This window comes from Streptomyces sp. NPDC001604 (assembly GCF_042893475.1).
GTDB lineage: Bacteria > Actinomycetota > Actinomycetes > Streptomycetales > Streptomycetaceae > Streptomyces.
Genome location: NZ_JBIAUY010000003.1, coordinates 1 through 112,984, shown reverse-complemented (window position 1 = coordinate 112,984; position 112,984 = coordinate 1). Strand labels below are relative to the sequence as shown.

98 protein-coding genes and 6 pseudogenes (1 of these 104 cut by a window edge) are annotated in these 112,984 nt (G+C 71.1%); 66 read left to right on the top strand and 38 right to left on the bottom strand.

What is annotated here, in order from left to right:
* Positions 1–630, top strand: the 3' portion of a protein-coding gene (locus ACFY1E_RS10080; RefSeq protein ID WP_389073584.1) for a PIG-L deacetylase family protein. The gene continues 132 nt to the left of window position 1, outside the view; 630 of the gene's 762 nt are visible here — the last part of the coding sequence; its start codon lies beyond the left edge, outside the window; its stop codon occupies positions 628–630.
* Between the two features lie 49 nt (positions 631–679).
* On the opposite strand, the gene ACFY1E_RS10075 is transcribed toward ACFY1E_RS10080, so the two are convergent.
* Complete coding sequence (locus ACFY1E_RS10075) at positions 680–1,402, bottom strand: TetR/AcrR family transcriptional regulator (protein WP_389073581.1); 723 nt, start codon at positions 1,400–1,402, stop codon at positions 680–682.
* A gap of 56 nt (positions 1,403–1,458) precedes the next feature.
* Here ACFY1E_RS10075 and ACFY1E_RS10070 point away from each other — a divergent pair, with 56 nt between their 5' ends.
* The 7 genes from ACFY1E_RS10070 to ACFY1E_RS10040 all read left to right on the top strand — a co-directional run bounded on the left by ACFY1E_RS10070 (position 1,459) and on the right by ACFY1E_RS10040 (position 9,252).
* Positions 1,459–3,063, top strand: a complete 1,605-nt coding sequence (locus ACFY1E_RS10070) for an FAD-dependent oxidoreductase (RefSeq protein WP_389074874.1) — start codon at positions 1,459–1,461, stop codon at positions 3,061–3,063.
* A 125-nt stretch (positions 3,064–3,188) separates the two neighbouring features.
* The gene (locus tag ACFY1E_RS10065) at positions 3,189–3,911 is read left to right on the top strand and encodes a Type 1 glutamine amidotransferase-like domain-containing protein (RefSeq protein ID WP_389073579.1); all 723 of its coding nucleotides are present in this window, start codon (positions 3,189–3,191) and stop codon (positions 3,909–3,911) included.
* Between the two features lie 108 nt (positions 3,912–4,019).
* Positions 4,020–5,261, top strand: coding sequence for an acyl-CoA dehydrogenase family protein (locus ACFY1E_RS10060; protein ID WP_389073577.1), 1,242 nt, complete (start codon positions 4,020–4,022; stop codon positions 5,259–5,261).
* A 132-nt stretch (positions 5,262–5,393) separates the two neighbouring features.
* Positions 5,394–5,795 (top strand): SseB family protein, encoded by a 402-nt coding sequence (locus tag ACFY1E_RS10055; protein ID WP_030926690.1) that lies wholly within the window; start codon positions 5,394–5,396, stop codon positions 5,793–5,795.
* A 367-nt stretch (positions 5,796–6,162) separates the two neighbouring features.
* Entirely contained in the window at positions 6,163–6,597 is a 435-nt protein-coding gene (locus ACFY1E_RS10050; protein WP_389073574.1) for a VOC family protein, read from the top strand.
* 414 nt (positions 6,598–7,011) lie between these two features.
* Positions 7,012–8,136 (top strand): hypothetical protein, encoded by a 1,125-nt coding sequence (locus ACFY1E_RS10045; RefSeq protein WP_389073572.1) that lies wholly within the window; start codon positions 7,012–7,014, stop codon positions 8,134–8,136.
* Positions 8,137–8,172: 36 nt separating this feature from the next.
* Complete coding sequence (locus ACFY1E_RS10040; protein WP_389073570.1) at positions 8,173–9,252, top strand: hypothetical protein; 1,080 nt, start codon at positions 8,173–8,175, stop codon at positions 9,250–9,252.
* Here ACFY1E_RS10040 and ACFY1E_RS10035 read toward each other — a convergent pair.
* Complete coding sequence (locus tag ACFY1E_RS10035) at positions 9,249–10,163, bottom strand: oxidoreductase (protein ID WP_389073568.1); 915 nt, start codon at positions 10,161–10,163, stop codon at positions 9,249–9,251. The genes ACFY1E_RS10040 and ACFY1E_RS10035 overlap by 4 nt on opposite strands.
* Before the next feature lie 100 nt (positions 10,164–10,263).
* Between ACFY1E_RS10035 and ACFY1E_RS10030 the strand changes: the two genes are divergently transcribed.
* Positions 10,264–10,863, top strand: coding sequence for a TetR/AcrR family transcriptional regulator (locus ACFY1E_RS10030; RefSeq protein WP_389073566.1), 600 nt, complete (start codon positions 10,264–10,266; stop codon positions 10,861–10,863).
* A gap of 156 nt (positions 10,864–11,019) precedes the next feature.
* On the top strand, positions 11,020–12,000 hold the full coding sequence (locus tag ACFY1E_RS10025) for an Ig-like domain-containing protein (protein ID WP_389073564.1): 981 nt from the start codon (positions 11,020–11,022) through the stop codon (positions 11,998–12,000).
* Positions 12,001–12,022: 22 nt separating this feature from the next.
* Here the strand turns inward: ACFY1E_RS10025 and ACFY1E_RS10020 are convergent, their stop codons facing one another.
* The 3 genes and pseudogenes from ACFY1E_RS10020 to ACFY1E_RS10010 all read right to left on the bottom strand — a co-directional run.
* Positions 12,023–12,436 (bottom strand): MarR family winged helix-turn-helix transcriptional regulator, encoded by a 414-nt coding sequence (locus tag ACFY1E_RS10020; protein ID WP_389073561.1) that lies wholly within the window; start codon positions 12,434–12,436, stop codon positions 12,023–12,025.
* A 73-nt stretch (positions 12,437–12,509) separates the two neighbouring features.
* Positions 12,510–12,860, bottom strand: coding sequence for a VOC family protein (locus ACFY1E_RS10015; protein WP_030926708.1), 351 nt, complete (start codon positions 12,858–12,860; stop codon positions 12,510–12,512).
* Positions 12,861–13,024: 164 nt separating this feature from the next.
* Positions 13,025–13,270 (bottom strand): annotated as a pseudogene (locus tag ACFY1E_RS10010) (substrate-binding domain-containing protein); the annotation flags it as partial.
* Here ACFY1E_RS10010 and ACFY1E_RS10005 point away from each other — a divergent pair.
* Positions 13,262–13,535 (top strand): annotated as a pseudogene (locus ACFY1E_RS10005) (glycosyl hydrolase 53 family protein); the annotation flags it as partial. The pseudogenes ACFY1E_RS10010 and ACFY1E_RS10005 overlap by 9 nt on opposite strands.
* A gap of 59 nt (positions 13,536–13,594) precedes the next feature.
* Here ACFY1E_RS10005 and ACFY1E_RS10000 read toward each other — a convergent pair.
* On the bottom strand, positions 13,595–14,437 hold the full coding sequence (locus ACFY1E_RS10000; RefSeq protein WP_389073559.1) for a ribonuclease BN: 843 nt from the start codon (positions 14,435–14,437) through the stop codon (positions 13,595–13,597).
* 154 nt (positions 14,438–14,591) lie between these two features.
* On the opposite strand from ACFY1E_RS10000, the gene ACFY1E_RS09995 reads away from it, so the two are divergent.
* From ACFY1E_RS09995 to ACFY1E_RS09970, 6 genes are all read left to right on the top strand, one after another.
* Positions 14,592–15,554 (top strand): SMP-30/gluconolactonase/LRE family protein, encoded by a 963-nt coding sequence (locus ACFY1E_RS09995; RefSeq protein ID WP_389074871.1) that lies wholly within the window; start codon positions 14,592–14,594, stop codon positions 15,552–15,554.
* 169 nt (positions 15,555–15,723) lie between these two features.
* On the top strand, positions 15,724–16,185 hold the full coding sequence (gene crcB / locus ACFY1E_RS09990) for a fluoride efflux transporter CrcB (protein ID WP_389073557.1): 462 nt from the start codon (positions 15,724–15,726) through the stop codon (positions 16,183–16,185).
* Positions 16,182–16,562, top strand: coding sequence for a DUF190 domain-containing protein (locus ACFY1E_RS09985; protein WP_389073554.1), 381 nt, complete (start codon positions 16,182–16,184; stop codon positions 16,560–16,562). Before crcB (ACFY1E_RS09990) ends, ACFY1E_RS09985 begins: the two co-directional genes overlap by 4 nt.
* Positions 16,559–16,933 carry a fluoride efflux transporter CrcB gene (gene crcB, locus ACFY1E_RS09980; RefSeq protein ID WP_389073552.1) on the top strand — a complete coding sequence of 125 codons (375 nt, stop codon included), beginning with the start codon at positions 16,559–16,561 and terminating at the stop codon, positions 16,931–16,933. Before ACFY1E_RS09985 ends, crcB (ACFY1E_RS09980) begins: the two co-directional genes overlap by 4 nt.
* 73 nt (positions 16,934–17,006) lie before the next feature.
* Positions 17,007–17,843: an undecaprenyl-diphosphate phosphatase gene (locus tag ACFY1E_RS09975; protein WP_389073549.1), complete on the top strand. Its 837-nt coding sequence runs from the start codon at positions 17,007–17,009 to the stop codon at positions 17,841–17,843.
* 177 nt (positions 17,844–18,020) lie between these two features.
* The gene (locus ACFY1E_RS09970) at positions 18,021–18,677 is read left to right on the top strand and encodes a TOPRIM nucleotidyl transferase/hydrolase domain-containing protein (protein WP_389073547.1); all 657 of its coding nucleotides are present in this window, start codon (positions 18,021–18,023) and stop codon (positions 18,675–18,677) included.
* Positions 18,678–18,812: 135 nt separating this feature from the next.
* On the opposite strand, the gene ACFY1E_RS09965 is transcribed toward ACFY1E_RS09970, so the two are convergent.
* Positions 18,813–19,502 carry a GAF and ANTAR domain-containing protein gene (locus ACFY1E_RS09965; RefSeq protein WP_389073545.1) on the bottom strand — a complete coding sequence of 230 codons (690 nt, stop codon included), beginning with the start codon at positions 19,500–19,502 and terminating at the stop codon, positions 18,813–18,815.
* Between the two features lie 157 nt (positions 19,503–19,659).
* Between ACFY1E_RS09965 and ACFY1E_RS09960 the strand changes: the two genes are divergently transcribed.
* The 7 genes from ACFY1E_RS09960 (at position 19,660) to ACFY1E_RS09930 (ending at position 28,700) form a co-directional block, all read left to right on the top strand.
* Positions 19,660–20,337 (top strand): FadR/GntR family transcriptional regulator, encoded by a 678-nt coding sequence (locus ACFY1E_RS09960; protein WP_389074869.1) that lies wholly within the window; start codon positions 19,660–19,662, stop codon positions 20,335–20,337.
* The gene (locus ACFY1E_RS09955; RefSeq protein WP_389073543.1) at positions 20,334–21,770 is read left to right on the top strand and encodes an amino acid permease; all 1,437 of its coding nucleotides are present in this window, start codon (positions 20,334–20,336) and stop codon (positions 21,768–21,770) included. The genes ACFY1E_RS09960 and ACFY1E_RS09955 overlap by 4 nt, the downstream gene beginning before the upstream one ends.
* Before the next feature lie 42 nt (positions 21,771–21,812).
* On the top strand, positions 21,813–22,829 hold the full coding sequence (locus tag ACFY1E_RS09950) for an asparaginase (protein WP_389073541.1): 1,017 nt from the start codon (positions 21,813–21,815) through the stop codon (positions 22,827–22,829).
* A 380-nt stretch (positions 22,830–23,209) separates the two neighbouring features.
* Positions 23,210–24,622 (top strand): aspartate ammonia-lyase, encoded by a 1,413-nt coding sequence (gene aspA, locus ACFY1E_RS09945; protein WP_389073539.1) that lies wholly within the window; start codon positions 23,210–23,212, stop codon positions 24,620–24,622.
* A 45-nt stretch (positions 24,623–24,667) separates the two neighbouring features.
* Positions 24,668–25,597, top strand: a complete 930-nt coding sequence (locus tag ACFY1E_RS09940) for a glutaminase (RefSeq protein WP_389073538.1) — start codon at positions 24,668–24,670, stop codon at positions 25,595–25,597.
* A 365-nt stretch (positions 25,598–25,962) separates the two neighbouring features.
* On the top strand, positions 25,963–27,357 hold the full coding sequence (mptB, locus tag ACFY1E_RS09935; protein WP_389073536.1) for a polyprenol phosphomannose-dependent alpha 1,6 mannosyltransferase MptB: 1,395 nt from the start codon (positions 25,963–25,965) through the stop codon (positions 27,355–27,357).
* Positions 27,354–28,700, top strand: coding sequence for a glycosyltransferase family 87 protein (locus ACFY1E_RS09930; protein ID WP_389073534.1), 1,347 nt, complete (start codon positions 27,354–27,356; stop codon positions 28,698–28,700). Before mptB ends, ACFY1E_RS09930 begins: the two co-directional genes overlap by 4 nt.
* Before the next feature lie 83 nt (positions 28,701–28,783).
* Here the strand turns inward: ACFY1E_RS09930 and ACFY1E_RS09925 are convergent.
* A pseudogene (locus tag ACFY1E_RS09925) lies at positions 28,784–29,362 on the bottom strand (D-alanyl-D-alanine carboxypeptidase family protein); the annotation flags it as partial.
* Between the two features lie 539 nt (positions 29,363–29,901).
* Here ACFY1E_RS09925 and ACFY1E_RS09920 point away from each other — a divergent pair.
* The 4 genes from ACFY1E_RS09920 to ACFY1E_RS09905 are packed head-to-tail and all read left to right on the top strand — an operon-like array spanning position 29,902 to position 33,642.
* Positions 29,902–30,840 carry an ATP-binding cassette domain-containing protein gene (locus ACFY1E_RS09920; RefSeq protein ID WP_389073532.1) on the top strand — a complete coding sequence of 313 codons (939 nt, stop codon included), beginning with the start codon at positions 29,902–29,904 and terminating at the stop codon, positions 30,838–30,840.
* A complete protein-coding gene (locus ACFY1E_RS09915) occupies positions 30,837–31,676 on the top strand; it encodes an ABC transporter permease (protein WP_389073530.1) in 840 nt (279 codons plus the stop codon). Before ACFY1E_RS09920 ends, ACFY1E_RS09915 begins: the two co-directional genes overlap by 4 nt.
* Positions 31,677–31,699: 23 nt before the next feature.
* Complete coding sequence (locus ACFY1E_RS09910) at positions 31,700–32,977, top strand: sensor histidine kinase (RefSeq protein WP_389073529.1); 1,278 nt, start codon at positions 31,700–31,702, stop codon at positions 32,975–32,977.
* On the top strand, positions 32,974–33,642 hold the full coding sequence (locus ACFY1E_RS09905; RefSeq protein WP_389073526.1) for a response regulator: 669 nt from the start codon (positions 32,974–32,976) through the stop codon (positions 33,640–33,642). Before ACFY1E_RS09910 ends, ACFY1E_RS09905 begins: the two co-directional genes overlap by 4 nt.
* A 58-nt stretch (positions 33,643–33,700) precedes the next feature.
* Here the strand turns inward: ACFY1E_RS09905 and ACFY1E_RS09900 are convergent, their stop codons facing one another.
* From ACFY1E_RS09900 to ACFY1E_RS09890, 3 genes are read right to left on the bottom strand one after another with little or no spacing between them, the layout of a single operon-like run.
* Entirely contained in the window at positions 33,701–34,792 is a 1,092-nt protein-coding gene (locus tag ACFY1E_RS09900) for an ABC transporter substrate-binding protein (protein ID WP_389073525.1), read from the bottom strand.
* Between the two features lie 58 nt (positions 34,793–34,850).
* Positions 34,851–35,732 carry an ABC transporter permease gene (locus ACFY1E_RS09895; protein WP_389073522.1) on the bottom strand — a complete coding sequence of 294 codons (882 nt, stop codon included), beginning with the start codon at positions 35,730–35,732 and terminating at the stop codon, positions 34,851–34,853.
* Positions 35,729–36,589 carry an ABC transporter ATP-binding protein gene (locus ACFY1E_RS09890; protein ID WP_389073520.1) on the bottom strand — a complete coding sequence of 287 codons (861 nt, stop codon included), beginning with the start codon at positions 36,587–36,589 and terminating at the stop codon, positions 35,729–35,731. Before ACFY1E_RS09890 ends, ACFY1E_RS09895 begins: the two co-directional genes overlap by 4 nt.
* 232 nt (positions 36,590–36,821) lie before the next feature.
* Between ACFY1E_RS09890 and ACFY1E_RS09885 the strand changes: the two genes are divergently transcribed.
* Positions 36,822–38,489, top strand: a complete 1,668-nt coding sequence (locus tag ACFY1E_RS09885; RefSeq protein WP_389073518.1) for an ATP-binding protein — start codon at positions 36,822–36,824, stop codon at positions 38,487–38,489.
* Positions 38,486–39,175, top strand: coding sequence for a response regulator (locus ACFY1E_RS09880; protein WP_389073515.1), 690 nt, complete (start codon positions 38,486–38,488; stop codon positions 39,173–39,175). Before ACFY1E_RS09885 ends, ACFY1E_RS09880 begins: the two co-directional genes overlap by 4 nt.
* Here ACFY1E_RS09880 and ACFY1E_RS09875 read toward each other — a convergent pair.
* Positions 39,157–39,731 (bottom strand): annotated as a pseudogene (locus ACFY1E_RS09875) (acyl-CoA thioesterase domain-containing protein); the annotation flags it as partial. The gene ACFY1E_RS09880 and the pseudogene ACFY1E_RS09875 overlap by 19 nt on opposite strands.
* A gap of 3 nt (positions 39,732–39,734) precedes the next feature.
* The gene (locus ACFY1E_RS09870) at positions 39,735–40,208 is read right to left on the bottom strand and encodes a nuclear transport factor 2 family protein (RefSeq protein WP_389073513.1); all 474 of its coding nucleotides are present in this window, start codon (positions 40,206–40,208) and stop codon (positions 39,735–39,737) included.
* A 116-nt stretch (positions 40,209–40,324) separates the two neighbouring features.
* Between ACFY1E_RS09870 and ACFY1E_RS09865 the strand changes: the two genes are divergently transcribed.
* From ACFY1E_RS09865 to ACFY1E_RS09855, 3 genes are all read left to right on the top strand, one after another.
* Positions 40,325–41,140: an SDR family NAD(P)-dependent oxidoreductase gene (locus tag ACFY1E_RS09865; RefSeq protein WP_389073511.1), complete on the top strand. Its 816-nt coding sequence runs from the start codon at positions 40,325–40,327 to the stop codon at positions 41,138–41,140.
* Between the two features lie 58 nt (positions 41,141–41,198).
* A complete protein-coding gene (locus ACFY1E_RS09860) occupies positions 41,199–42,443 on the top strand; it encodes a CaiB/BaiF CoA transferase family protein (protein ID WP_389073509.1) in 1,245 nt (414 codons plus the stop codon).
* 165 nt (positions 42,444–42,608) lie between these two features.
* Positions 42,609–43,661, top strand: coding sequence for an aldo/keto reductase (locus ACFY1E_RS09855; protein WP_389073506.1), 1,053 nt, complete (start codon positions 42,609–42,611; stop codon positions 43,659–43,661).
* Between the two features lie 267 nt (positions 43,662–43,928).
* Here the strand turns inward: ACFY1E_RS09855 and ACFY1E_RS09850 are convergent, their stop codons facing one another.
* From ACFY1E_RS09850 to ACFY1E_RS09815, 8 genes are all read right to left on the bottom strand, one after another.
* The gene (locus ACFY1E_RS09850; protein WP_389073504.1) at positions 43,929–45,035 is read right to left on the bottom strand and encodes a sensor histidine kinase; all 1,107 of its coding nucleotides are present in this window, start codon (positions 45,033–45,035) and stop codon (positions 43,929–43,931) included.
* Positions 45,028–45,714, bottom strand: a complete 687-nt coding sequence (locus tag ACFY1E_RS09845; protein ID WP_115912004.1) for a response regulator transcription factor — start codon at positions 45,712–45,714, stop codon at positions 45,028–45,030. Before ACFY1E_RS09845 ends, ACFY1E_RS09850 begins: the two co-directional genes overlap by 8 nt.
* A 405-nt stretch (positions 45,715–46,119) precedes the next feature.
* Positions 46,120–48,078 (bottom strand): ArnT family glycosyltransferase, encoded by a 1,959-nt coding sequence (locus ACFY1E_RS09840; protein ID WP_389073501.1) that lies wholly within the window; start codon positions 48,076–48,078, stop codon positions 46,120–46,122.
* Between the two features lie 70 nt (positions 48,079–48,148).
* Entirely contained in the window at positions 48,149–49,234 is a 1,086-nt protein-coding gene (locus tag ACFY1E_RS09835) for an NlpC/P60 family protein (protein WP_389073499.1), read from the bottom strand.
* Positions 49,235–49,278: 44 nt separating this feature from the next.
* Positions 49,279–49,761, bottom strand: a complete 483-nt coding sequence (locus ACFY1E_RS09830; protein WP_344398547.1) for a poly-gamma-glutamate biosynthesis protein PgsC/CapC — start codon at positions 49,759–49,761, stop codon at positions 49,279–49,281.
* On the bottom strand, positions 49,758–51,242 hold the full coding sequence (gene pgsB, locus ACFY1E_RS09825; protein WP_389073496.1) for a poly-gamma-glutamate synthase PgsB: 1,485 nt from the start codon (positions 51,240–51,242) through the stop codon (positions 49,758–49,760). Before pgsB ends, ACFY1E_RS09830 begins: the two co-directional genes overlap by 4 nt.
* A gap of 15 nt (positions 51,243–51,257) precedes the next feature.
* A complete protein-coding gene (locus ACFY1E_RS09820) occupies positions 51,258–53,501 on the bottom strand; it encodes a HAMP domain-containing protein (protein ID WP_389073494.1) in 2,244 nt (747 codons plus the stop codon).
* Between the two features lie 309 nt (positions 53,502–53,810).
* A complete protein-coding gene (locus ACFY1E_RS09815; protein WP_389073491.1) occupies positions 53,811–55,160 on the bottom strand; it encodes an alpha/beta hydrolase family protein in 1,350 nt (449 codons plus the stop codon).
* Positions 55,161–55,899: 739 nt separating this feature from the next.
* Here ACFY1E_RS09815 and ACFY1E_RS09810 point away from each other — a divergent pair.
* From ACFY1E_RS09810 to ACFY1E_RS09765, 10 genes are all read left to right on the top strand, one after another.
* Complete coding sequence (locus ACFY1E_RS09810) at positions 55,900–57,312, top strand: alpha/beta hydrolase (RefSeq protein WP_389073489.1); 1,413 nt, start codon at positions 55,900–55,902, stop codon at positions 57,310–57,312.
* A 246-nt stretch (positions 57,313–57,558) separates the two neighbouring features.
* A complete protein-coding gene (locus ACFY1E_RS09805) occupies positions 57,559–58,383 on the top strand; it encodes an IclR family transcriptional regulator (protein WP_389073486.1) in 825 nt (274 codons plus the stop codon).
* 279 nt (positions 58,384–58,662) lie between these two features.
* Positions 58,663–60,207, top strand: a complete 1,545-nt coding sequence (locus ACFY1E_RS09800; protein ID WP_389073485.1) for an acyl-CoA carboxylase subunit beta — start codon at positions 58,663–58,665, stop codon at positions 60,205–60,207.
* A gap of 65 nt (positions 60,208–60,272) precedes the next feature.
* Positions 60,273–61,529 (top strand): wax ester/triacylglycerol synthase domain-containing protein, encoded by a 1,257-nt coding sequence (locus tag ACFY1E_RS09795; protein ID WP_389073483.1) that lies wholly within the window; start codon positions 60,273–60,275, stop codon positions 61,527–61,529.
* A 50-nt stretch (positions 61,530–61,579) separates the two neighbouring features.
* Positions 61,580–63,070 carry an MFS transporter gene (locus ACFY1E_RS09790; protein WP_389073482.1) on the top strand — a complete coding sequence of 497 codons (1,491 nt, stop codon included), beginning with the start codon at positions 61,580–61,582 and terminating at the stop codon, positions 63,068–63,070.
* A gap of 51 nt (positions 63,071–63,121) precedes the next feature.
* Positions 63,122–64,501, top strand: a complete 1,380-nt coding sequence (locus ACFY1E_RS09785) for an NAD(P)/FAD-dependent oxidoreductase (protein ID WP_389073481.1) — start codon at positions 63,122–63,124, stop codon at positions 64,499–64,501.
* 66 nt (positions 64,502–64,567) lie between these two features.
* Complete coding sequence (locus tag ACFY1E_RS09780; protein WP_389073478.1) at positions 64,568–66,085, top strand: acyltransferase domain-containing protein; 1,518 nt, start codon at positions 64,568–64,570, stop codon at positions 66,083–66,085.
* Between the two features lie 58 nt (positions 66,086–66,143).
* A complete protein-coding gene (locus ACFY1E_RS09775) occupies positions 66,144–72,047 on the top strand; it encodes an SDR family oxidoreductase (RefSeq protein WP_389073476.1) in 5,904 nt (1,967 codons plus the stop codon).
* Positions 72,048–72,075: 28 nt separating this feature from the next.
* On the top strand, positions 72,076–74,511 hold the full coding sequence (locus ACFY1E_RS09770; RefSeq protein WP_389073475.1) for a KR domain-containing protein: 2,436 nt from the start codon (positions 72,076–72,078) through the stop codon (positions 74,509–74,511).
* Positions 74,512–74,566: 55 nt separating this feature from the next.
* A complete protein-coding gene (locus ACFY1E_RS09765) occupies positions 74,567–74,986 on the top strand; it encodes an ester cyclase (RefSeq protein WP_389073473.1) in 420 nt (139 codons plus the stop codon).
* A gap of 49 nt (positions 74,987–75,035) precedes the next feature.
* Here ACFY1E_RS09765 and ACFY1E_RS09760 read toward each other — a convergent pair whose 3' ends face one another.
* Positions 75,036–75,494 (bottom strand): nuclear transport factor 2 family protein, encoded by a 459-nt coding sequence (locus ACFY1E_RS09760; protein ID WP_389073471.1) that lies wholly within the window; start codon positions 75,492–75,494, stop codon positions 75,036–75,038.
* A 50-nt stretch (positions 75,495–75,544) separates the two neighbouring features.
* Here ACFY1E_RS09760 and ACFY1E_RS09755 point away from each other — a divergent pair, with 50 nt between their 5' ends.
* Both ACFY1E_RS09755 and ACFY1E_RS09750 read left to right on the top strand, forming a co-directional pair.
* On the top strand, positions 75,545–76,432 hold the full coding sequence (locus ACFY1E_RS09755; protein WP_389073469.1) for an SDR family NAD(P)-dependent oxidoreductase: 888 nt from the start codon (positions 75,545–75,547) through the stop codon (positions 76,430–76,432).
* Positions 76,433–76,441: 9 nt separating this feature from the next.
* On the top strand, positions 76,442–77,908 hold the full coding sequence (locus tag ACFY1E_RS09750) for a cytochrome P450 (protein ID WP_389073466.1): 1,467 nt from the start codon (positions 76,442–76,444) through the stop codon (positions 77,906–77,908).
* Between the two features lie 25 nt (positions 77,909–77,933).
* Here the strand turns inward: ACFY1E_RS09750 and ACFY1E_RS09745 are convergent, their stop codons facing one another.
* Positions 77,934–79,082, bottom strand: coding sequence for an RNA polymerase sigma factor (locus tag ACFY1E_RS09745; protein WP_389074867.1), 1,149 nt, complete (start codon positions 79,080–79,082; stop codon positions 77,934–77,936).
* A 5-nt stretch (positions 79,083–79,087) separates the two neighbouring features.
* Positions 79,088–79,507, bottom strand: a complete 420-nt coding sequence (locus ACFY1E_RS09740; protein ID WP_115912020.1) for a YciI family protein — start codon at positions 79,505–79,507, stop codon at positions 79,088–79,090.
* Positions 79,508–79,656: 149 nt separating this feature from the next.
* On the opposite strand from ACFY1E_RS09740, the gene ACFY1E_RS09735 reads away from it, so the two are divergent.
* Positions 79,657–80,400 carry a VOC family protein gene (locus tag ACFY1E_RS09735; RefSeq protein ID WP_389073464.1) on the top strand — a complete coding sequence of 248 codons (744 nt, stop codon included), beginning with the start codon at positions 79,657–79,659 and terminating at the stop codon, positions 80,398–80,400.
* A gap of 93 nt (positions 80,401–80,493) precedes the next feature.
* Here the strand turns inward: ACFY1E_RS09735 and ACFY1E_RS09730 are convergent, their stop codons facing one another.
* Both ACFY1E_RS09730 and ACFY1E_RS09725 read right to left on the bottom strand, forming a co-directional pair.
* Positions 80,494–80,910 (bottom strand): hypothetical protein, encoded by a 417-nt coding sequence (locus tag ACFY1E_RS09730; RefSeq protein WP_389073461.1) that lies wholly within the window; start codon positions 80,908–80,910, stop codon positions 80,494–80,496.
* 59 nt (positions 80,911–80,969) lie between these two features.
* The gene (locus ACFY1E_RS09725; protein WP_389073459.1) at positions 80,970–81,512 is read right to left on the bottom strand and encodes a GNAT family N-acetyltransferase; all 543 of its coding nucleotides are present in this window, start codon (positions 81,510–81,512) and stop codon (positions 80,970–80,972) included.
* Positions 81,513–81,649: 137 nt separating this feature from the next.
* Here ACFY1E_RS09725 and ACFY1E_RS09720 point away from each other — a divergent pair.
* Both ACFY1E_RS09720 and ACFY1E_RS09715 read left to right on the top strand, forming a co-directional pair.
* Positions 81,650–81,862 (top strand): annotated as a pseudogene (locus ACFY1E_RS09720) (IS630 family transposase); the annotation flags it as partial.
* A gap of 243 nt (positions 81,863–82,105) precedes the next feature.
* Positions 82,106–82,414: an immunity 53 family protein gene (locus ACFY1E_RS09715; protein WP_389074864.1), complete on the top strand. Its 309-nt coding sequence runs from the start codon at positions 82,106–82,108 to the stop codon at positions 82,412–82,414.
* Between the two features lie 48 nt (positions 82,415–82,462).
* Here the strand turns inward: ACFY1E_RS09715 and ACFY1E_RS09710 are convergent, their stop codons facing one another.
* Positions 82,463–83,314: a helix-turn-helix transcriptional regulator gene (locus tag ACFY1E_RS09710; RefSeq protein ID WP_389073456.1), complete on the bottom strand. Its 852-nt coding sequence runs from the start codon at positions 83,312–83,314 to the stop codon at positions 82,463–82,465.
* A gap of 85 nt (positions 83,315–83,399) precedes the next feature.
* Between ACFY1E_RS09710 and ACFY1E_RS09705 the strand changes: the two genes are divergently transcribed.
* Positions 83,400–84,191, top strand: coding sequence for an SDR family NAD(P)-dependent oxidoreductase (locus ACFY1E_RS09705; protein WP_389073453.1), 792 nt, complete (start codon positions 83,400–83,402; stop codon positions 84,189–84,191).
* 21 nt (positions 84,192–84,212) lie between these two features.
* Here ACFY1E_RS09705 and ACFY1E_RS09700 read toward each other — a convergent pair whose 3' ends face one another.
* Positions 84,213–84,593 (bottom strand): winged helix-turn-helix transcriptional regulator, encoded by a 381-nt coding sequence (locus ACFY1E_RS09700; protein WP_389073451.1) that lies wholly within the window; start codon positions 84,591–84,593, stop codon positions 84,213–84,215.
* Between the two features lie 134 nt (positions 84,594–84,727).
* On the opposite strand from ACFY1E_RS09700, the gene ACFY1E_RS09695 reads away from it, so the two are divergent.
* Positions 84,728–85,135 carry a RidA family protein gene (locus ACFY1E_RS09695; RefSeq protein ID WP_389073448.1) on the top strand — a complete coding sequence of 136 codons (408 nt, stop codon included), beginning with the start codon at positions 84,728–84,730 and terminating at the stop codon, positions 85,133–85,135.
* A gap of 216 nt (positions 85,136–85,351) precedes the next feature.
* Here ACFY1E_RS09695 and rho read toward each other — a convergent pair whose 3' ends face one another.
* Positions 85,352–86,494: a transcription termination factor Rho gene (gene rho, locus ACFY1E_RS09690; RefSeq protein WP_389073446.1), complete on the bottom strand. Its 1,143-nt coding sequence runs from the start codon at positions 86,492–86,494 to the stop codon at positions 85,352–85,354.
* A gap of 437 nt (positions 86,495–86,931) precedes the next feature.
* On the opposite strand from rho, the gene ACFY1E_RS09685 reads away from it, so the two are divergent.
* On the top strand, positions 86,932–87,852 hold the full coding sequence (locus ACFY1E_RS09685) for a zinc-binding dehydrogenase (protein WP_389073444.1): 921 nt from the start codon (positions 86,932–86,934) through the stop codon (positions 87,850–87,852).
* A 265-nt stretch (positions 87,853–88,117) separates the two neighbouring features.
* On the opposite strand, the gene ACFY1E_RS09680 is transcribed toward ACFY1E_RS09685, so the two are convergent.
* The gene (locus ACFY1E_RS09680) at positions 88,118–88,885 is read right to left on the bottom strand and encodes an NPP1 family protein (RefSeq protein WP_389073442.1); all 768 of its coding nucleotides are present in this window, start codon (positions 88,883–88,885) and stop codon (positions 88,118–88,120) included.
* Between the two features lie 147 nt (positions 88,886–89,032).
* Between ACFY1E_RS09680 and ACFY1E_RS09675 the strand changes: the two genes are divergently transcribed.
* The 8 genes from ACFY1E_RS09675 (at position 89,033) to ACFY1E_RS09640 (ending at position 95,926) form a co-directional block, all read left to right on the top strand.
* On the top strand, positions 89,033–89,533 hold the full coding sequence (locus tag ACFY1E_RS09675) for a winged helix-turn-helix transcriptional regulator (protein ID WP_389073440.1): 501 nt from the start codon (positions 89,033–89,035) through the stop codon (positions 89,531–89,533).
* A gap of 104 nt (positions 89,534–89,637) precedes the next feature.
* Positions 89,638–90,147 carry an SRPBCC family protein gene (locus ACFY1E_RS09670; RefSeq protein WP_389073438.1) on the top strand — a complete coding sequence of 170 codons (510 nt, stop codon included), beginning with the start codon at positions 89,638–89,640 and terminating at the stop codon, positions 90,145–90,147.
* A complete protein-coding gene (locus ACFY1E_RS09665) occupies positions 90,147–91,205 on the top strand; it encodes an LLM class flavin-dependent oxidoreductase (protein WP_389073435.1) in 1,059 nt (352 codons plus the stop codon). Before ACFY1E_RS09670 ends, ACFY1E_RS09665 begins: the two co-directional genes overlap by 1 nt.
* 92 nt (positions 91,206–91,297) lie before the next feature.
* Positions 91,298–92,041 (top strand): SgcJ/EcaC family oxidoreductase, encoded by a 744-nt coding sequence (locus tag ACFY1E_RS09660; RefSeq protein WP_389073433.1) that lies wholly within the window; start codon positions 91,298–91,300, stop codon positions 92,039–92,041.
* Entirely contained in the window at positions 92,038–92,316 is a 279-nt protein-coding gene (locus ACFY1E_RS09655; RefSeq protein WP_389073431.1) for a YciI family protein, read from the top strand. Before ACFY1E_RS09660 ends, ACFY1E_RS09655 begins: the two co-directional genes overlap by 4 nt.
* Complete coding sequence (locus ACFY1E_RS09650; protein ID WP_389073429.1) at positions 92,313–93,569, top strand: RNA polymerase sigma factor; 1,257 nt, start codon at positions 92,313–92,315, stop codon at positions 93,567–93,569. The genes ACFY1E_RS09655 and ACFY1E_RS09650 overlap by 4 nt, the downstream gene beginning before the upstream one ends.
* Before the next feature lie 171 nt (positions 93,570–93,740).
* Entirely contained in the window at positions 93,741–95,180 is a 1,440-nt protein-coding gene (locus ACFY1E_RS09645) for an MFS transporter (RefSeq protein WP_389073426.1), read from the top strand.
* Positions 95,181–95,320: 140 nt separating this feature from the next.
* Entirely contained in the window at positions 95,321–95,926 is a 606-nt protein-coding gene (locus ACFY1E_RS09640; protein WP_389073424.1) for a DUF1353 domain-containing protein, read from the top strand.
* 3 nt (positions 95,927–95,929) lie between these two features.
* On the opposite strand, the gene ACFY1E_RS09635 is transcribed toward ACFY1E_RS09640, so the two are convergent.
* Positions 95,930–96,325 carry a nuclear transport factor 2 family protein gene (locus ACFY1E_RS09635; protein WP_389073421.1) on the bottom strand — a complete coding sequence of 132 codons (396 nt, stop codon included), beginning with the start codon at positions 96,323–96,325 and terminating at the stop codon, positions 95,930–95,932.
* Between the two features lie 95 nt (positions 96,326–96,420).
* On the opposite strand from ACFY1E_RS09635, the gene ACFY1E_RS09630 reads away from it, so the two are divergent.
* Complete coding sequence (locus ACFY1E_RS09630; protein ID WP_389073418.1) at positions 96,421–97,146, top strand: class I SAM-dependent methyltransferase; 726 nt, start codon at positions 96,421–96,423, stop codon at positions 97,144–97,146.
* Positions 97,147–97,164: 18 nt separating this feature from the next.
* Here ACFY1E_RS09630 and ACFY1E_RS09625 read toward each other — a convergent pair whose 3' ends face one another.
* Positions 97,165–99,240 carry an ATP-binding protein gene (locus tag ACFY1E_RS09625; RefSeq protein WP_389073416.1) on the bottom strand — a complete coding sequence of 692 codons (2,076 nt, stop codon included), beginning with the start codon at positions 99,238–99,240 and terminating at the stop codon, positions 97,165–97,167.
* A gap of 104 nt (positions 99,241–99,344) precedes the next feature.
* Between ACFY1E_RS09625 and ACFY1E_RS09620 the strand changes: the two genes are divergently transcribed.
* Positions 99,345–100,247, top strand: coding sequence for an MEDS domain-containing protein (locus tag ACFY1E_RS09620; RefSeq protein ID WP_389073415.1), 903 nt, complete (start codon positions 99,345–99,347; stop codon positions 100,245–100,247).
* 269 nt (positions 100,248–100,516) lie between these two features.
* Here ACFY1E_RS09620 and ACFY1E_RS09615 read toward each other — a convergent pair whose 3' ends face one another.
* The 4 genes from ACFY1E_RS09615 to ACFY1E_RS09600 form a co-directional block, all read right to left on the bottom strand.
* The gene (locus tag ACFY1E_RS09615; RefSeq protein WP_389073412.1) at positions 100,517–101,272 is read right to left on the bottom strand and encodes a GntR family transcriptional regulator; all 756 of its coding nucleotides are present in this window, start codon (positions 101,270–101,272) and stop codon (positions 100,517–100,519) included.
* 130 nt (positions 101,273–101,402) lie between these two features.
* Entirely contained in the window at positions 101,403–102,569 is a 1,167-nt protein-coding gene (locus ACFY1E_RS09610) for a serine hydrolase domain-containing protein (protein WP_389073410.1), read from the bottom strand.
* Between the two features lie 89 nt (positions 102,570–102,658).
* Complete coding sequence (locus ACFY1E_RS09605) at positions 102,659–103,063, bottom strand: nuclear transport factor 2 family protein (protein WP_389073409.1); 405 nt, start codon at positions 103,061–103,063, stop codon at positions 102,659–102,661.
* 12 nt (positions 103,064–103,075) lie between these two features.
* Positions 103,076–104,044, bottom strand: coding sequence for an acetylxylan esterase (locus ACFY1E_RS09600; protein ID WP_389073407.1), 969 nt, complete (start codon positions 104,042–104,044; stop codon positions 103,076–103,078).
* Between the two features lie 118 nt (positions 104,045–104,162).
* Here ACFY1E_RS09600 and ACFY1E_RS09595 point away from each other — a divergent pair, with 118 nt between their 5' ends.
* Positions 104,163–105,521 (top strand): 8-oxoguanine deaminase, encoded by a 1,359-nt coding sequence (locus ACFY1E_RS09595; RefSeq protein WP_389073404.1) that lies wholly within the window; start codon positions 104,163–104,165, stop codon positions 105,519–105,521.
* Positions 105,522–105,573: 52 nt separating this feature from the next.
* Here ACFY1E_RS09595 and ACFY1E_RS09590 read toward each other — a convergent pair whose 3' ends face one another.
* Positions 105,574–106,260, bottom strand: a complete 687-nt coding sequence (locus ACFY1E_RS09590) for a haloacid dehalogenase type II (RefSeq protein ID WP_389073402.1) — start codon at positions 106,258–106,260, stop codon at positions 105,574–105,576.
* Between the two features lie 49 nt (positions 106,261–106,309).
* Positions 106,310–107,776, bottom strand: coding sequence for an NB-ARC domain-containing protein (locus tag ACFY1E_RS09585; protein WP_389073399.1), 1,467 nt, complete (start codon positions 107,774–107,776; stop codon positions 106,310–106,312).
* A 269-nt stretch (positions 107,777–108,045) separates the two neighbouring features.
* On the opposite strand from ACFY1E_RS09585, the gene ACFY1E_RS09580 reads away from it, so the two are divergent.
* From ACFY1E_RS09580 to ACFY1E_RS09565, 4 genes and pseudogenes are all read left to right on the top strand, one after another.
* Entirely contained in the window at positions 108,046–108,456 is a 411-nt protein-coding gene (locus ACFY1E_RS09580; RefSeq protein ID WP_389073397.1) for an OsmC family protein, read from the top strand.
* A gap of 34 nt (positions 108,457–108,490) precedes the next feature.
* Positions 108,491–110,533: an FAD/NAD(P)-binding protein gene (locus tag ACFY1E_RS09575; RefSeq protein WP_389074862.1), complete on the top strand. Its 2,043-nt coding sequence runs from the start codon at positions 108,491–108,493 to the stop codon at positions 110,531–110,533.
* Positions 110,533–112,197: a histidine phosphatase family protein gene (locus ACFY1E_RS09570; RefSeq protein WP_389073394.1), complete on the top strand. Its 1,665-nt coding sequence runs from the start codon at positions 110,533–110,535 to the stop codon at positions 112,195–112,197. The genes ACFY1E_RS09575 and ACFY1E_RS09570 overlap by 1 nt, the downstream gene beginning before the upstream one ends.
* A 131-nt stretch (positions 112,198–112,328) precedes the next feature.
* Positions 112,329–112,984, top strand: a pseudogene (locus tag ACFY1E_RS09565) (sodium:solute symporter); the annotation flags it as partial.

Here is a 112,984-nt window from a genome sequence, read left to right as displayed (position 1 = left end):
ACCTGGCGGGCCGGGGAGTTGGAGGAGGCGTTGCGGGTGCTCGGGGCCGGGAAGCCGCGGATGCTCGGGTACGCCGACGCGCGGGTGCCGGAGTCGGCGCCCGGGGCCGCGCGGCTGTGCGACGCACCGCTGGACCAGGCGGTGGGGCGGCTGGTGGCGCACATCAGGGAGTTCCGGCCGGAGGTCGTTGTCACGCACGACGGTTACGGCGGGTTGAGCGGGCATCCGGATCATGTTCAGACCCACCGGCTGACGGTGCCGGCAGTGGAGGCCGCCGGGTGGGGGCAGCTGTATCCCGAGGCCGGTGCGCCCTGGCGGCCGAGTGCGCTCTATCTCGCCACGCATCCCGAGTCCGCCGCCCGCGCCTTGGGCGGCGCGCTGCTGCGGCCGGGAAGGGAAATGTTCAGTGTGCCGGACGCGTGGGTCGCTGCCGTCGTCGATGTCGGGCCGTGGACCGAGCGGAAGATGACGGCCGTGCTGGCCCATCGCAGTGAGGTGGAGCGGGGCGCCCTGCCCGGCCGGCTGGCCGCGCTGCCGCCGTCCGAGCGCGCCCGGCTGCTGTCCACCGAGTGGTACATCCGCCACGGCACCCGGCCCGCCACGCCACCGCTGCCGCGACTGGTCCCCTGAGGCGCGTCGCCAAGGCCGTCGACCTGCCGACGGCCTTGGACAGCACGCTTCAGTGGCGGACGAGACCGTCGATCATCACAGCGAGGGTGAAGTCGAACCGGTCGTGTCCCTCGCCTGCGGTGAGCTCGCCGGCGTGGCGGGTGATGTGCGGGAAGGTGCCAGCAGGCAGGGCGCTGAACCGGCGTAGCAGTTCGTCGCGGTCGACCACCCAGACGGCGTCGTCGTCTGCCGAGCGCCGACGCACGATCGATGCCTCGAGGCAGTAGGCGGCCACGTACAGCAGGAGGGCGTCGATGGCCCAGGCGGCGCTCTGCGGGGCGACGCCCCCGGCGAGCAGGATCGCCAGCATTCCTTCCGTGACACGCAGGGTCTCGAGGTTGGTGGGAGCCATGGCGAGTGCGGCGCGGGAGATCCCGGGGTACTTCAGGTACTGGTCGCGTATCTGGGTGCACACACCGCGGATCTGCTCCCGCCAGGCCGCGGGGTCGGGCTCGGGCAGGACGAGTTCGGCGCACAACCGCCCGATGAGCAGTTCGTCGAGGTCGGCCTTGTTGACCACGTGGGCGTAGAGCGAGGCGGGGCCGGTGTCGAGCGCACCCGCCAGCCGCCGCATGGTCAGGGCCTCGTAGCCCTCGGTGGTGATGAGGGCCAGCGCGGTGTCGACGACCTGTTCCACGGTGATCGGGGCCTTGCGGCGCCGTGGCCTGGGGCTGCCTTCGGCCTCGGGATTCGGCGGCTGGTGGCGTGCCGCACGTCGCTCTCTCGGGTTCACTCGCCCATCATAACTTGACACGAACGCTGTTCGTACATAGAACAGCGTTCGTGATGATGAATGTGAAGCAGGACATGGACGTGACCGTGGTGGGAGCCGGGCCGGTGGGCCTCGTGCTCGCCGCGGAGCTGGCGCTCTCCGGAGCGAGGGTGCAGGTGCTCGAGCGACTGGCCGAGCCGGACGAGGGGATGAAGGCGGGGGCGATCAACGTGCCGACGGCCGAGGCACTCGATCGCCGGGGGCTGTTGCACGCCGCCGAACAGGTGCAGCGGGAGATCCTCGAGCGGCTGGGATCGTTCACCCGGGCGGACGGCGCCCAGCACCCCGGTGGCGGCCGGCGAGCGCGCGAGGCGCGGTTCACCGGGCATTTCGCGGGGATGGTCCTCGACGCCGACCTCGTGGACTGGTCCGATCCCGACCTCGCCGCACACACCGCGGTCGACGGAGCGAGGATGGTGCCGCAGCGTGAGCTGGAGGCCCTGCTGGCCGACCATGTCGCCCGGCTCGGCGTGCCGGTGCGACGCGGGGTGGAGGTCACTGCGCTCGAGGACACCGGCGAGAGCGTGCTCGTCGGCACCACCGCCGGCACCGTGCGCACCGGATGGCTGGTCGGGTGCGACGGCGGGCGCAGCACAGTGCGCCGCCTCGCCGGCATCGACTTCCCCGGCACCGACCCCGAACTCACCGGACACCTGGCGGTCGTCGACATCGCCGATCCGGAGCAGCTCGCGGACGGATGGGTGTGGTCCGCCCAGGGGGCCTACCGCTACGGACCGCAGCCCGGGCGGGTGGTCACCGTGGAGTTCGACAGCGCTGCGGCCGACCGCCCCCACGCCCGGCCTCTCCCGCGCGGGGCGCGGACCCCCGCGCAGCCGGTCACCCTTGAAGGGCTGCAGACCAGTCTGCGCCGTGTCTCGGGCACCGACGTCACGCTGACCGCGCTGCGCGGCACCGCGACCCGCTGGAGCGACAACGCCCGCCAGGCCGCGGCCTACCGGGCGGGGCGGGTGCTGCTGGCCGGCGACGCCGCGCACGTGCACGCGCCGTTCGGCGGGCAGGGACTCAACCTCGGGTTCGGCGACGCGATGAACCTCGGCTGGAAGCTGGGCGCCGTGGTCGCCGGATGGGCACCCGACGGGCTGCTCGACACCTACGACGCCGAGCGCCGCCCGCTCGGCGCCTGGGTGCTGGACTGGGCGCGGGCCCAGATCGGCGTGCTGCGCGGAGACCCCAAGTCGGCCGCGCTGCGCACGGTCGTCGCCGACCTGCTGAACACTCCCGCCGGGACGACCCATGCCGTCAAGAAGATCTCCGGCGTCACCCAGCGCATCGACCTGCCCGGCGGCCATCCGCTGGTCGGACGGTACGTGCCCGATCTGTGGCTCGCGGACGGTTCCCGGCTGGTCGACCACGGTCACGGCGGGGGGTTCCTGCTGCTCGACCGCACTGCGGACGGCGCGTTCGCCCGCCTCGCCGCGGACTGGGCCGGGCGAGTGCGCAGCGTGAGCGACGAACACGCCACGCCGACCGGGGTGTTGGTACGCCCGGACGGTGTGGTCGCCTGGGCCTGCGACAACGCCGACCCCACCGGCCTGGAAGCCGCCCTGCACCGGTGGGCCGGAGAGCCCTCGCCCTCATCCGAGCACCGGCCACCGAGCTGACCTGCTGCCCGGCGCCGCTCATCGGCCGGTCCCGGTCCCGGTCGCTCGGTGGCGATATGCGATTGCGCACCCGACGCAGGACACGACAAGGTGTCCGGACACCCCACCCGTCAGGAGGCGCTCTCGTGGCCGTCCCTCCCGTGCGACAGCATCGACTGGCCCTCCTCGGCGGCGGCTTCAGCCTCGACGACGACGGCCTGCTCGACGACTGGCTGCTGCGCCACGCCCGCACGGCCCGGCCCCGGGTGTGCTTCGTACCCACCGCCAGCGGGGACGCCCCCGCGTACATCGAACGCTTCTACGACGTCTTCCGGTCACGCCACACCGGTGAGCCGACCGTACTGCCCTTGTTCCGGCGGGAGTTGGACGACGAAGCCCTGCGGGCGTTCGTGCTGGCGCAGGACGTCGTGTACGTGGGTGGCGGCAACACCGCGAACATGCTGGCGGTGTGGCGCACGCACGGCGTGGACCGGCTGCTGCGCGAGGCCTACGACCGGGGCACCCTGCTGTGCGGCATCAGCGCCGGCGCCAACTGCTGGGCCGAGGGCTCGCACACCGACTCCTTCGGCCCCCTCACCTTCCTGCCGGAGGGCCTTGGCCTGCTGCCCGGCTCGGTCTGCCCGCACTACGACAGCGAGCCGGGCCGCCGCCCCTCGTACCGTGCGGCGGTCGCCGACGGCTCGCTGCCCGCCGGATGGGCGCTGGACGACGGGGTGGGCGCGCTGTTCGTGGACGGGCAGCTGACGGAGACGGTGACGCGGGCGGCGGGCGCCCAGGTGTACCGGGTGGAGCCGGACGGGCGGGGCGGCGCCGAGGAGCGGGCGCTGCCGTGCCGTCTGCTCGGCTGAGTCCCGGGCGACGTTGGCCTTATCCGGTCGGTACCCACAGGGCACTTGCCGTGTTCAATCACCTCTGTCGCGTGACGTGACCGACGGCCCCACCCGTCAGGAGGCACCGTGCTCGCCGCTCCCGAACCCGACCTCACCGAAGACGACATCATCGAGCGCGCCGTCGCGCTCAGGCCCGTCCTGCTCGAACGTCAGCCGGAGACCGAGCGGTTGACCCACTACCCCAAGGACACCCACGACGACTTCCTCCAGGCCGGCTTCTACCGGATGCTCCAGCCGCGGCGCTACGGCGGCTACGAGTTCGGCCTGCCGGTCTTCTACCGTGTGGTCACCGAGATCGCCCGCGGCTGCCCCTCCACCGGATGGGCACTCTCGCTGACCGCCGCCCATGTGCTCCAGGTCGCCTCCCTCTTCGACGAGCGGGCGCAGGACGAGATCTTCGGTGCCGACGGAGACTTCCGGGCCGCCTCCACCGCCGTACCCGTCGGGGTCGCACAGCCCGACGGCGACGGCCACGTGGTCCTGGACGGCACCTGGCCGTACTCCTCCGGCGCTCCCTACTCCACGCACTACGTCGGCCAGACCCTGCGCGCCCCGGCCGCACCGGGCGAGGCACCGGGACCGCCCGTGCTGTTCGTCGCGCCGCGCTCGGTGTGGACGATGCTCGACGACTGGCACGGCGTGCTCGGCCTGCGCGGCAGCGGCTCCAACAGCATCCACATGGAGCAGGCCCGCATCCCGGCGTACCTCACCCGCGAGGCCTTCCTGCTCGACCTGCCGGTCGAGGGCGGCAGCGTCGGCTCGGAACTGCACGGCAACCCGATGTACGCCGGGCGGGCACCGAGCTTCTTCCACGGCGAGCTGGCCGCCATCATGATCGGCACCGCGTACGCCGCCGCGGACGAGTACGCCCGGATCGTCGCCGCCCGCCCCCTCACCCTGGAACCCGAGCGCACCCGTGCCGACCTGCACGACTACCAGCGCCACCTCGGCGAGGCGCTCGGCATCATCGACATGGCCGAGGCGGCGCTGCGGCAGACCGCGCAGGACTGGATGGAGACCTGCCGACGCAACGTCACCGGCGAGGCACCCTTCACCGTCGTCGAGGACAACCGGCTCGCGCTGATGTTCCTGAACGCCGGGCGCGCGGCCTGGGACGTGCTGCAGGGCATCCTCTTCCGCACGGCCGGCTCCCGGCACGCCCGCGACGGCGAGCGGATGCAGCGCTACTTCCGGGACGCGGCCACGTACTGGACGCACGTGGGAGCGAGCATGGCCGAGCCCCTGACCCGCCGGGTCGGCTGCGACCGCCTCGGGCTGCCCTCGCAGGACATTCCGCTGATTCCCTGAGGCAACCACCCTGGTGAATTCCCGGGGAACGGATGAATGGGCTGGTCGGGATCGGGTACGCGAGCAGGACCGTGCCGGGGGCCGATCTTGTCCCGGGCGGGCCGTACGACCGCCGCTACCAGGGGATCTGCCATGGAGATACCTGCCAACGACCACACCACCACACCTGCCCGGCAGGCGCTGGACGCGCTGGCCGTGAACACCGAGGACACGGCGGCGCTGGACACGCTCGCCGGCAGTGAGGTGCTCGTTCCCGTGCCCGACGACGCAAGCCAGGAGGATGCAGTCGATCCGAGCGCGGTGGCGCTGCCGGTCCTGGAGCAGCCGGGCGGCGACCCGGTGGTGCCCGTGTTCACCTCGGAGGGGGAGATGGCCGGGCTGCTGCCGTTCGTCTCCCGCTACCGTCTGGTGCCGCTCGGTGCTCTGGCCTCGCAGTGGCCCGCCGACGATCTGTCGCTCACCATCGACGCCGGGTCCGAGCACCCGCTGACCCTCACCTCCGAGGGCGTACGCACGCTGCTGGTCCGGCCCTGAGGGTCGGCGAGTGAGACGGGGGAAGGCGCCGGGCCCGGGAGATGAACGGCGCCGTCCCCGCTCATGCCCGGGCGCCCGCACCGTGCCAGACGATACGACCGCTGCGGCCGCCGCGCCGCTCCCGGACGCGCGGCGACTGCCCGCAGAACACGGCGGATCGTGGCATTTCATCGAGCCTGTCTCCTTGAGCGGCAAGCGTTCCTGGAGCACCACAGGCTCTTGCCCGGGTTGAGCATCCCCCCGCGGGTCGACACATCCTTGACCTTGAGCAGGTGGGCCCGTTCCCGACGGCCGAGGCCGCCTTCGCCGCCGTACGGGATCTGCTGCGTCAGGAGTGAGACGTGGGCGGCCGAAGTAACGTGATCGTATGGAACAGCGCATCACACTGATCACGCTGGGAGTGTCCGATCTCGCCCGCGCCAAGCGCTTCTACGAGGCGCTGGGCTGGCGGGGCCAGGAGGTCGAGGAGACCGTCTTCTTCCAGGCGGGCGGTCTGGGGCTGGTCCTGTGGAGCCGCGAGAAACTCGCCCGGGACTGCGGCCTGGAGCCCCGAGCCGCCGGGGGTTTCGGCGGGATCGCCCTCGCGCACAACGTCCGTTCGGAGGCGGAGGCCGACGCACTGCTCGCCGCCGTCGAGCGGGCCGGCGGAACCATCACCAAGCCTGCGGCCACCAACGCCATCGGCTTCTACTCCGGCGCCTTCGTCGACCCGGACGGCCACGCCTGGGAGATCGCCCACAACCCCGGTTTCCCGCTGGCCGAGGACGGGACGCTCACGCTTCCCGACTTCGGCGCCGAATAGGGCCCGGGGAACCGTCCCTTCACGTGTCCCGGCTCTCGGCGCGCGGCGGCCGCCCGCAGAGGGTGCGCGTCGCCGTCCTGGAGGGCGAGCACCGGCCCGTCTCGTACCGCGGCCTGAGCGACTGACCGTCGAGCGTCGGCCCCTGGTGGCGGCCCACCGCGAGAAGTACGGCTGCGTGCCCATGGTCTCCGCGGTGCTGCCTGCCCCTGTCCGGCCCCCGCCGACCCTCCGGTCCGCAGCCTCGGGACCTCATCACGCAGGAGGTGCCCGCGGCGGAGTGTCCGCCCCCTGGTGGCGGCCTGCCGCGAGAAGTACGGCTGCGTGCCCATGGTCTCCGCGGTGCTGACCCACCCGGTCCTCCGCCTCCGCGGCCGTAACTGATCACCACAGGCGGGAGCGGTCCACAATGGCCGCATGACGTGGATCTCCGGCGTGGTCGGCGGGCTGCTGCTGGCGGTCATGGCCGGGAGCGTGGTGCGAACCCTGGTGGTGCCGCGAGGGCTCTACTCGATGCTGGTGTACCGGCTGTGGTGGGTACTGCGCCGCCTGCTGCGGCTGGCCGCGCTACGCGGCGGCTACGGCGCCGTCGACCGCGCACAGACCTGGCTGGCCCCGCTGATCCTGATCGGCATGCTCGCGACCTGGCTCGGCGGAGCGCTGGCCGGCTTCGGGCTGCTGCTGCACGCCGTGTCCGGGCTGTCCTGGGGCAGTTCCTTCCGGGAGGCGGGTTCCAGCCTGCTCACCCTCGGCTTCGCCAGCGGCGCCCGGCTGCGGCTGTCCGCGCTCGACTTCGTCGCCGCTGCCACAGGACCGGTCCTGATCGCCCTGCAGATCGCCTACCTGCCCACGCTCTACGCCGCCTACAACCGACGCGAGCTGGAGGTGACCCTGCTGCAGTCCCGGGCCGGCGAGCCCGCCTGGGGCCCGGAGATCCTTGCCAGGCAGTGGCTGGTCGACACCGAGACCGCGCTGCCGGAGCTGTACCGGTCCTGGGAGCGGCTGGCCTCCGACATAGGCGAGAGCCACTCCACGTACCCCGTCCTGATGGCGTTCCGCTCGCCCCGGCCCTACCGACACTGGCTGGTGGGCCTGGTCGCCGTGATGGACGCAGCGGCCATACAACTGGCGCTCACCCCGCGCACCGCCCCGCCGGAGGCCCGCCTGGTGCTGCGGGCCGGCTTCACCGCGCTGCGCGACATCGCCCGCGTCCAGCGCTTCCCCTTCGACCCCGATCCCGCTCCGGACGCCGCCCTGCATCTCACCTACGTCGAGTTCGAGGCCGCCGTCGCGATGCTGGAGACGGCAGGCTTCCACGCCGAACGCAGCGTCGCCGACGCCTGGCCGCACTTCCAGGGCTGGCGCGTCAACTACGAGGCGATCGCCTACGAGATGTGCCGCCGCTGCGACGCGGTACCCGCCCTGTGGACGGGGCCGCGCGCCTTCGCGTCGACGCCGATCCCGCCCCGCAGACCGGCGGATCGCAGGCCCCGCCAGGACCGGCCGGGGGAGCCGGACCCGGCCGCGGGAAGCGGTCCCTGATCACGGCCCGCCCGGGGTGCTTGCTGGCGTGCGGCCGTGCCCACAGAGATCACCCGGCTCGTCGACGACCTCGTCGCCCAGATGAGGTCCCGCTCCGGCCCCGGATACCGCGAGGCCATGCGCCGGCTCGGCGAGGCCGCCCGCGCCGGCGGTCCCGAGAGCGCGACCGCGGTGATCGAGGCCCTTGCCCCGTGGCTGCGCGGCCTGCAGGGCGACTACGCCATGACGGCCGTGCTGGCGGGGGCGTGCGTGGAGTGGGGCGGCTCGCCCATGGCCCTGGTCGACGTACTGCCGCAACGGGCCTCGGAAGCCATGATGCTCAACGCGGCGGTGCCGGAGTTCTGGGCCAGGGCGACCCGGTGGAGGCCGCTGCCGGAGCCGGTGAGCGCGAGCTGCGACCGGATGGTGAAGACCCTCGGCAAGCCGGCCCGGCGGGACGTCGACGAAGGGTTCCTGACCCGGATGGCCATGTCGTGGTTCGATATGGAGGACTGGCTCAAGGCGCTGACCACACTCCTCGCCCGCGGCCCTTTCCGCACGGCCGTCGCCGCCCCGGTCAAGACCGAACTGCGCGAGCGCGCCGCCGTGGTCGCCGACCGTTCACAACGCGCCGCCTGGGTCGGGCAGTTGGCCGCGGTCCTCGACGACGAGCCGCTGCTCGTCCTGGACCCGCGTACCCGCAGGGGATACGCCCTGACGATGGGCGGCATCGGGGACAACTTGCAGCTGCACACCCTCCTCGCCGACCGGTTGATCGGCGATCCCGGGCAGGGGTTGGTCGCGGGCGAGCGCCCCGCACCCTCATGGGTCGAGGCGGCCACCGACGGCGATCCGAACCTGGGAAGGAGCGATCCCGCGATACGCCGCTTCCGCCTCTTCGACGGGCACGGCGGCTATGTGTACCCCGAGGGCGTTCCGGCCGACATCGAACCGCTCGACGGCACCCGCGTGCTCGTCCTGCATCCGCCCAACGGCACCTTCGGCATGGGACTCGGCCGGGTCTTCGAGCACATGACGCCCACGCTGGAACTGGACCGCGTACTCGAACCGGCGCAGACGCAGGTCTGGTTCGACCGGGTGGCACCCGCCGTCGAGAACGACCTGATGGCGGGCTAGGCCGGGATCGAGGCCGGCTGCGGGAAGGTCACCCCGGTGAGCTCCTCGGAGACCGTCCACAGTCGGCGGGCGGTCGCCGGGTCGCTGGCCGCCGGTGAGCGGCCGACCAGGGTCGGGGCGCCGCGCATCTCACCGAGGCCGTCGGGGCCGACGTAACTCGCACCGGGCAGGTCCTGTACGGCGGCGTACAGCGTGGGCAGCGCGCCGGCCCTGCTGTCCTGGGCCATGAAGCGGTTGCCGACCCGCATGAGGGCGCGTCGCAGGGCGCTGCCGTCATGGCTCTGGAGGTTCGTTGCGGCATAGCCGGGGTGGGCGGCCAGGGCGCGTACGGGCGAGCCCGACTCGGCGAGGCGGCGCTGCAGTTCGAGGGTGAAGAGCAGGTTGGCCAGCTTGGACTGGCTGTACGCCTTCATGGGTGCGTACTCGCCGGTGAGGTTGAGGTTGTCGAAGTGGATCCGCGGGCTGCCCGGCATCTTGTGCGCACCGGACGACACCGTCACCACCCGGTCGGTGATGTGCGGCAGCAGCAGGTTCGTCAGGGCGAAGTGCCCCAGGTGGTTGGTGCCGAACTGCATCTCGAAGCCGTCCTGGGTGGCCGCCTCCGGGATGTTCATGACACCGGCGTTGTTGATGAGCAGATCGAGGCCGCCCTGCCAGCCGGCGGCGAACTCGCGCACCGAGGTGAGATCGGCGAGATCGAGCCGGCGCACCTCCACGCTCCCTCGCACACCCGCGGCGGCGGCCTCGCCGCGCTTGACGTCCCGTACCGCGAGCACCACATGTGCACCGGCACCGGCCAGCGCCTCGACGGTGGCGATGCCGAGCCCGCTGTTGGCGCCGGTCACGACGGCGGTGCGGCCGGTCTGGTCGGGGATGTCGGTCACGTTCCACTTGCTGGGTGAAGTAGTCATGACCGCCAATGTAGGCGGCGCCAACAATGCTGTCAATGACAACAATGGTGACGGCGACAACAATGTAGGCGGCACAAACATGACCGATACACTGACGCCCATGCACACCCGCAACCGCCGCTATCACCACGGAGACCTCCGCGCCGCCCTGCTGACCCGTGCCGAGGACACGCTCCGCGAGAAGGGGCCGACCGCGCTGTCCCTGCGCGAACTCGCCCGCGACCTCGGCGTCAGCCATGCCGCGCCGAGCCGCCACTTCAAGGACAAGCAGGCGCTGCTGGACGCGCTCGCGCTGACCGGGTTCGAGCGCCTGACCGCCGTCCTCGCGGCCTCGCAGGACGGCGTCGGAGAGGCATTCGCGAAGCGGCTCGACGCGATGGTGCGGGCGTATGTGGGTTTCGCCCGGGACAACGCCGAGCTGCTCGACCTCATGTACTCGATCAAGCACGATCCGGAGGCTTCCGAGGGGCTGCGCGCGGCCGAGCAGCGCTGGTCGGACCTGGTCGTGCGGCTGATCGGCGAGGGGCAGGCCCAGGGCGAGGTGCGGGAGGGCCCGATGGAGCGCGTCGGCCTTCCGGTGTTCGCGGCCCTGCACGGCTACGCCGACCTCGCGGTGACCGGCATGCTGCCCCCCGAGGTGGACGAGCACGGGCTGGACGACGTGATCGCGTTCATGCTGCGAGGGTCCGCGCCTGAGTGACTGCGAGGCTCGCGCCTGAGTGACTGCGAGGTTCCGCGCCGGCGTGACATGGATCACTAAAGATCTGCCCGTCTGATGCAACTGCCACCCGTGTCGTAACTGTCTGACAGGGAAGCAGGCCCCTCGGGGCCGAGGAGCGAGAGAGCGGGGCAGTTCGTGGGACGGCGCAAGGGCATAGGGATCGCACTCGTCACGGTCGCGGTGCTGGCGGGTACGAGTGCCTGCGGTGGAGCCGGCAGCAGCAAGGCGAGCGCGGACGACGGAAAGGCGGGCAAGGCGAGCGCGAGTGCCTCGCCGTCACCGACGAAGCCCGCGGGGCCGCCGATGCTGCTGGACACGATCACACCGCAGACGGGAACCACGGTCGGTGTGGCCATGCCGATCTCGGTGATCTTCACCAACCCGGTGGCGGCCAAGGCGCGGGCCACCGTCGAGAAGCACATGAAGGTGAGTGCCTCGCAGCCGGTGGCCGGTGCCTGGCACTGGATGGGCGACCGGCGCGCCGACTGGCGGCCGAAGACGTACTGGCCCTCCGGCACCAAGGTGAAGATCGACGCCGACCTGAAGGGCGTCAGCAACGGCAACGGGCGCTACGGCGTGCACGGTTACACGCACACCTTCACCATCGGCGACGACGTGCGCGCGGATGTCTCGGTGACCGGCCACACCATGAAGGTGACCCGCAACGGCAAGCTGGTGCGCACCCTGTCGATCAATGCGGGCAGCGCCCAGTACCCGACGTGGGACGGCACGATGGCCGTCATCGACAAGCAGGAGAAGGTCCACATGACCTCCTGCAGCGTCGGCATCAGCTGTGACAAGAGCAGCCCGAACTTCTACGACCTGACGCTGCCCTGGGACGTCCACCTGACCCAGTCCGGCACCTACGTGCACTACTCGACCGGCGACCCCAACCCGGGCAGCGGCAGCGCCCGGGGCTCGCACGGCTGCGTCCATCTGTCCATGTCGGACGCCAAGTGGTTCTACGGCCAGGTCAAGCAGGGCGACCCGGTCACCGTCACGGGCTCGCCCCGTGGCAAGGCCTCGGCCGACAACGGCTACGCAGCGTTCAACCTGAGCTGGTCCGAGTGGCTCGCAGGCAGCGCGGCCGGGGAGCAGACGACCGCACAGCTGTGACGGCTAGGGCTCGACACGAGCCCTAGGAAGAACCGTGGGTCGCGGCCCGGCCGCCCAGCAGCCGGGCCAGCACCTCACGTTGCAGTGGGAGCACCTCGGTGTGCAGGTCGCGGCCCTTGTCCGTGAGGGCGACATACACCCCGCGCCGGTCCTCCGTGCATACGGAACGCTCCACCAGGCCGTCCTTCTCCAGTCGGCCGATGAGCCGGGACAGCGCGCTCTGGCTGAGATGGACCCGTCCTGCGAGGTTCTGCACCCGGCACTGGTCGCCCTCGCCGGGCGCCTCGGACGCGAGGATGTCGAGCACCTCGAAATCGCTCGCGCCCAGGCCGTGCGGGTGCAGGGCCCGGTCGATCTCGCACATCGTGCGGGCATGCACGCAGAGGATGTCGCGCCATCGCTCCTCGAGCCGGGACTCGGCCGTATTCACTGCCATACCTGCACGGTAACACCGAATCAGCCGTTAGTTGACTGTGCAATGAATGCGGGTGCATGGAGCTTGGCGCTGGTCAGGCAGGCGGGTCCTGGAGCAGTCCGACCAGATTGCCGTCGGCGTCCTTCAGTGAGGCGATCAGCCGGCCGTTGCCGACGTCCTGAACGTCCTGCACCACCTCCGCACCCGCGTCCACCAAGGCGGCGAGCCGGCCCCGGATGTCGTCGACGTGCCAGTACGGCACCGGGCCGGTGAGGCCCTTCGCGTGTCCGTTGGGGTCGAGGCCGACGTCCTGTCCGGCGTCCTTGAAGCCGACGTAGTACGGCGCATCCGCGTACGGCTCGACCTGCAGCAGGGCGCTGAACAGGGCCTTCGCCCGGGCGATGTCCTTGACGGGGTAGATGATCGTCTTGAGGCCGGCGGTCATGGCGTGCTCCTCCGCAGTGGTGGGCCGACGGATTTCGTCGGTGAACTCACGCTAGGGCGGGGGAGGGGGAAACGGCTTCTTCGATCCTGACCGGTTGCCGGGCCGGCCGGGGCCGAGGACGCGCCGGCGGCCGTGCCGCCGGCCGGCGTGCCCCCACGGAGTCCTTACGTCGAGTCCCGCTTCACCAGCTCCGTCGGCAGAATGACCGCCGCCGGGTCCTCGCCGCCGATCTGTGCCAGCAGCACCCGTGCCATCTCGGAGGAGATGCGGTCGTAGGGCTGGCGGATCGTGGTGAGGGCGGGGGTGGCCTCCGTCGCCGCGACGGAGTCGTCGAAGCCGCCCACGGAGACGTCTGGCACCCGGCGGCCCGCCCGGCGCAGCGCCGTCAGGGCGCCCTGTGCAACCAGATCGACACCACCGGAGAGCTGGTTACCGGCTACCCGGCCACCGAGGCAGGCCAGCTGGCCTGGATGAACGCCGTCGCGAACATCGTGGAGGCCGTCCCGGGCAGCAAGGGCCTCGGCGTCTTCTACTGGGAGGCGACCTGGACCGCGGTCACCGGCAAAGGCTGGGACCCGACCGACTCCACCTCCGGCAACGGCTGGGAGAACCAGGCCCTCTTCGACTACGACAAACAAGGCCACCTCGGCCGCCAGCTGGTTCAGCCACCGCTGAACCTGTGTGGAGGGGCCCGGTCGCAGGGGAGCGGCCGGGCCCTCGCCCATGTTCCCGGGCTAGGAGCGCAGAGCCGAGGGCCCCTGCCCGCGGTCCGTCGGCGCCCTCGCCGTCCGGCCCGGCGGGTCCGGCGGCTTGTCGAGGTGTCCGAGCCACTCGCAGATGAGCCGTCCCAGGAGCGCTCCGCCGTAGACGACGAACCCCACACCGACCAGCCAGGACTCCACCACCAGGACCGTGCCGACCGGGCCGTAGCTGATCGCGTTGGTGACCAGGAGCGGGGTGAAGACCAGATAGGAGAAGCCGCGCAGGCCCACCAGGCCCGCCATCGTGGCGAGCGCACCGGGCAGCAGATAGCGCCAGGGCACCTGGCGGTTGAGCAGGAAGTGCGGTCCCCACCAGAAGAACAGGAGGCCGACCCCCATGCTGAGCAGGATGCGGGGCGGGCCCTCCAGCACGGTCCGGGTCTGTACCTGCGCGTAGAGGTACGCCATCAGCATGATCAGCCAGATCGCGTGCCGCCAGAGGTGGTGCCAAGGAGCGGCGGCCGTTTTCCAGATCCGTTCGTAGCCGTTCTGCACGCTGGAGGCGAAGGACATGCCGAAAAACGCGAGCAGCGCGAGGCTCAGCGCACTGGTGGTGCTGATCACCTTGCGGCTCGGGCCGAAGACATGCGCGAGCGCGTCGGCGGACCGGCCGTTCAGAGCCATGCCGTCCACCAGCCACCCCGCGAAGCCGCCGTGTCCCAGCGGGTCCGCCGCGGCCACCACGATCAGCAGCGGCGCCAGGGTGACCAGGGCCAGCGTCGCGAACCCCATGGCCCGGTGCATCAACTCAAGCTCGTTGCCGCGCCTGTGCAGCTCGGCAAGCCCCAGCCGGTGCCAGGCTGCCAGCCGTGACATGGGGACCACCCCTTCCTCCGGCCGGGGCTACCGGTGGTGGTGTCCTGAGTGGCCAGGAACGCATCCCGGTAAACCTGATCGGGTGACGCGGCACCCGATGGGCATCCCTACACATGCCAGCATGAACTGTCCCGACCTCGACACGGAGGTTTTCATGGACCGTCCCAGTGAACTCGTCCCGCTGCGGTACGTCGCCATCGGCGGCCGCGGCCCCGAGGACGTCGTCGCCGACGCCCACGGCCGGGTGCTGACCGGAGTGGAGGACGGCCGCATCCTGCGCATCGACGGACTGGCGCGGCCGTCGGCCGCCCGCGTCGAGGTGCTCGCCGAAACCGGCGGCCGGCCGCTCGGCCTCGAACTTCTCCCGGACGACGCCCTGTTGGTGTGTGACGCCGAACTCGGACTGCTGCGCGTCGACCTCCGTGAGGGCATCGTACGGATCCTCGCCGACTCGGTGGCGGGGGAGAGGCTGCGGTTCTGCAGCAATGCGGTCGCCCTGTCCGACGGCAGTGTCTGCTTCACCGTCTCCAGCCGCCGCTACCCGCTGGACCAGTGGATCGGCGACATCGTCGAACACACCGGAACCGGCCGTCTGCTGCGCCTCGCTCCGGGCAGCGAGAGCCCAGAAGTGCTGCTGGAAGGGCTCCAGTTCGCCAACGGGCTGGCGCTGAGCGCTGATGAATCGTTCCTGGTCGTCGCCGAGACCGGGGCGCGCAGGCTGACCCGCTACTGGCTCACCGGTGCCAAGAGCGGACAGAGTGAACCGTTCGTGGACAACCTCCCCGGCATGCCCGACAACCTCTGGCGGGCCGGCCCGGACGGCCCGGTCTGGGTCTCCCTGGCCGGACCCCGCGTCCCCCCGCTCGACCTCCTGCACCGCAGCGCCCCCGCCGTCCGCGGTGCCGCCGCCCGCATCGCCGTCCGCGCCCCCTACCGCCCCACCGGCACCATCGGCACCCTCGCGGTCGACGACCAGGGGACGATCGTCCACCACCTCGCCCGCCGGCACTCCGGCTACCGCATGGTCACCAGCGTGTGCGAGGCCGCCGGGCAGCTGGTCCTGGGCAGCCTGTGGGAGCGGGGCATCGCCGTGTGTGAGCGACCGGCCCCGAAGTGACCCGGGCCTCGGCCGGGCGCTACCCTGTTGCCCGGCCGCGAGCACCCTCGCGGCGCGGCGGTGGGGCCCGCCGTACCCGAACCGCGGCAGAGCTGCCGCCAACGGTCCCTACTTGCGAAGGAGCGGCGCCCGCATGCCCCGGGCCCCGGCGAGTAGGAGACGTACGACCATGACAGCCCCGGAAGCCGAGAGCGTCCGCGCCCGCCCCCACCCCCCGCGACCGCCCGCCTGGCGCGCCCAGGCCCCCGTCGTCGCGGTGGTCGCGCTCGGCGGAGCCATAGGGGCCACCGGCCGCTACGCCCTGTCCCTGTGGTGGCCGGCCCAGCCCGGCGGATTCCCCTGGGCGACCTTCTGGACCAACGTCGTCGGCTGCGCCGTGATCGGCGTGTTCATGGTCGTCATCACCGACGTATGGGCCGCCCACCGCCTGGTACGCCCCTTCTTCGGCACCGGCGTGCTCGGCGGGTTCACCACCTTCTCCACCTACGCCGTCGACATCCAGAAGCTGGTCGACGCCGGCCACCCGCGCACCGGGCTGGCCTACCTCGCCGCGACCCTGCTCGCGGCGCTCACGGCGGTGTGGCTCGCGGTCACCGCGGCCCGCCGCGTCCTGAAGTGGAGGCAGCCATGACGAGGCTGACCGGCAGCGCGCTGCGCGTGACCGTCTTCATCGGCGAGAACGACACCTGGCACCACAAGCCGCTCTACTCGGAGATCGTCCACCGGGCCCACGCGGCCGGGCTCGCCGGCGCCAGCGTCTTCCGCGGCATCGAGGGCTTCGGCGCCTCCTCCCTGATCCACACCTCGCGGCTGCTGTCGCTCAGCGAGGACCTGCCCGTCGCGGTCGTCATCGTCGACACCGAGGAGCGCGTCCGCGCCTTCCTGCCTCAGCTCGACGAGCTCGTCGACGAGGGCCTGGTCATCCTCGACGACTGCGAGGTCATCCGGTACGCCGGCCGCGAGGAGATCCCCGGCAAAACGGACATGAAGGGTAAGAGGTCGTTGTGAACTGGCTGTTGGTCGTCGTGGGCGCCACGGTCGGCGCCCCGCTGCGCTACCTCACCGACCGCGCGGTGCAGTCCCGCCACGACTCGGTCTTCCCCTGGGGTACCTTCGCGGTGAACGTCGCCGGCTGCCTGATCCTCGGTCTCCTCACCGGCGCGGTGGCCGAGGGGGCCGCCGGTCCCCATCTGCAGCTGCTCCTCGGCACCGGCCTGTGCGGGGCCCTGACGACGTACTCGACCTTCTCCTACGAGACCCTGCGGCTGACCGAGACCGGGGCGGGGCTCTACGCTGCCGCCAACGTCGTCGGGAGTGTGGCGGCGGGCCTCGGTGCGGCATTCGCCGGGGTGTCGATCGCCCAGGCCCTGTGGGGGTAGGCCACCGGCCCGACTCCCGCACGTAGTAAGACTGTCTACAGCACTGTCGACCAACTCCTCAGAACTGGATCCCATGAGCGTCATCAACGTCGGTCAGGCCGCCGTCCTCGGAGTCGTGGAAGGGCTGACCGAGTTCCTTCCCGTCTCCTCCACCGGACATCTGAAGATCACCGAAGGGCTCATGAGCATCCCGGTCGACGACAAGGCCGTCGTCGGCTTCTCGGCCGTCATCCAGGTCGGCGCGATCGCCGCCGTGCTCCTCTACTTCTTCAAGGACATCGTGCGGATCGTCTCCGCCTGGGGCCGTGGCCTGCGCAACAAGGAGGAGCGCTACCACCACGACTACAAGTTCGCCTGGTGGGTGATCTACGCGACCATCCCGATCGTGGTCGTGGGCCTGGCCGCCAAGCCGCTCATCGACGGCCCGCTCGCCTCGCTGTGGGTGGTCGCCGCCTCGCTGATCGTCGGCAGTGGCGTGATGTGGGCCGCGGACCAGATGGGCCGGCACAAGCGCGGTGAGGACGACACCACCTTCAAGGACGCGATGCTGGTCGGCTGCTCCCAGATCCTCGCCCTGCTCTTCCCTGGCTTTTCCCGCTCCGGCGCCACCATGTCCACGGCCCTGATCCTCGACCTGGACCGCGTCGCCGCCACCCGCCTCTCCTTCTTCCTCGGCATCCCGGCCCTGACCGGCGCCGGCCTGTACGAGCTCAAGGACGCCCTGGGCACGGGCGTGGGCGCCGCGCCGCTGGCCGTCGGCACCATCGTCTCCTTCGTGGTCGCCTACGCCTCCATCGCCTGGCTGCTGAAGTTCGTCGCCAAGCACTCCTTCAACGCCTTCGTCGTCTACCGGATCGTCGTCGGCGTGCTGCTGCTCGGTCTGCTCGGCACGGGTGGCCTCAGCAGCTGATCGCGGTCGCGGAGACGGGCGCCTCTCGGGAGCCGACCATCGTTGCGGACGAGCCCTTCGTGTCCGGCGATGCCGAGCAGGCGCCGTATCCGCCAGATTCCTGAGGCGTTGCCCCGGAAAACGCGCGTGCGCAAGGGATCTCCGCCGTGCCACGATGGCGCGGGGAAGCGAGGTCTCGTGGACGAGGTGGGGCGATTTCGCCGGGCGCTGGTCGCGTGGGCGGCCGGGGGAGCGGGGGCGAGCGCGGCCGCCGAGGCGGCGCGGCAGCTGGCCGGCGGCGGTGTGCGGACGATCGTGCTCGTCGAGGGAAGCAGTGATCAGGTGGCGCTCGAAGCGCTGGCCGCGCGCCACGGCCGCGACCTTGCTGCGCAGGGCGTTGCGGTGGTGCCGCTCGGAGGCGCGACGAACATCGGGCGTTTCCTGGACGTGTGCGGCCCTCCGGGGCTCGGCCTCCCGCTGGCCGGACTCTGCGACATCGGCGAGGAGCGGCACTTCCGGCGCCATCTGGAGCGGGTCGGGCTCGGGTCCGCTCTCACCCGCGCCGGGCTGGAGGCGCTCGGATTCCACCTGTGCGTCGCCGACCTGGAGGACGAGCTGATCCGCGCGCTCGGGCCGGAAGGCGTGCAGCAGGTGATCGAGGCCCAGGGCGAGACGCGCCCCTTCCGCACCTTCCAGGGGCAGCCGGCGCAGCGGGACCGGCCCGTGGAGCACCAGCTGCGGCGTTTCATGGGCACCCACAGCGGCCGCAAGGCGCTCTATGCGCAGGCGATGGTCGAGCACCTGGACCTCGCGCGCGTCCCCCGGCCGCTGGACCGGCTCCTTGCGCACGTGTGACAACAGCTCGGATGCGTGAGGGACGCCTGGCTGGGGACTTGGGGGTGAGGCCGGGTTGTGCGGCGTTCCCCTGGGGGGGCCGGCCCGGTCAGGCTCCTCTGGTTCAGACAACGAGCCGGGGGAGCCGCCGCGTGGTCAGGACACGGTGCCCTGCTCGCAGACCCGGCGGGCGACCTCGTGGAGTTTGATGTTGTTCTCCTGTGAGAAGCGCCGAAGGGTGTCGAAGGCCTGCTCCTCGGTGAGGTGGTGGGCGCCCATGAGGATGCCCCTGGCCTCGCCGATGGTGTGGCGGGTGGCGACGGCCCGTTCCATCTGGGCGTGCGTACGGGCGCTGGAGAAGGCGACCGCGGCGTGGGAGGCCAGCAGCCAGCCGGCCAGCTCGCTGGCCGCGGTGAAGGCGCCGGGCTCGCGGGAGTAGAGGTTCAGCGCACCGAGCTCCTCGTCCTCGGTGAACAGCAGGAAGCCCATCATGCTGCCCACGCCGAGGGTGCGTGCCTGCGGGGCATAGGCGGGCCAGCGCGGCTGCTCTCGGGTCAGGTCGGCGATCCGGAAGACCCGCTCGCCCTCCGCGGTGCGGGCTGCATCGAAGCACGGCCCTTCGGCCAGCCGTTCCTGCAACTGGTCGCTGTCGACGACCAGCTTCTCCGTCGGGGCCAGCGTCTCCACCGTCTTGCCGTGCAGCACCAGAATGCCCGCGGCGTCGCAGCCCTCCACCAGCTCGGTGGCCGAATGGGTGATCCGTTTCAGGGTGGCGTGGACCGAATCCTGGGCGAGGAGATCCCGGGCCATCGACGCCATCTGCTCCGCGAACCGACCCCAGTCCATACCGTCCTCCGCGTGTCGGCTCGTTCTCGTCAAGAAGCCGTCTACCCAGCTTCTCAGTCGCATCCCTTGACAGTTCCCGTACCTCACCTCCAGGATCGCTCCCGTGAACCTGTCAGACAGCAAGACAGCCAGTCAGGGTCCGCGGCGCATCAGCGCCATGGAAGCGGTCCTGGCACACCTGCGCTCGGCCATCGAGAACGGCGAGTACGCCGTGGGGGACAAGCTGCCCTCCGAGGCGGAGCTGTGCCGCACCCTCGAGGTCAGCCGGCCCGTGCTGCGCGAGGCTCTCAGGGCGCTGCAGACGATGGGCCTGACCGTCTCCAAGACGGGCAAGGGCACCTTCGTCGTCGCGAACACCGTCGAGGACCCCACCTTCGGCGACTACGCGGCCAGCGATCTGCTGGAGGTGCGCCGCCATGTGGAGATCCCGGTGGCGGGCTACGCGGCCGTGCGTCGCACGCCCGAGGACCTCGACCACCTGGCGCACCTGCTGGAGCGCATGGAGCAGGAGACCGACACCACCTCGTGGGTCGCCCTCGACACGCTGTTCCACCTCGCTGTCGCCCAGGCCGCCCAGAACCCGGTCTTCCGCCGGGTCATCGAGGAGATCCGCGACGCACTGGCGCGTCAGTCGGCCTTCCTCAATGAGCTGGGCGGACGCCGCGAGCAGTCCAACCGCGAGCACCGGGCGATCGTCGAGGCGCTGATGGACGGTTCCGAACTCGACGCGGTGGACGCCATGGCGCACCACCTCGACCGCGTCGAGACGACCCTCACCGACATCGTGCGCCCCGCGCGCACGGACATCCCCACGGAAGGCGGACCCGAGGCGTGAGCGAGCACCTCAAAGAAGAGACGCGCACACCGGCCGCACATGTCGACGCAGGCGATGCGGGCTACAGCAAGTCGCTGAAGTCCCGGCACGTCAACATGATCGCCATCGGCGGCGCGATCGGCACCGGTCTCTTCCTCGGCGCGGGCGGCCGCCTCGCCGACGCCGGCCCGTCCCTGTTCATCGCGTACGCGGTCTGCGGCATCTTCGCCTTCCTGGTGGTGCGCGCCCTCGGCGAACTCGTCCTGTACCGGCCCTCGTCCGGCGCCTTCGTCTCCTACGCCCGGGAGTTCCTGGGCGAGAAGGGTGCCTACACCGCGGGCTGGATGTACTTCCTGAACTGGGCGACCACCGGTATCGCCGACATCACCGCGGTGGCCACCTACACGCACTACTGGGGCATGTTCTCCGACATCCCCCAATGGTTGATCGCATTGATCGCCCTTGCGGTCGTCCTGACGGTCAACCTGATCTCGGTCAAGATCTTCGGTGAGCTGGAGTTCTGGTTCGCCATCGTCAAGGTCAGCGCGCTCGTCGTCTTCATGTGCATCGGCATCTTCCTGCTGGTCACCCAGCACCCCGTCGACGGCTCCCACCCCGGACCGGCCCTGATCACCGACAACGGCGGCGTCTTCCCCAACGGCCTGCTGCCCATGCTGCTGATCATCCAGGGCGTCGTCTTCGCCTACGCCTCCGTCGAGCTGGTGGGCGTCGCCGCGGGGGAGACCCAGAACCCCGAGAAGATCATGCCGAAGGCGATCAACTCGATCATGTGGCGCGTCGGTCTCTTCTACGTCGGCTCGGTCGTCCTGCTCTCGATGCTGCTCCCCTGGAACAAGTACAGCGCCGCCGAGAGCCCCTTCGTGACCGTGCTCTCCAACATCGGCATCCCGGCGGCCGGCGGTGTGATGAACCTCGTCGTCCTCACCGCGGCCATGTCCTCGCTCAACTCCGGTCTGTACTCCACCGGCCGCATCCTGCGCTCCATGGCGATGTCCGGTTCCGCACCCAAGTTCACCTCGGTGATGAGCCGCAGCCAGGTCCCGTACGGCGGCATCCTGCTCACCAGCGGTATCTGTGTGCTGGGCGTCGGCCTCAACTTCGTGGTCCCGGCGGACGCCTTCGAGATCGTCCTGAACTTCGCGGCGATCGGCATCCTCTCCACCTGGGGCATGATCATGGTCTGTCACCTCCGCTTCTGGAAGAAGACCCAGAAGGGCGAGCTGACCCGCCCCGGCTACCGACTGCCGGGCTCCCCGTGGACCGAAATCGTGACGCTGGCCTTCCTCGCCTCCGTCCTGGTCCTCATGTACGCCGACGGAGGCGCCGGCCGCACCACCGTGCTGTGCCTGCCGCTGATCGTCGGAGCGCTCGTCGCAGGCTGGTACGCCATCCGCGGCCGCATGCAGCGCACCTCAGCCAAGGCCGACGCGTGACCCGGCGCCGGCTCCAGACAACCCAGAAGTGAACAGGCAGTGATGTACAGCAGCTCTCACACGGACGCCCCCGCGATCCGCGAACCCCTCCACGCGCCCGTCGCACACGTCGTCCGCGGCGGAGTGACCGAGGGCGTCCACTACGGCTCCGTGGTCGTCCTGGGGGCGGACGGTGAGGTCGAGTTCCAGCTCGGCGACATCGAGGCCGCCTTCTACCCGCGCTCCTCGCTCAAGCCCGTCCAGGCCGCCGCCATGGTGCGGGCCGGGCTGCCCCTGGAGGGAGAGCTGCTCTCGCTCGCCGCCGCCAGCCACTCCGGCGAGGAACGCCACCTCGCCGGGGCCCGGCGGATCCTGGAGCTGGCGGGCCTCACGGAGGACGACCTGCGCAACGTCAAGGACATGCCGTACGACCCGGCGGTCCGCGACACCTGGATACGCGAGGGCCGCGAGCCCTCCCGGCTGGCCCAGAACTGCTCCGGCAAGCACGCGGCCATGCTGTACACCTGCAAGCTCAACGGCTGGTCCCTCGACGGCTACCTCGACCCGCAGCACCCGCTCCAGCAGGTGATCGCCGAGATCGTCGAGGACCTCACCGGGCAGCGGATCGCCCGGGTCACCGTCGACGGCTGCGGTGCCCCCCTCTTCTCCATCTCCCTGCACGGCCTCGCCCGGGCCGCCGCCCGCATCACCACGGCGGCCGAGGGCACTCCGGAGGCCCGGGTCGCGGACGCCATGCGTGAGCACGCCGAGATGGCATCCGGCGCGGGCCGTGATGTCGCCGCCCTGATGCGGGCCGTCCCCGGGCTTCTCGCCAAGGACGGTTTCGAGGGCGTGGAGGTCGCCGCCCTGCCCGACGGCCGGGCGGTCGCCGTCAAGATCTCCGACGGTGCGAACCGGGCCCGGATCCCCGTCACCGCCGCCGCCCTCGCCAGGGCCGGCGTCGACCCCGCCCTCCTCACCCGCTTCGCGGGCGAACCCCTCCTCGGCGGAGGCGAACCGGTCGGCGAGATCCGCCCGGTCCGCGCCCTGGAACCCCTCACGGTCCGGGCCTGCGCCTGAGATCCGGTCTCACGTCCCCGCCCGGGCGCGCCGTGCCCGGCACACACGCCTGAAGGCTCCCCCGCTCTCGACTTCGCGCGAGCGGGAACCGGCCGCCCCGCGCTGAGCCGACCGGGGAGGTGACACAGGCCCCGACGGCTCCGGTGGCCACCGAGTGTGCGCGGTGGCCACCGGCGGAGCACCGGATCCGGTCGTGGGACGGCCGGATCCACGCGGCCGGCATGCCACCGGCCGGCCCCCGAACCACCGGCCCCGTCACCACCGGGCCGGTGCCTCGACCGGCTCGGGCGGGCGTCACCCCGTACCGCCCGAGCCGGATCCACCCCACCCCCGACGTCGCCAGCCACCCAACCCTCACCACGAAAGAGGACCCGCACCTCATGACCGCCGCCGCCACCCGCAGCGAACACGACCTGCTCGGAGACCGCGACGTCCCCGCCGACGCCTACTGGGGTGTTCACACCCTGCGCGCCACGGAGAACTTCCCCATCACGGGCACCCCGATCTCCGCCTACCCGCACCTGATCGACGCGCTCGCCGCCGTCAAGGAGGCCGCCGCCCTCGCCAACGAGGAACTCGGCCTGCTGGAGCCGAAGAAGGCCGCCGCCATCGTCGAGGCCTGCCGTGAGATCCGCGAGGGCAAGCTGCACGACCAGTTCGTCGTCGACGTCATCCAGGGCGGCGCGGGCACCTCGACCAACATGAACGCCAACGAGGTCGTCGCCAACCGGGCGCTGGAGCTGCTGGGCTTCGAGAAGGGCCAGTACCAGCACCTGCACCCCAATGAGGACGTCAACCTCGGTCAGTCGACCAATGACGTCTACCCGACCGCCGTCAAGATAGCGACGGTCTTCGCGGTACGTGGACTGCTCAAGGCGATGTCTGTACTGCAGGACGCTTTCGCCCGCAAGGCCGTCGAGTTCCGCAAGGTGCTCAAGATGGGCCGTACACAGTTGCAGGACGCGGTGCCGATGACGCTGGGTCAAGAGTTCTCCGCGTATGCCGTCATGATTGACGAGGACCGCAACCGTCTTGACGAGGCCGTCCAGTTGATCCATGAGATCAACCTGGGCGCCACGGCCATCGGCACCGGACTCAATGCCCCCGCCGGATACGCCGAGTCGGCCCGCCGCCACCTCGCCGGCATCACCGGCCTGCCCCTGGTCACCGCCGCCAACCTGGTCGAGGCCACCCAGGACTGCGGAGCGTTCGTGCAGATGTCCGGTGTGCTCAAGCGGATCGCCGTGAAGCTCTCCAAGAGCTGCAACGACCTGCGGCTGCTGTCCTCGGGGCCGCGCGCGGGCCTCGGTGAGATCAACCTGCCGCCGGTGCAGGCCGGTTCGAGCATCATGCCCGGCAAGGTCAACCCGGTGATCCCCGAGGTCGTCAACCAGGTCGCCTTCGAGGTGATCGGCAACGACGTCACCATCACCATGGCCGCCGAGGCCGGACAGCTCCAGCTCAACGCCTTCGAGCCGATCATCCTGCACTCCCTCTCGGAGTCCGTCACCCACCTGCAGAGCGCCTGCCTGACGCTCGCCGAGCGGTGTGTCGACGGCATCACCGCCAACACCGAGGCGCTGCGCGCGAGCGTGGAGAACTCCATCGGCCTGGTGACCGCTCTCAACCCGCACATCGGGTACACGGCCGCCACCGACATCGCCAAGGAGGCCCTCGCCACCGGCCGCGGCGTCGCCGAACTCGTCCTGGAGAAGGGGCTGTTGCCCGCCGAGCGGCTCGCCGACCTGCTGCGGCCCGAGGTCCTCGCGGGCAGCGGCCCCGCCCTCGCCTGAGCCACGGCCGCGCGCCAGGACCGACCCGGAGGCACAATAGTGATCATGACAACGACGTCGTCCTACGCCTTCCAGCCGGTCCTGGAGCGCATCGCCGAGGAGATCGGGCGCACCCCCGGCCGCGGCCGCCCAGCCGACTACATCCCGGCACTCGCGGCCTGCGACCCGCGCCGCTTCGGCATGGCCGTCGCGGAACTGGACGGCACGGTGTACGGCGTGGGGGACTGGCGCGAGCCGTTCTCCACGCAGTCCCTCACCAAGGTCTTCACCCTCGCCCTCGACCTGGCCCGCGAGGGCGACGAACTGTGGGAGCACGTCGGCCGCGAACCTTCCGGCAATCCCTTCAACTCACTGATCCAGCTGGAGTACGAGAACGGCATCCCGCGCAACCCGTTCATCAACGCGGGCGCCCTCGTCGTCACCGACCGCCTGCAGACCCGTACCGAAGACGCGTCCGGCGAACTGCTGGCCTTCCTGCGCGCGGAGAGCGGCAACCCGGCCCTGGACTTCGACAAGGACGTCGCCGCCTCCGAGGCGGCACACGGCGACCGCAACGCCGCCCTCGCCCATTTCATGGCGTCCTACGGCAACATCGACAACCCGATCCCGGTGCTGCTCGACCAGTACTTCCGCCAGTGCTCCCTCACCGCGTCCTGCGCGGACCTCGCCCTCGCCACCGGCTTCCTGGCCCGCCACGGCATCCGCGCCGACGGCAGCCGGCTGCTTTCCCAGAGCCAGGCCAAGCAGGTCAACGCGGTGATGCTGACCTGCGGGACCTACGACGCGGCGGGGGATTTCGCCTACCGCGTGGGCCTGCCCGGCAAGAGCGGCGTGGGCGGCGGCATCATCGCGGTCGTCCCAGGCCGCTGCACCCTGTGCGTGTGGAGCCCCGGCCTCGACGAGCGCGGCAACTCGGTCGCGGGCGTCGCGGCGCTGGACCGCTTCACGACCCTGACCGGCCTGTCGGTGTTCTGAACCGGCGGCTCGGTCCCGGGCCGAACCGGCACTTCAGCCCCGGACCTCGGTCGGCGGCGGCACCAGCAGGGACGTGCGCCGCATCCGGGCCACATGCATGGCGGCGGACAGGACCGACGACGCTGTCACGGGGATCAACTCCTGCACCTCGGCCGCGCGCTCCACACACGGTTCGGCACGGGCATCACATCCGTTCTGCGGCCGTCGAGGGGCGCACATCTCGGATGCAGACGAGACCGGCGGGCCGCGAAGAAGACCTCGCTGCGCCCGTGCGATCACGTGCCGGTCACACGCAGGCCCCCGCCCCGAAGGCGGCGCGTCAATTTCCGGCCACCCGGCGTTGACACGCTTCCCGAGTGTTGGCCATGGCTTTCCCTGTCGATCTCCGCCGCTGCCAGGTTCTGGGCCTGGCGGGCACCGCCTTCCTCGCCCTGGGGGGTGAGACGGCCGGCGCCCTGCCCGTGCGGGATCTCCTGGCCCCGGCGACCGCCCGCGCGGCCCTGGGCCTGGTCGGCGTGTACTTCGGTGTGGTGCTGCTGATTGCCGCCTGGGTGCTGCTCGGGCGGCTCGTACGCAGCGCCGATGCGCCCACCCCGCGCGAACTGCTGCTCGTGCTCGCTATCTGGGCCGCCCCGCTGCTGCTGGCCCCGCCGCTGTTCAGCCGGGACGTCTACAGCTACCTCGCGCAGGGAGCCATGGTCGACGCCCACATGGACGTCTACGCATACGGCCCCGCCCAGCTCGGCGGCCCCCTTGCAGACGAGGTCGCCCCGCTGTGGCAGCACACCGGCGCCCCCTACGGCCCTGTGTTCCTCGCCGTCGCCTCCGCACTGTCCGGCCTGACCCGCGGCGAAATCCCCGCCGGGCTGGTCGGGATGCGGCTGGTCGCGCTGCTCGGCGTGGCACTGATGGCGGCCGCGCTGCCCCGCCTCGCCCGGCACAGCGGCGCCGATCCGGCCGCCGCGCTCTGGCTCGGCGCCCTCAACCCGCTGGTACTGCTCCACCTGGTCGCCGGCGCCCACAACGACGCCATCATGCTCGGCCTGCTCGGTGTCGGCCTGGTCGCGGCCCTCGGCCGGTGGCCGGTCCTGGGCGCCGTGCTCGTCACCCTCGCGGCCCTGGTCAAGGCGCCCGCCGTGCTCGGACTCGCCGCGGTCGTCGTCCTCCAGATGCGGGCCGGGCAGCGCCCGGCGAAGGCCACCCTGTCGACCGCCCTCGCCGCCGCGTGCACCACGGTCGCCGCAACAGCCGTCGCCGGCACGGGATACGGCTGGATAGGCGCCCTCGACACCCCCGTCTCCCCGCACAACTGGGCCCTGACGAGCCTCCTCGGCCGCGCCACCGGAGCCATGCTGGAACACCTCGGCAGCGACCTGGCCCCCCTCGCCCTCCCGGTCTGGCACCTGCTCGGCCTGGCGATCACCGCGCTCGTGATAGCGGCCATATGGTGGCGGCTGCGCCCCCGCCCGGTCTACGCGCTGGGCCTGAGCCTCGCCGCCGTGGCCGCCTTCGGCCCGGCCATCCGCCCCTGGTACGCCCTGTGGGGGCTGTTCCTCATCGCCGCCGCGGCCCCCACCACCTCGGTGCGGCACCGGGTGGCGGCCGTGACGGGCGTGCTCGCGCTCGTCACCCTGCCGAGCGGCGGGCCGGTCGACAGCGGGCAGTTGATGCTGGCCGTCTCCGGCGGGGCGCTGGCCGTGGTGGTGCTCTGGCAGGTCCACCAGGCGGCACACGCGCCCGCCCTGGGAGAGACCGCATGACCCCGCCCCGCACCGACCGCGGCCGACTGCTCCTGGTCCTCGCCCTCGCCGCGTCCGTCACCGCGTTCACCGCGACCGTGCCGCTGCTGCGCGACTGGTTCGACCTGCGCGTGTACTACGGCGCCGTCAACAGCTGGATCCACCACGGCGACCGGCTCTACGACTACCGGGTGCCGGGGACGGAATACGGCTTCACCTACCCGCCGTTCGCCGCCGTCAGCATGCTGCCCATGGCCCTCGTCGGCCTGCGCACGGCGATCGCCGGATCCTTGCTGCTCAACCTCGCGGCCCTCGCCTGGGTCCTGCACATCCTCACCGAGGGGGCCTGGCGCCGCTACGGCTGGTTCGGCTGCGCCCTGGGCGCGTGCCTGCTCGCCCTGTTCGAACCGCTCCGCGACACCTTCAGCTTCGGCCAGGTCAACCTCCTGCTGCTGGCGCTGGTCCTCACCGACGCCTGGCTGCTGACCACCGGGCGGGAGCGCTGGGCGGGCGTCGGCATCGGCCTGGCGGCCGCGGTCAAACTCACGCCCGCCCTCTTCATCGGCCTGCTCCTGCTAGCCGGCCGCCGGCGTGCCGCCGGGGTCGCGACGGCCGTCACCGCGGCGGCGACAGGCCTCGCCGCCCTGGTGGCCCCGGACGCCTCCCGCTTCTACTGGACCGAGGCCCTGTGGGACACGAACCGGGTGGGCCGCCTCGACTACGTCTCCAACCAGTCGCTGCAAGGCATCCTGGCCCGGCTCGGCGTGGCGGACCGAGCGGTGTGGGCCGCGGCGGTCCTGGTGGTCCTCGGCATCTGGGCTCGGCGCACCCGCCGGGCCGTCACCGCCGCCGACTGGCCGGCCGCCTTCGCCCTCACCGGACTGACCGCCTGCCTGGTCAGCCCCATCACCTGGGTGCACCACCTGGTGTGGCTGCTGCCGTCCTTCGCCGTACTGATCCGTGCCGGGCACCCGCGCGTGACGGGCGTCCTGTACGCGGTGCTGTGCACCAGCGTGGTGTGGCTCTGGTTCCACGACGCATCCGGCGTCGACGGCTTCCTCGGCAGCAACACCTACACCTGGATCACCCTGGGACTGCTGCTGTGGCTGCCGGTGGGTCAGCTCCGCGCCGACAGCCCGCCCTTGCGCCGCAGCACCAGGGCCACCGCTCCCGCGCCGAGCGCGACGGCGCCCGAAATGACGCCCGCCGTGGGCCACCCCGACCCGCCGTCCGGCGCGACGGCGACGGGCGTGGCGCGCGGCCCCGGCCGCGGCCTTTCCAGCAACGCGTCCAGCGAGCCCACCGGTTCGACCCGCCCCGCGGCCTCGAACCCCCAGTCCAGCAGTTCGCGCGCCTCCTCGTAGACGGTGAAGCCGCCGCCCGCCTGCGGGTTCATCACGGTGACCACGAGGGCGCGCCCGCCCCGGCGGGCGGCGGCGACGAGCGTGTTGCCCGCGTCGCTGGTGTAGCCGTTCTTGACACCGATCAGCCCCGGATACGGCTCCACACCGTCCGCTCCGGTCAGCAGCCGGTTGGTGTTCTCGATCTCGTACGACCAGCCGCCCCCGCCCGGGAACCTCGCCACCGCCGTACCGCAGTACTTCGCGAAGTCCGGAATGCGCAGCCCGGCCCGGCCGAACACCGCCAGGTCGTACGCCGACGACACCTGGCCCGGCGTGTCGTACCCGTCGGGCGACCGCACCTGCGTGTCGAGGGCCCCCAGTGAACGGGCCCTGGCCTGCATCTGCCCGGCCGTCGTCTGCCAGCCGCCGTTGAGGGAGGCCAGCACGTCCACGGCGTCGTTCCCGGAGTTGAGGAAGACCCCGCGCCACAGATCGGCGATCCGGTACGTCCGGCCCTCGGCGACCCCGACCCTGCTGCTGCCCTCCCCGATGTCCTCCAGCTCCTCCTCCCGCACCGTGTGCCGGGCGCCCGCAGGCAGCGACGGCAGCACGGTCAGCGCGAACAGGGTCTTCAGCGTGCTGGCGGGTGGCAGCCTGCGATGGGCGTCGTGCGCGGCCAGCACGTCCCCGCTCCGGGCGTCCGCCACCACCCAGGACAACGCGGACACGTCCGGAACCCGAGGCGCCCCGTGATGGGGCCGCACCAGGGTGCCCCCGCGATACAGGAACGACGGATCCGGCAGCGCCGCCCGCGGCACACCGGGCGGGGTGGGCTCCGCGCCGGCGGCGACGGCGACGGGCGTGAACGCCAGGACGCCTGCCGCGCACAGCGCGCAGGCGGTGACGGCCGTCCGGGACGAGAAGTGGATGATCACACGATCAACGTAGGAATCGGCCTGGCCTCCGGGACGGTGACCGGGCCGGGGGCGGGGCTCCAGCACCCGGATGCCGCAGTGCAGGCCCCGCCCGGATGCCGGACCGCCCGCTGCGGCCACGCGAAGCCCAAGAACGCGGACACCGCCGGTGGCCGAGTAGTACCGCGGTACCACGCGCTCCGCACGGGTCGGCCTCCCGGTACCACGGGATCGGGCGGATCGGCTCCTAGCGTTGCCGGTGAGGCGTCGGAAGCGACGGACGCCGTAAGCCGACAGAGAGAACGCGAATGATCGACGCACGGCAGCTGACCAAGAGGTACGGCGACAAGACGGCCGTGGACGGGCTGGACTTCGTCGTGAAACCGGGCACGGTGACCGGCTTCCTGGGCCCCAACGGCGCGGGAAAGTCCACCACCATGCGCATGATCGTCGGACTCGACGCCCCGACGAGCGGCTCCGTCACCGTGAACGGTCACCACTACGCCCGCCACCGGGCCCCGCTCCAGGAGGTCGGGGCCCTGCTGGAGGCGAAGTCGATCCACCCGGGCCGCTCGGCGTACAACCACCTCCGGGCCCTCGCGCTGACCCACGGCATTCCGCGCCGCCGGGTCGACGAGGTCATCGACCTCGCCGGTCTTGCCGGTGTGGCGAAGAAGCGGGCCGGTGCCTTCTCCCTCGGGATGGGCCAGCGGCTGGGCATCGCGGCGGCGCTGCTGGGCGATCCGCAGACGGTGATGCTGGACGAGCCGGTCAACGGGCTGGACCCGGAGGGCGTGCTCTGGATCCGCAACCTGCTCAAGGCACTCGCCGACGAGGGCCGCACGGTGTTCGTCTCCTCGCATCTGATGAGCGAGATGGCGCTGGTGGCGGACCACCTCATCATCGTGGGCCGGGGACGCCTGCTGGCCGACACCACTGTCGGCGACCTCATCCGCGAGGCGGGCGGCGACACGGTGAAGGTCGCCACCGAGGACCCGGCGCGGCTGCGGGACGTCCTGGCGGGACCGGGCGTCGACATCACGGGGCGCGTGGGCTCCGAGGAACTGCAGGTGACCGGGTTGAGCACCCGCCAGATCGGGCTGAAGGCGGCCGAGCACGGGATACCCCTGTTCGAGCTGAGCGCGAGGACGGTGTCGCTGGAGGAGGCATTCATGGACCTGACCAGGGAGGCCGTGGAGTACCACGGATCCACGACCGGGATCGAGACCCTCGGGAGGCCGGCATGAGCACCCTCACCGCGACCGCCGAAGAACCCCGCACCGCACCGGCCCGCCCCGCCTACCGGGTGACCGGACGGCGCGTGCTGTCCTCGGAGTGGGCCAAGCTGTGGTCCCTGCGTTCGACCTGGATCACCCTGGGCCTCGGCCTGCTGTTCCTGGTGGCGTTCGGGCTGATCGCCGCGAGCCGGTACAAGTCAGGGACCAGCTCCGGCCACCTGGACCGGGACTTCGCCACCTCGACGGCCGTGAGTCTGTCCCTCTTCGGTACGAACTTCGCCCAGCTGGCCCTCGGAGTCCTCGGCGTGCTGGTCACGGCGGGCGAGTACTCGACCGGCATGATCCGCTCCACGCTCGCGGCGGTGCCCCGCAGGCTGCCCGTGCTGTGGTCCAAGGCGGCCGTGTTCGGGCTGGTCGCGCTTGCGGTGGGGACGCTGGGCGCGTTCGTCGCCTTCCTGTTCGGCAGCGGCATCGTCTCGGGCACACCCGCGGCCATGGGCCTCTCGCACACGGGTGTGCTGCGCAGCCTGCTGGGCGCCGGGCTGTATCTCGGCCTGGTCGGAGTGATCGGCACCGCGCTGGGCGCGCTGCTGCGCTCCGTGGCCGGCGGGATCTCGGTGCTGGTGGCCACCTTCATGCTGATCCCGGGACTGATCTCGCTGCTGCCGAGCTCCTGGCAGGACAACATCAGCCCCTACCTGCCCTCCAACGCGGGAGAGTCGATGTTCGCCCTGACCCACGACTCGACGACCCTGTCACCCGGCGCCGGGCTGCTGGTCTTCCTCTGCTGGACGGCGCTGGCGCTGGGCGGCGCGGCCTACCGGCTCGCACGCAGCGACGTCTGACGCACCATGGACAGGTGACGTCCGTGACCACCGATGACATCAGCGGGATGGGACCGCTGGTCGCCCGCTTGTCCCGGGGCGGCCAGCGGCTCAGACAGGCCGACCGGAACCGTCCGTGGGTGCTGGACACCGCGGTCGTGGTCCTGGTCTTCCTGATGTTCTGCCTGCCCGATCTGCTGCACGCCGGGGCCGGCGACGGCGACGGCCCGCGCCGCTTCCGGCTCGTCTTCACCCAGCTGCCCCTCGCCGGGATGCTGGCACTGCAGGCCGGACTGGTGCTGCCCCTGCTGTGGCGGCGGCGCCGGCCCCTGGCCGCCTTCGGTGTCATCGCCGCGGTGTTCGTCCTGCAGTGGTCCCTGAACGCGGTGCTGCGGGCGGACATCGCCCTCTTCGTCGCCCTGTACAGCCTGGCCCTGCACGGCCGGCTGAAGCAACTGCCGTGGGCCTGCGCCGCCATGGCTGGTGCCATGGTGCTGGTCGCCCTGCGGGTGTCCGCCGCCATGTCCGTCTGGGACGCGCTGTTCTTCCTGCTGAGCACCACGACCGCGGCCCTCGCGCTCGGCCTGATGGTCCGCATCCGCCGGGCCCAGCTGGCCGGACTGCGCGAGCGGGCCGCCCGGCTGGAGGTCGAACGCGACCAGCGCAGCAGGCTGGCCGCGGTCACCGAACGCACCCGTGTCGCCCGCGAGATGCACGACATCGTCGGCCACAACCTGTCCGTCATCATCACCCTTGCGGACGCCGGTGCCTACGCCAGTGACCTCGCTCCCGAACGCGGCAAGGAGGCGCTCCAGCTCATCGGCGACACCGGCCGGCAGGCCCTGGGCGAGCTGCGGCGCGTACTCGGTGTGCTGCGCGAGGCGGCGGACGGCCCCTCGGCCGGGCCCGAACTCAGCCCGCAGCCCGGCATCGCGGACATCGACGCCCTGTGCGCCAAGGTGCGCGCGGCCGGACTGGAGGTCGTCTACCGCACCTCCGGCGACGTCGAAGCCCTCGACAGCGGGGTGCAGCTGACGGCGTATCGCATCGTCCAGGAAGCCCTCACCAACACCCTCAAACACGCCGAGGCCGACACCCGGGTGCATCTGGCGATCATCGAGAGGGACACCCGGCTGACCATCCGGGTCCAGGACACCGGCCCGGCTGCACCGCCGGGCCCGCACGAAGAAGGGCACGGACTGGTGGGCATGCGGGAGAGGGCGGCGCTCTACGGCGGCACCGTCAGCGCGGGACCGGCGGGCGGCGGAGGCTGGAGCGTCGAGGCCGTCCTCGACCTCACACCCCAGGGCGGTGTCCGGTGACCACGGTGCTCGTCGTGGACGACCAGCCGCTGCAACGCTACGGCTTCCGCATCCTCCTGGACTCCGTCGCCGAGACCGAGGTCGTCGGCGAGGCGGCCCACGGCGCCGAGGCCGTCCGCAAGGCCGCCGAACTGCGCCCGGACGTCGTGCTGATGGACATCCGGATGCCGGGCATGGACGGCATCGAGGCCACCCGCCGCATCGTCGCCGCCGGCGAGCGTTCGCGCGTCCTCGTGCTCACCACCTTCGACCTCGACGAGTACGTGCACGCCGCCCTGCGCGCCGGGGCCAGCGGCTTCCTCCTCAAGGACGCCCGCCCGGAGGAACTCCTCGCGGGTATCCGTGCCGTCTCGATCGGCGACGCGGTGATCGCGCCCGCGCTCACCCGCCGCCTCCTGGACGAGTTCGCCCAGTACGTACCCGCGCACCGGGGCGACCTCGCCGAGGACCCGAGGCTGAGCTCCCTCACCGACCGCGAGCGCGAGATCCTCGTCGCCGTCGGCAAGGGCTGGACCAACGGCGAGATCGCCGGGCACTTCGTGCTGTCCGAATCCACCGTCAAGACACACGTGGGCCGCGTCCTCGCCAAGATCGGTGCCCGGGACCGCATCCAGGCAGTGATCTTCGCCTACGACCTCGGACTCGCGCGGCCGAACACGGAGTGAACGGCCCGGGGCCGCCCGGGCCACAAGTCGCCCGGACGGCCCCGTGAAGGGTGCCGGCTCAGCCGTTCGGGCCGGCCGGGGTCGTGGTGGTCTTGAAGCCCTCGGTCTTGTTGGCCTGCAGAGCGAACTCGTTCGTGAACGTCTTGCTGAGGTCCACCGACGACGTCACGTTCCCGACCAGCTTCTCCGTCGCCAACGAGGTCTTCGGACCTCCGGCCGGCATGATGCCGTCCGGGAGGAACTGGCCCTTGTCCTTCGTCAGGGCCGAGATGTAGTCGGCCTTGGTCACCAACTGGTTCGACACGAACGACGCCGGCAGCTTGTTCGCGATGTCGGCCGCGCTGTGGGTGTTCATCCAGTGCAGGGTGGCCACGAGCGCGTCCACGACCTTCTGCACCGTGTCCTTGTGGGAGTTCACCCAGTCGGTGCGGGCGAGCACACCGGCCGCGGGAAAGGCGCCGCCCATCGCGGCGGTGGCGCCCGCGGTGCTGGCCAGGTCGACCGCGGAGACGCCGACGCCCTTCTTCTCGATCGCGGCCACCGTCGGCTGCGTCGTCATGACGCACGCGACCTTGCCGTTCTGCAGCGCGGCGATCGCGGTGGAGCCCGCACCGACCCCGATCCGGTGGAAGTCGCTGGTCTTGAGGCCCTTCTTGGCGGCCAGGAACTGGGTGAGGGTGTCGGTGCCCGAGCCGAGATCGGTGACGCCGAGGGTCTTCCCCTTGAAGTCGGCGGCGGAGTGGACCCCCGACTTCCGGGTGCACATCTCACGTTCACCCGGTGCGCCGGAGAGCTGCACGACGTCCTCGACCGCCTTGCCCTTCGCCTGGAACTCGATCGTGTGGTTGTACCAGGCTCCCGCCATGTCGACCTGACCTGAGGCCATGGCCTCCTCGGCGCCGACACCGCCGTCCTGCTCGGTGCTGAGCTGCACGTCGACGCCGTACTTCTTGTAGAACCCGAGGTTCTGGGCGAGCTGGTACGGCAGGTAGATCTGCTTGTCGAGGCCGCCGGCCATGAGCTTGACGGTCGGCGTTCCGCCGCCGCTGCTCGCGGTGGCGCTGCCGGAGCTGCCGGCACAGGCGCTGACCGCGCCGAGGGCGAGAACGGTGAGGAGAGACGCGGCGACGGTGACGGGTCGTGCGGACATGGCTGGTCACAATCCTTTGCTGAGGTGGAGAGGCGTGGTGCGTGGGGGAGAGGTGGGGTCAGATGGTGTTGGCGGCCTCTGACGGGGCCGGCGGGCGCCAGGACAGCAGCCGGTGCTCCAGCTTGCCGATCAGCCACTCTGCGCCGAGCACGATCACCGAGATGACGAGCATCGTGGCGAACACGCCGTTGGGGTCGAAGTTGTTCTGCGCGGTCTTGATGACCAGCCCCAGGCCGCTCTGCGCGCCGAGCACCTCGCCGACCAGGGCGCCGACGATGGCGAAGCCGAAGGCGCTGTGCAGGCTGGCGATGATCCAGGTGAGCGCGGAGGGCACGATGACATGCCGGGTGATCTGCATCTGCGAGGCGCCCAGCACCCTGGTGTTGGCGAGGATGTTGGGGTCGACCTCGCGCACGCCCTGGAAGGCGTTGAAGAAGACGATGAAGAACACCAGCACCGCGGCGAGCAGGATCTTCGGCAGCACACCGATGCCGAACGCAACGATGAAGATCGAGCCGAGCACGATGCGCGGGATCGCGTTGACCATCTTGATGTAGGGGCCGAGCACGTCGGACAGGTAGCGGCTCTGGCCGAGCACCACACCGAAGATCACTCCGGTGACGGACCCGAGGGCGAAGCCGGCGAGCGCCTCCTGGAGCGTGGTCCAGATGTTGGCGTAGAAGGACCCGAACTCGGTGCCGTGCCGGATGAGGTCCACCAGCCGCTGGGCGATGCCGGACGGCTGCCCGAAGAAGAACTTGTCGACGATCCCCCAGGCGGTGAAGGCCTGCCAGCCGCCGATCACGAGGACCGCGAGACCGACGCGGCCCGCCCACACGAGCGCGATGCGCCGTCGCACGGCCCTCCTGGCGGCGCTCGTGGCCGAGACCGGTGTGCCGTCCTTGACCGGGGCGGCGGAAGCGGTCGATGTCGTACTCATGCCGTACCTCCTGCGGTGCGTGCGTAGGCGCGCTCCACCTCCTCGCGCAGCGAGTCCCAGATCTGGTGCTGAAGTTCGATGAAGCGGGGCTGGAAACGGATCTCCTGGACCGAGCCGCGCGGGCGCGGCAGATCGATGTCGAAGACCGCCTTGACCGAGCCGGGGCCGGACGTCATGACGACGACCCGGTCGGCGAGCGCCACGGCCTCGTCGAGGTCGTGGGTGATGAAGATGACCGACGGCCGGATCTGCTCCCACAGGCCGAGCAGCTCGGTCGACATGATCGCCTTGGTCTGCACGTCCAGGGCGCCGAACGGCTCGTCCATGATCAGGATTCGGGGTTCGTTGATCAGCGCCGCGGCCATCGCCACGCGCTTGCGCATACCGCCGGAGAGCTGGTGCGGATAGCGGTCCTCGAACCCGGTCAGGCCCACCCGGCGCAGCCAGTCGCGCGCCGAGGCCTGGGCCTGCTGCTTGGGCACACCGCGAAAGACGGGGCCCATCAGCACATTGCCGAGGACGGTCTTCCAGGGCAGCAGCGCATCGGCCTGGAACATGAAGCTGACGCCGTCGGTGACGCCGTCCACCTCTCGGCCGCCCACCTTGACGGAACCCTCGCTGGGCCGGTCGAGCCCGGACACCAAGCTCAGGGTCGTCGACTTGCCGCAGCCGGTCGGGCCCACCACCGCACAGAACTGGCCGGGCTCCACGGTGAACGAAACGTCCTGCAGCGCCGTGAACACCTCACCCGCAGGAGTCAGAAATCGTTTGGTGAGCCCGGATATCTCGACTCGTGCGCTGTCCTGGCCGACCTTCTCGGCGACCGGGCTCACCGCCGCATCGTTTCGCGAAGCCATCTGAGGCCTCTCCTTCCTAACCTCGGAGGTCGAGGAAGGCAGACGCTAGAGGCCGCGGAGTATTACGTCGCTGTTTCAGCTGTATCTCGCGTTAGCCGTGTTCCCTGCAGTTTTGCGCGTTCTGCTCAATGGACCGGGGGTGGGCACAAGCCCGGTGTCGGGGCACAATCACGCCACCACGGGTGCGGCGCAGGGGCCGCGCCCGGGCCTCGTAAGACAGGCAGAGACACCCGTGACACCCATCCGTATCCCGTTCGGCCGCGGCGGGAAGGGGCGGCTCTCCGCGCGGATCCTGGCCAACCAGCTGGCGATCCTGACCCTCACCGGAGTCATCGGCTTCGTCCTGTTCGCATTCGCCCAGCGGGCCGAGATCGACCGTGCCTACGAGAAAAGGGCGCTGGCCATCGCGAAGACCACGGCCGCAGAACCGCAGATCCGGCAGGCCATGGCGCACGGCGGCGGCGACGGCATCGTCCAGACCGTCGCCGAACGGATCCGGAAGGCGTCCGGCGCGTCCTACGTGGTCGTCCTCGATCTGCACGGAGTCCGCCACTCCCACCCCGACCCGTCGCTGGTCGGCGAACCGACCGGCGACCAGATCGTGGTCCTCGACGGCACGTCGCACGTCGGCACCGACCAGGGCGCCACCGGACGCTCCGCCAACGGCAAGGCTCCGCTGAGGGCGCCCGACGGCAAGCTGGTCGGCGAGGTGTCCGCGGGCATCCCCGAGCAGTTTGTGCTGGGCGAGCTGTGGCGTGAGCTGCCCACCTTCGCCCTGTACTCCGCGATCGCCGTCGCCCTCGGCTCGGCTGCCGCGTTCCTGCTGGCCAGGCGGCTGAAGCGGACGACGTTCGGCCTGGAGCTGGAGGAGATCGCCGGACTGCTGCAGGACCGTGAGGCGATGCTGCACGGCATCCGCGAGGGCGTCATCGCCTTCGACCCCGACGGCAGGATCACCGTCGTCAACGACGAGGCCCGGACCCTGCTCGGCCTCGGCACGGCGCTCGGCAGCACCATCGAGGAGGTGCTGCCCGACGGACGGCTGCGCCGCGCCCTGGACGGCACCCTGACCGGCGCCGACCTCAATGTGCTGACCGACGACCACTGCCTGGTGGTCAACCGGATGCCGGTGACCCTGCACGGCCGTGAACTGGGCGCGGTGGTCACCGTGCGCGACCGCACCGAGCTGATCGGGCTGCTGCGCGAACTGGACTCCGTACGCGGACTGACCGACGCCCTGCGCGCTCAGCAGCACGAGTTCACCAACCGTATGCACACCCTGGCCGGGCTGCTGGACATCGGCGACCACGACGCCGCCTACGCATACGCCGTCGAGTCGGCCGGCGCCGACCAGGCGCTGACCGAGTCCGTACGCGAACGGATCGGCAACCCGCTGCTCGTCGGACTGATCGTCGCCAAGACCACGGTGGCCGCGGAACGCGGTGTGCACATGGAACTCAGCGACGACTCCGCGCTCGGCGAGGACCCGCCGCATCTGCGCCGGCTGCTGACCATCGTCGGCAATCTGCTGGACAACGCGATCGACGCGGCGGCCGGCGGACCGCCCCCGGCGGGCGGCCGCGAGGTGCGGCTCTCGCTGGTGGAGGCCGTCGACCAGGTGCTGGTGCGGGTCGCCGACAGCGGCCCGGGGATTCCGCCGGGCGCCGCCGAGTCGATCTTCGAGGACGGCTGGTCGACCCGGCCCGACCGGGGGACCGCACGGCGCGGCCTCGGCCTGGCCCTGGTCCACCGGCTGGCCGCGCGGCACGGCGGGACCATCACGGTCAGCGAGGGCCCGGGCGCCGTCTTCACCGTCGCACTGCCGCTGCAGGACGCCACTCCCGTACGACGGGATGCACAGTTCACGACGGCCTCGCCGACCGGAGGTGACCGCGGATGATCAGGATTCTGGTGGTGGACGACGACTTCCGCGTCAGCGACATCCACCGCGACTACGCCTCCCGCGTCGAAGGCTTCGAAGTGGTCGGCCGGGCGGCGACGGTGGCCGAGACCCTGGACGCCGTGCGCACCCTGCACCCCGATCTGCTGCTGCTCGACATCTTCCTGCCGGACGGCAGCGGACTGGATGCGCTGCGGCAGCTCAGCGGGGACGCGGGCGGCGCCCGGCCCGACGCCATCATGATCACCGCCGACCGGGACATCACCTCGGTGCGGACCGCCATGAAGCTCGGCGCCGTGGGCTACCTGGTCAAGCCGTTCGGCGCCGCCGACCTGGCCGAGCGGCTCACCGCCTACCGCGAACTCCAGCACCGCGTGGACGCCCTGGGACTCGCCGAGCGGACCGACCAGGCCGATGTGGACGCCCTCTTCAGCGCCGCCCGCCCGCCGGCCGTGCCCCGGGTTCCGGCCAAGGGGCACTCCGCGCCGACCCTGGCCCTCCTGCACCAGGTGCTGCGGACCGCCAAGGAGTCCCTGTCCGCGGCCCAGGCCGCCGAACTCACCGGCGTCTCCCGCGCCACCGCCCAGCGTTATCTCTCCTACCTCGTACGGGAGGGAATGGTCCGGCTCGAACTTCGCTACGGAACCACCGGCCGTCCCGAACACCTCTACCGGATCGTCCGCTGAGCCGGGCGCCCCGGACTCCTCACCTCCCTGGGCAGCGGCCTGACCGTGAGGATCTGCTGGGCGGGTCCGACCGGGCCGTCGAGGTCGTGCAGGACGGTGCCGGTCAGGCCCTGGCCGGACGGGGCGAAGGCGACCGTGGTGTCCAGTCCGGGTCCGGGGGGCCGCACGGTCGGCGGTGCAGATGGACGGTCAGACCTGGCCGGACCTCGGACATCGGCCACGGTGGAAGTGACTCGGGCGGGGCGAGACGGTCCTCCGGGCCACCCGCGACCGCGGAGGTGCCGAGGGCGGCGGAACCAGGCCCGGGCCCGGACCACCGGGCGGCCGGCGATCCGTACGACGGCTTCGAGGAGTTCGATGGTCCGGCCGGGGCGGACGGTCTCCACCTCGATCCCGCATTCGTCCAGGGCGAGGCGGCCCAGGATGTGGTAGCTGATCCGGGAGAGCACCAGGCCGTCGACCGGGCGGCCGGCCCGGTGACGGTCGAGGGCGTGGACCACGAGCCCGCCCAGGGGAGACTGAAGTGCTGCTCGTCCGGCGCCCATGCTCCGCCTGCACGTCAAGCCCTGCCCGTAGTGGGTGCCGGCACCTGCGGAGGTCGACCCTGGGTCCACACCACCCGCAGGCTCGAGGCGGAGATCCGCCAGCCCTCGGCCGTCCTGACCAGTTCGGCGTCGGCATGGCCCGCGGAGATGAAGACGCTGCCGGTGCCGTCCGCCAGGACGTGGGTGCTCAGCTGGGCGCTACGGGTGGTGGCCCGATCGCCCTCGATCTCGATGATCGCGTTGGTGCCCATGTGCACGGTCCGGTCGAACAGCGCCATGCCCTGCCGGACGCGGGCCAGCAGAGCATCGCGACCGTGGACGGTGCCGATGGGCATCTCCGCGGTGACGCCTTCCGTGTGGAACGTGCGAGCCCATTCCTCGTCGAAAACCCCCTCGTCCAGGGAACGCAGGTAGCGGTCCAGCAGGTCGGTGATCTCGGCGCGGTCGGTCAGGGCCTGCAACTGTCGCTGCATCTCTTCGATGTCCATGCCTGAAGGCTGTTCCCTCAAGCGCACTTGAGGTCAATGCGAGCTGACGTCCCCGAGGCGGGTCTGCGTAAGATCACGAAGGTCTGATTTCCGGTTGACGAGGAGGCCCAACGGTCATGACGGACAAGCGTGTCGTGGTGGTCACCGGCGGAGGCACCGGCATCGGCGCCGCAACCGCCACGCTGCTGCGAGCCGGCGGACACGAGGTCGTCATCGCCGGCCGACGGCCCGAGCCGCTGCAGCGCATCGCCGACGAGACCGGCGCCCTGCCGCACGCCGCTGATCTCACGGACGCGACCGCCGTGGATGAACTCGTCGAGGCCACGGTCTCCCGCTACGGCAGGCTCGACGGACTGGTCCTCAACGCGGGCGTCGGACGCAGCGGCGCGGTGGGAGATCTCTCGGACGAGACATGGGAGTTGGTGATGCGCACCAACCTGACGGGCCCCTTCCTGCTGCTGCGCGCCGCACTCCCGCACCTGCTCAAGACCCGCGGTTCGGTCGTTGCCGTCGCCTCCGTCGCGGCCTTGCGCAACGGGGTCGGCAACGCCGCGTACGCCACCTCCAAGGCCGCGCTGCTTCAGCTGTGCAGCTCGCTGGCCGTCGACTACGGCAGCCAGGGGCTGCGCGCCAACACGGTGTGCCCCACCTGGGTACGCACCGAGATGGCTGATCGTCGTATGGCCCGCTTCGCCGAGGAATCCGGACTGGGCGACGGCGTGGACGAGGCCTACGAGGAGGCGACGAAGCTGGTGCCCGCGGGGCGCCCCGGCGACCCGTCGGAGGTCGCCGAGGCGATCGCCTGGCTGCTCTCGCCCGCCGCGTCGTTCGTGAACGGCGCGGTCCTCACAGTGGACGGCGGGGTCTCGGTACGCGACGCGGGAACCCTGGCGTTCGACTTCAGCGTCGAGCGCCGCGACGCTGGTCGATGACCGGCAGCTCTCTCGCGCCGGCGATCGCGTGAGCGGGACGATCAGAGGAGGAGGGCGCGTGAGCACTCAGGACAACGCGCCGGACGGACGGTCCGGCGTACTCGGCGCAGCCGGGGGCGGCGCGCTGGCGGGTCTGCGCGTCGCCGACTTCTCCCGGGTCCTCGCGGGGCCCTACGCCACCATGCTGCTCGCCGATCTCGGCGCCGACGTGGTGAAGGTGGAGCGGCCGGGCACGGGGGACGACACCCGGGCCTGGCAGCCCCCGGCGGACCGGGACGGCACGTCGACGTACTTCCTGAGCGTCAACCGCAACAAGAGGTCCGTCACCCTGGACCTCGCGACCGAGGCCGGCCTGGAGCAGGCCCGTGCCCTGGTCGCCGAGTCCGACGTCCTGGTGGAGAACTTCCGTCCCGGCACGATGGACCGGCTGGGGCTCGGCCACCGCGAACTCCTCGCCCGGCACCCGGGATTGGTCTACTGCTCGATCAGCGGCTTCGGGGCCGGTGCCGGCGCGACGATCCCCGGATACGACCTGCTCGTGCAGGCCGTCGGCGGTCTGATGAGCGTGACCGGGGACGCGGCCGGGGAGCCGACGAAGGCGGGCGTGGCACTCGTCGACGTGATCACCGGTCTGCACGCCACGCTCGGCATCCTTGCCGCCCTCCGGCACCGGGACGCCACCGGGGAAGGGCAGCGCGTCGAGGTCAATCTGCTCGGCTCGCTGCTGTCGGCCATGGTCAACCAGGCGTCGGCGTTCGCCGTCGCCGGTGTGGTTCCGGGGCGCCTGGGCAACGCGCATCCGAGCATCGCCCCGTACGAGACCTTCCCTGCCGCGGATCGCCCCCTCGCGATCGCCGTGGGCAACGACCGGCAGTTCGCGGCGCTCGCCGAGATCGTCGGCGAGCCCGGTCTCGCCTTCGACGACCGCTTCCGCACCAATGCCGACCGGGTCGCCCATCGCACCGAACTGAGGGACATCCTGAGCGAACGGCTGGCCGCCGCGGGCGCGGACCACTGGTCCTCGGTCCTGCTGGCCGCGGGCGTGCCCGCCGGACCGGTCAACACCCTCGAAGAGGCCTTCGACTTCGCCCGGAAACTCGGTCTCCCCGGCATCGTCGAGATCCCCGCCGCCCCCGCCGACGAAGCCGAAGGCCCGCCCTCCCGTCAGATCGCGAACCCCATCGCGCTCAGCGGGACACCGGTCCAATACCGCCTACCGCCGCCGCGCCTGGGGCAGCACAACGAGGAACTTCTCCACCGCACGTCCGCCGAGGTCTCTACACAGGACGAATCGAGCACCTGATCGTAGTCGCCCATCGGCTGCGTCCCCGGGCACCGCACCCTGTCCTGGTGCGACTCCACCTGCACGCGCCGCGAGGCCATCGGTCAGGTCCCCCTTGCGGTCAAGTGCACTCCAAGTCCTAGAGTCACGCTTCCGACCTGCCCCCGCCCGCGACGGAGCACCGCAATGCGCTATCGAGTCCTCGGCAAGACCGGCATCGAGGTCAGCACACACTGCCTCGGCACGATGATGTTCGGTGCCGTCGGCAATCCCGACCACGAGGACAGTGCCCGCATCATCCATGCGGCCCTGGATGCGGGCATCAACTTCGTGGACACCGCCGACATGTACTCGGCCGGCGAATGCGAGGAGATCGTCGGCAAGGCTCTCAAGGGCAGACGCGACGACGTCGTGCTCGCCACGAAGGTGCACTTTCCGCTCGGGGAGGGACGCAACCGCAGCGGCAATTCGCGCCGCTGGATCCTCAAGGCCGTCGAGGACAGCCTGCGGCGGCTGGACACGGACTGGATCGACCTCTACCAAGTACACCGCCCCGACCACACCACCGACATCGAGGAGACGCTGTCCGTCCTCACCGACCTGGTGAGGGCGGGCAAGATCCGGACATTCGGCTGCTCCACGTTCCCCGCCGAGGACCTCGTCGAGGCTCATCATGTGGCGGAGCGGCGCGGGCTGATGCGGATGCGCACCGAGCAGCCGCCGTACTCGATTCTCGCGCGCGGCATCGAACGGGCCGTGCTGCCCACCGCGCAGCGCCTGGGCATGGGCGTGCTGACCTGGTCGCCGCTGGCCTCGGGATTCCTGTCCGGCGGGTACCGCGCGGGCCGGCCCGTCGATCTCACCACCGGCCGCGCCAGACTCACCCCGCACCGCTTCGACCCCGACGCCCCGGGCAACCCGGCGAAGTTCGCGGCCGTCGAGCAACTCGTCGCGCTCGCCGAGGAGATGGGCCGCACCCTGCCGGAACTGGCCGTCGCCTTCCCGCTGGTGCACCCGGCCGTCACGTCGGTGATCATCGGTCCACGCACGATGGACCAACTCAGCTCCTTGCTCAAGGGAGCCGACCTGTTGCTCGACGACGCGGTGCTCGACCGTATCGACGAGATCGTGGCACCCGGCACCGATCTCTACCGGGCCGACGGCGTGTGGCAGCCGCAGTCGCTCACCGAGCCCGCATTGCGCAGGCGCCCCGCCGGGGAGCGGACGGCCGCGGATTGAGAGGGTCGGAACAGGGCACACACCGGTGGGCGGCATCCCCGGGCGGCCGAGGGTTCTTCGCCGCAGCGTTCCTCCCGCAGGTGCACACCGATCCGGGCGCTGTCGGGATCCGTCCGCACAGTGGGGCGTACCTGCGGCGGCGGGCGCAGTCGGCCCTGATGGTGCGGACGTCGGCGGAGGCCGCCGGCTGGGAGCGGAGCACGCTGCATGGGCGTCGGTCGGCTCATCAGGGAGTGGTCAGATATTGCATGAGCGTCGGGCAGTGAGCTAGTGGGCCCCGCCAGGTAGTCGAATCGTGACGACGAGACCGCCGGTGGGGCGGGGCGCGAGGTCGAGGGTGCCGTCGTGTGCCCGGACGATGCTGTGCACGATGGCCAGGCCGAGACCGACGCCTGCGTGGTCGTCGGTGCGTACGCGTTCCGTTCCGCGCTGGAAGGGTTCGGTGAGGGTCGGTACCAGCTCCGGGGCGAGTGGCGGGCCGGTGTTCTCGACCCGCAACACGCCTGCGTCGTGCTGGGCTTCGGTGTGGACCGTCACGGTCCCGCCGACGGGAAGGTTGTGCACGATGGCGTTCTGGACGAGGTTCGTCACCATCCGCAGGACGAGCGCCGCGGAGCCCACGGTCTGGGTCGGCTCGCCGGTGACGGCGAGCGTGATCCGGCGCTTCTCGGCGAGAGGAAGCAGTGTTTCGGCGGCTTCTTCCGCCATGAGGGAGAGATCGACGGGTTCGCGGGTGAAACTCCTGGCGTCGGCGCGGCTGAGCAGCAGAAGGGACTCGGTGAGGTTGATCGCCCGCGTGTTGACGGTGTGGAGGCGCTCGATGAGTTCGCCCTGATCCCGCGTGGGGTCGTTGCGGGCGGCCTCCAGGAGTGTCTGGGAGATCGCCAGCGGAGTGCGCAGTTCGTGGGAGGCGTTCGCGGCGAACCTCTGCTGTTCGGCGACGTGGGACTCGAGTTGTTCGAGCATGGTGTCGAAGGCGTCGGCGAGTTCGCGGAACTCGTCCTCGCGGCCTTCCATGCGGATCCGGTGGGACAGCGATCCGCTCGCGGCCGTCCGCGCCGCATCCGCGATCCGGGTCAGTGGTACGAGCATCCGGCCGGCGAGGATCCACCCTCCCACCAGGCCGAAGACGAGGAGGAAGGCCAGTGCCGCGGCCGCGGCGGGGACGAAGCCGCGCAGGGCATCGGAGCGGTTGAGCCCGGTGATGATGACGACGCCGACCCGGTGCTGGAGAGCTTTCGGGTCGTCGGTCCGGAGCCAGCGCAGTACGAACACCCACATCACGCCCAGCAGGAGAGCGCCTGCGAGCAGGAGGAAACCGGCGTAGCTGAGGGTGAGTTTCAGTCGGGCGCTGAGCCGTGGACGTCTATGCATGAGTGCCGCCGGGTGGGGTGCCGGTGTCGATGCGGTAGCCGACGCCGGGCACCGTGGCGATGAGCCATGGTTCGCCGAGTCGTTTGCGCAGGGCGGAGACGGTGATGCGGACGGCGTTGGTGAAGGGGTCGGCGTTGTTGTCCCAGGCCCGCTCCAGCAGCTCTTCGGCGCTGACGACACCGCCTTCTGCCGCGACGAGGACCTCGAGCACGGCGAACTGTTTGCGGGTGAGGGCGACATAGCGTCCGTCGCGGAAGACCTCCCGGCGGAAGGGGTCCAGCCGCAGGCCCGCGATCTCGCGTACGGGTGGCCGGGCGTGCGCGCGTCTGCGGTCGAGCGCCCGCAGCCGCATGACGAGCTCGCGCAGCTCGAACGGTTTGGTGAGGTAGTCGTCGGCGCCGAGCTCGAATCCGGAGGCCTTGTCGTCGATCCGGTCGGCAGCGGTGAGCATGAGGATCGGGATGCCGCTGCCGGAAGCGACGATGCGCCGGGCGACCTCGTCACCGGACGGGCCGGGGATGTCCCGGTCCAGGACCGCGAGGTCGTAGGAGTTGACGCTGAGCAGTTCCAGGGCGGAGTCCCCGTCGCCGGCGATGTCGGCGGCGATCGCCTCCAGCCGCAGACCGTCACGGACGGCTTCCGCCAGGTAGGGCTCGTCCTCCACGATCAGCACACGCATGCGTGCAGCCTAAGCAGCGGAACATATCGCCGACGTATGCAAACACGTGCGCACACGGGTCGCACGACCGCGAGGCCCAAGCCGCCCTCGGCGGCGCTCCGCACGGCCCGGAACAGGTCCTCCGGCGGCCCCGCCTTGAGAACGTAGCCGCGCGCCCGGGCCTGCAGCGCGCACGACGTCGGCCCGTCCGAGGGCAGACCGAACCCGCGGCCCGACCGGAGAGCCCCGCCGAGGCGGGCGGGATCGAACGGCACGCCGGTGCGCGCCACGGGCATCGTCATTCGTGTGGGGCCCGATGGTGCTGCGCGTCGTCCGTGCGGACCGATGGGGTCTCTCAGAGAAGGAACCCGTCTTCAACCGAGCGGTTGAATACGGCCTCCAAGGCCTGCGGTCGGGAACGTCGTCTCACCGCTGAGGGTTGCAGTCGTAGAGGGCGAAGGTGCCGGCGGTGCGGCGGCCGTAGGCCGTGGGGCGGATGCGGGTGCAGTGGGACTTCACCCAGGTGGTGGCGGGAGTGGTGGGGCGCTGGGTGGTGAGCAGCGCGTAGCGCAGCTGGTCGGTGGCGACGAGACTGCCGAGTTGCCGGGCGGTGGGGAAGGGGGTGCTGCCGGTGAAGCCGCCCATGACGAGAATGGGCTCGGACTTCGCGCGCAGCAGCGGCTCGGCGGTGTAGGCGGCCTGGGTGGCGAGCAGGTACTTCTCGCCGTGGCGGTGCGTGGTGAGGTAGTCGAGCAGGGCGGTGTCCCGGGCGTTGGGCTCACCGAGCCCCCTCCTGCGCGGAGCGTGGCGGGGATGCTCGTAGTACGACTTGCCGACCGGTCCGGCTATCGGCGAGGTGGCTGCGCCCGCGTAGAGCGGGTTGAGGCCGGAGACGGCCCAGCCTGCCGGTACGACGAGGGTGGCCGCGATCCCGGCGGTGAGGGCGGCGTGGACCATCCGCGGGGAGGTGCGCGGCCCACGGCTCCACAGGCCCACCACGCCCCACAGGGCGAGCATCACCGCGACCGGCAGCAGCCAGGAGACGAACCGGGTCGGCCAGTCGAGCACCAGCGCCCACGCCGCCGTCAGCGCTATCGCCGCCGGGAGCACCAGGTGCCGCCGGCCGCCTGCCTCCTGCTCCGCCTCCGGCTCCCATTCGGTATGCGCCTCCGGCTCGGGCTCGTACCGCGCCTCGTACTCCGCTCGGAAGAGCGCGAGCCCGCCGCCTGCCAGCGCGGCGAGCGCCGGGGCGATGACGGCGGTGTAGTAGGCGTGGTTGCCGTTGGAGGCGCTGAACACCAGGGTGTGTACGGCCAGCCAGCCGCCCCACATCACATATCCCGCGCGCAGCAGGTCGGTTCGCGGGTGGCCGGCGCGCCAGACGATGCCCAGGACCGCGGCGAGCACGGCGAGCGGCAGGAACCAGGCCACCTGCGGGCCGACGGTGTGGTTGATCAGCATGTCCCAGCCGGTGTTGCCGGTGGTGCGGCTGGCGGCGGTGCCCGCGACGGCCCCGAAGGCGGTGGCATCGCTGCTGAAGCGGCTGAGGCCGTTGTAGCCGAAGACCAGGGCGAACGGATCGTTGTCGGACGTGCCGTCGAGGTAGGGGCGGCTCGCGACCGGCGTCACCCAGGCGATCAGCACCCAGGAGCAGGAGACCGCCAGGGAGACCGCACCGGCCAGCAGGACGCGCAGGGCCCGGTTCAACCGGGTTCCGGGCGCGGCGAGTTGGTAGACCGCGGCGAAGACCGGCAGCACCAGCCACGCCTGCAGCATCTTCGCCTGGAAGGCAAGACCGACCCAGATCCCACAGGTGATCAGCGGCAGCAGCCGCTCGGTGCGCACCGCCTTCTGCAGCGCACCGGCGGCCGCCACCAGGAGCAGGGTGAGCGCGGTGTCCGGGATGGTGGCACGGTTGAGCACCACGGTGACCGGGGTGAGGGTGAGCGTCAGCGCGGCGATCAGCGCGGCGAGGGGACCGGCCCAGGCCCGTACGATCCGGTGCAGCAGCCATACGGTGAGCACGCCCTCAACGACCTGCGGAAGCGCGGCCGCCCAGGTGTGCGGGCCGAAGAGCCAGACGGAGACGGCGTCGGGCCAGAAGGCGCCGGGCAGCTTGTCGATGCTGATGGAACCGCTCGCGTCGAGCCCGCCGAAGAAGAAGGCACGCCAGCTCTCGGACATCGACCGTATCGCCGCGCCGTAGAAGGGGTGAAGCGCGGCGTTCCCGATGCCCCAGGCGTACAGGACCGTGGCGACGGCCAGTACCGCGGCGAGCGCCGGGCGCTCCCAGCGCGGGGCGTCTTCCGGCAGGCCGGAGCGGCGGCCGGCCGTCCGGCGGCCTCGGTGTGCTCCGGTGGGCCGGGCGGCGGGGATGGCGGTCATGGCAGTGGTCCTCGGATCGGCAGGTCAGGTGAGGCGGTGGTGCACACGCGGCGGGATCGAGGCCGCGGGATCAAAGGCGGCGGGCCGCCCGGAAGCCGCGGGCGTAGAAGTCGGTGCCGTCCAGCAGCGCGTGGCCCGACATGTCGCCCATGGTCGGGCCGTTGGCGGCGGAGCGGCTGGAGTAGAAGCGGTGCCGGCCCTGGTCGTCGAGGCCCATGTACATGCCGCAGTGGTCGATGAAGTCCGGCCGGTCCTTGATGATGGCGAAGAAGACCAGATCGCCGGGTTGCAGGGCGGTCAGGTCGGTGGCCTGCTGCTTCCCGGTGTGGGGGATCACCACGCGGCCGGGGCCGTCGGCGGCGATGGCGTACGCGCGGCGCGGCAGGCCGGCGCCCTTGGTGTTGGTGTTGTGCAGAGGAATGCCCATCCGGTAGCCCCACACCAGCCGCTGGAAACCGGAGCAGTCGGCGTCGCCGTAGCGGGCCTTCTCCGGCTGCACGCGCGTGCCGTCCGGGAAGGTCCAGGGCAGTCCCAGATAGTCGTAGAAGTCGGACTGTTCGTCGTGGAAGGCGAAGTCCAGCGGGTTGTTGACCGTGGCATTGCGCGGTCCGAAGTGCGCGGTGCCCGCGTAGCGGACCCCGCGAGCGTCGTGCTTGTCGGGCGCCCCGGCGCTGCTGTACTGGAACGCCACCGCGAAGACGTCCGGGCTGGTGTCGCCGAGCGCCTTGCGGAACCAGGTCTTGAACGAGGCGGACTTCTCCATGCCCCGGTGCCACTCGTGCGGCAGCACCCGCACCCAGGCGTCCGTGGTCACCTTGGCCTCGGTGGTCCGCGGCTCGCTGAAGGTGCGGGTGGGGCCGGTGAGTACGGCCGTACGGGCTCCGTCGGTGAAAGTGGCGAGCGTTGCGCCGTCGGCGGCGCGGACCACGGTGCGGGCGGGGGCGGACAGCCGCTCGAAGGTGTGGGCGCCGGTGGCCCGGGAGCTCGGGCCGGTGCCCGTCTGGTCGGCGACCGTATCGCCGTGGTCGTCGCCGCCCTGCCTGAGGTGGTCCCAGGCGTAGCCGCCCACCACCCCGGCAGCCGCGACGCCCGCGATCGTTCCGAGCACGTTGCGGCGAGTCGGGTTGCTGCGTCGGCCGACGGGTTTGGAGTGCATGGCGATCCTCCTGGAAGTGTGAGGTGAAAGGGGGGCAGGGCAGGTCAGCCGGTGGGCAGGGCGCCCATCAACAGGCCGGAGACCAGCACCACGTACGTGGCCAGCGTCACCGCCGTGGTCGAGATGACCGTGGCCGCCATGGGCTGCCGGACCATCTGGTAGGAGATCAGGCCGGGGACGATGAAGCCAAGGGTCTGTGAGGTGTACAGCAGCGGGAACTCGTGGCTGAGGGCGAGCATCACGGTGGTCTGCATCACCACCGCGCACAGCACCACGGCGGCGAACAGCCGCTTGCCGTAGAGAATCACCGTGCGCTGCAGCAGCTTGGTCATGAAGTACGTGGCTCCCGCCACAACGACCATCAGCCCGGCCATCCGCACATCCGTGACGAGCGTGAGGGCGATCCAGCCCGGGGTGATCATCCCCCCGGGGGACAGGTTGGTGGTCAGATAGCAGACGAGCGAGAAGACCAGCCCGAGGGCGATCCCGAGTGCGGCGGTCTGCGGGGTGAGGTTGGCGGGGATCACGGGTTCCTCGTGGACTGGGGCGGAACGTAGGAGTGGTACGGGTCGTCGTGGGAGTGGTGCGGGTCGTCGGCGGTGCTCCGGTCATCGGGCCGGCCGTGTCGCGCGGCGAACCGGCGCGCGAGTTCGCGTTGTTCGGGGATGCGGAGGGCGTACGTAGGTTGCTCCAGCGGTGCCACCCAGCTGTACGGCTCGGCCTCGGGCGGCCGGGCCACCGAGACCCGCGGCCGGGGCAGGGCGATCTGCATGGTCTCCTGATCCAGGCCGTCGCCGTCGGGAACGGCGTCGAACGGGTCCTCGGCTTCGTCCAGCGGCAGCTCCGCGAGGCATTCCAGGAACAGCTCGCCCTGACCGTGGATGTTGCCGATCGCCACCAGCGAGGAGGCCGGGCCGAGTTCCGCGAGCATCGCCGCGGTCAGCTCCTCGGGATCCCGGCGGTCGCCGCCGAGATCCACCACCCGCCCGGTGAAGCCGGCGGGAATCGCATCGCGGGCGCTCTTGGTCGGATGGCCGATCAGGAACACCGTCTCGGCGGCGAGGTCGGGGACGATGGCGCCCATCTGCCCGTTGCGCTCCACCCGGTCCGGGCGGCAGTTGATGACCACGTTGATCGGTCGTCTGATCGCGCCCAGATCCTCCAGCTGCTTCACGTTCATCAGCGTCGACTCGGGGTCGTTGGCCGCGAAGACGTTGGCGAACCGCAGCTTCTTGCCCTCGGGGGTGACGTAGCGCTCCACCGACAGCACGCCCGGGTCGGGCGGTGCGTCCCACATGCCCTGCATCGCGGTCTGCCGCTCCACGCCGAGCAGTTCGGCGACGGCGAGCGCGATCGCCACGTTCTCCTTGAAGGTGAACCAGCTGAAGCCGCGCAGTTCGGCGTCGGTCACCGACTCCGGATCGACCGCGATCAGACGGCAGTTCCGCTTGTCGGCCTCCTCCTGGAGGATGTGCAGCCGGTCCTTCTCCGCCGTCACGCACACCCCGCCCACCGGCATCGAGCGGGAGAGCGAGCGGGCGACGTCGTCCAGCGTCGGCCCCATCTCCTCCAGATGGTCCTCGCGGACGTTGCACAGCACGCCGATCGTGGAACGGATCAGCTTCTCCTGATTGGTCTCCTGCAGCGCGGGCATCACCGCCATGCACTCGATGACCAGCGCGTCCGGCCGGTAGGTCGCCGCCCGCCGTACGATGCCGATCTGCTCGACGATGTTGGAGATGCCGAACTTGCGATAGATCGGTTCCTCGGTGGCATCAGGGTGGATGAACCGGGCCGCGGTGCCGGTGGTCTTGGCCACCGTGACCAGGCCGCCGCCGCGCAGCGCGCCCGCGCACAGCCGGGTGATCGAACTCTTGCCGCGGATGCCGTTGACCAGCACCCGCGTCGGTATCTGCTCCAGCGAGGCGAAGTGCCGCCGCTGCTCCAGGATTCCGGCGATCCACAGGCCGGTGCAGCACAGCAGGACGATGACATAGAGGAAGAGCACGCCGATTCCGTCCTTCTACCGCTGGAGGGTGTTCTCGCGCAGGGGCTGGGGGGGCATGGCGGCGGGGCCGGACCTGGCCGCACGGCCGCGCTCCGCCAGGGCCTGGCGGATCAGCTCCAGGCTGCGGGTGACCGAGCCGATCTCGTCGTGGTTGACCGGATGCAGCACGGTACGGCGGTCTCCGCCGGCGAGCCGCTCGACGAGGACGGCGACCGCGCGCAGCGGCCGGACCACCACGACATGCAGCCAGCCCAGGCAGGCCGCGCCCACGGCGAGGCCCAGGATGCCGGCGAGCATGGTGCGCTGCTCGGCCTGCACCGCGGGGATCTGGAGCGCTGCCGCGGGCTCCGCGGTCACCACGTGCCACCCCAGCCGGGCCGTCGGGCCGCTCTGCGCCAGCGGCGCGGCGGCGTCGACCGAGGGACCGGAGGACGTGAGGTGCACCGCCGAGGTCGCCGTACCCGCGGTCCCCGGGGCGCTCTGGGTGGAGCGGGCGAGACGGGTCAGACCGGGGTCGGGCAGCGACTGGAAGGCCTGGTAGCCCACGCTGGCCGCCAGCACCTTCTCGCGGCCGTCCGTCACCCAGACGCTGCCCAGCTTCGGCCTGGGCAGGACGGAGTTGAGCACCTTCACGTCGATCTCGCCGAACAGGACCACCCCGGCCGCCCCGGCCTTGCCCTTGACGGCCCGGATCTGGGTGTAGGCGGCGATCGCCGGGATCCGGCCCGAGGTGTTGACGGTGGTGATCCCGCTGCCGTCGGGCACATGGACGCGGGTGCGCAGCGGTGTGTCGCCCACCCTCAGCGTGATGCCGCCCGAGCGGTCCAGGAGATACAGCGACCGGTACTGCTTGTGATCGGCGAGGGAGTGCCGCAGAACCTCGGCCTGGGCGGCCCGGCTCCTGCCCGGCAGTTCACCGGCCGCGGCGCTCAGGTCGGTGTACGACTGGTCGAGGGACTGCCGGATCCGGTTCGTCGCGATCTCGGTGCGCGCCTGCTGGTCGGCGAGGACCGGCGCCGGAACCGCGGTCGTGGTGTCCGCCCGGTTCAGCAGAGTGATCATCGGTACCGACCAGCAGCCCACCACGACCACGCCGACCACGGCGAGCGCCCGGTAGCCCGGCCCGCGCCGGGCCGGAAACTCCTGTGGGCCGCTCTCGCCGAGCAGTTGCCGGCGCAGTGAGTCCAGCGCCCGCCCGATCCGGGCCAGTTCCCCGAAGCCATGCACCGGAACGGGCCGGGACAGCTCCGCCGACGCGGTCGGCCAGTCCTGGGTCGCGCCCCGGGCCAGGCGGCCGGCGGACAGATACAGCCGAAGCAGGGGCCGCTGCACGGAGAAGTACAGCGCCAGGCCGAGCAGCAGCGCGACCCCGGCCAGCGATCCGGCGGCCTCGAGCGCGAAGCGCGAGTAGTCGGCGGTGGTGGTCGTGACGGGCACCGCGTGGGAGGTCAGCACGACCAGACCGAGGTGGTCGGTGTCGCCCGGGCCGGTCGTCGAGGCGACCTGGGCCCAGCCGGCCACGGTGCGTCGGCTGCCGCTGGTGGCGCCCAGCAGGCTTCCCGAGGCGTCGGTGTCAGCCCCGGATCCGTGTGCCGCGCGGGCCGCCGCCGCGGCCAGGCCGCCATCGGCGGTGCCCGGCGACGCCTTGCCGTGGACCGCGGTGGCGAGCGCCGTTCCGCTTGCGTCCAGCACTTCGGCGGTGCGTCCGTCGCCGTAGGCCGCCAGGGAGGGGAGCGCCTCGGAGACCAGCAGAAGCCACTGCCGATCGGGGCGGTTCGGGGCCTGGTAGTCCTGGTCCGGGTCGTCCTGCTGGGCGGGCAGCGTGACCCTGGCGAAGTACAGCAGTTGCGGGCTGCCGCCTGACGTCACCAGCCGTGGCGGGACCGCCCCGGACGCCGTCCTGGCGGCGTCCACCCCGGCCAGCGGCACTGTCCGGCCGCCGGCCGCCAGCAGTCTGCCGGTGCGCCGGTCGAGCAGCGCACTGCCGAGGACCTCTTTCCTGGCCGAGGTCAGCGCCTTGAGCGTGGTCACGGGAGTGGAGGTGCTCGTTGCCGGGTAGGCGCTCGAGGCACGTCGCACCGTGCTCGCTTCGGCGTCGATCGCGGTGCGCATCGTCTGCGCGGTGTCCGCGGCGATCTGCTGCTCGCCGTTCAGCACCGCCTGCGGGACGGGCTCGGAGTGGACGCCGTCGAGACCGATCACGGTCAGGGCGGCGACTACCAGCAGAAGTATGACAAGTGAGGCTATGGGCGGGCGCACCCCGCCAAGCATCGGCATATCGGCGCGGCGGCGGATGCGGTGTCGGCGCGGCGACCGGGGTGCGGAGGGCAGGGGAACGGATCCTTCCTCAACTGGCGTCGAGCGCCCAAATGTTCGATAGAGCGAACATCCTAGCCCTCGCCTGTCACGTAACCATCACACTTTCGCCCCATGTGACGTACGCGTTAAATCGAATTCACGGGAACATCGCACGGCGGCCGCACATGCCACCCCGGCATGCGGAAGGGCGGACCTGCAAGCAGGCCCGGCCCTTCGAACGCGCGCTCAGCTGTCCGGTTGACTCTCCGGTCAGCGGACGAAAGAGATCTCCGGGTACTTGTCGGTCGGCCCGTCGAGCAGGGTGCTGTGCTTGTGGCGCAGCGTCTGGTCGAAGAATGCGGCAAGGTAGACGCGCTGGACCTGGACCGCCCGGGCCGGATCGATCGTGCCGTACTGCTGCTGGATCTGGTCCTTGGAGAGGCCGAGCAGGCCCGCCTCCTGCGGCACCATCCACTCCTGGTCGCAGAACGACAGGTGCGCCGCGCCATGAAGCTTGATGTCGACCTTGTACCCCTTCAGATGCGACCACAGCGTGCGCCACGAACCGTCGTTGTTGCGGTTGTGCGTGCCGGAGCTGAAGAGCATGAAGGGTCGGTCCAGGTCCTTGCTCGGCGCCGTGCCGAAGAACTGGCCGTCCAGGTCGGCGCCGGCGGCGATGCGCTTGTCGAGCTGCATGGCGGTGTCGACCGCCCCACCGCCCAGCGACCAGCCGAACATCCCGATACGGGACATGTCCACCGATTGCGTCAGCCCGGCGGGCAGCGTCGCATGGCCGGCGTCCGGGTTGCCGCCACTGCTGATCTTGCCGAGCGCGTTGATGACGAACTTGATGTCGGCCGCGCGCACCTTGAGCGTGTCGGAGGAGTGGGTGCCCGCCGGCATCGCGTTGAGCTCGAGCCGGTTGCCGGGGAACTGCACCTCGTTGGCGTCGTGGGTGTGGTCGACGGTGACGACGAGGTAGCCGCGGCTGGCGAGATCCTGGGCGAGCGCGGTGCCCTGTGCGCGGTCCGAGTGCAGCCCGGTCGAGTACAGCAGGACGGGCAGCTTGCCGAGCGAGGTCTTCACCGGGGCGAGGACATGGCCCGCGGTCTTCGGCAGGGTCACCTGCTGCGGCGACATCCCGTGCGTGGTGAGGTAGTGGTTCCCGGAGATCGACGGCATCCACGGCGCCTGGTAGTGCCCGGACGTGGAGGTGGCCGGATACCAGAGCGAGACCATCACCTCGCGCTTGCCGCCCACATACGGATCCGTACGGGACGAGTCGACGAGGTGCAGGCCGACCATGCCCACGCTGTTCGGCCCGGTCGGCGCGGGCATCTTGAGCTGCAGGCTCGACGCGGCCGTGCGGCTCGACGTGAACGCCTCCGGGTGCACCGACTTCTGGGCCAGCGGCCCCTCGTCGTTCTCGGGCGCCCAGTCCGTCTTCGGCTTCGGCTCGGGCTCGTCGGGCGAGAACCCGGTGGCCGTGGGTGTGTCGGACGTCTTCCCGGCGGCCATCGCCGGCGTCATCCCCACGCCCAGCGCGACGGCCAGTGCACCAGCCGAACCGACCGCTCTGGCGACGGCTCTGCTGCGGGGCCGCGGGCGGCGGTGTTTCATGGAACCCCCTTGTTCGTCAGCGATCGTAGAACGCGCGATCGACTGCCGCATACCGTACAGCCACGGCCGGGGGCGGACTCACGCGCCCGGGTCACTGCCGGGCAGCGGGATGGCCGCCACGGCGCGGGCAAGCGGCGAAGGGGAGGCCGGGATCACAGGAGGGGCCCTCTGTGTAGCGCGGGTCGGGGTCGGTGGCGCAGGCCAACTTGTGTCAGTCGAGGGTGAGTTCACCGATCACGGGACGGCGCAGCCGCTTGGTTCCCGTCGTTCGCAGGGCCACGTCGTGGGCGACCCGCCGCTGGCTGAACTGCGGGTCCCGTGGGCGAACAGGGCGGCGGCCGGGCGGTTCCGGCGCACGACCTCGGTACGGCGGCCGATGACTGCGGTGCGGCCGTAGCCCGAGTGGAAGGCCATGGCGACAGTGGGTGGCCGGAACCGGACATGCTGATGGTGCTCCACGAAATGCGTAATACGGGGGATGGCTGCCGGCCTGGCACCGGATGTGCACCTTGTGAGGGGGAGGAAAATTGCCCTGGTACGGGATTCTCCGAGGTGAGCGGCCATCCCGCCCACGAGGTCATCCCACCCATGAGGCCGCACCACCCACGAAGAACCGCCAAGGTTGTGCATTCTGTTGACGGCAGCAAAATGTGAGCCCTACATTCCTCGGCGTGTTCGCTCAGTGCACTGAGCATCTGCTCCCGCCCGCCCGCCCGCACCCGCCCCGAGGAGCCGCACCATGCCTGCCGGAACCCGTACCCGCATTCCCCGCACTCGTCTGCGCATCGCCCTGACCGCCCTGGTCACGCTGGCGTCCGCGGCGCTCACCGCCGTCCCCTCACCGGCCGCCGAGGCGGACGCCCCGGCCACCGGCCACCTCACCGGCACCCTTTCCGACGGCGCCACCTGGATCGCGGACGTACCCGACCACTGGAACGGCACCCTGCTGCTGTTCAGCCACGGCTTCGGCCCCACCGTCGCCAGGGACGCCCCCACCGACGCCGTGCGCACCGAACTGCTCGCCGAGGGCTACGCCATGGCCGGTTCGTCGTACGACCCCCATGGCTCGATGTGGGCCCTGAACAGCGCCGAACGCGACCAGTTCGCCACACTCGGCGCCGTCACCGCGGAGATCGGAACCCCGCGCCGCACCCTGGCCGTCGGCCAGTCGATGGGAGGGCTCGTCAACGCTCAGCTCGCCCGCGACGGCGGCGGGCGCATCGCCGGCGCGCTCGGCCAGTGCGGTCTGGTCGCGGGCGGCACGGATCTGGACAACTACCAACTGGACGCCGAGTACACCATCGCCCGCCTGCTGCTGCCCGAACAGGACGTGAAACTCGTGCGGTTCGGCACCTCGGCCCAGGCGTCCGCCACCGCCGACCTGCTCACCAAGGCGGTCACCGCGGCGCAGTCCACCCCGCAGGGCCGGGCCAGGGTCGCGCTGGCCGCCGCCTTCCTCAACCTGCCCGCCTGGTCGCCCGGGAAGGACCGGCCCGCCGCAACCGACTGGGCGGGCCAGGAGGAGCAGCAGTACGACTGGTTCGCGCAGGGCATCCTGTCGTTCGTCGAGGGCGGCCGGTACGCCATAGAACAGTCCGTCGGCGGCAACAACTCCTGGAACCGGGGCGTGGATTACGCCCGTCTGCTGGCCGGCTCGGAACATGCTTCCCAGGTGCGTGCCCTCTACCGGGCGGCCGGTCTCGACCTGCGTGCCGAACTGCGTACGCTGACCGAGGGCGCCGCGATCACCGCCGACCCCGCCGCCGTCAGCACCGCGCAGCGGACCTCCTCCGCGGGCCAGGGCCTCGAGGTGCCTTTGCTCGACGTGCACACCACCGCCGACAACCTGGTCCCGGTGCAGCAGGAGAACCGCTTCGCCGCGCGCGTGCGTGCCTCCGGCGACGGCGCGCTGCTGCGCCAGGCGTACGTCGAGCGGCAGGGCCACTGCGCGTTCACCACCGCCGAGACCGTGGCCGCCCTGCACGCTCTCGAACACCGCGTCACCACCGGGCGCTGGGACGACGTCGCGACCCCCGCAGCGCTCCAGCGGTCCGCCACCGCGCTCGGTCTGGACGGGGCGGCGTATGTCCCCTACCGCCCGGCCCGGTTGACGGTCGGCCGCGACTGCCCGGCGTACCCCACCGGGCGCTGACCCAGGGACCGCTGACACCGCTCGGCGCACGACCACGGCTGTGCGCCGAGCGACGGCGGACTCTCGGAGGTGAGGCGGCCGCGCTCCCCGGCGGCTGACCACATCGATGTCCCGCTCCCGTTTGTGGTGGAGCCGTGATGGTCGGGTCCGGGTGGGCAGACCGACCGGACGGGTCACTACCTTGGTAACCAGGGACAGGCCGTCCGCCCTGTGTGGGACGGCGAAGCCTTAACGGGGAGCAGGGACATGAGCAAGCGCGGCACGTTAGGCGGCAGCGCGCACGCCGACCGGGTGTTCCGGGTCCAGCGGGCGTTCACCGAGGTCGAAGGGCAGATGCACGGCCCCGGTGAGTTGGCGGAGGTGACCGGTCTTGACGACTCCACCGTTCACCGCATCCTCCAGTCGGGCGTCTGTGACGGCATCTTCGCCCGCGAGGGGCATGGTCTGTACCGGCTGGGGGCCGGCGCCGCACGGCTTGGGCTGAAGTCCCTGGCGCACGCGCCCAACGAGCGTGTCGTGCACGCCGTTCTGGAGGATCTGCACGCGGCCACCGACGGGGGGCTGGCGTTCCTCTTCGCGCTGGCGCCCTTCGGAGGGGCCGGGAAACAGTGCCTGGACATGGCTGTCGGCACCTCGGATCTGTCCGAACTCGGGATCACACACAGGGCGTTCATGGAGGTCTGCCGGTCGCTGCGGACCGGAGCCGCAGGGCGGGCCATCCTCGCGTTCCTGCCGAAGGTCATCCAGGACCGGGTTCTGGCAGAGCCGGTCCCGGACGGGGCGGGGCCGGGGGCGTACCGCGACAACGCGCGGCTGCTGGCCTCCCTGGAGTCCGTCCGCAGGGACGGGCTCGCGGCCGACGTCGAGGAATGGGCGGCGGGCTGGGTGGGCTGTGCGGCGCCCGTGCGGTGGGACGGGTTGATCATGGGGTCGGTGGCCGTGCTGAAGCCCGGGCATGACATGTCGGCGTGGCCCGGGCTCGCCGTACGGGCCGTGCAGCGGGCCGCCGCGCGCTTCACTCCTGCGGACGACGACGGGCCCTGGTCGGCGGAGGCCCCCGGCTCGTACTGAGCATTCCATTGTCCGACGTCCAATGAACGGCACGGCCGGGCGAATTCGCCGCACCGGAAATTCGCAAGGCCTCGACCTCGGCGTACCCGCGACGGCTGCTCCTATTCGGGCGGATCTCCTTCTTCTCGCGTCGCGGGATTTCGCGCCCGCCCGGGTGTTTCTCGCCCTGCGGGAGAGTCGCGGATTTCCTTGACACGGCGCCGAGCGGCCCCCGAATAATCGACAGGGAAAGGAGATCCCGAAGCGATCCGAAGAGATCCGTCGAAACGGAGGAATGACATGCGGGACAGCGTCGCCCTCCTGCACGCCACCCGACGCGACGTGGAGCGCGGCCCCGGCTCCCGCAGCACCGAACAGCAGCACGCCCGCGGCAAGCTGCCCGCGCGGGAACGGCTGGATCTCCTCTTCGACGCGGGGTCCTTCCACGAGGTCGAGCGGTTTCGGCGGCACCGCGCCACCGGGTTCGGGCTGGAGCACCGCAGGCCCCACACCGATGGCGTCGTCACCGGCTGGGGCACCGTGCACGGGCGGACCGTGTTCGCGTACGCCCACGACTTCCGCATTTTCGGCGGATCGCTCGGCGAGGCCCACGCCACCAAGATCCACAAGATCATGGACATGGCCGTTTCGGCGGGCGCACCGCTGGTCTCCCTCAATGACGGCGCGGGCGCCCGTATCCAGGAGGGTGTCTCCGCGCTCGCCGGATACGGAGGCATTTTCTGCCGCAATACCAGGGCTTCCGGAGTGATTCCGCAGATCGCGGTGATGCTGGGCCCGTGCGCGGGCGGCGCCGCCTATTCGCCGGCGCTCAACGACTTCGTCTTCATGGTCCGCGGCACTGCGCAGATGTTCATCACAGGCCCCGATGTGGTGCAGTCGGTGACGGGTGAGGAAATCACCCACGAAGAACTCGGCGGCGCGGACGTCCACGGCCGGGTCTCCGGCGTCGCCGGCTTCGTCCACGACGACGAGGCCGAATGCCTCGAGGAAGTACGTCATCTGCTCTCGCTGCTGCCCTCCAACAATCGTGAGCTGCCGCCCGCCTACCCCTGCGACGACCCCGTGGAGCGTACGAACGACGGGCTCGTCGATCTCGTGCCCGCCGACGGCAGCCGCCCCTACGACATGCGTGCGGTGATCCGGGAGGTCGTCGACGAGGGGGAGTGGCTGGAGACGCACGAGGCCTGGGCCACCAGCGTGCTGTGCGGACTGGCCCGGCTGGACGGGCAGACCGTCGGGATCGTCGCGAGCCAGCCGACCAGCCTCGCCGGGGTGCTGGACATCCACGCCGCCGAGAAGGCCGCCCGGTTCGTCTCCGTGTGTGACGCCTTCAGCATCCCCCTGGTGACCCTGGTCGATGTGCCCGGTTTCCTTCCGGGGGTCGACCAGGAGCACGGGGGCATCATCCGCCACGGAGCCAAACTCCTCTACGCGTACTGCAATGCGACGGTCCCGCGGGTCTCGGTGGTGCTGCGCAAGGCGTACGGCGGCGCCTACATCGTCATGGACTCCCAGTCCATCGGCGCCGACGCCACCTACGCCTGGCCCGCCAACGAGATCGCGGTGATGGGCGCGCAGGGCGCGGCGAACGTGGTCTTCCGCCGGGAGATCGCCGCCGCCGACGACCCCGAGGAGGCCCGTGCCCGACTCGTCAAGGAGTACCGGGCCGAGCTGATGCATCCCTACTACGCCGCGGAACGCGGGCTCGTCGACGACGTCATCGACCCGGCCGAGACACGGTCCACGCTCGTCCAGGCCCTGCGCGCGTTACGTGCCAAACACGCCGACCTGCCGTCCCGCAAACACGGCAACCCGCCGACGTGACCGGCCCCAGGACGCCGCCCGAAGCGCCCGAAGCGACCGACGCGACCGACACGGAAGCGGAGCGCATGACTCACCGGCTCAACCCCATCGACGAGGTCTTCCTCTCCATGGAAGGCGAAGTCGGCCTGATCCACGGCCAGTTGCTCCGGTTCGGAGGAGAGCCGCCGCCCCTCAAGGAACTGCACGACCACCTCGCGGAACGGTTGCCCGAACTCCCGGGCCAGACCCACCGTTTGACGACTTCCGGTGGACGGTCCCGGCGGCAACCGGACGACGTCTTCGACCCCGTGGCTCACCTGGAAGAGGAGGAGTTCCCGGCGGGGACCTCCCTCGACACGGTCCTGACCGCCCTGGCCCGTGAGCCGCTTCCGCCGAACGCCCCGCCCTGGTCGATGCGCCTCGTGCACGGCTACGCCGACGGGGAGTTCGGGATCTGCTACCGGGTCCACCACAGCGCCCAGGACGGCATGGGTGCGGCCCACGTCGTCTCCGCGCTGTTCGGCGACAGCGGTCCTGCGAACGGGCAGCGTGCCGCGGCGGGACCGAGGCCGCTCATCAGCGGCTCCGCGCGCGAACTGGTCCGCGGCACGCTGAGCGTAGGCGCCGGTCTCGCCCGCGCTCTGGTGCCCGCCCGGCCGTGGCCCCGAGCGCCGAAGCCCCGCCCCGAACGCCTCGGCGTGTGCAGTGCCGGTGCGACCCGGAACGAACTGCGGGAGCTGAGCCGCCGCTGCGGAGGCACCCTGAACGACGCGTTCCTCATGACGTTGTGGCAGGCGCTCAACGACTGGAGCGCCACGGGCGAGGGGCTCCTGCGGTCGCGGCTGCGCACGACACCGGTCCCGCTACGGATGCCGCTGAGCACCCGACGGCCCGGCGAGGACACCCTCCTCGGCAACCACCTGACCACCGCGGTCGTCACCCTGCCCGCCCGTGGGACGCCCTTCGACGTCGCCTTCACACAACTCGCGGGACGGACCCGGCGGATGCGCGCCCGCGGTCTGCGACCGGCCGGCCGGGCGCTTGTCGGGATCCTTCCGTCCGCCCTGACGCGGTGGACGGTCCGCACACTGCTCAGCCCGTACGCGTCCCCGCTGTACGCCTCCAACTTCAGCCTGCCCACAGCGCTGTCCTTCCGGGGCGCCCCGGCGATCGACGTCACCCCGCTCGGGGTGCTCCTGCCGGGCAACGCCCTGTCCGTGACGCTGCTCTCGCACGGAGAACAGGTGCGGATCAGCTTCCTGTACGACCGCGCGCTCCGCGAAGCGGAGCAGCTGGCCGGCCTCTGGCGCGCTGCGCTGGACACCTTGTCCGCCTCCGCCTAGCCGGACCGCCCAGCGCGCCTGCCCACCGTACGTTCGACGAAGGATCTTCTATGTCCGGTCGGTCCCCTGCCCATGCAACCAGTCAAGCCGGTGGAAGCCGCGGCAACGCCTCATGGACCCTGGTCGTGAGCGGACTCGCCGTGTTCATGGCCGCGTTGGACAACCTCGTCGTGATCACCGCGCTGCCCGCCATCCAGAAGTCCCTGGGTACGGATCTCCAGGACCTGGAATGGACGGTGAACGCCTACACCCTCGCTTTCGCGGTCTTCCTGATGTGCGGCGCGGCCGCCGGAGACCGCTTCGGACGCCGGCGGATGTTCCTGGCCGGACTCACGGTGTTCACCGCCGCATCGGCGGCGTGCGCGCTCTCCGGTTCGCCGGGCGAGCTGATCGCCGCCCGGGCCGTGCAGGGCTTCGGCGCGGCCATCGTCATGCCGCTGACCCTGACACTGCTGACCGAGGCGGTGTCCGAGCGACGGCGGGGCATCGCCCTCGGCGTCTGGGGGGCGCTGAGCGGACTGGCGGTCGCGCTCGGCCCGTTGGTCGGCGGGGCCGTCGTGGAGAAGATCTCCTGGGAGTGGATCTTCTGGATCAACGTGCCGATCGGTGTCGTCGTGCTGCTTCTGGGTCTGTGGCGGCTGGCCGAGAGCAAACAGCCCGGCGCACGGCTCGATCTGCCCGGCACCGTCCTGGTGAGCCTCGGCATGCTGGGCGTGGTCTTCGCACTGGTGAGCACCACCGACGACGGCTGGACCAGCGGCAAGGTGCTCGGCTCCCTGATCGCCGGGGTGGTGATGCTCGCGGCCTTCGTCCTCTGGGAGCTGCGCACCCCCTCGCCGATGCTGCCCATGCGGCTCTTCCGCAACCGCTCGTTCACCGCCGTCAACGTCACCAGCGCCCTGATGTTCGCAGCCATGTTCGGACTGGTCTTCCTGCTCACCCAGTTCATGCAGAACATCCAGGGCTTCTCGCCGCTGGAGGCGGGCGTGCGGATGCTCGCGTGGACGGCGATGCCCGTGGTGGTCGCCCCCCTCGCGTCCTTCCTGACCGCTTGGATCGGCAACCGGCTCGTGGTGGCCCTGGGACTGCTGGCCGAGGCCGTCGCGCTGGGCCGGCTGGCCTCGGTGTCCCACGTCCACACCGAGTACGCGGACCAGGTCCCCGGACTGGTCCTGGGCGGCATCGGTCTGGGGCTGTTCTTCGCACCCGTCGCCGAGATGGCGATGAACGTCGTCAGCCCGCGTGAACAGGGCATCGCATCCGGCGCCAACAACACCTTCCGCGAACTCGGCGGGGTCCTCGGCGTCGCGGTACTGACCTCGGTCTTCACCTCGTACGGCGGTTACACCACACCCCAGCGGTTCGTCGACGGCCTGGTTCCCGCCGCCTGGGTCGGATCCGCCTTCGCGGCGCTCGGCGTCGTGGCGATGCTCTGCGCACCGCGCCGCTCCAGGCAGCGGCAGGCGGCTGAGGCGTCCGGGGCACACGTCGGACGCCAGGACGCGAGCGGGGCCCACGCACTTCAGGAGACCAGGAGCTAGCAGTCCCGTCCCGGCATGCGAACTCATCGAAACACAACTGGGGGACCCGACATGTACGACGTCATCGTGGTCGGCGCACGCGTCAGCGGCGCGTCCACGGCCATGCTCCTGTCGAGGGCGGGCCACCGCGTCCTCCTCCTCGACCGTGCCGTCCTCCCGGGAGGGAAGGCCGCGGCGACCAACCTGGTGCACCCGCCGGGCATCGCCCGGCTGAAACGCTGGGGGCTGCTGGACCGGCTGACCGCCACGGGCTGCCCGCCCATCCGGGAGTACGGCCTGCAGAGCGGCCGGGCCCGGCTGATGGCCCCGCTTCCGGCGGTCGAGGAGGTCGACGCGGCCTACTCGCCGGACCGGGCCACGCTGGACCGGATCCTGCTGGACGCCGCGCTCGAGGCCGGCGCCGAGTTCCGCGAGGACTTTTCGGTACAGGAGCTGTGCACCGACGAGACGGGCACCGTGACCGGCGTACGCGGACGGTCGGGCGACGGCGCCACCGTGACCGAACACGCCCGCCTCGTCGTGGGCGCAGACGGCTCCAACTCCACCATCGCCCGGCTCACGGGCGCCGAGAAGTACGCCACCCGGCCCGTACTCAACAAGAGCCACTGGGCCTACTGGGAAGGACTGCCGCACGACGGCCGGGTGCGCACCCACCGGCACGCCCGCAAACACACCTTCACCTGGCCCACCCACGACGACCTGACCATCGTGGGCGTCGCCCTGCCGGCCCGGGACTTCAGGGCGAGCAGCGACGAGGAACGCGACCGGACCGTCATCGAGGCGTTCGAGGACGTGGACCCCGGGTGGGCCGCGTCGCTGCGCGAGACCAAGCGCGCGGGCCGCTGGATGACCGGTGCGGTACCGAACTTCCTGCGCCGCGCGCACGGCCCTGGCTGGGCGCTGGTCGGGGACGCCGGATACACCCGGGACCCGATCACGGCCGCGGGCATCAGCGACGGTCTGCGCAGCGCCGAACTCCTCGTGGAAGCCGTCGAGGAGGGCCTGTCGTCACCGGGCGGTGCCGGACTGCCGGCCGCACTGGCCCGGTACGCCCACCGACGGGACGACCTGGTCACCGGCCACTACCGGTACACCTGTGAGCACGCCCTCATCGCCGACCACAGCCCCGAGGAGATCGAGTTCATCAGTGCGATGAGCCGCAGCGCCACCCACGGCCGGGACATGGTGGGCGTGTTCGCCACGATCGTGGACCCCGCACAGTTCTACTCCGCCGCCAACATCCATGCCCTGCTGGATCACCTGGAGCCCGGTCCGGACCTCGGCTGGAAGCTGCGGCTGGTGCGCTGGCTGGTACGCGGAAAACCCCGGCACTTCGCCCCTGTCTCCCGGGCCGGCGACCGGCTGATCGCCAGAAACCTCGGCCCCATGGGGCGGTACCTGCTCGACGGCTCCCCACAGCCGGTGCTCTAGCCACCCGCGACGAGCCGGCCGCCCACGCCCGAAAACCCCACCTCTTTCAGCAAGGGATCCATCAGCATGCCCGAAAACACCTCCACCGGCCCGAGCACCGCGTTCGTCTTCCCCGGCCAGGGCGGCTTCGACGGCGCCGCCCTACGGCGGGCGAAGGAGACGTACCCGCAGGTCCAGAGGGTGTTCGATCGCCTCGACTCAGCGACGGACGCACTGTTCTCACGACGTATCAGCGATGTCCTGTTCGGACCTGAACCGACCGACCTGCGAGGACTGCTCGCGGGCGACTCCTGGCTGTCCCAGGTGGCCATCTACGGCGCCGGCCTCGCCGCCTACGAGATCCTCACCGACCAGGGCGTACGGCCGGACGTGCTCGCGGGCCACAGCCTCGGGGAGATCACCGCCCTGGTGGCCGCCGGAGCCTTCTCGGCCGAGGACGGCGTACGCATCGTCGCGCAGCGCGTCGCGGTCATCGAGCGCCACGACGGGATCGAGGGACGCATGGTGGCCCTGTCGGCCGGTGCCGACCGGGTCCGGATGCTCCTCGGCCTGCTGGACGACCCGCTGCTGGCGGTCGCCACCGAGAACCACGACGAGCAGACCGTGGTGAGCGGTCCCGACGGGGTGCTGGACCAGGTCACGGCGATCGCCGCACAGCTGAACATCGGCGCGATCGAGATCGACGCGCCGTTCCCCTTCCACACCCCGGCCCTGGCACCCGCGGCGCCCGAATTCGAGGCGTACGTGCGCACGTTGGACCAGCGCCGGCTCCAGCGGCCGGTGTACTCGCCGATCCTCCAGCGCCACTACGAGCCGGGCGAGGCGCTCGCCGGCCGCCTCGCGGACCACTTCGTCCAGCCGGTCCGTTTCGCGGCAGCGGTGCGCGCCCTGCACCGGGACGGTGTCTCCACGTTCGTGGAGGCAGGCGGACGTGCCGCGCTGTCCAAGCTGGTGACCCGGCTGACCCAGGGCTCCGACGTGCGCTCCCTGCCCACCCTCGCGCTCGACGACGGAGGCCGGCTGGCGCTGGACGCGACCCTCAGGGAACTGCGCGCAGCAGGCCTGGCCGACCTGGACGGCACGTCCGGGTCCGGGCCCGGCCTCGCCGAGCTGCTGGCCCCGACCGTTGCCTCCGACCTCTTCGAGGCCTACTGGAAGGCGCACGGGCACGAGGTGCGGGAGCGCGTGCGGGCGGATGCGGAGGCCTTCGCGGAGGAGGAGCGCCGGCAGGGCCGCGAGCAGGTGCAGGTGCAGGTGCAGGTGCAGGAGCAGGAGCCGGCCCCGAGCCCCGCGCCCGTGCATGCGGCCCTGGACCGCGACGAGGTCCTCGGCGAGCTGCGGACCCTGTACGCGCAGGCTCTGGAGTACCCGGAAGAGGTCTTCGAGGGCGGAGCGCAGCTGGAGGCCGAACTGGGCGTCGACTCGGTCAAGCAGGTCGAGCTGCTCTCCCGGGTCTCCCAGCGGTACGAACTGCCGCCCCGCGAGGCGGACTTCCGGCTGGCGCCCTACAACACGCTCGACGCCATCGCCGACTTCGTGATCGCGGAGCTGGAACGGCACTCCGAGCCGGCGCAGGCGGGCTGATGCCGGACCGAGACCACGGACACCACGGACGCGACGGATACGAAGGACACGGATTTCGATGAGGGACCTCACCGGCAAGGTGGCGCTGGTAACCGGCGGGTCGAGGGGGATCGGAAAGGCCATCGTGCGGGACCTCGCCGCACGGGGGGCCGACATCGTCCTCAACTACTTCCACTCGCACGAGCAGGCCAAGCGGACGCGCGACGAACTCGTCGCCGAGGGAGCCCGGGTCGATCTCGTACGGGCCTCGGTGGCCCGGCAGGAACAGGTCGAGCGGATGTTCCAGGAGGTCGACCGGCTGCACGGCAGGCTCGACATCCTCGTCAACAACGCGGCGAACGGCGCCCTGCTGCCGCCGGACGAGATCACCGAGGACCACCTCGACAAGGCGATCGAGACCAACTACAAGGGCGGACTGCGCTGTTCACGGGCCGCGGCACCGCTGATGGGGCGGGGCGGGGGCGGCTCCATCGTCACGGTGTCCGCGCTGGGCGGCTCGCAGATGGTGATGGCCAACTACTCGGCCTGCGCCCCGGCGAAGGCGGCCGCCGAGGCCGCCGCCCGCTATCTCGCGGTGGAACTGGCGCCCTCGGGCATCCGGGTCAACATCGCCTCGGCCGCCATGCTGAGCAGTGAGGTGGCGGACAAGTTCCCCGATGCCGGGCAGATGCAGGATGTCATCGCACGGGCCACACCGTGGGGGCGGCTCGGCAGGCCGGAGGAGTTCGCCGCGCTCGTCTCCTTCCTCGCCTCCGACGACGCCAGGTGGATCACGGGACAGGTCGTCCTGGCCGACGGCGGCCTCACCCTCGGCGCCGCCCTTCTCTCGCCACCGGCCCCGCCTCCGGTACCACCATCCGTCTCGCCTCCGGCGCAGACCGTCGAGGCGCCCGCTGCTCATGAGACCGTGGAACCGGTCGAGTTCGGCGACGATGCCATCGCCGTCGTCGGCATGGGCATGGCCGTCGCCGGGGCCAACAGCCCCGACGAGTTCTGGAAGCTGCGCACGACAGGCGACGAGCTCTTCGTCAAGGTCCCCCGCGAGCGCTGGCAGCACGACAGCTTCCACTCCTCCGACCTGGCCGCCGAGGACAAGGCGTACGCCGAACAGTGCGTGTTCATCACGGACTTCGCCGCCGCCGAAGGGTCCCTGGAGGACATGCCGGACGGCCGGGAAGAGACAGAGCTCACCACCAAGTGGCTGCGCCACAGCCTGGTGCAGGCGCTCGACGGCGTCACGCGCCGTGACACCGACAGGTGCTCCTTCGTGGTCGGCTACACCCCCGACGGCAGCCAGCACCTCGAAGAGGCGGGCGTCCTTGCGAGCGCGCACCGGCTGACGCACGGCATCGTCGACGATCTGCGGGTCCCGGACGAGCAGCGGGACACGCTCCGCAAGGGCATCGACCAGGCCCTGACCGAGCGGTACCGGCGCGGTGCCCGCTCCCCCTCGCGCTTCCTGCCCCACCGCGTCGGCGAAGTGGCCATGGACGGCGTCCTTCCGCCCTCCACCGAACTCCACATGGTCGACACCGCCTGCTCCTCGTCGCTGTACGCCGTCGACATCGCGGCCAAGGGCCTGCTGATGGGCAAGCAGGACATCGCCGTGTGCGGTGGCGCCTTCGCCCTGGCGCCGCGCGGCACCGTCCTGTTCTCGAAGCTCCAGGGCCTGTCCAAGCGCGGGACCGTGCACGCCCTCGACGAGAGCGCCGACGGTGTGATCTTCGCGGACGGCGCCGCCCTCGTCGTACTCAAGCGGCTGAGCAGGGCCCAGCAGGACGGCGACCGGGTGCTCGGGGTGCTGCGGGCGTTCGGCTCGTCCTCCGACGGCAAGGGCAAGGCGATCTACGCACCCAACGCGCAGGGGCAGGGCCTGGCGGTGCGGCGGGCCCTGGAGGGCGGTGAGGTCGACAGCGCCGACGTGCAGTGGATCAACGCGCACGCGACCGGTACACCCGCCGGTGACCTGGAGGAGTTCACCACACTGCGGGAGCACTTCGGTACCTCCGCTCCGACGGCCGTCACCTCCAACAAGTCGCTGCTGGGACACACCGGTTGGGCCGCCGGTGTCGTCTCGCTCATCGAGAGCCTCAAGGGTCTGGAGCAGCACACCATCCCCGGCCAGTTCCGCCTCGACACCCCGCGTGCCGACTTCCGCCTCGAGGACACGCGGCTGGAGGTCAGCGCGGAGCCGAGGCACTGGCCCGAGGGCGGGCAGCGGCCCCGGCTGGCGGCCGTGTCCGGGTTCGGCTTCGGAGGAACGAACGCCCATCTCATCGTCTCCGAGAACCGCCCGCGCGCCGAGGCGGCCGAGGCGCGGACCCCGGCCACGAAGGCGCCCGCCACCGACAGCCGGGTGGCCCTCGTCGGCTGGTCGGCCCATGTGCCGGGCCTGGACGGGCGCGAGGACGTGACCAGCTGGCTGAAGGGCGGCCGGCCGCCGCTGGACAGCTTCGGAGCGGACTACCCGGTGCCGCCGTTCAACAAGGTCCGGCTGCCTCCCAAGACGATCCGCGCCCTGGACCGGTGCCAGCTGATGATCCTCGAATGCGCCCACGAACTCCGTGACCGGATGCCGGACTTCTGGAACGAGCAGGCCCCGAAGACCGGGGTGTTCGTAGGGCACATGGGACCGACCAGGGCCGCGATGCTCTACGCCAACCGGTGCTACCTGGACGACATCGGCGAGGCACTCGGCGCGTCACCCCTCGCCGGATCCGCCGAGGTGCCCGGGGTCCTCGACCGGCTGCGGGAACAGGTGCGGTCCATGATCCCGGAGTCCAACGAGGACTCGTTCCCCGGTCAGATGCCCAACATCATCTCCGCCCGGGTCGCGAACTACTTCGACCTCAACGGCTCCAACATGACGCTGGACTCGGGCTTCGCCTCCGCTCTGTCCTCGATCACCCTGGCCGGCCGTTATCTGCGGACCGGGGAGCTGGACTTCGCCCTGGCCGGGGGGATCAACGGCAACAGCCTCCCGGAGTACCGGTCCCTCGTCGGCGACCTGCTGCCTGAGCAGGAGGAGCAACTGGCCGAGGGCGCCTTCCTGTTCGCGCTGACCACCGAGGAACGGGCCCGGAGCGCGGGCCTGCCCGTCCTGGCGTACGTGGACGAGACGTTGGACGAGGCGGCTGAGCACGAGGCGGTGGTGTGCGGGGCCGGAGCCCCGGAGAACGCCCGCTACCTGGGCGCGGCCGGAGGCCTGGCCGTCCTCAGGGCCCTGCACGGCCCCGCGGGGAGTGTGACGGTCTCCAGTGCGGAAGACGCAAGCGCCACCGGGCCCAGGCTCAGGCTGACCGTCCCCGGCGGCCGCACCACCGCGACCACCCCCGAAACCCTTCGCGACGGCTTCCGCTCGACCACCCACACCGAAGGCGGCGAGCCCCTGCGGGTCCGGCGTCGGGTCCCGGTGTGGGATGCCGCCCCGTCCCGCCCGGCCGGTGAGCCGGTCCCGTTCCTGCCGGACGGCGCCGTCGTCGTCACCGACGCACCCGACCTGGTGGCCCGGGCGGCAGGCCCGGACTCCGCGCTCACGGTACTGTCCACCGCCCCGCTCGACACCTCCCGGGCCGGCTGGCACCACCTGTCGCGGGTCACCCCCGAGGTCGTACGCGAGGCACTCTCGGGCACCACCGGGCCGATCACCCGGCTGCGGATCCTGAGCGATCTCAGCCGCGCCGTGCCGCCGGACGAGGTTCTCTCCATGGCCGGCGCACCCTCTCTGCTCGCCCTGCACGACGCCGTGTACCTGGCCCTGCAGTTCGCCTACGACGATCTGGCCCGGCCCGGTTCGGCCGTGATGATGCTCCTGCTGGGCGCCGTGCAGGACGGCACACCGCACCCCTTCTCCGGTCTCTTCACCGGCCTCCTGAAGACCGCAGGCCTGGAACTGGCCGAAGGCGGCAGCCTCGCGTACCTCACCTCAGGCGGCGACGTGGCGGCGGCGGTACGCGGTGTCGAGGCGGAGAGCGGTGGAGGCCGCGACTTCCCCGTGGTCGTCGAGAACGACGGGGTGCGCGGTACCTGGCGGCTGCGGGACGAGCCGGTCACGCTGGACGAGGGCACGCCCGTCGCGCTGAACCGGGAGTCCGTGATCGTCGTGGCCGGCGGCACCCGGGGAATCACCGCCGAGGTGGTCAAGTCCCTTGCCAGGGAGTTCGGTTCACGCATCCACGTATTCGGCAGCAACGACCTCGACGCCCATCCGCCCTCCGTCTTCGCCGGTACCGACGAGGAGTTCGCCGCGGGGCGGGCCGCGTACATCTCCGCCGAACTCGCCAAGGGCGGCGGCCGGAACGTCGCAAGCATCACCAAGGACTTCGACCGGATGCTCAACGCACGTGAGTCCCGGCGCAACCTGGAGGAGATGGCCGCCGCGAGCGGCGCCGACCGGGTCACCTACCGCACCTGTGACATGCGTGACGGCGCCGAGGTGGAGAAGGCCCTGGGCGAGGTTCTGCGGGAGCACGGCCGGATCGACCTCCTCATCAACGCCGCGGGGCTCCAGCGCTCGGCACTCATCAAGGACAAGGACTTCGCGGAGTTCACCGCCATCCGGGACCTGAAAGTGCAGTCGTATCTGAACCTGAAGTACGCGCTGCGCGACGCCCCGCCGCGTCTTTGGTGCAACTTCGGTTCCCTGCTGGGTCACTTCGGGCAGCTCGGCGAAGCCGACTACGCATCTGCCAACGACTTCCTGAGCAGCGCCGCGACCCACGCGGCGGCCACCTCCGGCCATCCGGAGGTCACCATCGGGTGGACCCTGTGGGGGAGTGTCGGCATGGGCGCGGGCGAGCTGACGAAGGCGTACTACGAACGGGCCGGCTCCTACAGCAGCATGCCGGTGCCCGAGGGCGTCCACCACTTCGTGCAGGAGCTGCACGCCCCCGTCCGGCGCCCCTCCGTCGTACACCTGGGGGACGCGGAAGAGGCCACGGTGGAGAAGTTCTACCCCGGCTATCTGGAGCCCGAGGACACCCCGGCGCCCCCGGCCGCGAGGCCCGCGCCCCCCGGTTTCTTCCTGCGCCGCCTGGTGTCCTCGGACGACCGTTCCGCCGAGTTCGCCTGCCCCTTCGACCTGCGGACCGACGGCTATCTGGAACACCACACCGTGCGCGGCGAACCGACGCTGCCCGGCACCTTCGTGACCGAAATCGCGGCCGAGGCGGCCCGCCATCTGGTGCCCGGCCGGTCCGTGATCGCCTTCGAGGACCTGAGGTTCGAGCACTTCCTGCGGGTGTACCGCGATGTCCCGACGGCGCCGAAGCGCATCACGGCGGAGATCGTCGAGGACGAAGGGGACACCACCGTCGTCCAGGTCCACGTCTCCGAGGACGTGGTGTCACCGGGCGGCGTCGTCCTGGTGGAGAACAGGCCGCACTTCGCGGCCCGGGTGGTCCTCGCGGACGAGTTCGCCCCCGCCCCGCGCTGGGATCCCTGGGACAGCGCGGACGACACTCCCGTCCCCGATCCGTACCACCGGCCGGGCTCGCCGGTCCGGCTGAGCGGGCCGTTCGTCTCGACGACCGGCACCGGCATCCATCCCCTGGGCAAGCGGGGACGGTACTCACTCTCGCTCCCCTCGGACGACCCGGTGTGGCCGCGGTTCACCGTGCCGTGCGTGCTGCTGGACGGACTGGCCAGGGTCGGGGTGCTGGACCTGGTGGACGGCCGGCTGGTGCCGGTCGCCGCACCCCTGTCGATCCGCCGTATCGACCTCTACGAGGAGACGAACGACCACACCCTGTCGACCGAGCCGGGTCCCATCGACCTGTACGCCACGCCCCCCGGGTTCGGCCTGTCCGCGGACCGGGTGGACAACCGGTTCGTCGCCGCCCGTTCCGACGGCCGGATGGTCCTCCAGATGAAGGACCTCCGGGCGGCGCTGATCGGCTACGTCGACGCCCGCACGGGTGAGGCCGTGTCCGCCGACGGCGTCCGACCGCCGCGACCGACGTGATCCGCGTGACCAGGAAGGAACGTGAAGCATGCTGACGACTTCGCGGGAGTCGCCGTCCAGCGTCGTGCCCGCCGCCACCGGGGAGCCGCCGCCCGGGGACCCGGCGGTGCAGCCGACGACCCGGATGGTGTGGCGGCCCGCCGCGCTGCCACCGCTCACCCCGGACACCTCGCGGCCGGCCGGGATGCGGGTCCTGCTGCTCGCCGGCGACGACGAGAGCGCCGAGCGCGTCGAGCGCGAACTGACCGCACACGGGGCACGAGTACGGCGCCGCACACCCGCCACCGTCGCGGCCGCCCCCGGCGACGGCGTGGTGGACGCCATCGTCGACCTCACCCTGGGCGGCGGGACACCCGCGCACGGCACGAAGGACCTGACGGGCGTGTGGCGCGAGCCGCTGCTGCGGACCGTGACCGCGCTGCGCGAGCAGTACGAGGACTGGGCCGCGGAGACCTCCGCGCGGCGGCTGTTCTATCTGGCCGTGACCCACCTCGGCGGCGGGATGGGGCAGCATCCGGACGACGACCTGGCCCAACCGCTGGGCGGCATCTGGGCGGGGCTCGCCAAGACCCTGCACCGGGAGTTCCCCAACTGCAACGCGCGCGTCGTGGACACCGCGCTCTCGGCGGCGGAGGACCTGCCCGGCGTCGTCGTGAGCGAGCTGGGCAGGACCGGCGAGATCGAGGTCGGTCACCGCGACGGACGGCGCCTCACCCTGTCTCCCGTCGCGGCACCGGTCGGTCCCCCCACCGTGAGCCTGGGCCCCGACGACTGCGTCCTGGTCTCGGGAGGCGGGCGCGGCATCGGCTGGGAGCTCGCCCGCACACTCGCGGAGCAGCACGGTACGCGGGTCGTCGTGACCGGCCGGGAGCCCTTCCCCTCCGCGGACGAACCGTGGTTCGGTGCTGACGCGGACGAACTCAAGGCGTACGAGCAGGAGTTGTGGTCCGGCAGCCGCCGTGGGCGCCCGCTGCCCGAGATCCGCCGCGACATCGCCCGCGTCCGCCGCCTGTGGGAGCTGGCGGGCAACATCACCGGCGCCCGGGCCCGCGGACTGCGCATCGAGTACGTCCCGTGCGACTTCACCGACCTGGAGCAGGTGCGCGCCCTGCTGGCGCGGGAGGGCGACGCGCTGACCGGCGTCGTGCACAACGCGGGCGTGGACACCGCGGCCAGGCTGCCCAAGAAGACCGACGACGACATCCTGCGGACCGTGGCGACGAAGATCGACGGCTTCGTCCATCTCTTCGGTGAACTCGCCGACAGCAGGCTGAAGTTCTTCTGCAACGTGGGCTCGCTCACCGGACGGCTGGGCGGCATGGTCGGCCAGCTGGAGTACGCCGCCGCCAACGAGGCGCTCGCCCGGCTGGGCCGGTGGGCCGACCGCCGGGCCGCCTACCCGGTGATGACGCTCGCCTGGCCGACCTGGGACCGTATCGGCCTCATCGCGAACTTCTCGGCGACGCGGCGCTACATGGCACCGCTCGGCGTCGCCGACGGACTCGCCAAGTGGCAGGCCGAGCTGCTGGCGGGCTCCGCCGGTGAGGTCACCTTCGTAGGTCCGCTCGGCGATGCCGTCGACCCCGGCCAGGCCACTGGTTACCCGGTCGTGCCCGACCTGCCCGGATACGCCGAGGTGTACCCGAAGATCCACCACCTCGGCGAGGTGACGTCCTACGAGCCGCACGCCCGGCTGGTGTCGAGGGTCCGCTTCGACCGGGAGACCACCCCGGCGCTGACGGACTTCCTGGTGGACGGCTCCGAGGCGGTCCCGGTGAGCCTGCTGCTGGAGAACGCGGTCCGGGGAGCGGAGTGGGTCGTACCGCCGGACTTCCCGGAGCTGCGCCTCGACTGCGTGGAGGATGTCGTCGTCCCCCTGGACCTGTTGCGGCTCGACGGGCCGGTCGCCGTCTGGGAGCGGGAGCTTCGAGGCGTTCACGACGGACGGTCCTGGACGGTCGAGGCCTGCTTCCGGCGACCCGGTGGTTCGGGCCCGGAGGCGCGGGCGCGGATCGTGTACGCACCGGGGGACACCCGCTCACCCGCCCCGCCACGCAGCGGACTCACCCGGATGACCACCTGGCGCTCGGGTCCCGAATTGCTGAGCTGGCGTTCCTCAGTCGTGCCCCGCGCACGGTGGACCCGTACCGAGGAAGGCCGCTGGGCCGGCGAGGTGCGCCCCTGCGCGCCCAATGACCTGTGGGCGACGGCGGCCGTTCCCCGCACCGCCCTGGCCCTGTCCGCGCTGGAGAACGTGGTGCGGCTGTGCGCGAGACAGGGCGCGGGGATCTCGGTCGCGGTCGACCCGCTGACCGTGGGACGCATCACCGTCCACGCCGAGGAGAACGGGAATTCCGTCATCGAAGGAGATCCCGCACTCGGCACCTGGAAAATCACGAGCGCGGCCTCCGGTGTCCGCGTCATGACGATAACCGGATTCGAGGGCCCGGTCGCGGGCGATTGACGAACCGATCGATCACCGACACCTCACAGAACCCACGGAATGGGAGTGGAGCAGAATGTCGAACACCTTGAAGAACAAGGCAGTTCTGGAGCGCTACTACGAGGAATGCCTCAACAAGGGAAATCTCGACGTCATCTACGAGGGTGCCGCCGAGGACCACATCAGCCACGGGACGGCCCCGAACGGCGAAGAGGGCGTGGAACACCTCAAGGAATGGGTGCGGATCCAGCGCGCCTCCTTCCCCGACCTCCATGTCACGGTGGACGACTGGATCCTGGAGGGCGAGAAGGTCGTCAGCCGTTTCACCGCACGGGGCACCCACACCGGCGATCCCTACGAGGGGATCCCGGCCGCAGGGCGGGAGTTCGCCGTCCCCGGAATCGTCATCGACGAGTTCCGTGACGGGGTGATCGTGGAGAGCTGGTTCTCCCTGGACGCCTTCGACCTCGCCAAGCAGCTGGGTGCCTTCGGCTGAGCGTGCGCCGGCACCGGCACCCCGCGGGTGCCGGTGCCGGTCGAGGGGGTCAGCGCTTGTCCGTGATGGGCTCGGCATGGGCTTCGGCGTTCCCCGAGGCGGCGATCCGGTCGAGCGCCCGCTGCAGGACGACGGTGTCCTCCAGAGTGTGGATCTCGGTGATGCGCCCCCACTTGAGATACATGAACTGGGTCATGACGTTGTCGTAGCGGGTGCCGTCGGGCAGCGGGCCGCCGATCCGTACCCTGGTGGCCACTTTGGTCAGCCAGGGGCCGCCGGAAATGATGATTTCCTGCGGTTCGAATTCGGCATCGGGGATGAGCCGGAAGACCCGCTGCCACCACAGGCTCATGGATTCGACGGTATGGCGCTCGCCGGAGAGCGCATGCTCCCCGTAGAAGACGTACGTGAATTCGGGTGCGAGTGTGTCCACCATGGACTGCCAGTTTCCGGAGTTGATGTCGGAGAACGCTTTGCGTAGCTTCGCGGCCACGATCCGGTGATACATGCCCGGCACCTTTCCGTAACGGCCCGCCCCAAACCGTGAAGAGGCAGATCGTGAACAAACGACCGAATCCCGTGCTGATCACGGGCTGTTCGTCCGGCATAGGCCGGGCCTGCGCGCTGCGGATGCACCGCAGCGGAATGCTCGTGTACGCCACCGCGCGCAGGCCGGAAACACTCGCCCCGCTCGCCGCGGAGGGCATCCGCACGCTGCGGCTGGACGTCACCGACGAGGACAGCATGCGTGCGGCCGTCGACGCGGTCGAAGCGGAGCACGGCGCGGTCGGCACCCTCGTGAACAGCGCCGGGTTCGCCGTCTCCGGTGCCGTGGAGGAGATCGAACCCGACCGGATGCGGGGGCAGTTCGAGACCAACGTCTTCGGACTGGCCCGGCTCAGCCAACTGGTCCTGCCCGGCATGCGGGCCGCCGGCAGCGGGACCGTCGTGAACATCTCGTCGATCTTCGGCCGTTACGCGGTCCCGGGCGGCGGCTTCTACCAGGCGTCCAAGCACGCCGTCGAGGCGCTCAGCGACGCGCTGCGGCTGGAGACGGCCGGCTTCGGCATCAGGGTCGTCGTCATCGAGCCGGGCCCGGTGCGCACCACCAACTTCGGCTCCACGTACGTCGACAACCTCCCGTCCACGGGTGACGTCTACGACGAGTTCCGCGAGCGCACCGCCGAATACTTCGAGGCGATCTACACGGGCAGCCGCCGCACCCTGGCCGGCACCTTCACCGTCCACGCCGACGACGTGGCCCGCGTGGTGGAACGCGCCGTCCACAAGCGGCGCCCCCGCGCCCGCTACACCGTCGGCTTCCTCGCCCGGAGCACCATCGCGCTGCGGCGGCTGGCCCCGGACGCGGTGTTCGACCACCTCTTCGTGCGGCGCGCCTTTCCGGTACCGCACAGCACGGCCCAGCCGCGCAGCCTGACCAGGTAAGGACCCTTGGTGACCACCACATCCACGACCACGTCCACACCCACAGCCCTTCGCACCGCCCCCGGCCCCAAGGGCACCCCCCTCCTGGGCAGCCTCGGTCCCTGGCGCCGCAACACCGCCGAGTTCCTGCTCGGCCTTCAGCGCGACCACGGAGAGATGGTCCGCATACGGCTGGGGCCGATGACCGTCCATCAGGTCACCGACCCCGAGGCGGTGCGCAGGGTGCTGGTGGAGAACAACGCCAACTACGTGCGCGGACCGCTCTACGAGCAGTTCGGCGTGGTCATGGGCAAGGGCCTGCTCACCTCGGACGGCGACTTCTGGCGCGGACACCGCCGGGCCGTGCAGCCGGTGTTCCTCAAGAACGCGGTCACGGACATCGTGCCCAACATCGTCGCGGCCACCGAGGAGATGCTCGACGAATGGGATGCCAAGGCCGCCCGGGACGAGCCCGTGGACCTCATGACCGAGATGCTGCGCCTCACCCTGGTCACGCTCAGCCGCTCGCTGTTCGCCTACGACATCAAGCCCGCGTCGGCCGTGCTGAAGCGGATCGTCGACGATGTCGTGGAGGTCATGTTCCGGCGGGGCACCGCGTCCGAGATGCTTCCGTCCTGGCTGCCCACGGCCCGCAAACGCAAGATCGACCACATTCACCGGGTCTTCGACAAGGTGGTCGCGGACGTCCGCGAGAACCACGCGCGGACCGGGGAGGGCCCACTGATCGCCCTGATGGAGCAGGCCGAGGACCCGGCGACCGGCGAGCCGTGGACCGACCGGCAACTGCGCGACGAACTGCTCACCATCTATCTGGCGGGCCACGAGACCACCGCCGTCTCCCTGTGCTGGACCCTGCTGTCCATCGCCAACCACCCGCATGTGCAGGCCGAGTTGGACGAGGAGATCAACGGCGTGCTGGGCGGTGCGACTCCCGACGCCGACAGGGCGGCCGAGCTGACGTACACGCGGATGGTGGTGGACGAGAGCCTGCGGATGTATCCGCCCATCTGGATCTTCCCGCGGGCCGCCGTCGGCCCGGACACCCTCGGCGGCTACGGCATCGAGGCCGGTTCGTCGATCCTGCTCTCGCCCCTGGCCTCGCACCACAACCCGCGCCACTGGGACAACCCGGTGGCCTTCGACCCGTACCGCTTCACCCCGCAGGCCGTACGGGAGCGGCCCCGTATGGCGTACCTGCCCTTCGGGGCGGGCCCTCGGCAGTGCGTCGGCAACAACATGGCGCTGCTCGAACTGCGGATCATCGTCGCGATGATCAACCAGCGGTTCCGGCTCAACCTCGTCCCGGGAGACTCGCTGCAGTACGGCTCCCCGGTGATCTCCCTTCGCCCTCTGCGGGACGTGATGGTGCGGCTGCGTCCACGCGAGCGCAGCACGGGCGCCGTCTCCGCGTCACGCGCCGGCCTCGGCGCACCGGCGGCCGAGTCGGCGTGCCCGTACCGCCCGGAGGGCAGGTAGGCACCCGTTCGGGAAGTACCGCCCGTCAGGGACTTCGGCGGGTGTTGAGCCGGGACGCCTGGCGGGTGAGGTAGTCGCGTTCGGCCAGGTTGGGTGCCTTGCGGGCCGCCTCGGCGTACAGCCGGGCCGCCGTGGCCAGGTCGCCGTCGCGTTCGTGCAGGTACGCCGCCACGGCGGTGTGGCGGGGCAGTGAGTCGTCGTCGAGGGCCGCGAGCGCCGTCAGGCCGGCGCGCGGGCCGTCGGCCTCGCCGACGGCGACCGCGCGGTTGAGACGGACGACGGGGCTGTCGGTCAGGCGCGTGAGCTCGTCGTACCACTCGACGATCTGCACCCAGTCGGTCTCCTCGGCGGTGGGTGCGTCGGCATGGAGTGCCGCGATGGCGGCCTGGGCCTGGAACTCGCCCAGCCGGTCGCGGGCCAGGGCGGCCTGCAGGATCTCGACCCCCTCGGCGATCAGCTTCGTGTCCCACCGGGTGCGGTCCTGCTCGGCGAGCGCCACCAGGCTGCCGTCGGCCGCGGTGCGGGCGGCGCGCCGGGCGTGGTGGAGCAGCATGAGGGCGAGCAGCCCGGCCACCTCGGGGTGGTCGAAGCCGGCTGCGAGCCTGCGGGTCAGCCGGATGGCCTCGGCGGCGAGGTCGACGTCGCCCGAGTAGCCCTCGTTGAAGACCAGATACAGCACACGCAGCACGGTGGCGACATCGCCGGGCTGGTCGAACCGCACGCCGGACACGGTGCGCTTGGCCCGGCTGATGCGCTGCGCCATGGTCGCCTCGGGCACCAGATAGGCCTGGGCGATCTGGCGGGTGGTGAGGCCGCCGACTGCGCGCAGCGTGAGCGCGACCGCGGACGACGGCGTCAGCGACGGGTGGGCACACAGGAAGTACAGCTGGAGCGTGTCGTCCACCGCGGACGCGGGCCCCGGAGCCGGCTCCTCCTCGACGCGGTCCTCGCGCCGACGGCGGGCGGCCTCCGCCCGCCGCGCGTCGAGGAACTTCCGCCAGGCCACGGTCACCAGCCAGCCCTTCGCGTCCCGCGGAGGGTCGGCCGGCCAGACGCGGAGCGCCTCGACGAGCGCGTCCTGCACGGCGTCCTCGGCCGCGGCGAAGTCGGCTCCGCGGCGGACGAGGACGGCGAGCACGCTCGGCGTGAGGTTCCTGAGCAGGGCCTCTTCGATCTGAGTCACTTGAAGGTGCACTCCGTGGTGGTGGGCTGCGCGCCCAGGAACGGGCGCAGCTCCAGCCACTCGTGGATCGGCTTGCCGCCCGCACCCGGCGCTGCCGACAGCTCCCCGGCCAGCTCGACGGCGCGCTCGTGGCTGTCGACGTCAATGATCATCCAGCCGGCGATGAGGTCCTTGGTCTCGGCGAACGGGCCGTCGGTGACCGGGGGGCGCCCCTCGCCGTCGTAACGGACGAAGGTCCCCTCGGGGGCGAGTGCCTGGCTGTCGACGAACTCGCCGGTCTCCTCCAGCCGCGCCGCGAAGTCGCGCATGTACTGCACATGGGCCGAGATCTCCTCCGGCGTCCACTGCTCCATCGGCACGTCGTTGACCGCAGCGGGGGCGCCGCGGTAGTGCTTGAGCAGCAGGTACTTTGCCATCGTGGTTCTCCTCGGTGTGGTGCGGCCCATTGTGGTCGCGTCCACCCCGGGGACGGAGCCGGACGCGGGTTCTCGACATCGCCGTCCGAGTTTTTTCCGTCGAGTGGACAGTTCTCCTGAGGCGGCGGCTGATACCTAAGATCGTCGGCATGGTGCTGCGACCCGTTCAGCTGAACATCAAGGCTGTCGACGCCCCGGCGGTCGGCCGGTTCTGGGCGGAGGCGCTCGGCCGGCATGCGTACAGTCCCGGCGTGACCACCTACGTCGGACCTGCCGGCGGCCTCGTCTGGCCGCACCCGACCGTCCTCGGCATCGACGTCGTTCCCGTCCCGGAACCCAAGACGACGACGAAGAACCGCGTACACCTCGACCTCGCCACCACCTCCGCGGCCCATCAGGCGGAGCTGATCGCACGCCTTGAGGCTCTCGGTGCGACGCAGGCCGACGTGGGCCAGGGCAAGGTGCCGTGGACGGTCCTCGCCGACCCCGAGGGCAACGAGTTCTGCGTGCTGGAGCCCCGGGAGATCTACCGCGACACCGGGCCGATCGCCGCGGTGGTGATCGACTGCGCGGACCCGCGGGCCATGGCCCGGTTCTGGGACGAGGCGCTGGACTGGAACCTGCACGAGGTGAGCGACGATCATGCGTCGCTGCGCTCCGCCGAGGGTGTCGGCCCGTATCTCGAGCTCCTCCGCACGCCCGACGCGAAAACCGTGCCGGACCGCATCCATCTCGACCTGCTGCCCCACCCCGGTGACGACAAGGCGGCGGAGGTGGCCCGGCTGCGCGCCCTCGGCGCCACCGACCTCGACGTCGGCCAGGGCGACGTCCCGTGGACGTGCCTGACCGACCCGGAGGGCCACGAGTTCTGTGTCCTCGCCCCCACGGTCTAGTGCCGCATCGGGCAACGTTCGCCCCTGTCGACCACCTCAGGTAGCCCTTCGTCCGCGCGTGCCGCCGGGCCGGTGGGTCCCAGGGAAACCGAATTACCGCGTCGGATCGGCGTGCGGCGAGACACGTGGAGTCGTCGGCTTGCCGGGCTCGGGCTCGGCGTCGCCGAGGTAGTAGACAGCTCCGGATTCACGGCGTTGTGTGCTCACGATCAGCCAGCCCACGATCTGCCCCCGTGCGTCGCGAACTTGCCAGGGATCGAGACCGGCCCCCCAGTACACCCGCTGGCCGCTGCGTTGTCCGGGGGCGAGTCGGCCGCTCATGTCGTGGCAGTCACGTCCACGGCTGTCACCGCACTCGAACAGGACAGCTGGGGAGCCGGTGTCATTGACGAAGGCGATGGAACTGAAGTTGGCGGGGTCCGTGGGATCCGCGGTCGCCGGATCGCAAGCACTCAGAACTCCCACGACGAGCGCGGCGACCGGCCAGGCTCTGTGCGGACGAGTACCCAAGTCGAACCTCCCGTTCGGCGACGAGAGCCTACAGAAGGCAAAGGTTGCCTGCCGCGGCACTAGCTCGTGGCGCCGGGCTTCCAGTCCTTGACGAGGAGCCCGAGCAGCACCTCGTCCAGGAACTCGCCCATCACCCAGGCCGAGGAGCGCAGGACGCCCTCGCGGACGAAGCCGTTGCGCTCGGCGGAGCGCAGCATCGCCGCGTTGTCCGACAGCGTCTCGATCTGCAGCCGCTGCAGGCCGAGCACGACGAAACCGTAGTGGCACAGCACCGCGACCACGTCGGTGCCGTAGCCCTTGCCGCGGCAGGACGGCCGCAGGCCCAGCCCGATGTGCGCGGACCGGTTGTGGTTGTCGATGCCCCACAGCGTCGCGGTGCCGACCAGGGTGTCGCCCTCCAGTGCCACCACGGAGAACCTGACGCTCCCCTCCTTCGTGTCGTCCACGACGAGCCGCCGGTCCTTCGAGCCGGGCGCGATCGGCCGCCACGGCCCGCTCTCGGACCGCGAGGAGTTGACCACGTCGTCGTAGAGCTCGGCCCGGAGTATCGGGATGTCGTCCTCGTGCCGGGCCCTGAGCCCGACCTTGCTTCCTCTGAGCACGCACGCTTCCTATCCGACCGGCCCGGTCGTCGGCAAACCAATAAGTGTCCTCAACTGTCTGGTGGGAGCCAGGTGTTGGCGCCGTAGCGGTCGGCGATCACGACCCACGTGGGTCCGATCCGACCGCTGGAGGTGTGGTGGCCGCGCCTGTCCGTGTGCGCAGACTGACCGACCAGGAGGGGCGGCTGCAGCAGATCGTGCGTCGGGGCAGCACCAGCTCGGTGCGCCATCGGCGGGCGATGATGCTGCCGGCCTCGGCCGGCGGGAACCGGGCGCCGGTGATCGCCCAGCTGGTGCAGGCCGATGAGGACACCGTGCGCGATGTGAACCACCGGTTCAACGAGATCGGCCGTCTTTGGTCGCTGCGCAAGCTTGTCGTCGATCCGCGCGGCCAGGCCCGACGGAGCACCGATCTACGCGATCATGGACAACGCGCAATGCCAACGCCCGCCACCGCGACGTCCTGGCCGCCGAGCGCAGGGAACGGGCCCGCATCCGCGGCGAGAAGGGCATGCGCTGGGGCGGACGCCCACTCGCTATCGCGGCCTCAGCGACCCGGCGAACCTATGGTCAGAGCACTAGCATCCCCTGGCGTGAGCAATTCGGAGAACGTTCTTGACTGGCTGCAGAACTGGTACGCGGCGCAGTGCAACGAGGACTGGGAGCACGAGTGGGGCGTGAAGATCGCCACGCTCGACAACCCCGGCTGGATCGTCACGATCGACCTGGAGGAGACGGACCTGGAGCAACACGAGTACCCCCGCCAGGACGTCAACCGCAGCCCTCACGACTGGGTCTGGGCCTGGACTTCCGAGAAGACCTTCCACGCCAGATGCGGCCCCGGCAACCTCACCGAAGCCCTCGCCTTGTTCCGCTCCTGGGCGACCTCGAACACTCCCTGAGCAATCACGCAGCGGCGGGCTACGGAATGAACCCATGCGGTCAGAGCACTAGCGCCGGTAGTCACCCGCCTCGGCGCCAAGGACGTTCAGCAGGGCCAGAGCGTCGGCGCCGGGGGAGCCGGGTGGCGCACTGTAGAGCACGAGGTGCTGGTCGCGGTCGGTGAGGGCGAGCGTGTCGCAGTCGACGGTGATCTCGCCGACGGTCGGGTGGCGGAAGCTCTTGGTGAGCGTCGGCGCGGCGTGCACGTCGTGCCGTTCCCACAGCCGGGCGAAGTCGGGGCTGCCGGCGCGGAGTTCGTCGACGAGGCCGGTCACTGCGGGATCCGCCGGATAGCGGGCGAGGGTGGTGCGGAGCTGCATGACCACGTGGTGGCGGAACTCGGCGGCGTCGGAGATCCCGTACAGGGGCGCATCGGCGGACGTCGGCCCGAGGAATGCACGGCGTGCGAGATTGCGGTCCTCTTCGGCGAGTACTGCGAAGTCCTCCATGAGCGCGGCCGCGAGATCGTTCCACGCGAGCACCTCGAACGCGGCGGATATCACGAAGGCCGCCGTCTGCGGCAGCCGCTCGAGGAGCGCGAGGATGCTCGGGCGGACGTCCCGCCGGTGCAGCCGGGCAAGGGTCGGCGCGGTTCCCGCGAGGACGTGAAGGTGGTCGCTCTCGGCGTCGGTGAGCCGCAGCGCGCCCGCGATCCCGCTGAGGACCTCGGCGGACGGTCTGGGCGCCCTGCCCTGCTCGAGCCGGACGTAGTACTCGGTGGAGATGTGCGCGAGGACCGCGGCCTCCTCGCGGCGCAGCCCCGGTGTCCGGCGTCGCGGGCCGGCGGGAAGGCCCACGTCCTGCGGCTTGAGCCGCTCGCGGCGGCTGCGGAGGAACGCTCCGAGCTCCTGCTTGTCCATACGGCAAGTGTGCCCGCGGCGCGGCGGCGGATCCTGGTACTGGCTGTGCCTGTATCCGGCCGGCAGCCGGGCAGACGCTGCTGTCATGACGAACACCACTGACACTCACATCGCCACCACGGGCCTGCTGACCGGCAAGGTCGTCCTGATCACCGGCGCCAGCCGGGGCATCGGGGCGGCCGCGGCCCGGCTCTTCGCCTCCGAGGGCGCCGCCGTCGTGCTCGCCGCCCGCAGCACCGGCGCCCTCGACGCGCTCGTCGCCGAGATCCGCGCGGACGGCGGCGCCGCCGACGCCGTCCCCCTGGATCTCGCCGACCGGGCGAGCATCCGGGCCGCCGTCGACCGCGTCGAGAAGCTGCACGGCCGGCTGGACGGCGCCTTCAACAACGGCGCCGTCCCCCAGCAGCAGTTCGGGCCGGTCGACACCACCAGCGACGAGGACATCGACGAGCAGTTCGCCATCAACTTCCGCGGGCACTGGACCGCCATGACCGCCGAGGCCGCCCTCATGCGACGAGGCGGCGGCGGGGCGATCGTCAACACCTCGAGCATCGGCAGTCGCCGCGCGAACCCCGCGCTGCCCGCCTATGGCGCCATGAAGCGCGCGCTCAACAGCCTCACCGAGACCGCCGCGGTCAACTGGGCCGGTGACCGCATCCGGGTCAACGGCATCACCCCCGGCGGCACCTCCACCCAGATGATCGACACCTGGGAAGCGGCGTCTCCGGGCATCGTCGAGCAGATCACCGCGAGCATCCCGCTCGGAGGGATGGCCGAACCAGGGCAGATCGCCGAAGCAGCCGCCTGGCTGCTCAGCGACCGCGCCTCGTACGTGACCGGCGCGATCCTCCCGGTCGACGGCGGCGCCGGCGCCTGAACGAGCAGCAGCCCTGGCTCGTCAGGCTTCGAACTCCCGCCGCGCCGACTCGATGTGCTCGAAGTACCGGTAGGTCCATTCGCACATCCCGTCGACCGTCGCCCGCAGTCCGCGGCCCGCCTCGGTCAGGGTGTACTCGACGCGAGGCGGGACGGTGGGGTGCACGGTCCGCTCGGCCAGACCGTTGCGCTCCAGCATGCGGAGGTTCTGGGTGAGCATCTTGTGGCTGATGCCCTCGACCCGGTCGCGCAGCTCACTGAAGCGCAGAGTGCCGTCCCCCAGCGCTTCGATGATCAGCAGTGCCCACTTGTTGGCGACGTCGGAGAAGATCTCCCGCCCCAGGGAGTCGGCCCGGCGCAGGTCGGCATCGTCGGACGAGCCGCTGAGCTGCTTGGTCACCATCTGGTTCCCCAGTCACTGAAAAGTGCGTTCTTCCATGTCAACGCACACTCTCCTACGGTTCCTGAGTAACCACAAGAGACCACGGGCTGGTCTGAGGAACGGGCTCGAAGAGCCCGCACAAGGAGGCGGACACCATGGCCATCACCCTGAGGAACCCGGACGGACTGCCGAAGATCGACGTCTACCGGCAGGTGGCGATCGCCTCCGGTTCGAAGCTGGTCTTCATCGCCGGGCAGGTCGCCTGGGACGCCGACGGGGTCACGGTCGGTGCGGGCGACCTGGCCGCGCAGGTCGAGCAGTGCTACCTCAACATCGCCGCCGCGCTGGCCGAGGCCGGGGGTTCCTTCGACGAGGTGGCGAAGCTGACCTTCTACGTCGTCGACTGGACCGCCGACAAGATGTCCCCGCTCCTGGAGGGAGTGGCCCGGGCGACCGAGAAACTGGGGGTCACTCCGACGCCGCCGACCACGCTGATCGGCGTGGCGGCGCTGGACGTCCCCGAGCATCTGGTCGAGATCGAAGCCACCGCGGTTCTCGACTGAGCAGGTACCGCTGAGCGCCGAAGCGGCCGGTGTTCAGCCGAGGGCCGAGGAGGGCGACAGGTCCTGGTCGGCGACCCAGGAAGCCAGGATGCGCAGCCGCTCGTGGGTGGGGGGTTTCCTCCCGGGACGGGGGAAGGGTTTCCTCCCGGGACGGGGCTCCGGGGGCGGCCCGGGCCGCACCAGGCAAGCTGCCTTGCGTCGTTTCCTGGGGCCGGGTCAGTCCGCCGGCAGCGTCGGCTGGATGCGACGCAGGAACGTGGCGTTGTCAGGGGTGTCCCGCATGCGCTCCAGGAGGGTTTCCAGGCCGGCCTGGCCGTCGCGGGACTGCAGGACACGGCGCAGGCCGCGTACGGCGGTCAACTCGGCCGCGGACAGCAGGAGTTCCTCGCGGCGGGTGCCGGACGGGACGATGTCGACGGCCGGGAAGACACGGCGGGCGGCGAGATCGCGGCTGAGGCGGAGCTCCATGTTGCCGGTGCTCTTGAGCTCCTCGAAGAAGTAGTCGTCGGCACGGGAGCCGGTCTCGACCAGCGCGGTGGCGAGGATCGTGAGCGAGCCGCCCTCCTCGGCCAGCCGGGCGGCGCCGAAGAACCGCTTGGGTCCGAGCAGCGCGGTCGCGTCGACGCCGCCGCTCAGCGTGCGGCCACCGGCGGCGGCCGCGTTGTTGTGGGCCCGGCACAGCCGGGTGAGTGAGTCGAGCAGGATGACGACGTCCTCGCCGGCCTCGACGAGCCGCTTGGCCCGCTCGATGACCAGTTCGGCCAGGGCGATGTGCTGCTTGGCAGGCCGGTCGAAGGTCGAGGCGTACACCTCGCCGCGCACGGAGCGCCGCATGTCGGTGACTTCCTCGGGGCGTTCGTCGAGCAGCACCACCATCAGGCGGCACTCGGGGTGGTTGCCGGCGACGGCGGCCGCGATCTGCTGCAGCAGCACGGTCTTGCCGGTTTTGGGCGGGGCCACCAGCAGGCCGCGCTGGCCCTTGCCGACGGGTGCGATCAGGTCGGCGACGCGCCCGGTGAGGCCGGCCGCCGGGTGTTCCAGGCGCAGCCGGTCGTGCGGGTGCAGCGGTGTGAGGTCGCGGAAGTGGCGGCGGCCGCGCAGTTCGTCGGGCGTGCGCCCGTCGACCCGTACGACCTCGGTCAGGGCGCGCCGGCCGTCGCGGACGCCTTCGACGAGGTCGCCCTTGCGCAGGCCGTGACGGCGGATCAGAGCGGGGGAGACCGAGACGTCGGAGGGCGAGGCCAGCATGCTCGCGGCGCGCAGGTGCCCCTTGCCGCCCGCGTCGATGTCGAGGACACCGGTGGCTTGCTGGGTCGTGGGCTCCTGTTTGACAGGGGGGTGTTCGAGAGTGGTGGTCATGGAGGTCGGTCCTTTCGAGGACGGATGGCATGAGACATGCGGAAGGAAGGGGTGGGAGGCCGCGGAACGGAGGCGGACCAAGCGCCTTCGGCGGCAGGAACAGCACCTCGGGTACGGCACAGCCGTGCCGGTCGCGAGGCGGTGCTGGAAAGCCTGTGCGCCGACCGGGAACGGTGGGCGATGCGGCGAACTGAAGAGGAACTGGCACCGGCGCCCTCAGAGGGGGCGTACACAAGTGCTGTCAGGACCGTACCACAACAGGTACGGCGCCAAACCGCCTTTCTGTACGGACCCAACGCGTTGACGGCCTCGCCTATTCCGCGCATTCGGCGGAACTCGACGACATGCAGCCGGCCGCCGCCCGGCACAGGCGGGAAGAACTCCGGATCGGTCACAGTTGGCGTGGGACGAGTGTCCGACGACGAGAAGGGCAAGTCATGCGCGCACTGATCGTGGACCCCGGGGCACCCGGACGACTGCGCCTGGGGGAGGCCCCTGATCCGCGGCCCGCGCCGGGCCAGGTGCTCGTCGAGGTCCGGCACACCTCGCTGAACGCGGCCGAGCTGTGGTTCGCGCAGCAGGCGGCGCCGGGCGAGGTGATCGGCTTCGATGCGGCCGGCGTCGTCGTGGGCGCCGCGGCTGACGGCACCGGGCCCGCGCCGGGCAGCCGGGTCGTGGGATTCGCGGAGGGCGGCGGATTCGGGGCGCTGCGGGTGATGGACGTGGCCGATGTCGCCGTCGTTCCGGACGGCGTCGACCTCGGTGAGGCGGCCGCGCTGCCGGTCGCCGCGGGCACCGCGCTGCGGGCGCTCGACCAGGCAGGGGCGCTGCTGGGCCGCCGGGTGCTGGTGACCGGGGCCTCCGGCGGCGTGGGCGGGTTCGCGGTGCAGCTCGCGCGGCTCGGCGGGGCGCAGGTCGTCGCGGTGGCCGGGTCCGAGGACGGGCGGCGGTGGGTTGCCGAACTCGGGGCGGACGAGGTGGTGGGCGGGGTCGGTGAGGTGACCGGGCCGCTCGACGTGGTCATCGACACCGTGGGCGGCGAGCAACTGGCTGCCGCCTACGGTCTGTTGGCGTCCGGCGGCAGCGTGCAGAGCATCGGCTGGGCGTCGGGGCGGGAGGCCGTGCTGCCCGTCGGGTCAACGCTGGGCAGCCCGGCGCCCAAGGCGATCGTGTCGGTCTACAACGGCGGCGGACTCACCGACCGGCAGGCCCAGTTGGGGCGGCTCCTGACCCTGGTCGCCGCCGGGAAGCTGCGTGTGCCGGTGGGCTGGCGCGGCCCCTGGGGCAAGATCGCGGATGCCGTGGAGGCGCTCGGCAACCGCAGCCTGCGCGGGAAGGCGATCCTCGACATCGAGTGATTTCCGTTCGCCCCGGACTCGGCGCCGTAAATGAGCGCCCCCGCGCCGACCGCCCCCGGGCATGGCATGGCGGTCGGCGTGGTGATCTGCGGCTGAGCCTGCCCGCTGGGCGCCCCGGTCACGTTCCTGCTGGTCCGTGGGAACAACGCGCGCTCGGCGGTGGCGGCGGGCGATCCGACGGTGCAGACGGCGTCGGCGTAACGGCAGGCGTGGAGGAGGCCGGGGTCCGTGACCCCGGCCTCCTCTCGTGTGCCCGACCATCCGGTCAGGCGTTGGGGTCGAACGGGATGCCGGCGGGCATGGAATGGGCCAGGGCGTAGGAGAAATCACCGTCCTTGATCTTGATGGTGGCGGCTCCGAAGTCCGCGCTCAGGAGCTTGTCGCGGAAGCCGTCGGGATAGCCGTTCCAGCCGACCAGACGGGGGTAGAACCAGCCGCCGGTGGCGTTCTCCGGCGGTTCGTCGTTGGTGTTGGCGAAGCGGAAGCAGTGCGTCGAGACGCCGTCCTTGTGGTAGACGACCTTCGGGTGGGTGCCGTCGAAGCGCACCGACGAGCGGGCCGCCACCTGATAGCCGCCGTGCTGCGACACCGACACGTACTCGACCTCGTTGTTCCTGATCCACACGACCACGTGCTCCCAGTCGTGGCGGTGTCCGATGGCGGCCGGTCCCAGGGTGGCCTGGTCCTTCTCGAAGTAGCTGGCGTACATCACGGCGCACCAGCCGTTGTTGCACTTCTCGCGTGAGTAGGTGTTGGCGTTGGCCAGCTGGGCCATGTCGTGGCAGTGGCCGTTGACGTCGCCGCCCAGCTTCAGGCCGGGGTTGATGGTGCCGTCGGCACCGATCGCGGCGGTGGCGTAGCAGCCGTCGCGGTCATAGTCGTATGCCGGGGAGAAGGACTGCTCCAGGCCGTCGGCGTTCTGCGGCAGCAACTGCAGGACGTTTGCATGGGCACTCGCCGGGATCGCCACGACGAGCGTCAGCGCGCCCACAGCGCCGACGACGGCCTTCGTGAAGGAGGTCAACTTGCCCATGGCAGCTCCTGGTTGGACGGATCGCGACAGCCTTACAGGTGGTCCAGACCATGGCAGGGTCCGCTGTAGCCGTCAATACTTAAGGAAAGAGATGAAGTTGGTGGCTGGAAGGGTGGGTCTCGTCGTGAGACTGGCTATCGTGAGTGCATGAAGCGGACGTCGTTCTCGAACTGGCCGTGCTCGATAGCCAGAACCATGGACCTGGTGGGTGACGCGTGGACGCCCCTCGTGCTGCGCGAGGCCTTCTACGGGATCCGCCGCTTCGACGAGTTCCAGAAGGAACTGGGCATCGCCCGCAACACGCTGGCCGACCGGCTGCGCCTCCTCGTGGACGAAGGTCTGCTCGACAAGCAGCCCTACCAGGACGAACCCCTGCGGCACGACTATGTGTTGACCGAAAAGGGACGGGATTTCTTCGGCGTGCTCGTCGCGATGTCCCGGTGGGGCGACCGCTGGCTGGCAAAGGGGGCGGGCGCCCCGGTCGTCTTCCACCACGACGCATGCGGCCACGACACCCGGGCCGAGGTGGTCTGCGCCGAGTGCCGGGAGCCCCTGCGGGCCGAGGACACCTCGATGCGGATGGGTCCCGGCTATCCCGAACGGCTGCGGCAACGGCCCGACATCCGGCGCCGTTTCGGTGCGGCCTGACGGCGCCGGCAGTCCCGGCGGAACGTCCCGGTCCCTCTTGACAGTCAAAGTTCTATAAAGCAACTCTGGTGGTCAGACCCTTGATGGCGAGGAGGCTGACCGGTGTGAAGTGGACCGGCGCGCACTACACGGACAAACCCACCGTCGAGGTCCGGACCTGGATCGGCGCCCCGCCGGAGCGGGTGTGGGCGCTGGTCACCGACATCGCGCTGATGCCGAGCCTGAGCGAAGAACTCCAGTCGGTCGAATGGCTCGACGGCGCCACCGGGCCGGCGGTCGGCGCGCGCTTCCTCGGCCGCAGCAAACACCCTGCGTTCGGCGAATGGACCACCATCTCGTACGTCATCGAGTACGAGCCGCAGCACGTCTTCGCCTGGGCGGTGCAGGACCCCGCCGAGCCCTCCGCGATCTGGCGCTTCCGGCTGCATGAGGGAGGCGGCGGCACCGAGCTCTCGCAGTGGATGCAGCTGGGGCCCGGCCACTCCGGTCTGTCCGTCGCGATCGACCGCATGCCGGAGAAGGAACAGAAGATCGTGTTCGTGCGGATGCGGGAGTTCGAGCACAACATGACCGTCACCCTCGAGCACATCAAGAAGCTGGCGGAGACCCGCTGATGCGTACCGCGACCACGATCGAGGCCTCCGGCGGTGAACACTGGTCGCAGCAGGCCGACTTCGTCGTCGAGGCCGAGAAGCTCGGCCTCGACATCTGCTGGGTGGCCGAGGCCTGGGGCTCCGACGCGCCCTCCGCCCTCGGCTACTACGCGGCCCGCACCGACCGGATCCTGCTGGGATCCGGCGTCATGCAGGTGGGCACCCGCACTCCGGTGGCCGTCGCCCAGACCGCGATCACCCTGTCCAACCTCTCGGGTGGACGCTTCCTGCTGGGCCTCGGGGCATCCGGCCCGCAGGTGATGGAAGGGCTGCACGGGGTCCCGTTCGCCCGGCCGCTGTCCCGGATGCGGGAGACCGTGGAGGTCGTGCGCCTGGTGCTCGACGGCGGCAAACTCTCGTACTCCGGAAGGGAGTTCACCATCCCGCTGCCCGGCGGCGACGCCGTCCCCATGCGCCTGTCGACGCGGGCCGAACACGACATCCCCCTCTACCTCGCCGCCCTGTCACCGGCCATGCTGCGGCTGACCGGCGAGATCGCCGACGGCTGGCTCGGCACCAGCTTCGTGCCCGAGGGCGCGGCAGGAGCGTACTTCGCCCACCTCGACGAAGGCCTGGCCCTCGGCGGCCGCAGCCGCAGCGACCTGGACGTCTGCCAGGGCGCCGAGGTCGCCTTCGCCCCCGACGAGGAGGCACTCGGCGCGATGGTGGCGGGCCGCAAGAAGGAACTGGCCTTCAGCCTCGGCGGCATGGGCTCGGCGTCGACCAACTTCTACAACCACGCCTACAGCCGCCAGGGCTGGGCGGAGGTGGCCGCCGAGGTGCGCGAGCGATGGCAGTCGGGCGACCGGGACGGCGCGGCCGGCCTGATCACCGACGAGATGGTGCTCGGTACGACACTGATCGGCACCGAGTCCATGGTGCGCGCACGGCTGCGGGTGTGGCGGGACGCGGGCGTGAACACCGTCCGGCTCTATCCGGCCGGTCAGACCCTGGACGACCGGCTCGTCACCCTGGGCCGGGCGATCGAACTCGTGCGGGAGGCGGACGGCCCTGAGTGAGTCCGTCCAGGGGAGGTTCGTGCCGGGTGTCGATTGCGGCGGCCCCCGTTCGTCGGTGGGGTGTAGGAAGCTCATGACGACCGGGAGGACCCATGAAGTACATGCTGCTCGTCTGCGGCGACGACACCGCCGACGCCTCGGGCATGGCACCCGTCGAACCCTGGGTGGAGGAGCTCGGCGACCGCAGCGTCCGGCTGCACGGCCACCGGCTGGCGCTGCCCTCCGAGGCGGTCACCGTGCGGGTGCGCGGTGGTGAGGTGCTGCGCACCGACGGCCCGTTCGCGGAGACCAAGGAGTACGTCGCCGGGTTCGACGTCCTGGAGTGCGACAGCCTGGAGGAGGCCGTGGAGGCCGCCGCCAAGCATCCGGTGGCCACCATCGGCGCCATGGAGGTGCGCCCGTTCTGGCCGATGTGGGACGAGGAGGACGAGGAGACGTCGGTCCGTCGGCTCGACGCCGAGCTGACCGAGGCGGCCCGCGAGCGCGACGTGGAGCGGATGCTTGCCTGCTACGCGCCCGACGTCGAGATCTTCCACCTCGCCGACGGCGGGCAGCGGCAGGGCCTCGACGCCTTCCGCAAGGCGGTGGAGGACGAGTTCTCCGCCGTCACCGGGCCCGTCACCCGCGAGGTCCTGGAGCTGCGCATCCATGCGGACGAGAGCATCGCGTTCGCCCACGCCCTCGTGCGGATCCGGGCCACCCGCACGGACGGCACCCTCGTGGACGACGTGCTGCGCGTGACCACCGGCTACCGCAACGCAGGCCTGCGCTGGCTGATCACCCACGAGCACGTCTCGCCCGCCCCGGACGCCCACCCGGGGAAGGACAGGCCGTGAAGTACGTGCTGTTCGTCTGCGCCCCCGCGGACGAGGAGGAGCCCGCCCCCGCACAGGTCACCGCCCGCTTGCGGCCGCCCTCCGATGCCACCACCGTGTGCGTCGCGGGCGACGAAGTCCTCCTCGGTGACGGGCCGTTCGCCCGCACCGAGGAGTACATCGCGGGCGTGGACCTCGTGGAGGCCGAGGACCTCGACGAGGCCATCGCCCTCGCCGCGCGGCACTCCGCCGCCCTGGGCGGCGGCACGGTCGAGGTGAGGCCGGTACGGGAGTGAACGTGCCCGATGTCGAGGAGGCCGTCGCCGCCGCCTTCCGCGAGGAGTGGGGCCAGGTCGTCGCCACCCTGATCCGGGTCACCGGCGACTGGGACCTCGCCGAGGAGTGCGCGCAGGACGCCTTCGCCCAGGCCCTGGACCGGTGGCGGCGCGACGGAGTGCCGCGCCGCCCAGGAGCCTGGCTGACCACGACCGCCCGCAACCGCGCCCTCGACGTACTGCGCCGGGAGGCGGTGGGGGCGGCGAAACTGCGGGAGGTGGCCGTGCTGGCGCGCGACGAGGGACCGTACGACCCGGACCACGACGGCGAGGACAGCGGAGTCCAGGACGACCGGCTGCGACTGATCTTCACCTGCTGCCATCCTGCCCTGGCCATCGAGGCGCGGGTCGCCCTGACCCTGCGCACCCTCGCCGGACTGACCACTGGGGAGATCGCCCGCGCCTTCCTGGTCCCCGAGGCGACCATGGCGCAGCGCCTGGTGCGCGCCAAGAAGAAGATCCGCAACGCGGGCATCCCGTACCGGGTGCCGCCCGCGCACCTCCTGCCCGAACGCACCACGGGCGTGCTCGGTGTGCTCTACCTCCTGTTCAACGAGGGGTACGCGGCCACGGCCGGCGGTGACCTCGTGCGTACGGACCTGTGCGCGGAGGCGATCCGCCTCGCGCGCGTGCTGGCCCGCCTGATGCCCGACGAGCCCGAGACGCTCGGCCTGCTCGCCCTGATGCTGCTGCACGACGCCCGCAGGCACACCCGCGTGGACGCGGCCGGCGAGCTGGTGACCCTGGAGGACCAGGACCGCAGCGCCTGGGACCGCGCCGAGATCGACGAGGGCGCCACCCTGCTGGAGACGGCACTGCGCCGCGGCAGCCCCGGCCCGTACCAGATCCAGGCCGCCATCGCCGCCTGCCACACCACGGCCGCCACGGCCGAGGACACCGACTGGGCCGATATCGCCGGGCTGTACGGCGAGTTGGCCCGCTTCGTGCCCTCCGCCGTGGTCCGCCTCAACCGGGCCGTGGCCGTCGGCATGTCCGAGGGCCCCGACGCGGGACTCGCCCTGGTCACCGAGTTGGAACACGAAGGCGACCTGGCCGGCTACCACCTGCTGCCCGCCACCCGCGCCGACCTGCTGCGCCGCAGCGGACGTACGGCGGAAGCCGCCGAGGCGTACGAGCGGGCGCTGGAACTGGTGGAGAACGACGCCGAGCGGAGGTTTCTGGAGAAGCGGCTCACGGAGTGTCGATCCGCATAGGGGCCGTTCGTCGGTGGGGTGAAACAACCCCACGACACCGGAGGCCTCGATGACCGCTCACGTCCCCCGCCCCAGCAGGCTTCGCCGGCTCCTCGCCGCGCTGCGGCCGACGCGCCCGACCACCGGCACACCCGACGTCTGGCTGGCCGGCCTCCGGCTGGGAGGCTGACCATGATCGCCGACAATGCGCGCCGCTGGTACGCGCTCGCCCTGCTCTGCGTCGCCGGGTTCATGGTGATCCTCGACGCGCAGATCGTCCTGCTGGCACTGCCGTCGATCACCCGCGGCCTCGGCCTGTCCGCGGACGGCGCCCAGTGGGTGATGAGCGCCTATCTGCTCACCTTCGGCGGGCTGCTGCTCCTTGGCGGCCGCACCGCCGACCTGCTGGGCCGCCGCCGTGTCTTCATGACCGGAACGTTTCTGTTCGGGCTGTCCTCACTGCTGTGCGGATGCGCCTGGAGCGCCGGAGTGCTGATCGCGGCACGCGCCGTCCAGGGCGTGTCGGCCGCCGTCATGGCGCCCAGCGCGCTCTCCCTGCTGGTGGACACCTTCGAGGAGGGCCACGACCGCAACAAGGCGCTCGCCGTCTGGTCCGGCAGCGGCGGCTTCGGCGCCACCGCCGCCCTGCTGGTCGGCGGGCCCCTCACCGACGTACTCGGCTGGCCATGGGTCTTCTTCCTCAACATCCCCGTCGCACTGCTGCTACTGACCCTGAGCCCTCTGCTCTTGCGTGAGAGCCGCACCGGGACACGCGCCCGCGCCTACGACCCGGCCGGCGCACTCACCGCCACCGCCGCGCTCGTCGCCTGTGTGTACGCCGTCGTCGAGGCGCCCCGCGCCGGATGGCTGTCGGCGCGCACGACGGGACTGCTGGCCGTGGCCGTGCTGCTCGCCGCGCTCTTCATCCGTGTCGAGGGCCGGTCCACGGCGCCCCTCGTCCCCCTGCGCCTGCTGCGTGCGCGGACGGTCAGCGGGGGCAACCTGGTCGTCTTCCTGCTCGGCGCCGCCGCCTTCGGGATGTCGTACACGCTGACCCAGTACGGGCAGGGGGTCCTCGGCTACTCGCCACTGCAGTTCGGACTCGCCAACGTGGTGATGCCGGTCGGCGCCGTCGTCGGTTCCTACGCCGGGCAGGCCCTGGTCACCCGCATCGGCGCCCGGCCGGTCGCGGTCGGCGGACTTGCCCTGGTCGGCGCGGGCAGCCTGCTGCTCGCCGAAGTCCCGGTGGACGGCGCCTTCGTCCGCGATCTCCTCCCCGGCCTGCTGCTCTTCGGACCGGGCCTGGGCGCGTGCGCGGTGGCCGGTTCCATCGCCGCCCTGACCGGCGTGGGGGAGAGGGAGTCCGGGGTGGCCTCCGGCATCAACACGGCGGCCTTCCAGATCGGCGGTGCGTTCGGGGTCGCCGTCGTCACCTCTGTCGCCCTTTCCCACAGTGGCGGTCCGGAACGGCTCGCAGCCCTGACCGAGGGCTACCGGTCCGCGTTCACGGCATGTGTCGCACTTGCGGCGGCCGGTCTGACCTGCGCGCTGGTGCTGCTGCGCAGGCCGCGGCGACGGGAGCCGCAGCTCGTACCGACAGCAGAGGCCACGAGGCGCCGAGCGCGTTCGTGATCGCGTTCACCCCGACGTGCGCCGCGTACCCGAGGACAGCCGGAACCGGGCCGCCTCAGGCGCCACGGTTCCGGTGCTTGCCGCGGTGGGTTTGCGGCTATATCTCCGGTGCGGGACTCGATCCGAGGAAGGCGGGCAGCATGGGTCGCACGGATCCCTTCACCGGTGATGTGGTCGTCAAGGCGACGGTGGCCGGAAAGCTGTGGGAGCTCCAGCAGGGGTTCTGCTACAGGAACCCGGAGCATCTCGAACACGGGGGCACGACCGGTCCCATTCCGGTACCCGCCCTGCTCAAGACGGACTTCGCGTCAGTGCCGCGTGCCTTCGTCTGGCTGTTTCCGCGCTACGGGGTGTACACCCGCTCGGCCATCCTGCACGACTCTCTGTGCGGGGACGAGTCGGTGCAGCGGGCCGAAGCCGACAGGATCTTCCGCATCTCGATGAGGGAACTCGACGTGGCGCTGCTCCGTCGCTGGGTGATGTGGGCCGGAGTTCGCGCAGGCGGCATGTGGAAGGTCATGAAAGGGGGCGGGACGTGGCAGGCGGTCCGCTCGCCTGCGGTCTTGAAGAGGGCCGCGGGATGGCTCCTCGTCGCCGTACCGGCCGCGGTGTTCCTGGCCGTTCCGGCTGTCGTGATCAGCGTCTGGCTCTTCGTCTTCTGGCTGATCGAGAAGGTCCTGTACCTGGTGCTCAAGGCCTTCAGGAAGGAACCGAACCACCCCGAGCTGCTCTTCAAGACCGGCTGAGCCTCAGGCCCGCGCCTGCGCCTCCTTCTCGATCCGGTCGAACTGTGCGCCCATGGCCGCAGCCAGGGCCTGCGCAGCGGACAGCGGGCGCACCATGACGGTCAGTTCGTCGATCAGGCCCGCCTCGTCGAGGTGGATGAAGTCGCAGCCGCTCAGCTCACGGTCGCCCACCCGTGCCGCGAACACCAGCGCGTGGTCGCGGCCGTCGGCCCCGGCGAGCTCGCGCTCGTAGCGGAAGTCCTCGAAGACCTGCGAGACCGCGCGCAGGATCGCTGCGGTGATCGCCTTGCCCGGGTAGGGCTTGAACACCACCGGGCTGGTGAAGACGACGTCCTCCGCCAGCAGCGCCTCGACGGCGTCCATGTCGCCGGCCTCGACCGCCTCGCGGAACGCACGCATCCGATCACCTCATAGTGAACTAGTTGAGTAGGTGCTGATGAGAGTAATCAGCTGTGGAGGGCGTGTCCAGCGCCCGTTCCCCTAAGCTGACGCTGATGTTCAGCCCCCAAGGTCCCAGTCTGCGCGAGCTCGCCGTCCAGGCGCTCTCGTCCGTCGAGCACGGCTACGACCTGCTCGCCCCGAAGTTCGACCGCACTCCCTTCCGGACCCCCGACGCGGTGCTCGACGCCGTCGCCTCGGCGCTGGCCCGGACGGGGCCCTTCGACGCGGGGCTCGACCTGTGCTGCGGCACCGGGGCAGGAGCCGATGTACTGGCGCGGGTGTGCCGGCGGAGCGCCACGGGGGTCGACTTCAGCGCGGGCATGCTCGCCGTGGCCCGACAGGGCGTACGGCCGGCCGGGCCCGCGGTGTCCTGGGTGCGGGGCGACGCCCGTGCGCTCCCGTTCGCACCGGGCGCCTTCGACCTGGTGGTGAGCTTCGGGGCGTTCGGGCACTTCCTGCCCAAGGAACTGCCGGGGCTGTTCGCCCAGGTCCACGCCGTGCTGCGGCCCGGCGGCAGCTTCGCCTTTCCCGTCCTGGCCCCGCCGAGGACCAGCTCCCCGGCGTTCTGGATGCTGCTCGGGTTCGACGCGGTCATGAGGGTGCGCAACGCCCTGTGGCGGCCGCCGTTCGTCATGTACTACCGCGCCTTCCGGCTCGGGGACGTGCGGCGGGAGCTGGAGTGGGCCGGGTTCCGGGTGGGTCTTCAGGAGCTGCCGGAGTTCGGGCGGCGCGGCGACGGCAGCCCGCGCGTGCGGATGGTCGTCGCCGTCCGCTCCTGACCAGGGCGGGGAGAGCGGTCACAGGCCGTTCGGATCGGCGACGCCGCCCAGCGCCAGTGCGATCGCCGCGTCCGGCCCCAGCTCCCGCCCCTCACGCACCGCTTCCTCGAACCGGACGTCCCCCAGCGAAGCGCGCAGCCGGCGCTCGAACTCGCGGTGGAAGACCGTCAGGTCGGGCCTGCCGAGCTGCGGCAGACCCGCCGCGTGCCACAGGCGCCGACTGATGCCCAGCAGACGGGCGGCGAGCTCCTCCTCACCCCGCGAGGCCTGCGCGACCACCAGCAGGTCGGCGACGGCCGCCGCCCCGATCCGGTCGTGCACCCGCCACTTGGCGGTCAGTGCCTCGCGCGCCGAGAGCACCGCCTCGTCCGGATGGCCGAGACCGATCCCCGCGAGCGAGACGAAGAAGTCGCCCCAGGCCCGCATCCACAGCTCCCCGCGCTTGGCGCACTCGGCACGCAGCCGCTCGGCGACCGCCGCGCACCGCTCGAACGCGGCCTGGCTCGCCAGCAGATACGCCTGCACGGCCAGCGTCAGCAGCTGGAAGAACTCGGCGCCACCGTCGCCCGCCGGCGCCTGCCGGACACTCCCGTACAGCACCGCCGACCGCGCCGACTCGCCCCGCACGGCCAGGCTGGCCCCGGTCAACGGCAGCGCGGGCACCGGCAGTCGGCGCTCCTCCGCCAGCCACACATAGGCGGCGCTCACCGACTCGGCCGCCTCCAGGTCGTCCGGGACGACGGTGACCAGCCGGTGCGCCCACACCGCCAGGGTGTGCTCGGGCCCGCCGCCCTCGGGGGTGTGGCGCAGCGCCCGCTCCAGATAGGTGCGGCCCTCCTCGGCGAAGCCGCAGGCGAACCAGAAGAACCAGAGCGTGCCGGTGAGTTCGAGCGCCGTCTCGGGCTCGCGCGCAGTCAGGCACTCCTCGATCGCCAGACGCAGGTTGGCGTGTTCCGCGGTCAGCCGCTCGGCCCACATCCGCTGGCCGGGCCCGAGCCACTCCGCCTCGCCCTGGCGGGCGATCCACCGGAAGTAGTCACGGTGGCGGCGGCGCACCGCCTCCGCCTCGCCGAGCCCGGTCAGCCACTCGGCGCCGAACGAGCGGACCGTGTCCAGCATCCGGTAGCGCACCACCGGGCCCTCGCCGTCCCGGGTGACGATGGACTTCTCGGTGAGCGAGGCGAGCAGCGCGAGGATCTCCTCCGCGTCCAGGGGGCCGCCGTGGCACACGAATTCGGCCGCCTCCACGTCCCAGCCGCCCGCGAACACCGACAGCCGCGCCCACAGCAGCCTCTCCAGCGGCGTGCACAACTCATGGCTCCAGCCGATCGCGGTGCGCAGCGTCTGGTGCCGGGCAAGTCGCGGCCGGGCGGGCGAGACCAGCAGGTCGAAGCGGGAGTCCAGGCCCTCCAGCAGTCGGTGCAGGGGGAAGCCGCGCAGCCGTACGGCGGCCAGCTCCAGCGCCAGCGGGATCCCGTCGAGCCGGGCGCAGACCGCGGCCACATGTGGCCGGTTGGCGTCGGTGAGCACGAACGAGGGCACCGCGGCCGACGCGCGGGTCGTGAACAGCGCCACCGCGTCGTCGCGTTCCCCGAGCGGCAGCGGAGCCACCGTCAGCAGACGCTCGCCGGGTACGCCGAGCGGCTGCCGGCTGGTGGCCAGAATGCGCAACTCCGCAATGCTCGCGAGTAATTCCTGTGCGACCCGCGCGCACTCGTCCAGGACATGCTCACAGGTGTCGAGCACGAGCAGTACGGGCGACCCCGCGAGGTGTTCGCAGACCGCCTGCAGCAGTGGCCGCAGCGTCTGCTCGGTCAGCCGGGTCGCCTGGGCCACGGTGTTCGTCAGCAGATCCGGATCCCTGAGCTCCGACAGCTCCACCAGCCAGGTTCCGCCCGGGAACCCGGCCTTCGCGGCGTGCGCGGCCCGCAGTGCCAGGCGGGACTTGCCCACACCTCCGGGCCCTGTCAGCGTCACCAGCCGCTCGGTCCCCAACAGCCCCGCTATTTCGGCGAGTTCGAGCCGACGGCCGACGAACGCGTTCGCCTCGGCGGGAAGGTTGCCGATCCTGCCGCCCTGCACAGAGGCCGCCATCGTCCCCCCTCACCCGGAACCGATGGCGGACACGATAACCCCTCACGGCAGGGCTGCTTCCGGCGTAGCGTGGAAGCGGTCCGTCCACCGAGGGAGGTACGGGGATGGCCGTCACACCCACCCTGAAAACCGTGGGGCAGATGCGCCAGGGAGACCACCTGCTCCTCGGCTACGACACGGACGAGGAGCGCGAGACCGTCCTTGTCGCGTTCCTGCTGGACGGCCTGGCCAGCGGACAGCGCGGCCTCCTGCTGCCGCCCGCCGACATCCCGGCCGGCGTGGCCCTGTCCTTCCTGGAGGCGCACGGCTGCCGGGTCGACGAGGAGCTAGCGGCCGGCCGGCTACGCGTCGACCCGCATCTCGCCGGCCCCGAGGGACTGTGGGACCTGGACGAGGTGATCCGCCGCGAGACCCGCCGTGCCGTCGGCGACGGCTTCCTCGGCCTGCGGGTGTGCACGGAGATCCTGCGCGCCCGGGCCGGCAAGGAACTCAAGACACTGCACGACAGCGAACTGCTGCTCGACCCCGTCTTCTCCTCCCTGCCGGTCCTCGGCATCTGCCAGTACGACCGCCGCATCTTCGACGAGACGGAACTCGCCCCGCTCGCCGGGCTGCACCACGGCCGGGTCGGCGCCGACGACGTGTGGCGCGACGGCCTCCTCGCCATCACCCGCACCTTCGCACCTCCCGGTCTCGCCCTCGCCGGGGAGGTCGACGACACCAACGTCACGGCCGTCGCCCGGGCCCTGCACTCCGAGACGGCCCGCGCCCGGGCCCGCGCCGCAGACGGCGCCCGCATCCACCTGGACCTGCACGAGCTGCGTTTCATCGACGTCGGCGCGCTGCGCCTGCTGGTGTTCACGGCGCTCGCCCTGTATGCGGCGGGCGGCACCCTCGAACTGTCCGGAGTCGCCCCGCACGTCCAGCGGGTGATGCGGGTGACCGGCTGGGACCGGGTGCCGGGCCTGCACCTCCAACCGGAAGGGCAGGAAGCAGAAGGACCGTGACCGGCTTCGCCCACGGCCGAACAGCCGCCGCGCGCTCGCCGCGTACGCCCGCCGCCTGGGACTGACCGGGCAGCGGACGTACGACCTGGTGACGCGGCGTGGTGCGGCTGTGCCGCCCCGGCCGCCCCTCCTCGGTCACCTGCCGCCGAGCCGGCCGCCGTGAGCGGGCACGGCATGTGGCTGGTACGGCAGTCGAGCGACCTGGTCGCCGGCGACCTCGACTCCTCGGGCTCCGTCGTACGGCTGTACCTCCGGCGCCCGAGGCGCGCTCACCCCGCGGCGGGCAGCGTGAACTCGTAGACCAGGGCGTCCGCTTGGGCGTCCACCACCAGGTCGGTGATCTCCAACGGGCGCGCGTACTGGTCGTGCACGCGCCGTCTGACCCGCACCGAGGGGGCGTCCGCGAGCGGGGTGATGGAGTCCCGGTGGTGCAGGGTCAGGCCCGCCCTGCGCATCCAGTCGTAGGCGCGGCGCAGCTGGGCCGAGGCGGCGCCGTCGGCGCGGTCGCGGTAGCGGGCCAGCTCCTCGACCTCGGCGAGCGCCACCGCGGAGAACGAGGTCACGGCCGTGCGGCGGCCGCGGCCGCCGGCACCGGCCGACTCGTAGCGGTGCACGAGCGTCTGCGAGCGTGGAGCGAGCCCCAGGGCCTCGGCGTGCTCGGGCGGGGGCGTCTCCCAGGTGACCGTGGCCCGGTCGAGGGCACACGGGTCCGCGATCCGGGCGCCGACCGGGAAGGTCAGCGAGGACGCCGTCTCCACCGGCAGGCCGGGCAGCACGGCGTGGCTGCCCCGCCGGTCGGTGGCGACCAGACCGTCCCGGCGCAGCACCTCCAGCGCCTGCCGGACGGTCTCCCTGCTGACGCCGAAGTGCCCGGCCAGCTGCCGCTCGCCCGGCAGCCGTTCACCGGGCGGGACGGTGCCGTCGCGCAGCTCGCCGAGCAGCTTTGTCGCGACGCGCCAGTACAGCGGATCCCCTCGGTGATCGCTTTCGGCGAGGGGAGGGTCGTGCGGGGTGGTGCGGGCCATGCCGCGCCTCCTGTTGGTGACGGAACGTAGCCGTGCGGGCTCATTGCGCCACCAGATCTAGCATTGGTCTAAACCACCATGGAAGACCGACCCGGTGGTTCGGCCGAAACCGGTCCGCGCCGAGCGCCGTTCACAGCGCCTGGTACACGGCCTCGATCAGAGCCGTCTTCCGCGGGTCGTCCGCGATATGAGGCCCCATCCGGTTCATCACATACCCCACCGACACCCCCTCCTCCGGGTCGGCGAGCCCACAGGAACCGCCGAAGCCGTCATGTCCGAAAGCCCGCGGGTTCGGCCCGTACGAGCCGTTCGCACCGCTCAGCCACAGGCCAAGACCGATTTCCGTCTCATGTCCCAGTCCGGCGCCGAGCACCAGGTCCAAGCAGCTGCCCTGCCCCTCACGCGCCCGTTCGACCGCCTCGGGGGACAGGATGCGATGGCCGTCGTACGAGCCCCGGCCCGCGAAGATCCCATACAGTGCGGCGACCGCCCGCGCCGTGCCGTGACCGTTCGCGGCCGGGATCTCTGCGGCCCGCCACTCGGGCGTGTTGGCCTCGCCCGCGCCCACCAGCGGATTGGCCAGCGCGGCGAGCGCCTCCGGCCCCAACTGGCTGAAGATCGCCGCCTGTTCGCTGCTGGAAGCCGCCGGCGGATGCACCAGCTCGGCCGCCCGACCGGCCTCCTTCTCCGGCAGCCCGACGGTGAAGTCGATCCCCAGCGGCCCGGTCACCTCCCGCTCCAGAAAGGCCCCCGGCAGCAGCCCCGAGACACGGCGCACGACCTCACCGACCAGGAAGCCGTAGGTGAACGCGTGATACCCGGACCGGGTCCCCGGCTCCCACCAGGGCTCCGTCGCCGCGAGCCGCTGCGTGGTCACCTCCCAGTCGTACAGCTCCTCCAGCGAGTGCGGCTCACGCGGCCCGGACAGTCCCGCCCGGTGCGACAGCAGATGCCGTACGAGGACCTTGTCCTTGCCGGCCGCGGCGAACTCCGGCCAGTACGTGGCCACCGGCGCGTCGAAGTCCAGCAGCCCCCGGTCGGCGAGGATGTGTGCGCACAGCGCGGTCGGGCCCTTGGTCGTCGACCACACATTGACCAGCGTGTCGCGCTCCCAGGGCCGGGTGCGCGCCGCATCGGCCCAGCCGCCCCACAGATCCACGACGGTCCTGCCGCCGACGGTGACGGCGACCGCGGCGCCGAGTTCATCCCGCTCCCGGAAGTTCTCCTCGAGCGCCGTCCGCACCGCCGCGAACCGCTCGTCGCAGTAACCGTGCACCTCTGGTACGCGCTCCGCCATGGGGGCCCTCCGTCGTCCGCCGGAAACCGGGCCGCGACGCTGCGGCCCGGGCAACCTGAACGTACCGACTGGTCGGACTGGAGGGAAGGTCAGAGAAGGAACAGCTTCCCGGCGGGCTCCTGGTGACCGTCGGCCGTATGCCAGTAGTCCCGCGTCTCGACGGCCAGCCCCTCCCCGTCGAACCGCACGAACACGCAGCCTGCGAGGGTCGAGGCGACGCCGTCCTCCTCGGCCAGGACACGGAACTCGGCCACCGCCACACCGTCCTGGCCCACGACCGGCGGCGAGAACCGCACGTCCGTCACCCGCTCCTGTGCGAACGACCACCGCAGATAACCGGCCAGCTCGCCCCGCCCCCGGTGCGGCTCGCGGAACGGCATCGAGCGGTGGACGCATTCCTCGGCATACAGATCGAGGAGCGCGTCTACGTCGTGCGCGGCCCACGCCCGCTCCCAGACCCGCACGAAGCGTTCGGCGGCCTCACGCGTGTCCATGCCGCTCGCTCCTCACACGTACGACCGCAGCCACTTCAGCTTGGCCGCCTCCTGGAAAGGCCCGCCGCCCTCGTGGTCGTTGAAGTCGTACACCTCGATCGCCTTGTCGTCGTGCGCCCAGGCGTTGAAGGCGGCGAAGACCGTGGAGGGCGGGCAGGTCTGGTCCTCCAGGGCCGCCGAGAACAGAGCGGGGGCACTGCCGCGGGAGGCGAAGTGGACGCCGTCGAAGTAGGACAGGGTGCGCAGGGCGTCCGCGGTGCGGCCGCGGTGGGTCTTCAGGAACAGGCCGATCTCACGGTACGGGTGCCGGTCCGTCATCGTCGCCGCGCGCGGGTAGTCGCACAGGAACGGCACGTCCGGGGCGATCGCGGCCAGGTCCGGTACCAGACCGCCCACCGCGATGGTGATGCCGCCGCCCTGGCTGCCGCCGAGGGCGGCCGTGCGGGAGGCGTCGGTGAGGGGGTGTGAGCGGGCCGCCTCGACGGCACGCACCGCGTCCGTGAACACCCGCCGGTAGTAGTAGTTCTCGGGCGCGTCGATGCCGCGGGTCATGAACCCCGGGTAGGCGGGCGCACCGCCCACCGGGTCCGCGGTGTCCCCGCCCCCGCCCCAGCCGCTGCCCTGCCCGCGCGTGTCCATCACGAAGTGCGCCCGGCCCGTGGACGCCCACAGCAGGTGCTCGTGCGGCAGCCCGCGCCCGCCGCCGTAGCCGAGGAACTCCACGACCAGCGGTATCGGCTCCTCGGCCGCGGCGGGCAGCGTCAGCCAGCCCTTCACCGGGTGACCGCCGAAGCCCGCGAAGGTCACGTCGTACACGTCGACCGTCGTCAGGCCCGTGTCGACCGGCTCGAAACGGGCGTCCAGATCGTGCTCGCGGGCCTCCTGCAGGGTCTTGGACCAGAACGCGTCGAAGTCCTCTGGCTCCACGGACTCGCTGCGGTAGTCGCGGAGCTCGTCGAGGGGGAGGTCGAACAGGGCCATGTAGGACCGCCTTTGCGAAGGGACAGTTGCGAAGGGACACTGCGGATGATCACACCGTACGTGGGTCGTCGGACGACTCGCCAGGTCTTTCCGGCCGTACCTGTCTACGATGGGCGCCATGACGTCAGCCGTGGATCTGCTGGTCAAGGACGCCGGTCTGCTGGTGGTCGACGGGGGGAGCGAGATGCCCGGCGGCTGGGTGGCCGTCAGCAATGGTCGGGTCACCGCCGTGGGCACGGCCGGCACCGAGCCCGAGGCCCGTACGACCGTCTCCGCGGCCGGACGGCTGGTCACTCCCGGCCTGATCAACACGCACCATCACATCTACCAGAACCTCACGCGCGCCTACGCCCCCGCCGTGAGCGGCACCCTCTTCGACTGGCTGACCACCCTCTACCCGCTGTGGTCGGCCCTCGACGAAGAAGCCGCCTACGTGTCGGCGTACGTCGGCATGGCCGAACTGCTGATGGGCGGCTGCACCACCTCCTCCGACCACCTGTACGTCCACCCCCGCCCGCACCTGGTGGACGCCGAGATCCGCGCCGCCCGCGACATCGGCTTCCGCTTCCATGCGACCCGCGGCTCCATGACCCGCTCCGTCGAGGACGGCGGACTGCCGCCCAGGAGCGTCACCCAGACCGTCGACGAGGTGCTCGCCGACAGCGAGCGCTTGATCAAGACCCACCACGACCCGACGCCGGGCGCCCTGATCCGGGTCGCGCTCGCGCCCTGCTCGCCGTTCTCGGTGACCAAGGAGGTCATGACCGCGACCGCGGAACTCGCCGAACGCCACGACGTACGCCTGCACACCCACCTCGCCGAGGACCACGACGAGGACACCTACTGCCTGGAAACCTACGGCTGCCGGCCCGTGGAGTACTTCGAGGACTGCGGCTGGATGAGCGACCGCACCTGGGTCGCCCACTGCATCTACCCCAACGACGACGAACTCGGCCGGCTCGCGGCAGCGGGCGTCGGCGTCGCGCACTGCCCCAGCTCCAACATGCTCATCGGCGGCGGCACCGCGCGCGTCAAGGAGATGCGCGAACTCGGCCTGCCCGTCGGTATCGGCTGCGACGGCTCCGCCTCCACGGACCACGCTTCCCTCTGGATGGAGACACGGGGTGCCCTCCTGCTGGGACGCTACCGCGGCGGACCTGGCGCGATGACCGCCCGCGACGCCCTCGACATCGCCACCCGCGGTTCGGCCCAATGCCTCGGCCGCGCCGACGAGTTGGGCCATCTGCGCCCGGGCGCCTGCGCCGACCTGGTCGTCTGGGACCTCCACGAGGTCGCCCTGGCGGGCGCGTTGAGCGACCCCGTCGAGGCCTGGCTGCGCTGCGGTCCGGCGCGTGCCTGGACGACGGTGGTCGGGGGCCGGATCCTCGTCGACCGGGGCGAACCGGTGCTGCCGGGCCTGACGGAGGCGCTGCGGGACCATGGGCGGATCGCACGGAGGATGCAGCAGGAGGCGTAGCCGGCGTGACGCCGATGCACATCATGGCCCGGGGTCGGAGGTCTTGGCGTTGTCACCGGTCGGAGGCCAGCATCTCCGCAAGCTCCGTCAGGTCCTGCGCACTGAAAGCGGGCGGGGTCATCGTGCGCGGGTACACGGAGGCCCCGCGCCGCAGCCATGCGCCGTCCAGCCCGGCTCTGCGCGCCCCGTCGACGTCCCAGGGATGCACGGCGACCAACATCGCCTGCTCAGGCCGGACGCCGACTCGTTCGACGGCGTAGTGATAGGCGGCCGGTGCCGGTTTCCAACAGCGTGGTCCGCCCACGTCCGACAGGGCCTCGAAGCGGTCCAGCACTCCTGCCGCGTCCAGCAGTCGCTCGGTCAGGGCGGTGCTGCCGTTGGTCATCGCCGTCAGCCGGTACCCCGCATCGCTCAACTTCCGTACGCCGTCCGGCACATCGGGGTGCACAGAGAGCTGGGGAAAGCCGTCCAGGATGTGGCGGGCTGCGGCCTCCCCGTCTCCCGTCCATCCCTCCAGGCCGGACAGCAGCGTCCGTACGCCCTCGTGTGCGACGGAGGCGAAGTCCGCGTACGCACCGGCGGCCGTCAGGGCGAATCCGTCCCGCAGCACCCCGGCGAACCAGGTCGGCAGCAGATGCCCGGGGGCACCGATGTCCTCGAAGCGACCGCGCAGTGGTGTGAGGTCACTGAGCGTCTCGTTGACGTCGAAAACGAGGACCTGGTGCTGGTCGGCGGGCATACTTTCCTCCTCCTGGCGTCCGCGCGCGGATGCCGGACGCCGTGCCCCCTCAAGCTGCGAGTACCCGCCCTGCGTGCAGTTGCTTCGGCAGGCTGGTTCCCTCGCGGAAGCGGAATCCGCGGATGGTTCGGGTCTCGAGCCGTATGTCGGCACCGCAACTGGGGCTGTGTTCCGACAGGCGGACGAGGGCCTGGTGGATGCGGGTCGCAGGTTCGTCGATGCAGAGACGTTCCTCCGCGTAGGCGTGGATGAGCGGGTGGACCCGGAAGCGGTGGGGTGCGGCGCGTTCGACCAGGTGCTCTGCGGCCAGAGTGGCCAGGTGATGTTCGGCGACGGCGGACGGTTCGCCCAGGAGTGCGGCGGCTCCTGCGATCTCCACCTCTGCCGGCGGATGGAGTGCCAGCAGACGAAGGAGTCGCCGTGCACCCTGGGGCAGCCGTGCGTCGGAAGCGGCCAGGGCGGTGCGCACGCCGTCCTCCAGGGCCAGGGTGATCAGGGGCTCGCGGTAGTAGTCGCCGAGCGCCCAGGCGGGATGCTCGCGCATGTGGCGGCCGATGACCGACAGGGCGAGCGGGAGGTGGCCCAGTGAGCCCGCGATCTGCTCGACGGCAGGCAGATCCGAGGCGAGGCGTTCGGCTCCGGCCGCTGCCCGCAGCAGTTCGACGGAGTCGTCCGGGTCGAGCGGCGGTACCGGCACACGGGCGGCCCCGGTCAGGCCGTCCAGCTCGCGCCGACTGGTGATCAGCGTGCGGCATCCCGGGGCCCCGGGCAGCAGCGGCCGCAACTGTTCCTCGTCCGCCGCGTCGTCCAGGACGATCAGGGCGCCCGTGCCCGCCAGGAGTTGGCGGTAGAGAGCCGCTCGTGCCTCGAGGTCGTACGGGATGCGGTCGCCGGTGATGCCGAGCAGCCGCAGAAAGGTTTCCAGCACGGCGGCAGGGTCGGCGGGCGGCCCCTGGGCGACGGAGCCTCGCAGGGTCGCGAACAGGACAGGCACCTCGGTGCACTCCTCGGCGAGCAGCCGGTGGGCGAGGTGCAGGACCAGTGACGTCTTGCCGACGCCCGCCATGCCCTCAAGCACCAGCGCCGGTCCCTGCCGGCCGGAGATCAGCGCTGCCTCCGCCTCGGCCACCAGACCGGCTCTGCCGACGAATTCGGAAGGTCCCGCAGGCAGCCGGTTGCAGGCGCTGACCCGCGCGGCGGCTTCGGCCTCGCCGAGCACCGCTCGAAGAGACTGCCGCCAGATGGAGACGACGGCTTCGTCGGCGCCGACGAGCGCCTTCACCACGGCAAGCAACAGGTCGGCGTTGGGGCGCCGACGGCCCACCTGGAAGCAGTTGCCCACCGTGGAGCGGGCCGGCCATTCGCCGCGGGGGCGTCCCGCCCGCTGCCAGTCCCGGTGGATGCGCCGCGTGATCTCGGTGATCGACGGGTTCCCCGCCCACGCCTTCAGCAGTCTCAGTTCCGCGATGAATTCGTCTGTGGTGCGGGCTTTTGCCGGATCCAACACCTGCGGCACGAACATCCTCCCCCATGGGACACTTGGGCCACGACCAACTTGGAACGGTCGTTTCAAGTTAGACGACATGGGGTCCCGCCTGTCAAGCGGTGTCCGAGGGTTGACCTCCGGCCACGGAGCGCATCCAGGATCATCCACGATCACTCCGGAAGCCCGCATTCCGTCCTGATGCTGAGGCCCGTCCGTGCTCACCGGCATCCCACGAATCCCACTCGCCCCCGACGGCGAGCCTCGTGTGCCCCTTCCAGGACAGGAGTCCGTGCCTCACCATGCCCGAAATCGCTGTGTCCCTGCGCCCCGTCGGCGGCAGCGTCGTCGTGGGCCAGGCCAGAGACCACACGCTCACCATCGACCGGCCCAAGGACAAAGAGGGCACCGACGCCGGCCCCATGGGCGGAGAGCTGCTGCTTCTGGCACTCGGTGGTTGCTACGTGAGCACCTTCCTCGCCGCCCTGAAGGCCGAGGACCCGCAGGCCGACACCTCCGAGATCCGCTTCCGGGTCGACGGAAGCCTCGTGAGCGCGCCGACCCGATTCTCCGAAATCACCGTGCAGGTGTCGGCGCCCACCGCCCTGAAGGACCTGATCGCCAAGCCCCTGCTCAAGGCCGAGCGGGGCTGCATCGTCCACAACTCGATCCGAGACGCCATAACCGTCCGCTTCACCCACGAGTGGCGCTGACTTTCCCCCCACCGAAGGAGACAGGACCGTGCACATGCAGCACCCCACGATGCAGGACACTCCGACCCAGGACCGTGGCATGTCGGACAGGGCCGTACAGCCGAGCAGCGTGCAACGCGACCCCACGGGCGGTGCGGTTCCGGCCACACGGCGCGTCACGATCGTCGGCGCCGGTTTCTCCGGCACGCTCACCGCCATCCGGCTGCTCCACTTCGCCGACACACCCCTGGAGATACGCCTGATAGAGCGGGAGGAGGGCTACCGCTACGGGGGTATCGCCTTCGGCTGGGCGTCCACCAACTGGGAGCACATGCTCAACATCCAGGCCGGCCGCATCACCCTGCGCCGCGAGCGGCCGGAGGACTTCCTGGAGTGGGCCAACGAGGAGGCGGACCGCCCGGAGTGGCCGCAGAAGTGGCAGTACCACACCTTCGGAGTGGCCTGTGTCGTACCGCGGCGGATCTTCCGGCAGTACCTGGCCGAGCGGCTGCGCGACGCAGCCGCCGATGCACCCGCCGAGGTGACTCTGCGGGAGCTTTCCGGTGAGGTCATCGACGTACGGAGCCAGGGTGGCGGTTACGTCGTCAAGTACGCCGACGCGGCAGAGCAGGGCGGCGTGCATCACCTGCCCTCGGACCAGGTGATCCTGGCGACCGGTCACCTCTCACCGGTGCAGGCGCCCTTCTACCACCGCATCAAGGACTGCGACCGCTTCCTCGCCGACCCCTACGCCCCGGGTGCCCAGGACTGGTTCCAGACGGTCGGCCCCGAGGAGAGCGTCCTCGTCACGGGCTCCGCCCTGTCGGCCTTCGACACCGTCATCTCCCTCATCCACGCCGGCCACCGGGGGCAGATCCTGATCTGCTCCCGCGGCGGCCACATGCACGGCACCTACCCCGTCGACCACGAGCACGACATCTGGCAGGCCCGCCGACCGCCCTTCCTCGACGGCGAGAAGCTCACCCCCGAGACCGTGGTGGAGGGGATCAAGGCGGAGTACGCCCACCTGCGCGCCGAGCACGCAGTGGAGCCGGGCAGCGCGCTCGACGCCGTCTTCCCCGAGCGGGTCATGAAGGCGTGGGAGCCGTACGTCATCGAGCTGATCTCCCGCATGGACGCCCGCGACGTGCGCATGCTGCTCGACCGCTACAAGAGCCTGATCGTCACCAACCGCACCAGCACCGTGCGGGAGATCGGCGGCGTCGTGCGCAGCCGGATGCGCGGTTACAACGGCGCACCGAAGACCGTCGAGGCCCTGTCCGCCCGCATCCAGGACATGCGCCCCGCCGAGGACGGCACGAAGATCCGGGTGGTCTTCGCCGACCAGCCGGACATCGTCGTCGACCGCGTCGTCAACTGCCTGGGCAACAAGACCGATTACGAGCGCCCTGATCACCCCCTCTGGCACGGCCTGGTCAACGAACACGGCTACGCGCAGCCGCAGGGCAAGACCCACCGGGGCATCGAGGTCGGCCCCCACGGAGAACTCGTCGCCGCCGACGGCACGGTGACAGCGGGCCTGTTCGGCGTCGGCCCGATGCGCCAGGGCGACGAGACCACCCGCCGCGGCCGGCTCGGCGCGTTCGTGTTCAGCATCGGCACCCTGCGCAACCAGTGCTTCGACACGGCGATGGAGGTGCTGCGCCGTCTCGAAGCGGCCGGCGACGAGGAGCATATGGACATCCCCGACGGCATTCATCACTGCCTGATCCGCAGCAGCGACTGGATCGCCGCCGACCTCGCCACCGAGGAACCCCACACCACCCGCCTGCGCGAGCGCCTGCAGAGCTACGCGAAGGACAACGCCTACCCCAACACCGTCAATTACCTGCAGGCTCAGGACCGCACCGAGCGCCGCAAGTACCGCGCCATCCTGGACGACGACCTGGCCGACTTCGGTGCCGCCCTGGCCCGCGAGTTCGACCTCACCGCGCAGCAGGCCCGTCGGACCGTCTCCCTGCTGGCCACGCTCGTGCAGAAGCACGCGGTCCACAACCTGTGCGACATCACCAAGCTGGCAGGCTGGGACTCCCAGTACGCCGAGCAGGTCAAGCACGCCCCGAAGAAGGGCGCGTGATGGCAGAGCACCACGAGCAGGAACTGCTGGGCCGGCTGTTCATGGTCCGGCACGGCGAATCGACCTGCAATTCCGTCCACCGCATCGCGGGGCAGCGCGATGCACCCCTGACCTTCCTGGGCCGCATCCAGGCCGAGAAGGTAGCGGGGCGTCACCGCGGGCGGCACTTCGACCGCGTCTACGTCTCCCCGCTGACCCGCGCCCATGAGACCGCCGACACCATCTTCCGTCTCGACGCCGACGCGGCGGACGTCCCCGAGGTCGTGGTCGACGAGCGACTGATGGAGCGTGACTTCGGCAGTTACACGCTGGAGAGCAAGGCCGTCCTGCAGCGCCGCCACGGTATCGCCGAGTACGAGCGGGCCATGAACGCGGACAGTCCCACCATGCACGGCGGTGAGACGTTCCAGCAGTTCAAGGACCGCGTGCACGCCTTCTACGAGGAGGAACTGCTGCCCGCGCTTCGGCGCGGCGAGACGGTGTGCGTGGTCTCGCACAAGTACGTCGTGGAGCTGATCTGCCGGTTCATCCTGGACCGTCCGGCCGGCGAGTCGTACGACCTGCGGCTGCCCAACTCCCAGATGCTGCAGGGCGACCGGATCCACAGCTACGTCAAGAACGAGAACAAGACCCTGAACATGGTCTACGACTGGATCGTCGTCAACCATCCCGTGGTCTTCTGCGCCGGCCTGGCGGCGGGCCTGCTCGCCAACCTGGCGGGAGCGCGGATCTCTGCCTCCCCGTACCTGCTGCTTCTGCTCCTGGTGCTGGCCAGCGTGATCACCATGTGCCGCATCGAGCTGGAGAACGCGCGGGCCTTCGTGACCGACCGCGGCACGCTGAGGTCCGTCGCCGTGCGCTACCTCGCCCTGCCGATGGCCTTCGCGGCCCTGGTGCGCTGGTCGGACGCGGGCAGTACGAGTACGGCGGCGATCGCCGCGGTGTTCCTCGCCACGCCCAGCTCGGTGGTGGCGATGACCGTCAGCCGCTGCCTCGGCGGAATGATCATGCCGACGTTCGCGCAGGTCCTGCTCTCCTCACTGGCCGCGACCTTCTCGTTCTCGACTGTCCTCGCCCTGACCCTGCACGAGGACATCGCCCCGGCCATCGCCATCAGCGCCGCCACCTCGACCGGCGTCGTCACCGCGGTCTACCTCCTGGTCAAACGCCTGCGGGAACGCTCGCCGATCCGCACGGCCAAGTACGGTGAACGCAACGGCTATGTGGCGGTGCTGCTGCTGACCGCGTTCATCGTGCTGGTCTGCCTCAAGCTCGACCTGGACGGCTTCACCACCTACGCGCCCACCGCCGCAGGCATCGCCCTCGGACTGCGCCTGCTGGCCGCCCTGCTCAAGCGGCGCCACCACGTCCAGACGCTCGACGACTACACGGCCATGACCTACCCCAACGTGTTCGTGGTGGTCATCATCGCCGCGCTCACCGGAAACGGACCGCTGGAGCAGGTGGCGATCTGGACCCTGCTGCCGATGTTCGTCCTGTCCTTCTTCGACAGCTTCTACGCCCGCCACCTCGTCGTCGCCCCCGACGACCCGCGCTGGCCCGCCGTACTCGGTCTCAAGGACCGCCCGTCGGCCCAGCCGCCTGTCACCGCGCCCGTCCGCGCCCTTGAAGACCCCGACGCCCGGCTTTCCGCGAGGAGTTGACCTTGTCCGCGCCACCCACTTCGCTGATACCCCGGCCATTACTGTTCTGGACCGGTGTCGCCCTCACCTGCGCCGGCGTCGCCGAGCACCTGTGGATGTTCATCGACTCCGCATCCATGCACTTCCACATCGGCTCCAAGGGCCTGTCGCTCGCCGTGGCCTTCACCGGCATCCTGGCGACGATGCCGTACATCGCGCTGCAACTCGTGGGCATCCAGGCGGTGCTGGACGTGGTGGGGGTCGGCGGCGGCGAGAACACCAACTGGTTCATCAAGGACCTGCCGTTGATGATCGCCTTCGGAGTGCTGGCCGCCTACACCTACTCCTCCGGCCTGCGCGCCCCGGCCATGATCGCCTTCGTGAAGGACACGCTGATCTACGTCGTCATCACCGTCGCGATCATCTACATCCCGATCAAGCTGGGCGGCTTCGACCACGTTTTCGCCCGGGCGAGCGAGAAATACGCGGCAGCCGGTGCGGGCGGACTGCTCCCGCCTTCCGAGGGCCGATGGACGTACGCGACACTGGCGTTGGGCTCCGCGATGGCCATGTTCATGTATCCGCACTCGATCACGGCGACGTTGTCGTCCCGCAGCCGCGAGGTGATCCGCCGCAGTACGACGGTGATGCCCCTCTACACCCTGATGCTGGGCCTGCTGGCTCTGCTGGGCTTCATGGCGATCGCGGCGGGGGTGAAGGTCACCAACGGGCAGCTGGCGATCCCGCAGCTGTTCGAGGACATGTTCCCGAGCTGGTTCGCGGGCGTGGCCTTCGCCGCCATCGGCAT

Bases quoted from the DNA above. Each gene is read 5' to 3' on its own strand.
- ACFY1E_RS10070 (WP_389074874.1), top strand. From the start codon at position 1,459: ATGAATGTGAAGCAGGACATGGACGTGACCGTGGTGGGAGCCGGGCCG.
- ACFY1E_RS10055 (WP_030926690.1), top strand. From the start codon at position 5,394: ATGGAGATACCTGCCAACGACCACACCACCACACCTGCCCGGCAGGCG.
- ACFY1E_RS10050 (WP_389073574.1), top strand. From the start codon at position 6,163: ATGGAACAGCGCATCACACTGATCACGCTGGGAGTGTCCGATCTCGCC.
- ACFY1E_RS10045 (WP_389073572.1), top strand. From the start codon at position 7,012: ATGACGTGGATCTCCGGCGTGGTCGGCGGGCTGCTGCTGGCGGTCATG.
- ACFY1E_RS10035 (WP_389073568.1), bottom strand. From the start codon at position 10,163: ATGACTACTTCACCCAGCAAGTGGAACGTGACCGACATCCCCGACCAG.
- ACFY1E_RS10030 (WP_389073566.1), top strand. From the start codon at position 10,264: ATGCACACCCGCAACCGCCGCTATCACCACGGAGACCTCCGCGCCGCC.
- ACFY1E_RS10020 (WP_389073561.1), bottom strand. From the start codon at position 12,436: ATGGCAGTGAATACGGCCGAGTCCCGGCTCGAGGAGCGATGGCGCGAC.
- ACFY1E_RS10015 (WP_030926708.1), bottom strand. From the start codon at position 12,860: ATGACCGCCGGCCTCAAGACGATCATCTACCCCGTCAAGGACATCGCC.
- ACFY1E_RS10000 (WP_389073559.1), bottom strand. From the start codon at position 14,437: ATGTCACGGCTGGCAGCCTGGCACCGGCTGGGGCTTGCCGAGCTGCAC.
- ACFY1E_RS09995 (WP_389074871.1), top strand. From the start codon at position 14,592: ATGGACCGTCCCAGTGAACTCGTCCCGCTGCGGTACGTCGCCATCGGC.
- crcB (WP_389073557.1), top strand. From the start codon at position 15,724: ATGACAGCCCCGGAAGCCGAGAGCGTCCGCGCCCGCCCCCACCCCCCG.
- ACFY1E_RS09985 (WP_389073554.1), top strand. From the start codon at position 16,182: ATGACGAGGCTGACCGGCAGCGCGCTGCGCGTGACCGTCTTCATCGGC.
- ACFY1E_RS09975 (WP_389073549.1), top strand. From the start codon at position 17,007: ATGAGCGTCATCAACGTCGGTCAGGCCGCCGTCCTCGGAGTCGTGGAA.
- ACFY1E_RS09965 (WP_389073545.1), bottom strand. From the start codon at position 19,502: ATGGACTGGGGTCGGTTCGCGGAGCAGATGGCGTCGATGGCCCGGGAT.
- ACFY1E_RS09960 (WP_389074869.1), top strand. From the start codon at position 19,660: ATGGAAGCGGTCCTGGCACACCTGCGCTCGGCCATCGAGAACGGCGAG.
- ACFY1E_RS09950 (WP_389073541.1), top strand. From the start codon at position 21,813: ATGTACAGCAGCTCTCACACGGACGCCCCCGCGATCCGCGAACCCCTC.
- aspA (WP_389073539.1), top strand. From the start codon at position 23,210: ATGACCGCCGCCGCCACCCGCAGCGAACACGACCTGCTCGGAGACCGC.
- ACFY1E_RS09940 (WP_389073538.1), top strand. From the start codon at position 24,668: ATGACAACGACGTCGTCCTACGCCTTCCAGCCGGTCCTGGAGCGCATC.
- mptB (WP_389073536.1), top strand. From the start codon at position 25,963: ATGGCTTTCCCTGTCGATCTCCGCCGCTGCCAGGTTCTGGGCCTGGCG.
- ACFY1E_RS09930 (WP_389073534.1), top strand. From the start codon at position 27,354: ATGACCCCGCCCCGCACCGACCGCGGCCGACTGCTCCTGGTCCTCGCC.
- ACFY1E_RS09920 (WP_389073532.1), top strand. From the start codon at position 29,902: ATGATCGACGCACGGCAGCTGACCAAGAGGTACGGCGACAAGACGGCC.
- ACFY1E_RS09915 (WP_389073530.1), top strand. From the start codon at position 30,837: ATGAGCACCCTCACCGCGACCGCCGAAGAACCCCGCACCGCACCGGCC.
- ACFY1E_RS09900 (WP_389073525.1), bottom strand. From the start codon at position 34,792: ATGTCCGCACGACCCGTCACCGTCGCCGCGTCTCTCCTCACCGTTCTC.
- ACFY1E_RS09895 (WP_389073522.1), bottom strand. From the start codon at position 35,732: ATGAGTACGACATCGACCGCTTCCGCCGCCCCGGTCAAGGACGGCACA.
- ACFY1E_RS09890 (WP_389073520.1), bottom strand. From the start codon at position 36,589: ATGGCTTCGCGAAACGATGCGGCGGTGAGCCCGGTCGCCGAGAAGGTC.
- ACFY1E_RS09880 (WP_389073515.1), top strand. From the start codon at position 38,486: ATGATCAGGATTCTGGTGGTGGACGACGACTTCCGCGTCAGCGACATC.
- ACFY1E_RS09870 (WP_389073513.1), bottom strand. From the start codon at position 40,208: ATGGACATCGAAGAGATGCAGCGACAGTTGCAGGCCCTGACCGACCGC.
- ACFY1E_RS09865 (WP_389073511.1), top strand. From the start codon at position 40,325: ATGACGGACAAGCGTGTCGTGGTGGTCACCGGCGGAGGCACCGGCATC.
- ACFY1E_RS09855 (WP_389073506.1), top strand. From the start codon at position 42,609: ATGCGCTATCGAGTCCTCGGCAAGACCGGCATCGAGGTCAGCACACAC.
- ACFY1E_RS09850 (WP_389073504.1), bottom strand. From the start codon at position 45,035: ATGCATAGACGTCCACGGCTCAGCGCCCGACTGAAACTCACCCTCAGC.
- ACFY1E_RS09845 (WP_115912004.1), bottom strand. From the start codon at position 45,714: ATGCGTGTGCTGATCGTGGAGGACGAGCCCTACCTGGCGGAAGCCGTC.
- ACFY1E_RS09840 (WP_389073501.1), bottom strand. From the start codon at position 48,078: ATGACCGCCATCCCCGCCGCCCGGCCCACCGGAGCACACCGAGGCCGC.
- ACFY1E_RS09835 (WP_389073499.1), bottom strand. From the start codon at position 49,234: ATGCACTCCAAACCCGTCGGCCGACGCAGCAACCCGACTCGCCGCAAC.
- ACFY1E_RS09815 (WP_389073491.1), bottom strand. From the start codon at position 55,160: ATGAAACACCGCCGCCCGCGGCCCCGCAGCAGAGCCGTCGCCAGAGCG.
- ACFY1E_RS09810 (WP_389073489.1), top strand. From the start codon at position 55,900: ATGCCTGCCGGAACCCGTACCCGCATTCCCCGCACTCGTCTGCGCATC.
- ACFY1E_RS09805 (WP_389073486.1), top strand. From the start codon at position 57,559: ATGAGCAAGCGCGGCACGTTAGGCGGCAGCGCGCACGCCGACCGGGTG.
- ACFY1E_RS09800 (WP_389073485.1), top strand. From the start codon at position 58,663: ATGCGGGACAGCGTCGCCCTCCTGCACGCCACCCGACGCGACGTGGAG.
- ACFY1E_RS09795 (WP_389073483.1), top strand. From the start codon at position 60,273: ATGACTCACCGGCTCAACCCCATCGACGAGGTCTTCCTCTCCATGGAA.
- ACFY1E_RS09790 (WP_389073482.1), top strand. From the start codon at position 61,580: ATGTCCGGTCGGTCCCCTGCCCATGCAACCAGTCAAGCCGGTGGAAGC.
- ACFY1E_RS09785 (WP_389073481.1), top strand. From the start codon at position 63,122: ATGTACGACGTCATCGTGGTCGGCGCACGCGTCAGCGGCGCGTCCACG.
- ACFY1E_RS09780 (WP_389073478.1), top strand. From the start codon at position 64,568: ATGCCCGAAAACACCTCCACCGGCCCGAGCACCGCGTTCGTCTTCCCC.
- ACFY1E_RS09775 (WP_389073476.1), top strand. From the start codon at position 66,144: ATGAGGGACCTCACCGGCAAGGTGGCGCTGGTAACCGGCGGGTCGAGG.
- ACFY1E_RS09770 (WP_389073475.1), top strand. From the start codon at position 72,076: ATGCTGACGACTTCGCGGGAGTCGCCGTCCAGCGTCGTGCCCGCCGCC.
- ACFY1E_RS09765 (WP_389073473.1), top strand. From the start codon at position 74,567: ATGTCGAACACCTTGAAGAACAAGGCAGTTCTGGAGCGCTACTACGAG.
- ACFY1E_RS09760 (WP_389073471.1), bottom strand. From the start codon at position 75,494: ATGTATCACCGGATCGTGGCCGCGAAGCTACGCAAAGCGTTCTCCGAC.
- ACFY1E_RS09740 (WP_115912020.1), bottom strand. From the start codon at position 79,507: ATGGCAAAGTACCTGCTGCTCAAGCACTACCGCGGCGCCCCCGCTGCG.
- ACFY1E_RS09735 (WP_389073464.1), top strand. From the start codon at position 79,657: ATGGTGCTGCGACCCGTTCAGCTGAACATCAAGGCTGTCGACGCCCCG.
- ACFY1E_RS09710 (WP_389073456.1), bottom strand. From the start codon at position 83,314: ATGGACAAGCAGGAGCTCGGAGCGTTCCTCCGCAGCCGCCGCGAGCGG.
- ACFY1E_RS09705 (WP_389073453.1), top strand. From the start codon at position 83,400: ATGACGAACACCACTGACACTCACATCGCCACCACGGGCCTGCTGACC.
- ACFY1E_RS09700 (WP_389073451.1), bottom strand. From the start codon at position 84,593: ATGGTGACCAAGCAGCTCAGCGGCTCGTCCGACGATGCCGACCTGCGC.
- ACFY1E_RS09695 (WP_389073448.1), top strand. From the start codon at position 84,728: ATGGCCATCACCCTGAGGAACCCGGACGGACTGCCGAAGATCGACGTC.
- rho (WP_389073446.1), bottom strand. From the start codon at position 86,494: ATGACCACCACTCTCGAACACCCCCCTGTCAAACAGGAGCCCACGACC.
- ACFY1E_RS09685 (WP_389073444.1), top strand. From the start codon at position 86,932: ATGCGCGCACTGATCGTGGACCCCGGGGCACCCGGACGACTGCGCCTG.
- ACFY1E_RS09680 (WP_389073442.1), bottom strand. From the start codon at position 88,885: ATGGGCAAGTTGACCTCCTTCACGAAGGCCGTCGTCGGCGCTGTGGGC.
- ACFY1E_RS09675 (WP_389073440.1), top strand. From the start codon at position 89,033: ATGAAGCGGACGTCGTTCTCGAACTGGCCGTGCTCGATAGCCAGAACC.
- ACFY1E_RS09665 (WP_389073435.1), top strand. From the start codon at position 90,147: ATGCGTACCGCGACCACGATCGAGGCCTCCGGCGGTGAACACTGGTCG.
- ACFY1E_RS09660 (WP_389073433.1), top strand. From the start codon at position 91,298: ATGAAGTACATGCTGCTCGTCTGCGGCGACGACACCGCCGACGCCTCG.
- ACFY1E_RS09645 (WP_389073426.1), top strand. From the start codon at position 93,741: ATGATCGCCGACAATGCGCGCCGCTGGTACGCGCTCGCCCTGCTCTGC.
- ACFY1E_RS09640 (WP_389073424.1), top strand. From the start codon at position 95,321: ATGGGTCGCACGGATCCCTTCACCGGTGATGTGGTCGTCAAGGCGACG.
- ACFY1E_RS09635 (WP_389073421.1), bottom strand. From the start codon at position 96,325: ATGCGTGCGTTCCGCGAGGCGGTCGAGGCCGGCGACATGGACGCCGTC.
- ACFY1E_RS09630 (WP_389073418.1), top strand. From the start codon at position 96,421: ATGTTCAGCCCCCAAGGTCCCAGTCTGCGCGAGCTCGCCGTCCAGGCG.
- ACFY1E_RS09625 (WP_389073416.1), bottom strand. From the start codon at position 99,240: ATGGCGGCCTCTGTGCAGGGCGGCAGGATCGGCAACCTTCCCGCCGAG.
- ACFY1E_RS09620 (WP_389073415.1), top strand. From the start codon at position 99,345: ATGGCCGTCACACCCACCCTGAAAACCGTGGGGCAGATGCGCCAGGGA.
- ACFY1E_RS09615 (WP_389073412.1), bottom strand. From the start codon at position 101,272: ATGGCCCGCACCACCCCGCACGACCCTCCCCTCGCCGAAAGCGATCAC.
- ACFY1E_RS09610 (WP_389073410.1), bottom strand. From the start codon at position 102,569: ATGGCGGAGCGCGTACCAGAGGTGCACGGTTACTGCGACGAGCGGTTC.
- ACFY1E_RS09605 (WP_389073409.1), bottom strand. From the start codon at position 103,063: ATGGACACGCGTGAGGCCGCCGAACGCTTCGTGCGGGTCTGGGAGCGG.
- ACFY1E_RS09600 (WP_389073407.1), bottom strand. From the start codon at position 104,044: ATGGCCCTGTTCGACCTCCCCCTCGACGAGCTCCGCGACTACCGCAGC.
- ACFY1E_RS09595 (WP_389073404.1), top strand. From the start codon at position 104,163: ATGACGTCAGCCGTGGATCTGCTGGTCAAGGACGCCGGTCTGCTGGTG.
- ACFY1E_RS09590 (WP_389073402.1), bottom strand. From the start codon at position 106,260: ATGCCCGCCGACCAGCACCAGGTCCTCGTTTTCGACGTCAACGAGACG.
- ACFY1E_RS09580 (WP_389073397.1), top strand. From the start codon at position 108,046: ATGCCCGAAATCGCTGTGTCCCTGCGCCCCGTCGGCGGCAGCGTCGTC.
- ACFY1E_RS09575 (WP_389074862.1), top strand. From the start codon at position 108,491: ATGCAGCACCCCACGATGCAGGACACTCCGACCCAGGACCGTGGCATG.
- ACFY1E_RS09570 (WP_389073394.1), top strand. From the start codon at position 110,533: ATGGCAGAGCACCACGAGCAGGAACTGCTGGGCCGGCTGTTCATGGTC.